This window comes from Bradyrhizobium sp. USDA 3650, from assembly GCF_054057395.1.
The window spans coordinates 7062498-7174149 of the sequence record NZ_JBSRZG010000001.1 but is presented as its reverse complement, the minus strand read 5'-3'; the positions used below and the strand labels follow the sequence as shown (position 1 = coordinate 7174149).

At 62.4% G+C, this 111652-nt stretch carries 110 protein-coding genes, 4 pseudogenes and 1 riboswitch (2 of these 115 only partly in view); of the genes and pseudogenes, 51 read left to right on the top strand and 63 right to left on the bottom strand.

The window, feature by feature from the left end:
* Positions 1–734, top strand: a pseudogene (locus ACVIN2_RS33740) (NRAMP family divalent metal transporter) (it extends 554 nt beyond the left edge of the window).
* A 154-nt stretch (positions 735–888) separates the two neighbouring features.
* Here the strand turns inward: ACVIN2_RS33740 and ACVIN2_RS33735 are convergent.
* Positions 889–1077 carry a hypothetical protein gene (locus ACVIN2_RS33735; protein ID WP_456768908.1) on the bottom strand — a complete coding sequence of 63 codons (189 nt, stop codon included), beginning with the start codon at positions 1075–1077 and terminating at the stop codon, positions 889–891.
* 176 nt (positions 1078–1253) lie between these two features.
* Between ACVIN2_RS33735 and ACVIN2_RS33730 the strand changes: the two genes are divergently transcribed.
* The gene (locus tag ACVIN2_RS33730) at positions 1254–2468 is read left to right on the top strand and encodes a mandelate racemase/muconate lactonizing enzyme family protein (protein ID WP_456768907.1); all 1215 of its coding nucleotides are present in this window, start codon (positions 1254–1256) and stop codon (positions 2466–2468) included.
* Positions 2469–2474: 6 nt separating this feature from the next.
* On the opposite strand, the gene ACVIN2_RS33725 is transcribed toward ACVIN2_RS33730, so the two are convergent.
* From ACVIN2_RS33725 to rocF, 4 genes are all read right to left on the bottom strand, one after another.
* Positions 2475–2771: a hypothetical protein gene (locus tag ACVIN2_RS33725; RefSeq protein WP_456768906.1), complete on the bottom strand. Its 297-nt coding sequence runs from the start codon at positions 2769–2771 to the stop codon at positions 2475–2477.
* Between the two features lie 97 nt (positions 2772–2868).
* A complete protein-coding gene (locus tag ACVIN2_RS33720) occupies positions 2869–3411 on the bottom strand; it encodes a c-type cytochrome (RefSeq protein WP_247436811.1) in 543 nt (180 codons plus the stop codon).
* On the bottom strand, positions 3398–4669 hold the full coding sequence (soxC, locus tag ACVIN2_RS33715) for a sulfite dehydrogenase (RefSeq protein ID WP_456768905.1): 1272 nt from the start codon (positions 4667–4669) through the stop codon (positions 3398–3400). The genes ACVIN2_RS33720 and soxC overlap by 14 nt, the downstream gene beginning before the upstream one ends.
* Before the next feature lie 161 nt (positions 4670–4830).
* Positions 4831–5808, bottom strand: a complete 978-nt coding sequence (gene rocF, locus ACVIN2_RS33710) for an arginase (RefSeq protein WP_456768904.1) — start codon at positions 5806–5808, stop codon at positions 4831–4833.
* A 243-nt stretch (positions 5809–6051) separates the two neighbouring features.
* Between rocF and ACVIN2_RS33705 the strand changes: the two genes are divergently transcribed.
* Entirely contained in the window at positions 6052–6336 is a 285-nt protein-coding gene (locus ACVIN2_RS33705) for a hypothetical protein (protein WP_456768903.1), read from the top strand.
* 18 nt (positions 6337–6354) lie between these two features.
* Here ACVIN2_RS33705 and ACVIN2_RS33700 read toward each other — a convergent pair whose 3' ends face one another.
* Complete coding sequence (locus ACVIN2_RS33700) at positions 6355–9096, bottom strand: EAL domain-containing protein (protein ID WP_456768902.1); 2742 nt, start codon at positions 9094–9096, stop codon at positions 6355–6357.
* A gap of 58 nt (positions 9097–9154) precedes the next feature.
* Entirely contained in the window at positions 9155–10432 is a 1278-nt protein-coding gene (locus ACVIN2_RS33695; RefSeq protein WP_456768901.1) for a FecR domain-containing protein, read from the bottom strand.
* 129 nt (positions 10433–10561) lie between these two features.
* Here ACVIN2_RS33695 and ACVIN2_RS33690 point away from each other — a divergent pair, with 129 nt between their 5' ends.
* The 3 genes from ACVIN2_RS33690 to ACVIN2_RS33680 all read left to right on the top strand — a co-directional run bounded on the left by ACVIN2_RS33690 (position 10562) and on the right by ACVIN2_RS33680 (position 13954).
* Positions 10562–12358: a ShlB/FhaC/HecB family hemolysin secretion/activation protein gene (locus ACVIN2_RS33690; RefSeq protein WP_456768900.1), complete on the top strand. Its 1797-nt coding sequence runs from the start codon at positions 10562–10564 to the stop codon at positions 12356–12358.
* Between the two features lie 155 nt (positions 12359–12513).
* Positions 12514–13344 carry an alpha/beta fold hydrolase gene (locus ACVIN2_RS33685; RefSeq protein WP_247402863.1) on the top strand — a complete coding sequence of 277 codons (831 nt, stop codon included), beginning with the start codon at positions 12514–12516 and terminating at the stop codon, positions 13342–13344.
* A 292-nt stretch (positions 13345–13636) separates the two neighbouring features.
* Positions 13637–13954 carry a c-type cytochrome gene (locus ACVIN2_RS33680; RefSeq protein WP_456768899.1) on the top strand — a complete coding sequence of 106 codons (318 nt, stop codon included), beginning with the start codon at positions 13637–13639 and terminating at the stop codon, positions 13952–13954.
* Positions 13955–14150: 196 nt separating this feature from the next.
* Here ACVIN2_RS33680 and ACVIN2_RS33675 read toward each other — a convergent pair whose 3' ends face one another.
* From ACVIN2_RS33675 to ACVIN2_RS33665, 3 genes are all read right to left on the bottom strand, one after another.
* Entirely contained in the window at positions 14151–14492 is a 342-nt protein-coding gene (locus ACVIN2_RS33675; RefSeq protein ID WP_027519308.1) for a phasin, read from the bottom strand.
* A 142-nt stretch (positions 14493–14634) separates the two neighbouring features.
* On the bottom strand, positions 14635–14820 hold the full coding sequence (locus ACVIN2_RS33670; RefSeq protein ID WP_456768898.1) for a hypothetical protein: 186 nt from the start codon (positions 14818–14820) through the stop codon (positions 14635–14637).
* A gap of 299 nt (positions 14821–15119) precedes the next feature.
* Entirely contained in the window at positions 15120–15425 is a 306-nt protein-coding gene (locus tag ACVIN2_RS33665; protein WP_456768897.1) for a hypothetical protein, read from the bottom strand.
* A gap of 137 nt (positions 15426–15562) precedes the next feature.
* On the opposite strand from ACVIN2_RS33665, the gene ACVIN2_RS33660 reads away from it, so the two are divergent.
* The gene (locus ACVIN2_RS33660) at positions 15563–15919 is read left to right on the top strand and encodes a hypothetical protein (protein WP_007612800.1); all 357 of its coding nucleotides are present in this window, start codon (positions 15563–15565) and stop codon (positions 15917–15919) included.
* Positions 15920–15965: 46 nt separating this feature from the next.
* Here ACVIN2_RS33660 and ACVIN2_RS33655 read toward each other — a convergent pair whose 3' ends face one another.
* Positions 15966–16541, bottom strand: coding sequence for a hypothetical protein (locus ACVIN2_RS33655; protein ID WP_456768896.1), 576 nt, complete (start codon positions 16539–16541; stop codon positions 15966–15968).
* A gap of 46 nt (positions 16542–16587) precedes the next feature.
* Positions 16588–17115, bottom strand: a complete 528-nt coding sequence (locus tag ACVIN2_RS33650) for a GcrA family cell cycle regulator (protein WP_456768895.1) — start codon at positions 17113–17115, stop codon at positions 16588–16590.
* A 166-nt stretch (positions 17116–17281) separates the two neighbouring features.
* On the opposite strand from ACVIN2_RS33650, the gene ACVIN2_RS33645 reads away from it, so the two are divergent.
* Both ACVIN2_RS33645 and ACVIN2_RS33640 read left to right on the top strand, forming a co-directional pair.
* Positions 17282–17890, top strand: a complete 609-nt coding sequence (locus tag ACVIN2_RS33645) for a S24 family peptidase (RefSeq protein WP_007612810.1) — start codon at positions 17282–17284, stop codon at positions 17888–17890.
* A 96-nt stretch (positions 17891–17986) separates the two neighbouring features.
* A complete protein-coding gene (locus tag ACVIN2_RS33640) occupies positions 17987–18262 on the top strand; it encodes a hypothetical protein (RefSeq protein WP_456768894.1) in 276 nt (91 codons plus the stop codon).
* Between the two features lie 40 nt (positions 18263–18302).
* Here ACVIN2_RS33640 and ACVIN2_RS33635 read toward each other — a convergent pair whose 3' ends face one another.
* Positions 18303–19277 carry a quinone oxidoreductase family protein gene (locus ACVIN2_RS33635; protein ID WP_247402853.1) on the bottom strand — a complete coding sequence of 325 codons (975 nt, stop codon included), beginning with the start codon at positions 19275–19277 and terminating at the stop codon, positions 18303–18305.
* 224 nt (positions 19278–19501) lie between these two features.
* On the opposite strand from ACVIN2_RS33635, the gene ACVIN2_RS33630 reads away from it, so the two are divergent.
* From ACVIN2_RS33630 to ACVIN2_RS33620, 3 genes are all read left to right on the top strand, one after another.
* The gene (locus ACVIN2_RS33630) at positions 19502–19702 is read left to right on the top strand and encodes a hypothetical protein (protein ID WP_247356466.1); all 201 of its coding nucleotides are present in this window, start codon (positions 19502–19504) and stop codon (positions 19700–19702) included.
* Positions 19703–19850: 148 nt separating this feature from the next.
* Positions 19851–20798 (top strand): AAA family ATPase, encoded by a 948-nt coding sequence (locus ACVIN2_RS33625; protein WP_456768893.1) that lies wholly within the window; start codon positions 19851–19853, stop codon positions 20796–20798.
* A gap of 5 nt (positions 20799–20803) precedes the next feature.
* Entirely contained in the window at positions 20804–22180 is a 1377-nt protein-coding gene (locus tag ACVIN2_RS33620; RefSeq protein WP_456768892.1) for a vWA domain-containing protein, read from the top strand.
* A gap of 19 nt (positions 22181–22199) precedes the next feature.
* On the opposite strand, the gene ACVIN2_RS33615 is transcribed toward ACVIN2_RS33620, so the two are convergent.
* On the bottom strand, positions 22200–22382 hold the full coding sequence (locus ACVIN2_RS33615; protein WP_456768891.1) for a hypothetical protein: 183 nt from the start codon (positions 22380–22382) through the stop codon (positions 22200–22202).
* Positions 22383–22733: 351 nt separating this feature from the next.
* Between ACVIN2_RS33615 and ACVIN2_RS33610 the strand changes: the two genes are divergently transcribed.
* Both ACVIN2_RS33610 and ACVIN2_RS33605 read left to right on the top strand, forming a co-directional pair.
* A complete protein-coding gene (locus tag ACVIN2_RS33610; protein ID WP_247290522.1) occupies positions 22734–22955 on the top strand; it encodes a hypothetical protein in 222 nt (73 codons plus the stop codon).
* Between the two features lie 215 nt (positions 22956–23170).
* A pseudogene (locus ACVIN2_RS33605) lies at positions 23171–24491 on the top strand (dicarboxylate/amino acid:cation symporter).
* 10 nt (positions 24492–24501) lie between these two features.
* Here ACVIN2_RS33605 and ACVIN2_RS33600 read toward each other — a convergent pair.
* Positions 24502–25875, bottom strand: coding sequence for a hypothetical protein (locus tag ACVIN2_RS33600; RefSeq protein WP_456768890.1), 1374 nt, complete (start codon positions 25873–25875; stop codon positions 24502–24504).
* A 97-nt stretch (positions 25876–25972) separates the two neighbouring features.
* On the bottom strand, positions 25973–27232 hold the full coding sequence (locus ACVIN2_RS33595; RefSeq protein ID WP_456768889.1) for an allantoate amidohydrolase: 1260 nt from the start codon (positions 27230–27232) through the stop codon (positions 25973–25975).
* A gap of 404 nt (positions 27233–27636) precedes the next feature.
* On the opposite strand from ACVIN2_RS33595, the gene ACVIN2_RS33590 reads away from it, so the two are divergent.
* From ACVIN2_RS33590 to ACVIN2_RS33565, 6 genes and pseudogenes are all read left to right on the top strand, one after another.
* Positions 27637–28749: a BMP family ABC transporter substrate-binding protein gene (locus ACVIN2_RS33590; protein WP_456768888.1), complete on the top strand. Its 1113-nt coding sequence runs from the start codon at positions 27637–27639 to the stop codon at positions 28747–28749.
* Positions 28746–29858, top strand: coding sequence for an ABC transporter permease (locus ACVIN2_RS33585; RefSeq protein ID WP_456768887.1), 1113 nt, complete (start codon positions 28746–28748; stop codon positions 29856–29858). Before ACVIN2_RS33590 ends, ACVIN2_RS33585 begins: the two co-directional genes overlap by 4 nt.
* Position 29859: 1 nt before the next feature.
* A complete protein-coding gene (locus tag ACVIN2_RS33580; protein WP_247403033.1) occupies positions 29860–30786 on the top strand; it encodes an ABC transporter permease in 927 nt (308 codons plus the stop codon).
* 11 nt (positions 30787–30797) lie between these two features.
* Positions 30798–31481 (top strand): biuret amidohydrolase, encoded by a 684-nt coding sequence (gene biuH / locus ACVIN2_RS33575; RefSeq protein WP_456768886.1) that lies wholly within the window; start codon positions 30798–30800, stop codon positions 31479–31481.
* Positions 31478–33012, top strand: a pseudogene (locus ACVIN2_RS33570) (ABC transporter ATP-binding protein). The gene biuH and the pseudogene ACVIN2_RS33570 overlap by 4 nt, the downstream one beginning before the upstream one ends.
* Positions 33013–33025: 13 nt before the next feature.
* The gene (locus tag ACVIN2_RS33565; protein WP_456768885.1) at positions 33026–33511 is read left to right on the top strand and encodes a nucleoside deaminase; all 486 of its coding nucleotides are present in this window, start codon (positions 33026–33028) and stop codon (positions 33509–33511) included.
* Between the two features lie 134 nt (positions 33512–33645).
* Here the strand turns inward: ACVIN2_RS33565 and ACVIN2_RS33560 are convergent, their stop codons facing one another.
* A complete protein-coding gene (locus ACVIN2_RS33560) occupies positions 33646–34755 on the bottom strand; it encodes a hypothetical protein (protein ID WP_456768884.1) in 1110 nt (369 codons plus the stop codon).
* Between the two features lie 573 nt (positions 34756–35328).
* Between ACVIN2_RS33560 and ACVIN2_RS33555 the strand changes: the two genes are divergently transcribed.
* The 4 genes from ACVIN2_RS33555 (at position 35329) to ACVIN2_RS33540 (ending at position 40034) form a co-directional block, all read left to right on the top strand.
* A complete protein-coding gene (locus ACVIN2_RS33555; RefSeq protein WP_456768883.1) occupies positions 35329–36900 on the top strand; it encodes an ABC transporter ATP-binding protein in 1572 nt (523 codons plus the stop codon).
* Positions 36884–37975 (top strand): ABC transporter permease, encoded by a 1092-nt coding sequence (locus tag ACVIN2_RS33550; RefSeq protein WP_456768882.1) that lies wholly within the window; start codon positions 36884–36886, stop codon positions 37973–37975. Before ACVIN2_RS33555 ends, ACVIN2_RS33550 begins: the two co-directional genes overlap by 17 nt.
* A complete protein-coding gene (locus ACVIN2_RS33545) occupies positions 37962–38879 on the top strand; it encodes an ABC transporter permease (protein WP_456768881.1) in 918 nt (305 codons plus the stop codon). The genes ACVIN2_RS33550 and ACVIN2_RS33545 overlap by 14 nt, the downstream gene beginning before the upstream one ends.
* A 78-nt stretch (positions 38880–38957) precedes the next feature.
* Positions 38958–40034, top strand: coding sequence for a BMP family ABC transporter substrate-binding protein (locus tag ACVIN2_RS33540; RefSeq protein ID WP_027566587.1), 1077 nt, complete (start codon positions 38958–38960; stop codon positions 40032–40034).
* A 107-nt stretch (positions 40035–40141) separates the two neighbouring features.
* On the opposite strand, the gene ACVIN2_RS33535 is transcribed toward ACVIN2_RS33540, so the two are convergent.
* Entirely contained in the window at positions 40142–41491 is a 1350-nt protein-coding gene (locus ACVIN2_RS33535) for an 8-oxoguanine deaminase (RefSeq protein ID WP_456768880.1), read from the bottom strand.
* A gap of 153 nt (positions 41492–41644) precedes the next feature.
* Here ACVIN2_RS33535 and ACVIN2_RS33530 point away from each other — a divergent pair, with 153 nt between their 5' ends.
* The 3 genes from ACVIN2_RS33530 to ACVIN2_RS33520 are packed head-to-tail and all read left to right on the top strand — an operon-like array spanning position 41645 to position 46609.
* Entirely contained in the window at positions 41645–42472 is an 828-nt protein-coding gene (locus ACVIN2_RS33530) for an FAD binding domain-containing protein (protein WP_456768879.1), read from the top strand.
* Entirely contained in the window at positions 42469–45192 is a 2724-nt protein-coding gene (locus tag ACVIN2_RS33525; RefSeq protein WP_456768878.1) for a molybdopterin-dependent oxidoreductase, read from the top strand. Before ACVIN2_RS33530 ends, ACVIN2_RS33525 begins: the two co-directional genes overlap by 4 nt.
* A 22-nt stretch (positions 45193–45214) precedes the next feature.
* Positions 45215–46609 carry a nucleobase:cation symporter-2 family protein gene (locus ACVIN2_RS33520; protein ID WP_456768877.1) on the top strand — a complete coding sequence of 465 codons (1395 nt, stop codon included), beginning with the start codon at positions 45215–45217 and terminating at the stop codon, positions 46607–46609.
* On the opposite strand, the gene uraD is transcribed toward ACVIN2_RS33520, so the two are convergent.
* The 4 genes from uraD to ACVIN2_RS33500 all read right to left on the bottom strand — a co-directional run bounded on the left by uraD (position 46606) and on the right by ACVIN2_RS33500 (position 49218).
* The gene (gene uraD, locus ACVIN2_RS33515) at positions 46606–47493 is read right to left on the bottom strand and encodes a 2-oxo-4-hydroxy-4-carboxy-5-ureidoimidazoline decarboxylase (protein WP_456768876.1); all 888 of its coding nucleotides are present in this window, start codon (positions 47491–47493) and stop codon (positions 46606–46608) included. The two genes, ACVIN2_RS33520 and uraD, sit on opposite strands and share 4 nt — an antisense overlap.
* Before the next feature lie 7 nt (positions 47494–47500).
* Positions 47501–48436, bottom strand: coding sequence for an allantoinase PuuE (gene puuE, locus ACVIN2_RS33510; protein ID WP_456768875.1), 936 nt, complete (start codon positions 48434–48436; stop codon positions 47501–47503).
* Positions 48437–48850, bottom strand: coding sequence for a DUF3830 family protein (locus tag ACVIN2_RS33505; protein WP_007601448.1), 414 nt, complete (start codon positions 48848–48850; stop codon positions 48437–48439).
* A gap of 89 nt (positions 48851–48939) precedes the next feature.
* Positions 48940–49218: a hypothetical protein gene (locus tag ACVIN2_RS33500; RefSeq protein WP_456768874.1), complete on the bottom strand. Its 279-nt coding sequence runs from the start codon at positions 49216–49218 to the stop codon at positions 48940–48942.
* Positions 49219–49445: 227 nt separating this feature from the next.
* Here ACVIN2_RS33500 and ACVIN2_RS33495 point away from each other — a divergent pair, with 227 nt between their 5' ends.
* Together ACVIN2_RS33495 and ACVIN2_RS33490 are read left to right on the top strand one after the other, a co-directional pair.
* On the top strand, positions 49446–49664 hold the full coding sequence (locus ACVIN2_RS33495) for a hypothetical protein (RefSeq protein WP_456768873.1): 219 nt from the start codon (positions 49446–49448) through the stop codon (positions 49662–49664).
* 743 nt (positions 49665–50407) lie between these two features.
* Positions 50408–51823 carry a tyrosine-type recombinase/integrase gene (locus tag ACVIN2_RS33490; RefSeq protein ID WP_456768872.1) on the top strand — a complete coding sequence of 472 codons (1416 nt, stop codon included), beginning with the start codon at positions 50408–50410 and terminating at the stop codon, positions 51821–51823.
* A gap of 114 nt (positions 51824–51937) precedes the next feature.
* Here the strand turns inward: ACVIN2_RS33490 and ACVIN2_RS33485 are convergent, their stop codons facing one another.
* Complete coding sequence (locus tag ACVIN2_RS33485) at positions 51938–52156, bottom strand: hypothetical protein (protein WP_084777614.1); 219 nt, start codon at positions 52154–52156, stop codon at positions 51938–51940.
* A 252-nt stretch (positions 52157–52408) separates the two neighbouring features.
* Between ACVIN2_RS33485 and ACVIN2_RS33480 the strand changes: the two genes are divergently transcribed.
* A complete protein-coding gene (locus ACVIN2_RS33480; RefSeq protein ID WP_456768871.1) occupies positions 52409–52633 on the top strand; it encodes a hypothetical protein in 225 nt (74 codons plus the stop codon).
* A gap of 22 nt (positions 52634–52655) precedes the next feature.
* The gene (locus tag ACVIN2_RS33475; RefSeq protein ID WP_456768870.1) at positions 52656–52841 is read left to right on the top strand and encodes a hypothetical protein; all 186 of its coding nucleotides are present in this window, start codon (positions 52656–52658) and stop codon (positions 52839–52841) included.
* Between the two features lie 260 nt (positions 52842–53101).
* Here the strand turns inward: ACVIN2_RS33475 and ACVIN2_RS33470 are convergent, their stop codons facing one another.
* Together ACVIN2_RS33470 and ACVIN2_RS33465 are read right to left on the bottom strand one after the other, a co-directional pair.
* A complete protein-coding gene (locus ACVIN2_RS33470) occupies positions 53102–53344 on the bottom strand; it encodes a hypothetical protein (RefSeq protein ID WP_456768869.1) in 243 nt (80 codons plus the stop codon).
* A gap of 952 nt (positions 53345–54296) precedes the next feature.
* Positions 54297–54548, bottom strand: coding sequence for a hypothetical protein (locus tag ACVIN2_RS33465; RefSeq protein ID WP_456768868.1), 252 nt, complete (start codon positions 54546–54548; stop codon positions 54297–54299).
* Between the two features lie 907 nt (positions 54549–55455).
* On the opposite strand from ACVIN2_RS33465, the gene ACVIN2_RS33460 reads away from it, so the two are divergent.
* Entirely contained in the window at positions 55456–55638 is a 183-nt protein-coding gene (locus ACVIN2_RS33460) for a hypothetical protein (RefSeq protein ID WP_456768867.1), read from the top strand.
* A 97-nt stretch (positions 55639–55735) separates the two neighbouring features.
* On the opposite strand, the gene ACVIN2_RS33455 is transcribed toward ACVIN2_RS33460, so the two are convergent.
* The 3 genes from ACVIN2_RS33455 to ACVIN2_RS33445 form a co-directional block, all read right to left on the bottom strand.
* A complete protein-coding gene (locus ACVIN2_RS33455; RefSeq protein WP_456768866.1) occupies positions 55736–55912 on the bottom strand; it encodes a DUF3606 domain-containing protein in 177 nt (58 codons plus the stop codon).
* 185 nt (positions 55913–56097) lie between these two features.
* Positions 56098–57033 (bottom strand): non-homologous end-joining DNA ligase, encoded by a 936-nt coding sequence (gene ligD, locus ACVIN2_RS33450; protein WP_456768865.1) that lies wholly within the window; start codon positions 57031–57033, stop codon positions 56098–56100.
* A gap of 174 nt (positions 57034–57207) precedes the next feature.
* The gene (locus ACVIN2_RS33445) at positions 57208–57414 is read right to left on the bottom strand and encodes a hypothetical protein (protein ID WP_456768864.1); all 207 of its coding nucleotides are present in this window, start codon (positions 57412–57414) and stop codon (positions 57208–57210) included.
* An 832-nt stretch (positions 57415–58246) separates the two neighbouring features.
* Here ACVIN2_RS33445 and ACVIN2_RS33440 point away from each other — a divergent pair.
* Positions 58247–58591: a response regulator gene (locus ACVIN2_RS33440; protein ID WP_456768863.1), complete on the top strand. Its 345-nt coding sequence runs from the start codon at positions 58247–58249 to the stop codon at positions 58589–58591.
* Here the strand turns inward: ACVIN2_RS33440 and ACVIN2_RS33435 are convergent.
* Entirely contained in the window at positions 58588–58932 is a 345-nt protein-coding gene (locus ACVIN2_RS33435) for a response regulator (protein WP_007603851.1), read from the bottom strand. The genes ACVIN2_RS33440 and ACVIN2_RS33435 overlap by 4 nt on opposite strands.
* Before the next feature lie 150 nt (positions 58933–59082).
* Between ACVIN2_RS33435 and ACVIN2_RS33430 the strand changes: the two genes are divergently transcribed.
* Entirely contained in the window at positions 59083–59364 is a 282-nt protein-coding gene (locus tag ACVIN2_RS33430) for a hypothetical protein (protein ID WP_456768862.1), read from the top strand.
* An 87-nt stretch (positions 59365–59451) separates the two neighbouring features.
* Here ACVIN2_RS33430 and ACVIN2_RS33425 read toward each other — a convergent pair whose 3' ends face one another.
* Complete coding sequence (locus tag ACVIN2_RS33425; protein WP_231171125.1) at positions 59452–59577, bottom strand: hypothetical protein; 126 nt, start codon at positions 59575–59577, stop codon at positions 59452–59454.
* A gap of 234 nt (positions 59578–59811) precedes the next feature.
* Between ACVIN2_RS33425 and ACVIN2_RS33420 the strand changes: the two genes are divergently transcribed.
* Positions 59812–60036: a hypothetical protein gene (locus tag ACVIN2_RS33420; protein ID WP_456768861.1), complete on the top strand. Its 225-nt coding sequence runs from the start codon at positions 59812–59814 to the stop codon at positions 60034–60036.
* A gap of 1085 nt (positions 60037–61121) precedes the next feature.
* Here ACVIN2_RS33420 and ACVIN2_RS33415 read toward each other — a convergent pair.
* The 9 genes from ACVIN2_RS33415 to ACVIN2_RS33375 all read right to left on the bottom strand — a co-directional run bounded on the left by ACVIN2_RS33415 (position 61122) and on the right by ACVIN2_RS33375 (position 75824).
* Positions 61122–61517 (bottom strand): hypothetical protein, encoded by a 396-nt coding sequence (locus tag ACVIN2_RS33415; protein WP_456768860.1) that lies wholly within the window; start codon positions 61515–61517, stop codon positions 61122–61124.
* Between the two features lie 376 nt (positions 61518–61893).
* On the bottom strand, positions 61894–64230 hold the full coding sequence (locus tag ACVIN2_RS33410) for a TonB-dependent receptor (protein ID WP_456769849.1): 2337 nt from the start codon (positions 64228–64230) through the stop codon (positions 61894–61896).
* 267 nt (positions 64231–64497) lie between these two features.
* Positions 64498–64702, bottom strand: a riboswitch (cobalamin riboswitch).
* Between the two features lie 281 nt (positions 64703–64983).
* A complete protein-coding gene (locus ACVIN2_RS33405; protein ID WP_456768859.1) occupies positions 64984–66945 on the bottom strand; it encodes a PAS domain S-box protein in 1962 nt (653 codons plus the stop codon).
* A gap of 339 nt (positions 66946–67284) precedes the next feature.
* A complete protein-coding gene (locus ACVIN2_RS33400; protein WP_456768858.1) occupies positions 67285–68955 on the bottom strand; it encodes a methyl-accepting chemotaxis protein in 1671 nt (556 codons plus the stop codon).
* Between the two features lie 172 nt (positions 68956–69127).
* The gene (locus tag ACVIN2_RS33395) at positions 69128–71026 is read right to left on the bottom strand and encodes a diguanylate cyclase (RefSeq protein WP_456768857.1); all 1899 of its coding nucleotides are present in this window, start codon (positions 71024–71026) and stop codon (positions 69128–69130) included.
* 613 nt (positions 71027–71639) lie between these two features.
* On the bottom strand, positions 71640–72686 hold the full coding sequence (locus ACVIN2_RS33390) for an HD-GYP domain-containing protein (protein WP_456768856.1): 1047 nt from the start codon (positions 72684–72686) through the stop codon (positions 71640–71642).
* An 89-nt stretch (positions 72687–72775) separates the two neighbouring features.
* Positions 72776–73099 (bottom strand): PilZ domain-containing protein, encoded by a 324-nt coding sequence (locus ACVIN2_RS33385; RefSeq protein ID WP_247818668.1) that lies wholly within the window; start codon positions 73097–73099, stop codon positions 72776–72778.
* A 249-nt stretch (positions 73100–73348) separates the two neighbouring features.
* Positions 73349–74182, bottom strand: a complete 834-nt coding sequence (locus ACVIN2_RS33380) for a DUF2336 domain-containing protein (protein ID WP_456768855.1) — start codon at positions 74180–74182, stop codon at positions 73349–73351.
* A 1132-nt stretch (positions 74183–75314) separates the two neighbouring features.
* A complete protein-coding gene (locus ACVIN2_RS33375; protein WP_456768854.1) occupies positions 75315–75824 on the bottom strand; it encodes a septal ring lytic transglycosylase RlpA family protein in 510 nt (169 codons plus the stop codon).
* 383 nt (positions 75825–76207) lie between these two features.
* Between ACVIN2_RS33375 and ACVIN2_RS33370 the strand changes: the two genes are divergently transcribed.
* Positions 76208–77029, top strand: a complete 822-nt coding sequence (locus ACVIN2_RS33370) for a recombinase family protein (protein ID WP_456768853.1) — start codon at positions 76208–76210, stop codon at positions 77027–77029.
* Here ACVIN2_RS33370 and ACVIN2_RS33365 read toward each other — a convergent pair.
* The 7 genes from ACVIN2_RS33365 to ACVIN2_RS33335 all read right to left on the bottom strand — a co-directional run bounded on the left by ACVIN2_RS33365 (position 77007) and on the right by ACVIN2_RS33335 (position 82877).
* The gene (locus ACVIN2_RS33365; protein ID WP_456768852.1) at positions 77007–77306 is read right to left on the bottom strand and encodes a hypothetical protein; all 300 of its coding nucleotides are present in this window, start codon (positions 77304–77306) and stop codon (positions 77007–77009) included. The two genes, ACVIN2_RS33370 and ACVIN2_RS33365, sit on opposite strands and share 23 nt — an antisense overlap.
* A 313-nt stretch (positions 77307–77619) precedes the next feature.
* Entirely contained in the window at positions 77620–78120 is a 501-nt protein-coding gene (locus ACVIN2_RS33360; protein WP_456768851.1) for a hypothetical protein, read from the bottom strand.
* 34 nt (positions 78121–78154) lie between these two features.
* Entirely contained in the window at positions 78155–78700 is a 546-nt protein-coding gene (locus ACVIN2_RS33355) for a hypothetical protein (RefSeq protein ID WP_456768850.1), read from the bottom strand.
* Between the two features lie 85 nt (positions 78701–78785).
* Positions 78786–79091: a hypothetical protein gene (locus tag ACVIN2_RS33350; protein ID WP_456768849.1), complete on the bottom strand. Its 306-nt coding sequence runs from the start codon at positions 79089–79091 to the stop codon at positions 78786–78788.
* A 314-nt stretch (positions 79092–79405) separates the two neighbouring features.
* On the bottom strand, positions 79406–79879 hold the full coding sequence (locus ACVIN2_RS33345) for a hypothetical protein (protein WP_456768848.1): 474 nt from the start codon (positions 79877–79879) through the stop codon (positions 79406–79408).
* Positions 79876–81888, bottom strand: coding sequence for a hypothetical protein (locus tag ACVIN2_RS33340; RefSeq protein ID WP_456768847.1), 2013 nt, complete (start codon positions 81886–81888; stop codon positions 79876–79878). Before ACVIN2_RS33340 ends, ACVIN2_RS33345 begins: the two co-directional genes overlap by 4 nt.
* Entirely contained in the window at positions 81879–82877 is a 999-nt protein-coding gene (locus tag ACVIN2_RS33335; RefSeq protein WP_456768846.1) for a DUF7146 domain-containing protein, read from the bottom strand. The genes ACVIN2_RS33340 and ACVIN2_RS33335 overlap by 10 nt, the downstream gene beginning before the upstream one ends.
* Before the next feature lie 70 nt (positions 82878–82947).
* Here ACVIN2_RS33335 and ACVIN2_RS33330 point away from each other — a divergent pair, with 70 nt between their 5' ends.
* Positions 82948–83424 carry a hypothetical protein gene (locus tag ACVIN2_RS33330; RefSeq protein ID WP_456768845.1) on the top strand — a complete coding sequence of 159 codons (477 nt, stop codon included), beginning with the start codon at positions 82948–82950 and terminating at the stop codon, positions 83422–83424.
* A 62-nt stretch (positions 83425–83486) separates the two neighbouring features.
* Positions 83487–83831 carry a helix-turn-helix transcriptional regulator gene (locus tag ACVIN2_RS33325; protein ID WP_456768844.1) on the top strand — a complete coding sequence of 115 codons (345 nt, stop codon included), beginning with the start codon at positions 83487–83489 and terminating at the stop codon, positions 83829–83831.
* Positions 83832–83987: 156 nt separating this feature from the next.
* Here the strand turns inward: ACVIN2_RS33325 and ACVIN2_RS33320 are convergent, their stop codons facing one another.
* The 4 genes and pseudogenes from ACVIN2_RS33320 to ACVIN2_RS33305 form a co-directional block, all read right to left on the bottom strand.
* Positions 83988–84557, bottom strand: coding sequence for a hypothetical protein (locus ACVIN2_RS33320; protein WP_456768843.1), 570 nt, complete (start codon positions 84555–84557; stop codon positions 83988–83990).
* Positions 84558–84641: 84 nt separating this feature from the next.
* The gene (locus tag ACVIN2_RS33315; protein WP_456768842.1) at positions 84642–85307 is read right to left on the bottom strand and encodes an SOS response-associated peptidase; all 666 of its coding nucleotides are present in this window, start codon (positions 85305–85307) and stop codon (positions 84642–84644) included.
* Between the two features lie 6 nt (positions 85308–85313).
* A complete protein-coding gene (locus tag ACVIN2_RS33310; protein WP_456768841.1) occupies positions 85314–85778 on the bottom strand; it encodes a GFA family protein in 465 nt (154 codons plus the stop codon).
* 51 nt (positions 85779–85829) lie between these two features.
* Positions 85830–86244 (bottom strand): annotated as a pseudogene (locus ACVIN2_RS33305) (hypothetical protein).
* Positions 86245–86483: 239 nt separating this feature from the next.
* Here ACVIN2_RS33305 and ACVIN2_RS33300 point away from each other — a divergent pair.
* Both ACVIN2_RS33300 and ACVIN2_RS33295 read left to right on the top strand, forming a co-directional pair.
* The gene (locus tag ACVIN2_RS33300; protein ID WP_456768840.1) at positions 86484–86651 is read left to right on the top strand and encodes a hypothetical protein; all 168 of its coding nucleotides are present in this window, start codon (positions 86484–86486) and stop codon (positions 86649–86651) included.
* Positions 86648–87202: a hypothetical protein gene (locus ACVIN2_RS33295; protein WP_456768839.1), complete on the top strand. Its 555-nt coding sequence runs from the start codon at positions 86648–86650 to the stop codon at positions 87200–87202. Before ACVIN2_RS33300 ends, ACVIN2_RS33295 begins: the two co-directional genes overlap by 4 nt.
* Here the strand turns inward: ACVIN2_RS33295 and ACVIN2_RS33290 are convergent.
* Entirely contained in the window at positions 87183–88331 is a 1149-nt protein-coding gene (locus tag ACVIN2_RS33290) for a sensor histidine kinase (protein ID WP_456768838.1), read from the bottom strand. The genes ACVIN2_RS33295 and ACVIN2_RS33290 overlap by 20 nt on opposite strands.
* Positions 88332–88665: 334 nt before the next feature.
* Between ACVIN2_RS33290 and ACVIN2_RS33285 the strand changes: the two genes are divergently transcribed.
* Entirely contained in the window at positions 88666–89640 is a 975-nt protein-coding gene (locus tag ACVIN2_RS33285; RefSeq protein WP_456768837.1) for an MBL fold metallo-hydrolase, read from the top strand.
* Positions 89641–90791: 1151 nt separating this feature from the next.
* Here the strand turns inward: ACVIN2_RS33285 and ACVIN2_RS33280 are convergent.
* The gene (locus tag ACVIN2_RS33280) at positions 90792–91181 is read right to left on the bottom strand and encodes a hypothetical protein (protein WP_456768836.1); all 390 of its coding nucleotides are present in this window, start codon (positions 91179–91181) and stop codon (positions 90792–90794) included.
* 288 nt (positions 91182–91469) lie between these two features.
* Between ACVIN2_RS33280 and ACVIN2_RS33275 the strand changes: the two genes are divergently transcribed.
* A complete protein-coding gene (locus ACVIN2_RS33275) occupies positions 91470–91727 on the top strand; it encodes a DUF2798 domain-containing protein (protein WP_456768835.1) in 258 nt (85 codons plus the stop codon).
* A 50-nt stretch (positions 91728–91777) separates the two neighbouring features.
* Here the strand turns inward: ACVIN2_RS33275 and ACVIN2_RS33270 are convergent, their stop codons facing one another.
* The 3 genes from ACVIN2_RS33270 to ACVIN2_RS33260 all read right to left on the bottom strand — a co-directional run bounded on the left by ACVIN2_RS33270 (position 91778) and on the right by ACVIN2_RS33260 (position 95016).
* Positions 91778–93565: a chloride channel protein gene (locus tag ACVIN2_RS33270; RefSeq protein ID WP_456768834.1), complete on the bottom strand. Its 1788-nt coding sequence runs from the start codon at positions 93563–93565 to the stop codon at positions 91778–91780.
* 12 nt (positions 93566–93577) lie between these two features.
* The gene (locus tag ACVIN2_RS33265; protein WP_456768833.1) at positions 93578–94231 is read right to left on the bottom strand and encodes an L-fuculose-phosphate aldolase; all 654 of its coding nucleotides are present in this window, start codon (positions 94229–94231) and stop codon (positions 93578–93580) included.
* 158 nt (positions 94232–94389) lie between these two features.
* On the bottom strand, positions 94390–95016 hold the full coding sequence (locus ACVIN2_RS33260) for a MarC family protein (protein ID WP_456768832.1): 627 nt from the start codon (positions 95014–95016) through the stop codon (positions 94390–94392).
* Between the two features lie 155 nt (positions 95017–95171).
* On the opposite strand from ACVIN2_RS33260, the gene ACVIN2_RS33255 reads away from it, so the two are divergent.
* From ACVIN2_RS33255 to ACVIN2_RS33220, 8 genes are all read left to right on the top strand, one after another.
* The gene (locus tag ACVIN2_RS33255) at positions 95172–96119 is read left to right on the top strand and encodes a gamma-glutamyl-gamma-aminobutyrate hydrolase family protein (protein WP_456768831.1); all 948 of its coding nucleotides are present in this window, start codon (positions 95172–95174) and stop codon (positions 96117–96119) included.
* A gap of 3 nt (positions 96120–96122) precedes the next feature.
* On the top strand, positions 96123–96911 hold the full coding sequence (locus ACVIN2_RS33250) for a YbdK family carboxylate-amine ligase (RefSeq protein WP_456768830.1): 789 nt from the start codon (positions 96123–96125) through the stop codon (positions 96909–96911).
* Complete coding sequence (locus ACVIN2_RS33245; protein ID WP_456768829.1) at positions 96893–97312, top strand: hypothetical protein; 420 nt, start codon at positions 96893–96895, stop codon at positions 97310–97312. The genes ACVIN2_RS33250 and ACVIN2_RS33245 overlap by 19 nt, the downstream gene beginning before the upstream one ends.
* Before the next feature lie 92 nt (positions 97313–97404).
* Positions 97405–97611 carry a hypothetical protein gene (locus ACVIN2_RS33240; protein WP_456768828.1) on the top strand — a complete coding sequence of 69 codons (207 nt, stop codon included), beginning with the start codon at positions 97405–97407 and terminating at the stop codon, positions 97609–97611.
* Between the two features lie 103 nt (positions 97612–97714).
* On the top strand, positions 97715–98281 hold the full coding sequence (locus ACVIN2_RS33235; RefSeq protein WP_007601433.1) for a YciE/YciF ferroxidase family protein: 567 nt from the start codon (positions 97715–97717) through the stop codon (positions 98279–98281).
* A 154-nt stretch (positions 98282–98435) separates the two neighbouring features.
* On the top strand, positions 98436–98819 hold the full coding sequence (locus ACVIN2_RS33230; protein ID WP_007601432.1) for an Hsp20/alpha crystallin family protein: 384 nt from the start codon (positions 98436–98438) through the stop codon (positions 98817–98819).
* Positions 98820–98827: 8 nt separating this feature from the next.
* Positions 98828–101233 carry an endopeptidase La gene (gene lon / locus ACVIN2_RS33225; RefSeq protein ID WP_456768827.1) on the top strand — a complete coding sequence of 802 codons (2406 nt, stop codon included), beginning with the start codon at positions 98828–98830 and terminating at the stop codon, positions 101231–101233.
* A 5-nt stretch (positions 101234–101238) separates the two neighbouring features.
* On the top strand, positions 101239–101394 hold the full coding sequence (locus ACVIN2_RS33220; RefSeq protein ID WP_199198739.1) for a hypothetical protein: 156 nt from the start codon (positions 101239–101241) through the stop codon (positions 101392–101394).
* Positions 101395–101466: 72 nt separating this feature from the next.
* On the opposite strand, the gene ACVIN2_RS33215 is transcribed toward ACVIN2_RS33220, so the two are convergent.
* The 8 genes from ACVIN2_RS33215 to ACVIN2_RS33180 all read right to left on the bottom strand — a co-directional run bounded on the left by ACVIN2_RS33215 (position 101467) and on the right by ACVIN2_RS33180 (position 111289).
* Complete coding sequence (locus ACVIN2_RS33215) at positions 101467–101769, bottom strand: HU family DNA-binding protein (RefSeq protein ID WP_007601427.1); 303 nt, start codon at positions 101767–101769, stop codon at positions 101467–101469.
* Positions 101770–102150: 381 nt separating this feature from the next.
* Positions 102151–103383 (bottom strand): acetyl-CoA C-acetyltransferase, encoded by a 1233-nt coding sequence (locus ACVIN2_RS33210; protein ID WP_456768826.1) that lies wholly within the window; start codon positions 103381–103383, stop codon positions 102151–102153.
* Positions 103384–103618: 235 nt separating this feature from the next.
* Positions 103619–105082, bottom strand: coding sequence for a GH1 family beta-glucosidase (locus ACVIN2_RS33205; protein WP_456768825.1), 1464 nt, complete (start codon positions 105080–105082; stop codon positions 103619–103621).
* A gap of 702 nt (positions 105083–105784) precedes the next feature.
* Positions 105785–106192 carry a hypothetical protein gene (locus tag ACVIN2_RS33200; protein ID WP_456768824.1) on the bottom strand — a complete coding sequence of 136 codons (408 nt, stop codon included), beginning with the start codon at positions 106190–106192 and terminating at the stop codon, positions 105785–105787.
* A gap of 397 nt (positions 106193–106589) precedes the next feature.
* Positions 106590–106823, bottom strand: a complete 234-nt coding sequence (locus ACVIN2_RS33195; protein WP_007601418.1) for a hypothetical protein — start codon at positions 106821–106823, stop codon at positions 106590–106592.
* Positions 106820–107119: a hypothetical protein gene (locus tag ACVIN2_RS33190; RefSeq protein ID WP_456768823.1), complete on the bottom strand. Its 300-nt coding sequence runs from the start codon at positions 107117–107119 to the stop codon at positions 106820–106822. The genes ACVIN2_RS33195 and ACVIN2_RS33190 overlap by 4 nt, the downstream gene beginning before the upstream one ends.
* A gap of 150 nt (positions 107120–107269) precedes the next feature.
* Positions 107270–109777, bottom strand: a complete 2508-nt coding sequence (locus ACVIN2_RS33185; RefSeq protein ID WP_456768822.1) for a TonB-dependent receptor — start codon at positions 109775–109777, stop codon at positions 107270–107272.
* A gap of 153 nt (positions 109778–109930) precedes the next feature.
* A complete protein-coding gene (locus ACVIN2_RS33180; protein WP_456768821.1) occupies positions 109931–111289 on the bottom strand; it encodes a histidine kinase in 1359 nt (452 codons plus the stop codon).
* Positions 111290–111433: 144 nt separating this feature from the next.
* Here ACVIN2_RS33180 and ACVIN2_RS33175 point away from each other — a divergent pair, with 144 nt between their 5' ends.
* On the top strand, positions 111434–111652 hold the beginning of the coding sequence (locus tag ACVIN2_RS33175) for a response regulator (RefSeq protein WP_007612921.1). It continues 402 nt past the right edge of the window; 219 of the gene's 621 nt are visible here — the first part of the coding sequence; the start codon lies at positions 111434–111436; the stop codon falls past the right edge of the window.

The window sequence follows — 111652 nt, the reverse complement described above, 5'->3', positions numbered from 1 at the left end:
GAATGTCAGCGCCGATTATTTCATGATGGTCGTTGCCGTGCTCGGCACCACGATCAGCCCGTATCTGTTCTTCTGGCAGGCCTCGCAGGAGGTCGAGGAGATGAACCAGGGCAAGCGCGACAAGCCGCTGCGCGAGCTGAAGCGCGGCGGCAGTCCGGAGCTGGCGCGCATCCGGGCCGACACCCTCTCCGGCATGCTGCTCTCCAACGGCATCGCCTTCTTCATCATCCTCACCACCGCCTCGGTGCTGCACGCGAATGGCGTCACCAACATCAATTCGGCGACGGAGGCCGCCGAAGCGCTGCGGCCGCTCGCCGGCGACTTCACCTTCGCCCTGTTCGCGACCGGCATCATCGGCACCGCGCCTGCTCGCGATTCCAGTGCTGGCGGGCTCGGCCGCTTACGGCGTGGCGGAGATCTTCGGCTGGCGCGCGACGCTGGAGGCGAAGCCCGACGAGGCGGTCGGCTTCTACACCATCATCGCCGCGGCGACCGCGATCGGCTTCGGCCTAGGGTTCACCGGGATCGACTCGATCCACATGCTGGTCTGGAGCGCCGTGCTCAACGGCATCGTCGCCGTTCCGATCATGGCCATGATGATGCTGATCGTGTCGAGCAAGGCGATCATGGGCCGCTTCAAGGGCCGGTCATGGCTCGTCGCGCTGGGCTGGCTCGGCACCGCGTTGATGGCGCTGGCCGTGCTCGCTCTGCTCGGCTCGTCATTGATCGGCTGACTAGCCTTTCACTAACCTTGCGACAAGGCGGCCGATATCTGCGAGGCGATGACGAGGGCCGCGAACACAGCCGGCACGCTGATGAAGCGCAGGAACTGGTCGATCGAAAGCATCGCTGTCTCCCCCAAGACAAAAAACGTTTACGCCCGTCGCGCTATTCCACCCCGTGCGCGGCGTGCTGATCGGCCTTCAGAAACTGATCGGAAATGGCGGCTCCACCCATCGTGAGCAGCGCCAGGATCGAAATCACAGCCAGAAATCTCATGGCCGGAGGGTCGATCCCGATTGTGGCCAAAAACGTCAAAGCATGGTCCCTTTTCAGGACGATCCCGGGAAAGATCATGGCTGTCCCGACCGGAATCCCCCGACCTTTCCCGCCGAAGAAAGGCGGCAAAGCGTCCCCGGCGCAGCTCCCCGGGCTTCACTGCGCAGGGCCATTAGCTTAACAGTTGCGGCTGGAGCGGGGCTTGCGAGCCGGCCAAAGCAAAAAAAGGACCCAGCCGGGTCACAGGGAGCGACATGACCAGATCATCAAAAGCAACGAGCCTCGAAATTCTCGCCTGCGACGCCGGCTGGCGAAACTACCACTTCGTCAAGCTGACGACCGAGGACGGCATCGTCGGATGGAGCGAGTTCGACGAGGGCTTCGGCTCGCCTGGCGTCGGCGCTGCGATCCAGCGCCTGTCCGCGCGCGTCGTCGGGCAGAACGTCTTCCGGCACGAGCGCATCTACGCAGAGCTGTTCGCGGCCACGCGTCCCGCCGCCGGCGGCGTGGTGGCGCAGGCGCTCGGCGCGATCGAGAATGCGCTGCTCGATGCCAAGGCGAAGTGTCTCGGTGTGCCCTGCTACGAACTGCTCGGCGGCAAGATCCGCGACCGTGTCAGGGTCTATTGGTCGCATTGCGCGACGTGGCGGATCAATCATCCGTCCTGGTACAAACCGCCGATCGAGAACCTCGACGGCGTCAAGGCAATAGGACGCGAGGTCCGCGAGAACAAGTTCACCGCGCTCAAGACCAACATTTTCTCCTACGACGACGGCAAGCCAACCGGTTGGCGACCGGGCTTCGGCTCGCCCTTCGCCCCCGAAATCAACGTCGATCGCAAGATCCTGCGCGACCTGCGCATGCATCTGGAAGCGATCCGCGACGGGGCAGGCCCTGATGTCGACATCCTGCTAGACTGCAACTTCAACGCCAAGACCGAGGGCTATCTGGAGATCCTGCGCACCATTGCGGACCTCGACATGTTCTGGATCGAGATCGACAGTTTCAATCCGGAAGCGCTCGGTTACATCCGCAGGCAAAGTCCGCATCCGATCTCGTCCTGCGAAACGCTATTGGGCTTGCGGGAATTCCTGCCCTATTTCCGCGAACAGGCCATGGACGTCGCAATCATCGACACGCCCTGGAACGGCGTCTGGCAGTCGATGAAGATCGCAGCCGCTGCGGAAGCGTTCGAAGTCAACGTTGCGCCACATAATTTCTACGGTCATCTTTGCTCGATGATGAACGCGCATTTCTGCGCCGCCGTGCCGAACCTGCGCATCATGGAGATCGACATCGATCGCCTGGCGTGGGACCGCGAGCTTTTCACGCATGAGCCTGAAATTCAGAACGGCCATCTGATCATTCCGGACCGGCCCGGCTGGGGCACCGATCCGAACGAGGAAGCCCTTCGCGCGCATCCGCCCAAGACCAGCGGCGGATTGCTCAACTACGGCCGCAAGGGCTAGAGCGTCTTACGGCGTCACTGGATTGACGGTCGGGGACGTCTTTGGCCCCGGCCGCGCCGGCTCGATCGGTGATTTCGGTTCGGTCGGGAGCACTGCGGCGCCTGCGGCGCGCGCGGCTTCACCCGTGGTTGCGTACATCGCAACGTGGGCGGGCTGCGTCTTGGCCCGATTCCATGGTCCGTGATCGACGATGAGCATCGCAGCAATCGTCACCGCGGCCACAATCAACGCAATCACGCCGGGATGGCGAAGCGCTGAGGACATGGAATTTGCGAAGCGATCCGTTGCCATCGTGGAATCCATAGGTTTTTCCTCTCGCAGGTTAATGCAATCGGGTCCTGCGAGTTCCGCCCATGGCCAACGCAAGTTCCAAGCAGGGAACCTGAACGCCACAAGGCATTCAGTGTTTCACATCCGGCCGGGTATCGCCGACGAACCGGTCGCGGTTCGGCATTTTGACAGCCGCAAGCGACTTGGCATCGAGCGTCGCATCCGCTCCTACCAGTCCATTCAGGTTCAGGATGTACGCGGAGACCGCATAAACCTCCTCATCGCTCAGCGATTGTGGCGCGTTCTGCGGCATCGCGCGGCGGATGTAGTCGAACAGCGTCGGCGCATACGGCCAATAGCTACCGACCGTGCGGATCGGCTTTGGCGTTGCGATCGTGCCCTGCCCACCGACGAGCCGGTCACCGAGCCCGCCCTCGCCCTTGTCGCCGTGACATGATGCACATTGCTGGGCGAACACCTCGCGCCCATGGCTGACCGAGCCACTTCCCTTCGGCAGATTGCTGCCGTCGCGTCCGATGTCGATATTCCAGCCCGCGATCTCCGCAGCTGTCGCGGGGCGTCCGAGGCCGTACAGGCTTTGTGCTTGCGCTCCGCTCGCGAACGCACACAGCAAGATGACGACAGCAATGCCGCAAGTCTCACGCCAGCGCATTGGTCACCTCGCCGTCGGCCGCGATGCGCCACGGCCAGATCGCGTTGTTGTGGTAGAAATAGTTCTCGCCGCGCACTGCGAGCAACTCGGAGAGCGTCGGCTGCACATAGCCGGTCTCGTCGATGGCACGGCTCTGAATCACGGCAGGCTTGCCGTCCCATCGCCACGGCAAACGGAAGCGCGTGAGAGCACGCGTCAGCACCGGCTCCTGCAATTGCGCGCTTTGCCAACTTTTTCCCTCGTCGACGGACACTTCGACGCGCGCGATCTTGCCATGCCCGCTCCAGGCGATGCCGGTGATCTCGTGGAAGCCGGGCGCGCTCAGACGTTGGCCGCCGGAGGGCCGTGTGATGATCGACTTCGCCTCCATGTAGAACGAAAATTCACGCGCGGTGCCGTCCGGCAGAAGGTCGGTGTATTTCGAGGTCTCCTCGCGCGAATAAACCGGCTCAGCCGCCACATGCAGGCGGCGCAGCCACTTCACGCTCATATTGCCCTCGAAGCCTGGCAGGAACAGCCGCAGCGGATAGCCCTGCTGCGGGCGCAGCCGCTCCCCGTTCTGGCTGTAGACCAGCATGGCGTCCTCGAGGCATTTCTCGATCGGGATGCTGCGGGTCAGCGCAGCCGCATCGGCTCCCTCGGCAACGACCCATTTGGCTTCCGGCTTCAGCCCGGCCTCTTGCAGCACCAGCTTGAGGCTGACGCCGGTCCATTCTGCGCAACTCACCAGACCCACAAGGTCCGACGCGGTCTTGCCGTAAGGCTTGCTGTAGCCGGGATTGCCGGAGCATTCGAGAAAGTGGACGCGCGATTCCGATGGGAAACGCCTGAGATCGTCCATTGTGAAGATCAGCGGGCGCTCGACCAGCCCGTGCAGCATCAACCGGTGCTGGGCCGGATCGATGGCCGGAACGCCGCCATGATGCCGCTCGTAGAACAGTCCATTCGGCGTGATGATGCCGTCGAGCTCCTGCAACGGCGTCCGGCTGGAGGCCGAGATGTACTGCTTGAGAGTCTTCGAGATGTTCTTGACGACGCCCTTCTCGAACGACGATGGCGCGCCATAGAGCTGGCCCCCCGTCGGTTCGCCGGGCACCTTCATCCATTCGGGAATGTTGGGTGGAAGGTTGTCGGTCCCGGCGGCAACCGATGCGCCGGCGCCCAGGACCGTACCACCCGCCACCGCAGCACTGCCGCGCAGAAAGCGGCGGCGGGTCGTCCCCGCGGGTTTGTCGGCGGCGTCGAACGTGCGGCTCATTTGCGGATCCTCGGTTGAAGCGCGACCCGCATGAAACATTCTGCGACGAGCATTTGCAATTCGCACCTGTTTCAAAAACAGGCGATTTCGATCTGGACTGATCTAAAGCCGGTGGCGGCGACGGCAATTCTCTTCTTCGCAACGCACAAACGGCTCGTCCGTCACTCGCCCGGCGCGATCGCATTGCTCGGGGTGGGCCGGTCGGCGATCTGCTGGCCGAACAGGCTGCCGATCAGTTCGACCGCGGTGCGCGCGGTGCGGCCGCGCTCGTCGAGGAACGGATTGAGCTCGACGATGTCGACTGAACCGACTACGCCGGAATCGTGCAGGAGCTCCATGATCAGATGCGCCTCGCGATAGGTCGCTCCACCCGGCACGGTCGTGCCCACGCCAGGTGCGACGCAGGGGTCGAGAAAATCGACGTCGAAGCTGACATGCAGTACGCCGTTGCTGGCCCTGACGCGCTCTATGACGCGGCGGATCAGCACGGCGACGCCGAATTCGTCGATCTGGCGCATGTCGACAACCCTGATCCGGCGCGAGCGCATCAACTCCTTTTCGAGCTTGTCGATCGAGCGCGCGCCGAACAGGTCGAGCCTGTCGGGATCGATCGAGGCGCGCGGATCATCGCCGAGCAATCCATCGAGGCCGGGTTCGCCGCAAAGGAATGCCGCCGACATGCCGTGCATGTTGGCAGTGATCGTCGTCTCTGGCGTGTTGTAGTCGGCATGGGCATCGAGCCAGAGCACGAACAGCTCGCGTCCGCGCTCCTGCCAGTGACGAGCCATGGCATTCACCGATCCCATCGACAGCGTATGATCGCCGCCGAGAAAAATCGGCAGCGCGCCGGTTTTCGCGATCTCGTAGCCTCTGCGGCTCAGCACGCGCGTCCATCGCTGGATTTCGCGGTAGTGATTGGCTTTGTCCGGGGGGCGGTCTGCGAGGTCCCGGAGCTCGGCCACGGAGAGATCGCCGCAATCGACGACCTCGAAATCCAGGCTCTCGAGCAATGTCGCAAGGCCGGCGGTGCGGAGCGCCGCAGGGCCCATCAGGGTACCGCGCTGCGAAGCCCCCATGTCGATGGGAGCGCCGAGCAAGGCGATGCGCCGGGCTCGATCCGTCGTGGTCCGGTCGGTCACAGCTGTCTCCTGAGATCAGCAAGATTGAGCCAGCCTAACAGAGATTCGCATCCGTCGTTTCACGGGGGCGGTCCGCGCAGGGGCGCATCGTTTCGGAACAAAAGCCCGCGCGCCGAATTGCTCATTCAAGGCCGGTACCCGCCGTAAAAACCACGGCGCCTGTCGCGGATAGCCAAAGGTCATCTGACCCGCTGTTCAGAACGAGCGCTCGCGCGGATAGCCAAAGGTATCGGCCTCCGTCACATGATCAGCCCGGAGGTCGCGCACTTGAGCACGGAGATCCCGCAGTCCACCTCACATCCCGGCATGGCCGAGCGCGCCATCGATGCCGCGACGGACGTATCCCGCACCATTGGTGAAGTCGCGGGTGGCCTGCATGCAGCTGTCGACCGCATGACCGCTGCTATCGACGAAGCGCGAAAGCCGGGCCGGCCCCTCGCGACCGTCGCTGCGATCACGCGCGAAGCGCCACTCGCCAGCCTGTTCGTTGCTTTCCTGTTCGGGGTCGCGGTCGCGCGTCGGCGCTAGAAATCGAGCGGGCCCCGTTCAGGCGGCGCTGACGGCTTCGCACTCGGCTGCGAGGAATTGCCGCTCGAATGCTTCCGCCGGCATCGGACGGCCGAAGAAATAGCCTTGGCCTTCCTCGCATCCCATGCTCACCAGGAAATCGGCCGTAGCGCGATTCTCGATGCCCTCGGCCACGACCGTCAGTCCGAGCTGTTTGCTGAGGCCGATGGTCGACCCGACGATCGCGGCATCGTCGGAGTTCGCGAGCAGACCGAGCACGAACGACCGGTCGATCTTGAGCCCGTCGAGCGGAAACTTCTTCAGATAGCTCAGGCTCGCATAGCCAGTGCCGAAATCGTCGAACAGAACGCGGACGCCGAGCTGCTGGATGCGTTTGAACATGTCGAGCACGCGGGCTTCGTCATGAAGCAGGATGTCCTCGGTGACCTCGAGCTCGAGCAGCGACGGCGTGAGCCCCGTCGCTTCGAGCATCCCCGCAACCGAATGCGCGAGATCGCCGGAGTGGATCTGCGAGGGCGACAAATTGATCGCGACCCGCACTCTGTCGCCGGACAATTCCCAGGCGCGTGCCTGCCGGCAGGCGGTCTCCATCACCCAGTTTCCGATCCGCTCGGACAGGGCTGAGCTATTGACCACCGGCATGAACTCTCCCGGCGAAACGTAGCCGCGCACGGGATGCCGCCAACGGATGAGCGCTTCGGCTCCGACCAAGCTGGCGTCGACCAGGCGAACCTGGGGCTGGTAGAACAGCTCGAACTCGCCGCGGTCGGCGGCAAGCGCCAATTCACTCTCAAGCGTCAACCGGTTCTCCAGCTCCTGCCGGATCGCGCTCTCGAAGACCACATAACCGCCGCGCCGCGTCAGCTTTGCCTTGGTCAACGCAAGATGGCCGTTGCTCAGGAGATCGTCGGCGCTGTGTCCGCCTTCCGGATGGACGGCGACGCCGATGCTGATCCTGACGCGATGCTGCCGCGTGCCGGTCGCAAGCGGCGCTTCGAACGCGCGCGCGATGCGCTCGGCGAACTCTGCGATCGGCTCGTCGCCATCGGCGCCTTTGCGCGCAATGGCGAATTCGTCTCCGCTAAGCCGGGCAACGACAGCGCCGTCGCGCGCCTCGGCTTTCAGGCGACCAGCGACCGCCTGCAGCACGAGATCTCCGGCGGAATGACCCAGCATGTCGTTGATGCTCTGGAAGCCGTCGAGCCCGATCACGAGTAGTGCGACCTCGCGAGGGCGCTGCCCCGCATCCGCAATCATGTCGACCAGTCCGGCATGCAGCGTGTTGCGGTTGACCAGACCGGTCAGCGCGTCGTACTCGGCGAGATATCTGACGCGTTCGGCCTCGCGCTTACGGACCGAGATATCGCGCAGGATGGCTCCGTACTGGAAGCCGTCCGTTCCCTGCCAGCCCGAGAAGCTCGCCTCGACCGGGAAAATTTCACCGTTCTTGCGCCGTCCTTCGAACTCGACGACGACCGCCCCGCCGGGAACCAGGAGCGCCTGGCGCGCGGCATCTCGCATGGACGGCCTCGCGTCACGGTCCACTGACACGGCGCACAACGTTTCGAACGGACGGCCGATGATCTCGGCGGGCATATAACCAAAGATCGCACTGGCGCCGGGATTCCACACGGTGATCAGCTGACCTTCGTCGGTGCAGACGAGGCCATCGCCGAGCGACATCGCGATACGATGAAAGCGGCTTTCGGCGATGCGCCCCAGCAGACCGCGGAAATCGATTTCGTCGAGTGCGATTGCCGTCAGATAAGCGACAATCGCGATGTGGAACAGCGATGTGTCGATGATGAAGGGCCATCTTGCCTGAACGAGGATCGCAACCAGCTCGAAGGCCGCCCCGGCCGAGATCAGGATTGCGACGCGAATTCCCGATGCGAAGCGGCGCCACGAATACACCATCAGCAGGCAGATCACCGCGAGACCCAGGATCATTCCGGTATCGGAAGTCCAGCGCAGCATCCGGTTCTGCAGGATCGATTCCGCCGCCAGCGCCTGGAGGATGGGTCCGGAGATGATGCGCCCGTTAGGAACGCTGAAGCGGTCGCCGAGTTCGAGCGCCGTCGCACCAATGATGACCTTCTTGTCTCTCAGCTTATCGAGAGTGGCCGTGTTGCCGCGGAGCACGTCGACATAGGAGACACTCGGAACGGAGCCCGCCCGAATGCTGAAATCGATCAGGAAAGGCGGCCGCCGATTGGCGTCCTGCCCGGCCAGCACGACGGCCATTGACGGCATCAGGGCATCGCCGAGCTTCTCGCCGAACGGATATCGGCGAACGAGCCCGTCGGATTCGATGGCGACATTGACCAGCGCGGGCCACGACTGGTTGCCAAACGGCTTCAGGGGGCGATTGATGTGAGCTGCGCCGCCATTCGGCGCCGGCTGCTTGAAGGACGGCAGGATCGTCGAGCCGCCGACGTCACGCAATGCGTTGACGAACGTCTCGTCGGAGGCCGGATCAGATGGCGAGCTGAAATCGACATCGAAAGCGATGTCCTGCGCCCCCGCGGCCTCTAACCTGTGCAACAGTTCCGCGTGCAGCCGGCGCGGCCAGGGCCATACCCCGATCTTGTCGATCGAGGGTGCGTCAATGGCAACCACGACGACGTTGCCGCTCGCGGCACGCGATTGCCATCCGAACCGCAGGTCGGTCAGCGCGTTGCGAAGCGCACCATGCCACCCCGTGGACAGCACGATCGCCAGCGCGGTCACGACTAGAATATGCGGACGATAGCGCTTCACTCCGATCCTCCCGCGCACCCGCTTCTGCGGTTGCGCCCCTCATCCCCAGGAAATCGCCTCAGTGCTTGTTGTGGCCAAAGGCATTGCCGTGGCCATTGCTGCCGTTTCCGCCGCCATTGCCGTTGCCGTTACCGTTGTTGCCCCTGCCGTTACCGGTGGCACCGTTGTTGCCGTTACCGTTGCCGGAATTCCCATTGCCGGAATTGCCGTTACCGGAGTTGCCGTTGCCGGAGTTGGTCTTGCCACCGGAATTTCCGCTGCCGCCGCCAGAGTCGCTGGACGCACCGGCCGTGGTCGCGGTTATTGTCGTGCTCGCAGCCGACGAGCTGGTGCTGCCAGCCGTCACGCCGCTGCTCGTGGTTACCGCCGTCTGGACGGTGCTGTTGGATGCCGTCGTGCTCGCTTTCGAGTCGCTCCAGACCGTCTCGGTGCTGGCGTGCGCGTTGCGCACCTGTCCGGGGGCACCGCCGCCGTGGGCGAGCCCGTGCGTGACCTTGTGGACGTTCAGCTTGACCTCGCCGAGCGAGTTCGAGATGCGTACGACGCCGGGCTTTGCAGTACCGCCCTTGGACGCGTGAGCTCCAGCCGCCTGTTGCGATGGCTTGAGCGCGCCAGCCGCCTTGGTGCCCTTATCGATCGGCCCGAGCGCATGGATCATGTGGCCATTCGCCCCGTTGCGCGGCGCCGGCAGGCCCGATTTCGGCACGGGGACGCGCTCGATGCTCGAGGCGCGAGGCTTGCCGTGCTCGATCGGATTGAAGGTCCCGGCGCCGCTCAGGCTGAGACCAGGCTTGCCATGCTCAAAGACGGTGGCGGCCTGCCCCGGCAGGACCTGGGCGATCTGTCCCGTCTTGAAGTCGGAGACCTCGACCTGGCCGCGAAGCACGCCGACCTTGGTGCTGCCCGCGGCCACGGTGACGCTGAACTGCGTTCCCTTGACGACAGCGGCGAGATAGGGCGTCTCGACCTCGAAATGCTTGACGTTGCGCTTCTCGACCTCGAGCAGGATCGAACCTGCCTGCTGGATGATGGTGGTCGAGAGGCCCTCCTTGGTCTCGGTCGGCAAGCCGACCACCGAGTTGGGAGAGATCAGGATCGTCTCCTCGCCGCGGACGAGCAGCACGCGGCCATTACGTCCGGTGCGAATGGTATCGCCGGGCTTGAGCGCCTCCTGCTGATTCAACGAGACCTGCTGCGCACCGCTGGTGGCGACCCAGACCTCGCCGGTGGCTTTGCCGACCGACCAGATGCCATCGTCCGCGGCGGATGCGGCGGAAGCCGTTCCCAGGATCAGCGCAGCCGCGAAGGCGCACCGCATTCCAATTTTGCTCAGCATGACGATCCTCAGTCCGCGTTACAGCCAGCCTGAGGGGTATCCGAAATCACTCAACATAGGATTAGCGGGAAGCGGCCAGCGGAGCGGTCGCGTTAACGGTTCATTGACCATAAAAAACTATGAAAAATCATGTGGCTAACGAACCCTTACCGCTTCACGGGCACATCTCCGTCAAACTACGGGGACGGGCGCGTCGCGCGCGTCGGGAAGCGGCATCTCGTTACCACATTGGCGCTGTTAGCCCCTTTTTTCACGGGAGTTCCTCAGGCTTTCGCACAGCAGGCGAACCAGCCGGGCTTCGATCCGCGCCAGCCTGAGAAATATTTTGAAAACCAAACCGAGCGGGAATCGCTGACCCGTCCTCCGGTCAGGCTGCCGACAGTCGGCCAGCCCAACACCGGCGGCGATACCAAGCCTCAGTTCGTGCTGCGCGGCATCAACGTCAGCGGAGCCCGGGCCGTTTCCCCCGATCGCATCGCCGCGGTCTATCAGCCCTATGTCGGCAAGAAGGTTTCGCAGGCCGATCTCGCCGCGATCGCCGGCGCTATCAGCGATCTCTACCGGGCCGATGGTTTTCACTTGAGCCGCGCGATCGTGCCGCCGCAGGACATTGCCGACGGCCTGCTCCGGATCCAGGTGGTCGAAGGCGCTATCGTGCAGGCCGAATTGAAAGGCGACGGCGCCGAGCAGTTCGGCGTGCGACCGATGCTTGGGCCGGTTCTGGCTGAGCAACCGTCGCGCCTGGCAACGCTGGAACGTCAGCTCTTTCTCATCAACGGCAGACCTGGCGTCCGGATCACCGATACCGCACTGGAGGAGGTCGGCACTGCAACCGGCCGATTCCGCCTCATCGTCTATTTGAAGACCTGGCACGTCTTCTCGTCGTTCGGTCTGGACAATCTCGGCTCATCATCAGTTGGTCCGTGGCAGACCTATGCGACCGGCGCGTTCAACTCCTATCTCACGCCCGGCGACACGCTGGCGGTCAATCTGTCGACCATCGCCAACGACCCCCGCCAGCTTGGCTTCGCACGGCTGTCCTACGATGCACCGGTCGGTGTCGACGGTGTGCGTCTCGGCGGGTCCGTCCTGTACAGCGCGGTCAGGCCGGGCGATGCCCGCCGCCTCGACAGCGACATCACCACGACCGAGGCGTTCGAGCTGCGTGCCAGCATCGTCCCATTGCAGTCGCAATCCTCCTCGTTGACCCTGACCGCAGCGACGACCTTCAGCAACGTGTCCGAGCATGACCTTTACGGCCCCTGGTACAACGACCACATCAGGACCGTGAGCCTGACCGCCGACTACCGGCTTCAGGACCAGTTCGGCGGCATCAACTTCGCGACGCTGACCTACCGCCAGGGCCTCGACATCTTCGGTGCCTCGCATTTCGACGACGATCTTTTGTCGCGCGATGGCGCGTCATCGAACTTCTCGGTGCTAAACCTCTGGTTCACGCGCTACCAGATGCTCAACGACGTCTGGTCGCTCAAGCTTTCCGCTGCGAGCCAGGCGGCGTCACGGCCGCTGTTCACCTCGCAGCAATTCTATCTCGGTGGCGCTGCCTTCGGGCGCGGCTATGGCGCAGCAGAGATCAGCGGGGACAACGGTCTTGCCGGCTCTCTCGAACTGCGCTTCGACCAGAAACTCAACTACCGCTACTGGACCGGCTATCAGCTCTATGCCTTCGGCGACGCCGGCGCCGTCTGGAACGACGGTTACCGCCTGAGCGACGGCCTGTCGCTGACCTCGGCCGGAGCTGGCGTGCGGTTCTTCCTGCCGGACGATTTCCAGGCCGATCTCGGCGTGGCCGTCCCCCTGAGCTACCGGGCGCCCGACAACGACCGCCGCAGCCCCCGCTTCCTGTTTACTCTGTCAAGCGCGCTGCGGCTCTGCCCCGAACGCGGCAAGGGCGGCTGTCTGTAAACCCTCGCCCTTCGCGCTGTGGCTCCCGGGCATGCGGCTCTTTTGGGGCGCGGCTCACAGACTTGCCTAAATTTAATCCCGTAACCTGCTCACGATCGCTCGATCCGGGAGTTCCCAATGGCCATGTTCAGTCAAAAGTGATTTGAGACGGAACCATGAAAAAGGTTTTTGCTGTTCTGGCGTTTCTCTGCGTCCTCGGCGTCGGCCAGTATTTCGTCGTCAGCCGGTTCGCGATCCGCCATGAGGTTTTGACCCTGTTCGACGCCGCGCGCCAGCGGCCGATTGCGGTCGAAATCGCTGTACGACGCGATTACGAGACCAAGGCCAATCTCGGCCTCTGGAAGCTCCCGCTCGCCATCATCAGCAACGGCAATACCGTCAAGGCCACCGAATATTCCTTCCTCGCCAACGTGCTCGCCGCACGCGGTTATCTCGTCGCCAGCATCCAGCAGGATCTGCCGAGCGATCCGCCGCTGATGACCAAGGCCGGCCAGCAATATGTCGGCCGGCGCGAGGTCTATATCCGCTGCGAGGCCAACATCCTCTTCACCTTGGGCGAGTTGAAGCGGCGGCAGGAGAACGCCGACTACGACCACATCACGCTCGTCGGGCATTCCAACGGTGGCGACGTTTCGATGTATGTCGCCCATCAGCACCCGGAGCTGGTGTCGAAAGTGATCACGCTGGACAATCTGCGGGTACCTTTCGTGCTTAGCGACAACATGAAGATCCTGTCGTTCCGTTCGAAGGATCCGCATTTCGTAACCGATCCCGGCGTGCTGCCGACGCCGGAAGAGGCCAAGGCGCGCGGCATCGACATTATCCACACTGGTGCGCAGCATACCGAGATGAGCGATCGCGGTCCCGATGCGGTCAAGGAGAAGATCCAGGCGACACTCGACCGCTTCCTGCGCGACAGCGCCAGCAGCGCGCTCGCCCCGGCTGACACACGAAGCCCGATGATCATGAACCCCGGCGACTATTAGTCCGTCCCCTTTGCGGCAGATCAAGGCTGTCGCGAGCCGGCCACGCTAGAAAGGGCCTCGCCATCTCGGAGAGGCACGTGTCGCACTCGATCGAAAGCCTTGATACGAAAAGACTCGCTACGACAAGCTTTGTCCTGCCTGCGGCAAGGACGCCGAGATTCGCCCGGCATCTTTATCGTTTGGCCCGCAAGCTGCTGCGGTCGATCATCGCCCGCATCGACCTCTCGCAGTTTCCGGGTTCGTGTTGCGGATGAGGACGGCGTCGCGAGCCAACAACACACAGGGTTGCCCTATGCACCGGGATTTGAGACGAATCTGTCTGCTGGTTGCAGTGGCCTCGAGCGTGTGCACGTCGTCCGCTCTCGCCGCCGATGCAGATCACGGCGCCGACCTTGCGAGGCGCTGGTGCGCCAGCTGCCATGTCGTGGCGAACGGCCAGACCCAGGCGAGCGCCGACGTCCCCTCCTTCGCGTCCGTTGCGCGCAGGCCTGACTTCAGTTCGGAAAGGCTCGCCTTTTTCCTGCTAGACCCGCACCCGAAGATGCCGAATTTCCCCTTGAGCCGGATCGAAGCCGGCGATATCGCGGCCTACATCGCATCGCTGCGCTAGCAGAGCCACCGATCGGTCAAGACACCCACGACAAATGCTAGTCCCTGCCTGAGAATCGACAGGGATCAGCAGAAGGGATGATGGGCGGCGAATGAGGTCCATTCGACGGCCCATCGTGGACCGGTACCACATCGACGTGCGGATATTCACGCCCGCGCAAGTCCAATCTCTGGACGCGCCGGGAACGCACCGAGAATCAGGACTTGCCCTTCCCTGGCTGCATGAGACTGCCGGTCATCTGGCGCATGTGGTCTCCGGCATTGGTGAACTGGCTGCGCAGGAAATCCGATTGGATTCGCATCGCCTCCTGAAGGTCGGTCGCATGGACGAGCTTGCGAGCATGCTCGAACGCCGACTTCATGTTCTGCTCGGTGAATGCGAGCGCCTGCTTCGAGACGTCCGTCCCCGCACCCGGAACGGTCGTCATCGATTTGGTGGCGGCTTCGAAAAACATGCCGAATGCTTTTTCCGCCTGGTCAATCGTCTTCTCGGCCAGGTCGCGCAGTTCGGCCGGAACTTCGAGCTTCGGTTCGATCATGGTCGCACTCCTCCCGTTTTCAGAACTGAATACCACACTTGCCGGATCGCCTGCCAGCGTCCAGGCCGGGGAAGACGTCGCCCGGCGGCCGGCTCTGGCAGGAAAACGAAGGGCAAGGGGTAAGGCCAGCGCGCAGGCCGGCTCAGGACAGGGGGTGTTCGGGAAAGGATTCTTCGGTGGCGAGGTCTTCGACGAGCTTGATGACCTCGAAACGCTGCCGGGGCGCGAGCTTCAGAAAGGCGCGGAGCAGGCGCAGGCTTTCGACAGTACCGCTTGCAGGCGCGCCGAGCTTGAGGTGCAGCTCAGCTGCGAAATTGAGGTTCTTCATCTCGTACCTATGACAAGCATCGGACTTCGTGATCCAACATCGAGGTCCCACCTAAGAACCGAACGCCACAACCGGATGCCACAACCGGATGCCATGGCGACGGCGCGCTTTCGTCCGGGGAAGCCCGGTGTGTTCGCGCGCCGAGCTACATGTGCAAGCGGGCACACTTGAACAGGTTGCAACTATGTCAAGAAACAACCCCTCCGGCAAGCCCAACAGTTGGCCCAGCGATGCTTCGTCTGCATCGCGCCACGGCAATTCCGGATAACAGGAATATGGCCGGCCGTCACCCACCTGCGTCAAGAAGCGTCATCGATCAGGCATGCAGCCTCGATCGCCGTCAATCGACGCCTTGCTTCGTCTTGTTTCAGATGTGAATGGACATTGGTGGACCCGAACCAGTGCTTCTTCAGCGTATGCACGTAATTGTTGAGTCCGGCGTCGGCGGTTGTATCGTTCACGAAATAGACGTCGATCTCGGGCCATCGATCGGCAGCCACAGCGCGGCCTTCTGAACCAAGAGACAGACTATGGCGTTTGGATTCATCTAAACCCGCCCCATCGAGCTCTTGGACTTGGACTCGCCTCTTCGCATCAGAATTCATCGGGCTGCATTTGTTTCCAGCGGTGAACCGTTTTTGAGGAGCAAGCGACAAAGCGGTGGCGAAACAGTCACGCAGATCACGGGCGCCATGGCCGATGCATTGATCGATTCGGCGCCCCAGAACCAAAGGACGACGGCATGCTTTCTCGCTGCGATCTCATCAAGGGCGCCGCAGTCGCGCTTCTCACCTTCTCGATACAAGGCGCATGGGCGCAGGAGACCAGGATGAACCTGTTCAAGATCGTCACCATCAAGGACGAAATCGTCGTCGGATTGTCGACGGAGGAGCTTCAGGCGCTCGGCGGCAATGATGCCAGCGCCGTTGCACATGCTCTGGCACAGAAGGGCGATCTCACCGTCTGGCAATACAACGTGCATCGCGGTCCGAACGGCGAATTGCAGCAAGCGCCGACCGCCAGAATCGGGCTTTTGGCCAACGCGTCGCTCCGGGTCGAGCCGTATACCACGACCTACCAGATCCTACCGCATCCCTAAGCAGCAGACCGGCGCGCCCGCGACCGAGGTCGCGGGCGCGCCCTTGTCATCTGCGCTGCCCTGCACGCCGTGTCACCGTTTCCGTCGCAAAGCCGTAGATCAGTGCCAACCGGTCCAGGCATTCACGAAAGCGTCGGGAAAAATAGTCGGTCCAGCGTTGCGTACGAACGGCGCGACGCTGGCCGATCTCGTCCATGGTCAGGCCCAGCACCAACACGTCGTGCACTAGCGCGGCACCGTCGGTGCCGAGTTCGCGCTCGATCCGGTTCAGCCGCAGCACCGCCTGACGTTGGCTCTCGGTAACCGGCTCGCGCGTGCGCGCGCCATCGACATATTCGCGGGTCGGGTCCATCGCCTGAGGGCCACGCTCGGCCCTCTCCCAATCGTTCTGGAAGGCGCGCCCGCCGCGATACTGCGCCTCGTCGATCTGATGGTGTGCGTGCAGCCGGCCGAGCGGATCGCTGCGGATCGATCGCACGGCCATGATCTTCTCGCCGGGGTCGAGCGCCAGCGGATTGTCCACCTCGACTTCCGCGACCTCCGCATTAAACGGTATCTCGCGCGAGCGTCGATCGTAGACATTCGCCAGTTTGTAGGACCTGTTGCGTCGGACACGTGCCACTCGGATACTCCTTGCGAAATTGACGATTGAACGGGCGGTCGTCAGGTCAGGCGGCAGAGACCAGCCTCAGCACGACGGGGCCGACGACGCGGGTGGATCCAGCTCCGGCGCGGCGCGTCAGGCGCGCATGCGGCGTGCAATAGCTCGAGCCCGGCTCACGCGGATGGCCGCAGAAGGTGATCTCCTCCCCGTCCTTGTCGCCGCCATAAGGATAGCGACAGTCCTCGCCAGCGAGTTCGACCAACGGGACCAGGCGCGGCTGGACGCCGACGCAGCGCAATTTGACCTGCGCGGCAGGCTTCATCGCGGATTTCGGCGGCAGGGTCAGCACCGTGGGGCGGTGCGGCAGGACAAGACAGGCCCCAGACGGCAACACCGGGACGATCGACGGGCTCGCCGTCCGCACCTGCACGACCAGCCCGAGTCGCTTGGCGCGGCCGACCACCGCGTTGCGCGTGTAAGCCGTTCCAAACCTTGCGTTAATCTGTCTTCCGATCTCCGCATAAGACATTCCCTTGAGAAAATAGTCGCGAAGCGCGTCGGAGTGCTCCGACGGCCAATGGCCCGGTTCCATGCTGCTGTCCTGTGATGCGCCTCCTCCGATCGCTCGATCGCGAGGCGAAGCGTACATTCCGGTATTCCGAAGTCAGAGTCAAGCGACAATTCTGATATTCATAATTGCATCAATTCCGAATTTCGGATTACAAGAGGCGGAACGATGGACAATCGAGGGAATCACCATGTTGGACGCTGCAATGATCGAACGGGGCCTGGAAAAGACAGGCAAGAGCAAGGGCGGCCTGGCGGCTGCCATGGGCGTACGCCCCGGCGCGGTCTCGGAGATCCTCGGCGGTGAACGCCTGGTGAAGGCTTCGGAAATCATTCCGATCATGGAATATCTCGAGCTCAATCTCGCGCCGATCATGGGCCGCGTCGGCGCCGGTGCCGTGATCGAGCCGGATTATGAGCAGGTTCCGCCGGAAGGCCTCGGCGACATCGCGCTGCCCTTTCCGATCATGGAGGAGACCATCGCATTCGAGATCGTGGGCGATTCGATGCTGCCCAAATACGAGAGCGGCGACGTCATCGTGGTCTACAAGGACCAGCGCCATCCCCTGTCGAGCTTCTACGGCGAGGAGGCCGTGGTCCGGCTCAAGACCGGCGAGCGCTATCTGAAGACCATCGAGCGGGGCAAATCCCCCTCCGTGGTCAATCTCAGCAGCTTCAATGCCAAACAGATCGTCGGTGTGAAACTGGAGTGGGTCGGCGAGATCTGCCTGTCCATGCCCAAGGGGCAGCTGGAACGGCTGCGCGCCAAGTCGGCGCGCCCTCGCAAGAGGAGCAAGTAGGCCGGAATTTCTGTTTTTACGAAATTCACCTTGACTTGATTCCGTTTTTCGGAAATACTCTGCCGTGCCCGACATGAGGCACGGCAGGATCGTTTCATGCAGTATTTCGTCGTGATGATCGATTATGGGCGCCGCGGCCGCGAGGCGGTCGTCGACCCTGAAATCACCAGGCGCGAGGTCATTTCCCGCGTTGCCTCAGGTGAATATCGGAACATCTCGTTCATCCACGAGATCGCGGAGAGCTCGGTCGAGGACATTACCGAGGCCATCCTCGCCGAGGCCACCCTCCCGGAGATCCGGCCCGAAGAAGTCGACCTCCAGGCTATCCGCCTCGATCACGCCCACGATCTGCGTAAGCACGAGCCGACGTGACGCAAGGCCCGAGCGGCTTGCGCCACGGCCCGGTCGGAGATCACACCGTGAGGACGGTCGATCCCGTGGTCTTGCGCGCGGCGAGATCGGCATGCGCCTTGGCGGCGTCCTTCAGCGGATAGGTCTGGTGCACCTCGATCTTGACCGCGCCGGACTTGACGACGTCGAACAGCTCACCTGCCATCGCGACCAGGCTTTCACGCTTGGCGGCGTAGGTGAACAACGTCGGCCGGGTGACGTAGAGCGAGCCCTTCTGCGCGAGCAAACCGAGATTGAGCGGCTCGACGGCGCCGGACGACGCACCGAACAGCGCGGCGACGCCGAGCGGCGCGAGGCAGTCAAGCGACTTCAGGAACGTATCCTTACCGACGGAATCATAGACCACCGGCACCTTCTTGCCGCCAGTGATCTCATCCACGCGCTTCACGAAATCCTCGCGGCTATAGATGATGACATGGTCGCAGCCATGCGCCTTGGCGAGCTTGGCCTTTTCGTCATTGCTGACGGTGCCGATCACGGTCGCGCCGAGATGCTTGGCCCATTGAGAGAGAATCAGGCCGACGCCACCGGCGGCCGCATGGAGCAGGATGGTGTCGCCGGCCTTCACGCGATAGGTCTGCCGGATCAGATATTGCGTGGTGAGCCCCTTCAGCATCATCGCCGCCGCGGTCTTGTCGTCGACACCGTCCGGCAGCTTCAGCAGTCGGTCGGCCGGGATCAGCCGCGCCTCGGAATAGGCGCCGAGCGGCGAGGCGCCGTAGGCGACGCGATCGCCCGGCTTCAGATCGGTGACACCGGGCCCGACCTCCTCGACGACACCAGCGGCCTCGCTGCCAAGCCCGCTCGGCAGTTGCACCGGGTAAAGGCCCGAACGGTTGTAGATGTCGACGAAGTTGAGACCGACGGCGGTATGGCGGATTCGGGCCTCGCCAGGTCCGGGCTTGCCGACACTGACCTCCTCCCAGACCAGCACTTCCGGACCGCCAGTCTTGTGAAAGCGAATGGCATGCGTCATGGGCGTTGCTCCCTTATCGTTGAGGTCAAAGTCCGAACACTGGATCGGACTTTTGAAATAGGTATTTGGTCCGCCCGTCACAGTACAGAGACGTAACAAGAATGTCACAGCGAACGACAAACCTCCGCCGTTCCGCCTCTGTTCGAAAGAGTTGATGTCGGCCTTGCGCCAGCCGGCAGTAGCCTTCGCGCGGGTTTGGAGGTCGTCTGCGAAGGAGAGCCGAGATGCCAGCTTATGTACAGCATCATCAGGATATCGAGATCGCGCCTGTGATTTGCCCTGCTTGCACGGGGTTCCTTCCAATGTATGTGCGCGAGGTCGAGCCGCATTGGAGTCTTGCCAAGATCGACTTCGTCTATGAATGCGCCGATTGCGGCGCCGAGGTCAGACAGACGATCCGCAAGCCGGAGTTGCTGCGGCACTGATCGCGCGGCCGGTTGGCCGCCCGACTATTTGCGTTGAGCGGAAAAAACGCCCATTCGCGCGGGTCTGGCCTTTCCCAAACGAGGCTTGTTCTTTGCCGTGAACGCAGGCAGAACAAGCCTCAATCAAGACCTTTGGGAGCGCCTTTTCGTGGCTGAACAGAAGCCCTCGACAGCGATCGAGGCAGTGGAGAGCGGCCTCGCCGCGCAAGGCTACATCGCGAGCCGGCAGATCGCGACCGCCGTCTATTTGTCGCAACAGATCGAGAAGCCGATCCTGGTCGAAGGCCCCGCGGGCGTCGGCAAGACCGAGCTTGCCAAGGCGATCGCGGCCTGGCGCGGCCTGAAGATGATCCGCCTGCAATGCTATGAAGGCCTCGACGAGGCCAAGGCGCTCTATGAATGGAAATACGCCAAGCAGCTTCTCTACACGCAGATCCTCAAAGACAAGCTCGGCGAAGTCCTGGGCGGCGCGCAGACTTTGCACGCTGCACTTAATCAGCTCCACGATTTCGGTGACGTGTTCTTCTCCAAGGAGTTCGTCGAGCCGCGGCCGCTGCTGCAAGCGCTGGAGCAGCCGGGCGGCTGCGTGCTCCTGATCGACGAGATCGACAAGTCGGATGCGGAGTTCGAATCGCTGCTGCTGGAAATTCTCTCCGACTTCCAGGTCACGATCCCCGAACTCGGCACCGTCTCCGCGATCACGCCGCCAACGGTGATCCTCACCTCCAACAGCGAGCGCGATCTCGGCGATGCCCTGAAGCGGCGCTGCCTGCATCTGCACATCGGCTTCCCCGAGCAGCGGCTCGAGGAGCGCATCGTCGAGAGCCGCGTCCCCAACATTTCGCAGACGCTGCGGCGGCAGATGGTCGGCTTTATCCACGAAATCCGCTCGCTCGACCTGAAGAAGCTGCCTTCGGTCAGCGAGACCATCGACTGGGCCCGCGTGCTGGTGCTCTTGCAGGCCTCGGAGCTCGACACCGAGGTCGTCAAGGACACGCTCAACGTGCTTCTGAAATACGAGGCCGACATCGAGGCGGCCCAGCCTCAGATTACGACCTTCATTGCCAAGGCAGCACGATCCAACGTCTTCGGTTGACGCCGATGCGCGAGAACATTCATCGTTTCTTCCGTGCGGCACGTGGCGCCGGGGTCCATGTCTCGCCGGCCGAAAGCATCGATGCGATGCGTGCGGTCGCGCAGGTCGGCGTTTCCGACCGGACCATCCTGCGCGATGCACTCCTTCTGACGCTCGCCAAGTCCCAGGACGAAAAGCTCGCGCTCGGTGACTGCTTCGATCTGTTCTTCAGCCAGCCGGAGCTGCGGCAGGAACAGCCTGAAGCCGACAGCAACGATGTTTCGGAGGACGCCGATCAATCTCCGTCATCCGGCGAGGCCAGCGATGCGAGCGGCGGTTCGCCTCCCGCAGAATTGGGCCCCCTGGCGCAAATGCTGCTGTCGCAGGATCGCAATGCGATCACCGCCGCGATCGCCAGCGCCTCAGGTGCGGCCACCCTGTCCGACATCCGCTACTCCACCCAGCGCGGCATCTTCTCCAGCCGCATCCTCGACGCCATGGGCCTCCAGCGGCTACGCGACGATCTCGACGAGCTGACCGCGACCAATCCGGCACTGGCCGAGCGGCTTCGCGCCGCGCTCGATGGCTTGCGCGACGCCGTTCGCGACACCGTCGCGCAGGGGCTTGCGCTCTATGCCCGCGAGGAGGCTGAAAACCTCCGCAACGAGATTCTGCGCAACGCGCCGCTTGCCCGCATCGAGCGGCGCCATGTCGCGGAAATGCGCGCTCTCATCCGCCAGATCGCGCGGCGCCTGCGCGAGCGCTATTCGAAGCCACGCAAGCGCCAGCGGCGCGGTCATCTCGACGTCCGCCGCACGCTGCGCCGCAACGCCGCCTGGGGCGGCATCCCCTTTCTCACGGCCTGGAAGCGCAAGCATCGCGACCGGCCGAAGATCGTGGCGCTCTGCGACGTCTCGGGCTCGGTCGCGCAGGTCTCGGATTTCTTTCTGCTCCTGATCCACTCGCTGCACGAGGTGGTCGACGACGTCCATTCCTTCGCCTTCTCCTCGCATCTGATCGAAGTCAGCGACATCCTCGAGAAGAAACCGCCGGAAGAGGCGATGGCCGAGATCATGTCCAAGGTCGGCTTCGGCTCCTCCGACTACGGCTCTTCGCTGGCCGATTTCGACAAGGAGTTTATGAGCACGCTGACGCCGCAGACCACGGTGATCGTGCTGGGCGACGCCCGCAGCAACAATCTCGATCCGCGCGCCGACATCCTGCGCCGCATCTCTGAGCGCTCGAAGCGACTGGTGTGGCTCAATCCCGAAGGACGTCTCGCCTGGGGCTTTGGCGATTCCGAGATGCCGCGCTATGCGACCTTCTGCAGCGTGGTGCGCCAGTGCGCCACCGCGCAGCAGCTCGAGCGCGCGGTGTCCGATATTGTGGCGACTTATCAGTAGGCCTTACCCACAGCCGACGTCAGTTTCGCCCCAGCTCCGTCTGAGTCACATTGCACTCCCGGAAATGATAGGCGATCTCGTCAAGCGCGCGCTGCTCCCATTCCTGAGCTTGCGCAAGCCAGAAAACCCGGCGCTGGAAATCAAGCACGGCGCGCTCCCGGCACAGGGATTCCTGACTACGAATTTCGACCAGTCTGTTCATGCACTCCACTCCTGCCGTGTGAAGCCATTCCCCGTGAATGAGCGTAGCAGAATCCCGAACCCTTCGTCTCATAATTTCTGTGCTTATTGCGACGCAGAATGGGACAGCAGCGCTGCCCGTGCAGCGCGGTAGTTTGCGAACGAACGTCAAGTCCACATCATCAATACGTGATCGAGCCCCGGGACGATGTTCGTGATCGAGCGATCTTAACTCTTGTGGCGCAATGGCGTGCAGCAATTTGTGAAGAGAAGTTCTAAAGACCTCACCGAATTCCCGACTCATTGTCGTCGCACGGTCTTCATGCAGCGCCTCTAACAGAGGCGCACGAACGGCACTACGGCTTGAGGCAACATGAGCAACGACATCGACTTCGATCTTTCGCCAGACCAATGGGAGGTTCTGAAGGCGCTTCGCAACCCGGTGTCGAACGGTCGCCTTTCCAAGGCCTATCTCATCGAGAGCCTCGTCAAGCTCGGTCTTGTCGTCGTCTGCGACGGCGTGCCGGTCATGACGCCCAATGGACGCAAGGTGCTGGTACGCGGATCGTGTCGCCTGCTGGATCTCGCGGCGTGACGCGGCCACCGCATGCGGAACGTGACAATACGACCGCAACATCACCTGCACACGTGACCGACGGCACCTCGAACGGTGTCCCGGTGCCGATTCGGACGCCCGGTCGTACCGCAAAAGCGACCGAATAGACCTCCTCCTCAGCGAAAACCGCGACAATCTGGCACGCTAGTTGCTCCTTTCGACGATCGAGACGTCGTCAAAACGGGGGAGTCACCATGTCGACCATTGCTGCGGCCCCGGCCGCCGAGCCAAAGCCGCTCTACACATCGCTGTTCGTCCAGGTCCTGGCCGCGCTGATCCTCGGCATCATTCTCGGCGTGGCCGCGCCGGATTTTGCCATTTCCCTCAAGATTCTCAGCGACGCCTTCCTGAAGCTGATTTCGATGATCGTGGCGCCGATCGTGTTTCTGCGTCGTCGTGCACGGCATTGCCGGCGCGGGCGACCTCAAGAAGGTCGGACGGGTCGGCGTCAAGGCGCTGGTCTATTTCGAGGTGATGACCACAGTCGCGCTCGTGGTCGGTCTCATCCTGGCCTACACTTTCGGCCCCGGTCATGGCATGAACATCGACCCTTCGACGCTGGACGCCAAGGCGCTCAACACCTATGCCGACAACGCCCACAAGCTTCAGGGCGGCGGCATCGGCTCCTTCCTCCTCAACGTGATCCCGAGCACCTCGTTCGACGCCTTGTCGCGCAACGACGTGCTCCAGGTGCTGTTCTTCGCCGTGCTGTTCGGCGTAGGCCTCGCGCTGGTCGGCGGCGAGAAGGGCAAGCTCGTGACGTCGATGATCGATGCCGCCTCGACCGTGCTGTTCCGGGTCATGGGGCTTATCGTCCGCGTTGCTCCACTTGGCGTGCTCGGCGCAGTCGCCTACACCGTCGGCAAATACGGCGTCGGCTCGCTCAAGCAGCTGGTCTCACTGGTCGCGCTGTTCTACGTCTCGGTCGGCATCTTCGTGCTGGGCGTGCTCGGCGGTGTCATGGCACTTGCCGGCATCAACATCCTCAAATTCCTCGCCTACCTGCGCGAGGAGTTGACCATCGTGCTCGCGACCGCCTCGTCCGACGCCGTGCTGCCGCAGATCATGAAGAAGCTGGAGCGGATGGGCGTGAAGGATTCCGTCGTCGGCCTTGTCATCCCGACCGGATATTCCTTTAATCTCGACGCGTTCTCGATCTACCTGACGCTTGCGGTCGTCTTCATCGCGCAGGCGACCAACACGCCGCTGTCCTTCGGCGACCTCCTGCTCGTGCTCGGCGTCTCCCTGATCACGTCGAAAGGCGCGCATGGCGTACCGGGCTCCGCGATCGTGATTCTGGCGGCGACGCTGAACGCGGTGCCGAGCATCCCTGCGATCGGCCTCGTTCTGGTCTTGTCGGTCGACTGGTTCATCGGCATGGCTCGCGCGGTCGGCAACCTCACCGGCAACTGCGTTGCCACCGTGGTGGTCGCCGCCTGGGAAGGCGACCTCGACCGCGCCAAGGCGGCCAAGGTCCTCGACGGTGGCGAGCTCGTGGATGTGACGGCGGGATAGCGACCGCCGTTCAGTCATTCCACTGGAGGAGCGGCGTTCCATGCGCCCTCCTCCAGACGGAGAGGAAACGCGGAAACCAGGAGTGGGCCACGGCGCCCTTGTAGGCCCAGGTGCGATATTTCAGGCCCTGCTCCGAGATCAGTTCCTGATACCCGCCGTGGACTTCGGTCGCGGTGCGAATGTCCTTCAGAATTCCCTGGGCGCAGGAACGGTAAGTATGGCTCCCCGAGAATTCGTCGTAGTCCAGCATGCGATCCGCGAACTCGACGTTGAACGTCGGCCAGGAGGACCGTCCCTGGTAGGCGGGAGCTGCGATCTTGTGGATCATCTTGTTCCGCGGATTATCCGCGGACACCAGGAAGTGGAATGTGCCGGGGATGCGAAAGCGCGGCTCCGCGACGATCAGATCCGCCGTTGCCGCGAACAGCGCGCGCTCGCTTTCCTTGTTCATATCCCAGAAGCCGCGATGCACACTGACGAAATCCAGCGCGACCGAGGACACCGGCGGGCCCGTGGGGCCATCAAGAGAATGCCTGATATAACCGCCCTTGCCGAACAGGTGGAGCAGGTCCCTCTTGTACTGCGCCAGGTCGCGACCGAGCCGCCGCTTCAGCTCGTTCTCGTCGACGATTCCGAGCTGCACGCCCCACACGAACGTCGTGTAGACGCAGCCATTGGTGACGAAACGCCTGCGCTCGGCGCGCGTGTCGGTTGCCGCGGAGCGCGGAGTTCTGGCGTCGCACAGCAAATACGTGGAGCCGTCATCATTGAACGGCGCCAGCTCGCTTGCGAGCTGGAGGATCGCGCGCTTAAGATCACCGCAATATTCGGCCAGCAGCAGGCGGCCGGCATGCGCGCATTGCGACATCGCCAGATGGGATGACGCTCTCTCCTCGGCAGAGATCATCTGCTGGAGGCCGGCCAGAATGCCGAGCAGCGTATCCGAGGGGCGCGAGAAATAGTTCACGCCGAGATACCGGGCGCGCCCAGCCGGGACGATGGTCGTCGTGACGACGTTGGCGCGAACCGCTTCCAGCAGCAGGCGGATGCTCTTTTCGAGCAGACGAGCCCGGCGCACCGCATCCTGAGAATCCATGATGGTGTCGGGGTCGAGGACGTCGGGATAGAACCAGGCAAAGTCGCGCGGATAGTACGCAGAAGCGTGCGGCGCGCCGGTGACGAGAAAGGACTCAGATACCGCAAAGGCACTGTCCATCGAGTGCCGGTAAAGGTCCTCGATGGCCGTGAACGGATGATGCGACTTCCTCAGGAATCGATCACCGAGAAAATTCATCGCCTGAAGCGCGTTGGCAACGAAGGTCGGCGCGATCCCCTGGTAAAATCGGTTTTCGCTGGGGGATGGAGAAGAGATGCCGCTGTTCATAGGCGCCGTCGAATGGTGTCTCGTGGTTCGGCGGGAGGCCGTCGCGGCTCTAGACCTGTCTGATTCGTGTCTCTATCCCGTGACTTGCGGGCTCAGTTTAGCCTTGCCGCGGCCGAAAATTCTCGATCAGCCCCAGCAACACCCGCGCGCCGGCGTCGGCATCGGCGAGCTCGACATGCTCGTCCGGGTGATGGCTGATTCCGCCGCGGCAGCGGACGAAGATCATGCCGACATCGGCAATGTCGATCATGGCCATGCCGTCATGCCCGGCCCCGCTCGGCAGCTCGAACACGGAAAAACCTTCGGCTTTGATCGCCTGCGCGATCTGCTCCTTGAGCCAGGGCGCACAAGGAGCGGTGCGGTTCTCGTGGGTGACATCGAGCTGAAGCGACAGTTGACGGCGCTTTGCGATCGCCTCGATCTGCCTGACGACATCGGCGACCGCGCGCTTGCGGTGCATGTCGGTCGGTGCCCGCATGTCAATGGTGAACGACACCTCGCCCGGAATGACGTTGGTCGCGCCGGGCCTCGCCTGGAGGTAGCCGACGGTGCCGACCAGCCCACCTTCGTCGGTGCGACAAAACTGCTCGATCACGCCGATGCATTCGGCCGCGCCCGCCAACGCATCGCGCCGGAGCGCCATCGGCACCGTGCCCGCGTGCCCCGCCATGCCGGTCAGCCGCGCGGCAAGCCGTGTCGCGCCCGCAATCGCAGTGACCACGCCGACGGGGAGGTTTTGTGTTTCCAGCACCGGCCCCTGCTCGATGTGCAGCTCGAGATAGGCAAGCAGCTCGCGCCGGGCCCGCGCGGCCGCGCCGATATGATCGGGGTCGAGCCCGAACTGCACCAGCGCGTCGCGCATGGACACGCCATCGCGGTCGCGTGTGTTGAGGGCGCTCTCGTCAAAGGTGCCCGCGACCGCGCGGCTGCCGAGCAGGGTCGAGGCAAAGCGCACCCCTTCCTCATCAGCAAAACCGACGATTTCGATCGCGAACGGGAGGCGCTTGCCGCGGCGGTTGAGATCGGCGACGCAGGCGATCGCCGTGATCACGCCCAACGGCCCGTCCCATTTCCCGGCATCGCGCACGGTGTCGTAGTGAGAGCCGAGCATCAGGCAAGGTGCGCCCGGCTGCTCGCCTTCGTAACGCCCGCAGACATTGCCGATCGCGTCGAGACGCGCACTCATGCCGGCGTCGCGCATCCAGCTCAGGATGAGGTCCGCTGCCTTGCGCAGCTCGCTGGTCAGATAGATGCGGGTGAGCTTGTCGCCTTCTTCCGAGATCGCCGCGAGCTCGTTGATCCCTCGCACGATCTCTTCGCCGAGCGGACCATTGTGAACGGCGTTACCAGCAGCCATCTCGGCGAGCTTTCCATCTCTTGGGACCGCAGCGACGGCGGTCCTGGCGGCAATCGATTCAAGTTCGGTGCCAGCGAAATCACGCGGCCGACACCGTTCCAATCAGCGCGTGGTTAGCATGAATGCGGTCGCCGGCAGACCACCCGGCCCTCGTCATGCACATGTCCAAGCCGGTCAAAACTGCTTAACTCCATTGCATACAATTACAAAAAACTGCTTATAATTTCATCTGTTGCTTTCCTGATCAAGCTCGGATCGATAAAAATAACTAATTACTTTCAATGGCTTAATTAGAAACTGTCTCTCGGTTATCTCTGGCACGAAGCTTGCGACAATTGATCTCGTGCTCCGCCAGACCGGCGCAGCGCGAGATGAGGCGGTGCATCCGCCAAGGGGAGCAAGCAATGGAATTTGGCAGGATCTCACGACGTCATTTGTTGCAGGGCGGCGCGGCTCTCACCCTCGGCGCGGCGGCCGGCGCCCGCCCGGCCTTCGCGGCCGAGACGACGATCGGCTTCATCTATGTCGGCTCGCGCGACGACTATGGCTACAACCAGGCGCATGCGCAGGGCGCGGCGGCGCTGAAGAAGATTCCCGGCCTTAAGGTCGTGGAAGAAGAGAAGGTGCCGGAGACAGACGCGGTCGAGAAGACGATCGAGTCCATGATCAATCTCGACGGTGCCACCCTGCTCTTCCCGACCTCGTTCGGTTACTACAATCCGCACATGGTCAAGATGGCCAACAAATTCCCGAAGTTGCACTTCGAGCACTGCGGCGGCCTGTGGAGCGACAAGGACCCGAAGAACGCCGGCAGCTATTTCGGCTATATCGACGAAGCCCAATATATCTCGGGCATCGTCGCCGGCTACAGCTCCAAGAGCGGCAAACTCGGCTTCGTCGCCGCCAAGCCGATCCCGCAAGTGCTGCGCAACATCAACGCCTTCGCGCTCGGCGCGAGGCTTGCCAATCCCAAGGCCACCACGCAGGTGATCTTCACCGGTGACTGGTCGATGCCGGTCAAGGAAGCCGAGGCCACCAACAGCCTGATCGACCAGGGCGTCGACGTGCTGACCTGCCATGTCGACGGTCCGAAGACCATGGTCGAGAACGCCGCGCGTCGGGGCGCCATGGTGTGCGGCTATCACGTCAACCAGTCGCCGCTCGCGCCAAAAGCGTATCTCACGGGAGCCGAGTGGAACTGGGAAGCGTTGTATCCCAAGTTCGTCAAGATGATCGCCGCCGGCGAGAGTATCCCGAACTTCTATCGCGGCGGCCTCAAGGAAGAGATCGTCAAGACCTCGCCGTATGGCGAAGCGGTCTCCGCCGAGGCGCGCAAGCACGCTGACGACGTCAAGGCCAAGTTCTTGTCCGGTGACGGCTACGCCATCTTCAAGGGAGGGCTGGTCGACAACAAGGGCAAGACGGTGATCGCGGCCGGCACCGATCGCGGCCAGAAGGACCCCGAGCTCGAGAAGATGGACTATCTCGTGGAGGGCGTGGTCGGGGCGACTTCGTGACGACGGAAGCTGCAGATCCCGTTGAAGCGGTCGGGACGGTTGCCCCGGCCGCCGATCCGGGATTCCTCCAGCGTTACGGCGGAGCGATCGAATATATCCTGATCCCGGGCGCGGCGCTGGCCGGCGCACTCGGGGTCTTCGGCATCTTCGTCGCGATGTTCGGCAAGAGCCCGCTCGACCTCTATTTCTACATGTACTACGGCGCGTTCGGCACCTGGTTCTCATGGCAGAACACGCTGACGCGCGCGGCACCGCTGATCCTTACCGCACTCTGCACGGCGCTGCCCGCGCAGCTCGGCATGGTTATCATCGGCGGCGAAGGCGCACTTCTGGTCGGCGCGCTGTCGGCAACCAGCGCGGCACTGGTGCTTCAGGGCATGCCGCCGCTCATCGTGCAGATCGCCATGGTCATCGCGGGCGTGATCGGCGGCGGCCTCTGGGTGATGCTCTCGGGCGCGCTGCGGCAATATCGCGGCGTCAACGAGACGATCTCGAGCCTGCTGCTCGTCTACATCGCGCTCGCGGTCCTTAACCATCTCGTCGAAGGCGTGATGCGCGACCCCGCGAGCCTCAACAAGCCGTCGACCCGCGAGATCGGCGCCGCCAACATGATCGGATCGATACCCGGCACCGACGTGCATTGGGGTCTCGTATTCGGCCTGATCGCCGCGGTCGCCGCCTACATCCTGATCTATCACACCGTGTTTGGCTTCGCCGCGCGTGTTGCCGGCGGCAACATCCGCGCTGCGAAGATCGTCGGCCTCAATGTCAGCAAGCTGATCCTGACCATCTGCTTCCTCGCCGGCGGCGCCGCGGGCCTTGCCGGCATGGTCGAGGTCGCCGCCGTGCAGGGGCGCACCAACGCCAACCTCGCCGCAGGCTACGGCTTCACCGGAATTCTCGTTGCCTTCCTGGCGCGGCAAAATCCGCTCGCCATTATCCCCGTCGCGATCCTACTCGGTGGTATCAGCGCCAGCGGCGGGCTGTTGCAGCGCCGCCTCGGATTGCCGGATGCATCCGTGCTGGTGCTGCAAGGCATCATCTTCGTCTTCGTGCTGGCGAGCGATGCGCTCTACGGCCGCATCGGATTTCTGAAGGGAAAGTCCTGAAATGGCAGACGGCTCGATCGGACTCTGGACTGTCCCGCTCGCCGTGCTCGGCGGCGCCATTCGCGTCTCGACCCCGTTCCTGTTCGTGAGCCTGGGGGAATGCATCACCGAGCGCTCCGGCCGCATCAATCTCGGCCTCGAAGGCACGCTGGTGATGGGCGCGATGAGCGCCTACGGCATTTCCTACCTCACGGGATCGCCGTGGCTGGGCGTGCTCGCCGCTGGCTTCACCGGCGCGCTTCTGGGCGCGCTGCATGCCGGCATCTGCTCGCTGCCGCGTGTCAACGACGTCGCGGTTGGCATCGCGCTGATGTTGTTCGGCACCGGCCTAGCTTTCTACCTCGGCAAACCGTTGATCGAGCCGACGGCACCTCGACTGCCCGCAATCGATTTCGGCTGGTGGAGCGACATTCCGCAGGTGCGCGCGGCGCTACGGGTTAACGTGCTGTTCCTGATCGGCGTCGCGCTCGCGCCAATTCTCTACTGGGCCTTCCGGACCACGCGCTGGGGCCTCCTGATCCGCACCGCCGGCGAGAGTTCGGACGCCGCGCGTGCGATGGGCCACTCCGTGCTGCTGATCCGCCTGCGCGCGACCATGGTCGGCGGCTTCCTGGCCGGCATCGGCGGCTCCTTCCTGTCGCTGTTCTATCCCGGAAGCTGGAACGAAGGCCTGTCCTCGGGGCAGGGCATCACGGCCGTGGCGCTCGTGATCTTCGCACGCTGGGACCCCTTGCTGTGTCTGTGGGCCTCGCTTGCCTTTGGCGGCGCCGCGGCGCTGGGCCCGGCGCTGCAATCGGTCGGCGTCACCTCCGGCTACCACCTCTTCAACGCCGCACCCTACATCCTGACGCTGGCGATCATGATCATCACTTGCTCGCCGAAGCGCACGCTGACCGGAGCCCCGGCCGAATTGTCGATCACCCGCTAGAGAGCCGAATCATGCCCGAGCGCACCATCAAGTCCGAGCCCTATGCGTGGCCCTATAACGGCGATCTGCGTCCCGAAAATACCGCGCTCATCATCATCGACATGCAGACCGATTTCTGCGGCGTCGGTGGCTACGTCGACAAGATGGGCTACGACCTCTCACTGACGCGGGCGCCGATCGAGCCGATCAGGAGACTGCTGACGGCAATGCGGGGCCAAGGCTTTCACATCATTCATACCCGCGAAGGCCACCGTCCCGATCTCTCGGATTTGCCTGCCAACAAGCGCTGGCGGTCCCGGCAGATCGGCGCCGGCATCGGCGATCCCGGACCCTGCGGCCGCATCCTGGTGCGCGGCGAGCCCGGCTGGGACATCATCCCGGAGCTCGCGCCGCTGCCCGGCGAGCCCATTATCGACAAGCCGGGCAAGGGCTCGTTCTGCGCCACCGATCTGGAGCTGATCCTGCGGGTACGCGGCATCGAGAACATCGTGCTCACTGGGATCACCACCGACGTCTGCGTTCACACAACCATGCGCGAGGCCAACGACCGCGGCTTCGAATGCGTGCTGCTGCACGATTGCTGCGGTGCCACCGACAAGAGCAACCACGACCACGCGCTGAAGATGATCAAGATGCAGGGCGGCGTGTTCGGCGCGGTCTCGACCTCCGACGCCTTCATCGGAGCAATTTCGTGATCGTCGGCGAAACGCCGCCGCCATCGGGCGCCTTCGGCGTCGATGCCATCGCCATGACCATGCGCTTCGGTGATTTCCTGGCGCTGGACAATGTCGCGTTGAAAGTGCGGCCGGGTTCGTTCCATGCGCTGCTCGGCGAGAACGGCGCCGGCAAGTCGACCCTGGTCAAATGCATCATGGGTTACTATCACGCCACCGAGGGCGACATCCTCGTCGGGGGCCGCGAGCAGGCGATCGGCAATCCGAAGGACGCCCACGCCCTCGGCCTCGGCATGGTCTACCAGCACTTTACGCTGGTGCCGGCGATGACAGTCGCCGAAAATCTGGTGCTGGCGCGCGATGACGTGCCGGCCGTGGTGAACTGGCCGAAAGAGATGAAGGAGCTCGAGGGCTTTCTCGCGCGCATGCCATTCAAGGTACCGCTCAGCGCAAAAGTCTCCGACATCTCCGCGGGCGAGCGCCAGAAATGCGAGATCCTCAAGCAGCTCTACCTGAAGCGCCGCTTCCTGATCCTGGACGAGCCGACATCAGTGCTGACGCCTGCGGAAGCCGACGAGGTGCTCGGCATGCTTCGTGACATGGTCGTCAAGGGCGAGCTGACCATCCTGATGATCACGCACAAGTTCCGCGAGGTCATGGCCTTCGCCGACGACGTCACGATCCTGCGCCGCGGCAAGCTCGCCGGCGCCGGCAAGGTTTCCGAACTGACGCCGGACGCGATGGCGCGCACCATGATCGGCGCCGAGGAGCTGACGGTGCAGCCGCCTCGCATCGGAGAGGCCGGCAAGGCGAGGCTGGAGCTGGCGAAGATGCGCGCGCTCGACGACGTCGGCGCCATCGCCGTTCATGATGTCTCCCTCACGGTCCGTGCCGGCGAGAGATCGTCGGCATCGCCGGCGTCTCCGGCAACGGCCAGCGCCAGCTCGTCGAGGTGCTGGCCGGGCAGCGCGCAGCCGAGAGTGGCGAGATCCGTGTCGCCGGCGATCCTTATCACGCCAGCCGCGAGGAGATGCGGCGGCATAACATGTCACTCCTGCCGGAGGAGCCGCTGAAGAACGCTTGTGTCGGCGGCATGAGCGTCGCCGACAACATCGCCTTTCGCGAGTTCGACCGCGCGCCTTTCGCTAGCCTCGGCTGGTGGCTCAACCGCGGTGCCTTCCGCGTCGACGCCAGGAAGAAGATCGCCCAGTACAAGATCAAGACCCGCACGCCCGACACGCCGATCTCGGCACTGTCGGGCGGCAACGTCCAGCGCGCCGTGCTGGCCCGCGAGCTCGGCGGCGACGTCGAGGTGCTGATCGCAGCCAATCCCTGTTTCGGGCTCGATTTCGCGGCGGTGGCGCAAATCCATGCCGAGATCATGGCCGCGCGCAACCGCGGCGCCGCGGTGCTGCTGGTCAGCGAGGACCTCGACGAACTCCTTGAACTCTCCGATCGGCTGGTGGTGATGTTCCACGGCGAATTCGTGTATGAAGCACGGACCAGCGAAGCCGATCTCACCGTGGTCGGCCGGCATATGGCGGGGCATTGACCAGGGGAGAGCGATGAGCGGCGGGTCCGAGCGTGACGAGCACTTCCTCCGCCTTTCTTTTGTGGTCGCCCGCCGTTCTCTCACCCACGGCAACCATCCTTTCGGCTGCATCGTTGTCGATGCCGAGGGCAAGGTGCTGATCGAGGCCGAGAACGGCTACATGCCGGATCACGACGGCACCGCGCATGCCGAGCGCCTCGCCGCGACGCAGGCCTGCCGCACGTTCGGCCGCGAGGTGTTGGCGAGGGCTACGCTCTATTCCTCCGCCGAGCCCTGCGCGATGTGCGCCGGCGCGATCTACTGGGCCGGCATCGGCCGTGTCGTCTATGGCCTCAGCGAGCACCGCCTGCGCGGCATCACCGGCGATCATCCGGAGAACCCGACCCTCGACCTGCCATGTCGCGAGGTTTTTGCCAGCGGCCAGCGGCCGACCCAGGTTGCAGGGCCGCTGCTCGAAGACGAGGCCGAAGCGCTGCACGATGGCGTGTGGACGAAGTAGACGGCGCCGAGCGGGCCTTGCCCCGCACTCACCGAAGGGCCGCCTGACGGTACCCAGCCCATCCCCCAAACGAAGATGACGCCGCGGAGGTTTGACGCGGCGCCATCGTCGTTCACCTGAAGCCTGTCAGGTGGCTAGAACTTCACAGTGATACCGGAGTAGAGCGAGGACTCGGTGCAGGAGCCGGTGCTCACCCTCGCGCCACCGGCCAGGGTGGTGCAGGCCACGGCGTTGTTGTGATCGAGGCCGAACTTGTTCTGCCAATAGCGGTAGGCGACCCAGACGTCGACGAAGTGCGAGTACTTCTCACCCCAAATCGCCTTCGAGGCATCGAGGGTCAGGCGGATCGGCTCGGAGTTGAACTCGACCTTGGTGGGATAGACGCCGTTGGCGACGCTGGCGGGAAGTGGCTCGGTGTCGGTGCCCTTCTTGCCGTACCACGCCGCGCGGCCGCTGATCGAGAAATACTGCATGTTCTGCGGCAGGAAACCGAGGTCCATGTAGTAGTTGGTTTCGATCGCCCAGGTCGGCTTGAACGACGTGTTGCCGTCGGCAATACACGGAGCGGACCAGCCGGCGCCGCACTGCGAGAAGGAGTTGTGGTTGGCGAACTCCCAGTACACCAGCGGCGCGACGTTGAAGTAGCCCTTATAGGGTAGATCGAAGGCGAACTGCAGACCAGCGACAACGTCGCGCTTGGCGGCGCCGAAATACCGGTTCTCCGTGTTGGCATCCATGCCAACCTCGAACGAGATGTTATGCAGCGGCCCCTGCGTGAAGGCCTTGGTGTTGAAGATTTCGTTCCAGCCGAAGGTCGAGCGGAAAAGGCCGTAGATTTCCGTCGCACCGGCACAGCTCGTCGGCGTCGCTGCGAACCCTGCAGCCGGCGAAACGACCACGCCTGTGGCGGTGCAGGGGCCTGCCGGATCGTTGTGGTCCGACTTGAACATCGAGATGGTGAAGAAGTTGGTGCCGTAAGTCCAGGCATCGAAGTGGGTGAAGGAGTAGACCTGCTTCGTCGTCTTGGCGTTGATCACGCCGTTGGTGTTGGTGAATGCACCGGGCTGCGAGGCATTGAAAATGTAGGAGAAGGTGACGCGGTCGTCGATCACCAGGAAGAACGGAAGGTCAGCCGCCTTCTTGGCAGCCTTGACCGGCAAGTCGGCTGCCTGAGCCATGCCACCGGTAGCGAGCGTAGCAAGTGACAGCGCCGCCGCCGCAACTGCCTTCATACGAAACGACATCCGAATACCCCCAAGTTTGGACACGTAAAAATGAACGTCCCTTGGGTGCGACACTTGCGCCGATCTCCCGGAGTGAGAAGCCTCAACTTGTTTCAAGGCATGCCGCTTGTTTGCACAGGGCGCTGCGTTTCTCCGGCGGATTTGGAAGGCCAAGCCTCACCGCCACACGGTCGGGCGAGAGCGGCCATTGCCGGATATTCCCGTTTGATTTCGCTCGCCTTTTCATGTCGAGCGGACGAGGCAAACAAGATGGGCCGGAGCTACTGTCGCGGTGTTCGCAAATGCATACGCGTGATGGCGCGTCTCTGCTTAACTTCACGCCAAGCCTGCATAGCGGGTTCCGATTTGGCTTGAGCCGTCACAAATTTGCAACACGCGTCGCACGCAAGTCGGGACTGCAGAGGCTGCTCGGCAGGCATTTGAGGACGATCGCCGCCCAGCGAGAGCCGCGACTCGCCGACACCACTTGGCTGCCGAAGCGTTGAGCAAGGGATGACGCTTTTTCACACCTTACGCGGCGGTTCAAACTAGCCCAGTATTGAGGCACTTCACCCCATGCAAGCGCATCAGCGAATGTTGGATCCCACGGCTAACAGCCTGCATTCCGGCGAGTCCCCGCTCCTCAGGACGGTCGGGCTCACCAAGCGCTATGGCGATTTCCTCGCCAACGATGCCATCGACATCGATATCTGGCCAACGGAAATTCACGCGCTGCTCGGCGAGAACGGCGCCGGCAAGTCGACGCTGGTCAAGGCGATCTACGGGCTGATCCAGCCCAGCGATGGCCAGATTTTCTGGCAGGGCCAGCCGATCCTGCTGTCCGGCCCCTCGGAAGCGCGCAGCCGCGGCATTGGCATGGTGTTCCAGCATTTCTCGTTGTTCGACAATCTCACCGTCGCCGAGAACGTTGCGCTCGGCCTCGACGGGAAAGAATCCTTCAAAGACATGTCGGCGCGGCTTGAGCAGGTGTCGAAGACGTATGGATTGCCGCTCGATCCCAAACGCGAGGTCTGGCAATTGTCAGTCGGCGAACGCCAGCGCATCGAGATCGTGCGCGCGCTGATGCAGGATCCGCAATTCCTGATCCTTGACGAGCCCACCGCAGTGCTGACGCCACAGGAAGCCGACCAGCTCTTCATCGTGCTGGAGCGGCTCAAGGCCGAAGGCCGCGCCATCCTCTACATCAGCCACAAGCTCGAAGAGGTGAAGCGGCTGTGCGACACGGCAACGATCCTGCGCGGCGGCAAGAAGGTGGAGACCTGCAATCCCAGGCTTGAGACCGCCGCTTCGCTCGCGCGCATGATGGTCGGCGGCGAGATCAAGGAGGTGAAGGCGGCCGCCGGCCGGCAGACCACCGTGCCGCGCCTCGTCGTCAACGACCTCTCGCTCGCCCCCGGCGAGGCGCATGGCGTGCGACTCGAGCACATCTCGTTCGAGCTGAAAGGCGGCGAGATCCTCGGCATCGCCGGGGTCGCCGGCAACGGCCAGGACGAACTGTTCGCCGCGCTGTCCGGCGAACGCCTGTCGAAGGATCCCGGCACGATCGTGATCGAAGGCCTTGCTGCCGGCCATCTCTCGATCACGCAGCGCCGCAAGCTCGGCGCGGCCTTCGTTCCCGAGGAGCGGCTCGGCCACGGCACCGCGCCGCGCATGAAGCTTTCGGAGAACGCGCTGCTCACCGGGCACGCCGCCAGCGGCATGGTCCATCACGGCTTCATCGATACCGCGGCCACTCTGAAGACCGTCGACCGCGCAACCGAGACGTTCGACGTCCGCAAGGCCAAGCGCGATCCGGAAGCAGCATCCCTCTCCGGCGGCAATTTGCAGAAGTTCATTGTGGGACGCGAGATCCTGCGCAATCCCGCGGTGCTGGTGGTGAGCCAACCGACCTGGGGCGTCGACGCCGGCGCTGCCGCCGTCATCCGCCAGGCGCTGCTTGATCTCGCAACCGCAGGCGCCGCCGTGCTCGTCACCAGCCAGGATCTCGACGAGCTCGCGGAAATCGCCGACCGCATCGCCGTGATGTTCCATGGCCATCTGTCTGCGCCGCTCGCCACCAGCGAGGCGACGCGCGAAAAACTCGGCCTGTTGATGGGCGGCAGCACGCTGGAGCCGAAGGAAGCCGCGCATGCAGTTGGTGCTTGAGAAGCGCGCCGAGCGCTCCAACACGATCGCGCTGATCTCTCCGCTGATCGCGATCGGCCTCACGATCGTGACCATGGTCATCCTGTTCGCGATTCTCGGCAAGAATCCGCTGCTTGCCCTGCACGCCTATTTCATCGCGCCTTTGACCGACAGCTATTCGCTCCAGGAAATCGCGGTGAAGGCGACACCGCTGGTGATGATCGCGATCGGGCTGTCGCTCTGCTATCTCGCCAATGCCTGGAACATCGGCGCCGAAGGGCAGTTCCTGATTGGCGCAGTCGCCGGAAGCTGGATTGCGGTGAAGACGCAGGGCACCGACGCCGGCGTCTGGGTGCTGCCGATCATGCTGGTGCTCGCCGCCGCGGCGGGCGCGCTCTACGCACTGATCCCGGCAATCTGCAAGGTGAAGTTCGGCGCCAGCGAGATCCTGACCAGCCTGATGCTGGTCTATGTCGCCGATCTCTTCCTCGACTATCTCGTGCGCGGCCCCTGGCGCGATCCGCACGGTTTCAACTTCCCGACCACGGCCGAGTTCGATCCCGTCGCAACGGTGCCGCTGCTGATTGAAGGCGGCCGGCTGCATCTCGGCTCCATCATCGCGCTCCTTGTCGTCGCCGCGGCGGCGATCCTGCTCGGACGCACTATCAAGGGATTCGAAATTCGCGTGGTCGGTGCGGCGCCTCGCGCCGCGCGGTTCGGCGGCTTCAATTCCAACCAGTTGATCATCCTGACCTTCGCCGTCTCGGGCGCGCTGGCGGGTCTCGCCGGCATCATCGAGGTCGCGGGTCCGGTCGGGCATCTCCAGCCCGGCATCTCGCCGGGTTACGGTTTTACCGCGATCATCGTCGCCTTTCTCGGCCGGTTGAATCCCCTTGGAATATTAATTGCAGGCCTTTTTCTCGCATTGACCTTTATCGGCGGCGAGCAGGCGCAGATCGCGATGAAGATCCCGTTGGACGTCACCAAGGTTTTTCAGGGCATCCTGCTGTTCTACGTGCTTGCCTGCGATTCCCTCATTCTCTACCGCTTCAAGCTGGTCTTCCCGAACCGACAGGTGGCTCGTGGAACTCATTGAAGCCATCATTCTCGCAGTGCTCGCCGCCTCGACGCCGCTCCTGATCGCGGCGACCGGCGAGCTCGTGACCGAGCGCTCCGGCGTGCTCAATCTCGGCGTCGAGGGCATGATGATCGTCGGCGCCGCATGTGGCTTTGCAGGTGCGTGGCTGACCGGCTCGATCTTCATCGGCGCGCTGTTCGGCATCGTCGCCGGCACATTGATGTCACTGGTCTTGGCATTGATGGCGCTCGGGCTTGCGGTCAACCAGGTTGCGACAGGGCTGGCGCTGACCATCCTGGGCGTGGGGCTCTCCGGCCTGATCGGCGCCGGTTTCGTCGGCGAGCGCATCACGCCGGCAACGCATCTTTACATTCCCGGCCTCACGGATATTCCGCTGGTCGGCCGCGTGCTGTTCGGCGAGGACGCCTTTGTCTATTTCTCGCTGGCGCTGGTCGCCGGCGTCTGGTGGTTCCTGTACCGCACGCGGTCGGGATTGATCCTGCGCGCCTGCGGCGACAACCACGTCTCCGCGCATGCGCTCGGCTACCCCGTTCTGCGCATCAGAACCATCGCCGTGATGTTCGGAGGCGCCTGCGCCGGGCTTGCCGGCGCCTACCTGCCGCTCGCCTATACGCCGTTCTTCATTCCAGGCATGACCGCAGGCCGCGGCTGGATCGCGCTGGCGCTGGTGGTGTTCTCGTCCTGGCGGCCGGGCCGCCTCGTGGTCGGCGCCTATCTGTTCGGCGCGGTGACGATCCTGCAGCTGCACGCGCAGGGCTGGGGCGTCGGCATTCCCTCGCAGTTGATGTCGGCGCTGCCGTATCTTGCGACTGTCATCGTCCTGGTCCTGCTCTCCCGCGCGCGCACGGGCGGATCGACGGCGCCGGCTGCACTCGGCACCGTGTTCGTGCCGGACCGCTAGCGTTTCATTTCCGCGGCGTGCGCGATGGGGCGCGCACGTTGGGGATCGTGGCTTTCCCCTGATGTTTGGAGATTGATAATGAGGAAATCACTTCTTGCGCTGGCTGCCGGGCTCTTGCTTGCCGGGAGCGTCAGCGCAGCCTCCGCCGCCGACAAGCTGAAAGTCGGATTTATCTACCTCGGCCCGGTCGGCGACCTCGGCTGGACCTATCAGCATGAGCTGGCACGCCAGGCGCTGGTGAAGGAGCTCGGCGACAAGATCGAGACCACTTTTCTCGAAAACGTGCCTGAAGGCCCCGACGCCGAGCGCTCGATCGAGCAGCTCGTCCGCGCCGGCAACAAGCTGATCTTCACCACCTCATTCGGCTACATGGATCCGACGCTGAAGGTCGCGAAGAAATATCCGAACGTGCATTTCGAGCACGCGACCGGATACAAGCGCAACCCGAACATGTCGACCTATTCGGCCAAATGGTACCAAGGCCGCTACATCCAGGGCCTGATCGCGGCCAAGATGTCGAAGTCCGGCGTGCTCGGCTATATCGGCTCGTTCCCGATTCCCGAGGTCGTCTCCGGCATCAACGCGACGATCCTCGCCGCGCAGACCATCAACCCGAACATCAAGGTCAAGATCATCTGGGCCAACACCTGGTTCGACCCGGGCAAGGAGGCCGACGCCGCCAAGGCGCTGATCGACCAGGGCGCCGACGTCATCATGCAGCACACGGATTCGCCGGCGGCAATGCAGATCGCCAGCGAACGCGGCAAGCTCGCCTTCGGCCAGGATTCCGAGATGATCAAGTTCGGGCCGAAGACCCAGCTGACCTCGATCCTCGATACCTGGGGTCCCTACTACATCGCCCGGGTCAAGGCCGAGCTCGACGGAACCTGGAAATCCGAGGACAGTTGGGGCGGCCTCGACAGCCATATGTTCGCGATGGCGCCCTACACCAACATGCCTGACGACGTGAAGAAGATCGCCGAGGATGCCCAGGCCGCGATCACCGCGGGCAAGCTGCATCCGTTCAAGTGCCCGGTCCTTGGGCAGGACGGCAAGCCGGTCGAGTGCAAGGGCGGCGCCAATCTCGACGACGGCCAGATCCTCGGCATGAATTTCTACGTCAAGGGCATCGACGACAAGCTGCCGGGCAAGTAGCACGCTTCTTGCTTTGTCTAAATCACCTGCTCCTCCCGGAACAGGTTCGGAGGGGGTGGCCAGAAGCACCCGGCACTTGTGGTCGCCCCCTCTTTCTATTTTGCTGACTAACCCGCCTGCATCGCTCGCGCCGCGGAACTGTGCCGGCTGATCAGATCGGCGACATCCAGGCCGGGGATCGCGCCGCCCATCACGGCCCATTTCCCCGCCACCATCACTCTGTCCGCCCGATGCGCCCCGCACAGCACCAGTGCGGCCAGGGGATCGCCATGGCCGGAGAAGCGTAGCTCGTCCAACCTGAACAGCGCGAGATCGGCCGCCTTGCCGACGGCGATCTCGCCGAGTTCCGGCCGACCGACACAGGCCGCCGAGCCCTTGGTGGCCCAGCGCAGCGCATCCTTGTGACTGACCTTCGTTACCCCATAACGCGCCCGTTGCAGCAGGAACGCGGCCCGCACCTCCTGCATCAGGTTCGATCCGTCGTTCGAGGCGGAGCCATCGACACCGATGCCGATGCCGACACCGGCCTCCTCCATCTCGCAGACCGGGCAGCAGCCGGAGGCCAGGAGCTGATTGCTGCAGGCGCAATGACTGATCGTCGTCTTCGCCTTGCCGAGCCGCTTCATCTCGTCCGCGTTGAAGAAGATGCCATGGGCGAGCCACGTCCGCGCATTGAGCCAGCCGCATTGCTCGAGATAGTCGAGCGGACGGCAGCCATACATCTCCTGGCAGAATTTGTTCTCGTCCTCGGTCTCGGCAAGATGGGTGTGCAGGCGCACGTCGAGCTTGTCGGCCAGATCGGCGGTGGCGCGCATCAGGGACGTCGTCACCGAGAACGGCGAGCAAGGGGCAAGCGCAATTTGCACCATCGCATCCGCGCCGCGCTGGTGGTGCCTGGCGACCACGCGCGCGCTGTCCGCGAGGATGGTGTCCTCATCCTGTACGACGCTATCGGGCGGCAGACCGCCGTCGCGCTGCGACAGGTTCATCGAGCCGCGCGTGAGCAGCACGCGCACGCCGAGCCGCCTGGCCACCGCCACCTCAATATCGACGGCGTCTTCGAGGCCTGCCGGAAATACGTAGTGATGATCCGTCGTGGTGGTGCAGCCCGACAGCAGCAGTTCGGACATCGCCACGGTGACGCTGAGCTCGAGAGCTTCAGGCGTCAGCTTCGCCCACACCGGATAGAGCGCCTGGAGCCAGGGAAACAGCTCGCGGTCCATCGCCGCGGGCAGCGCCCGCGTCAGCGTCTGGTAAAAATGGTGATGGGTGTTGATGAGGCCCGGCAGCACGACGTGGTCGCCAGCGTCAAACACCGCGACGTCGGCGGTTGCAGGCGCAGCGCCGGCCGGCACCAGCTCGACTATCCGGCCGCCTTTCACCACGATCCCGCGCTTGGCGCCATCGGCGAGGATAGCCAGGGGATCCCTGATCCAGATCGGCTTTGCGTCGCTCATCAACCTGCTCCTCCTCACATCCGCCGACGACAGGCCTGCAAGGCAGGGGCCGGCCTGATTGCACTTTTACCGCGACTTGTTGTTGCGACTTGGCGCTCGTCTTGCAAGACTTTCTCCTGGCTCGATTCACTCGTTGGAAGCGTTGGCGTCGCCATGGACTTGAATACCATCACAGCGGTGGCCCATCCGCAAACGCGCGCGCAGCTGCCCGTTTGGACGCCAGGCGATGCTTGGCTCGCGGGCGGCACCTGGCTGTTCTCAGAGCCGCAAGTTAACCTGACTCGGCTCATCGATCTCACCGACCTCAAGTGGCCGGCTCTGACAGTCACCGAGAGCCATTTCAGCATCGCGGCCACCTGCACCGTTGCGCAGCTCGATGGATTCGTCTGCCCACCCGATTGGTTCGCGGCGCCGCTGATCAACCAGTGCTGCCGCGCCTTCCTTGCTTCGTTCAAGATCTGGAAGACGGCGACCGTCGGCGGTAATCTCTGCATGTCGCTGCCGGCGGGACCGATGATCTCGCTCACCGCTGCGCTCGAGGGCATCTGCACCATCTGGAAGGCCGGTGGCGGCGAACAGATGATGCCCGTCGTCGACTTCGTCACCGGCAACCAGCGTAACCTTCTGGCGCCGGGCGACCTGCTCCGGCAGATCGATATTCCGATCGCCGCGCTGAAGCGTCGTACGGCCTTCCGCCAGATCTCGCTGGCGCCGGTCGGCCGCTCGGCGGCGCTCCTGATCGGCAGTCTGGATGCCGCTGGCATGCTGACGCTCACGGTGACCGCCTCGACGGTACGGCCGATCCGGTTGTCCTTTCGCGAGGCCCCTGACGTGACAGCGCTTCGCGGCGCCATCGCGCAACAGATCACGGACGATCTCTACCACACCGACATCCACGGCAAGCCGCTCTGGCGCAAGCACATGACACTGCGGCTTGCCGAAGAGATCCGCGACGAACTCCTCGGAGCACCGTCGTCATGAGCTTCGAGGTCAACGGCAAGCCGTTTTCGCAGGAGCCACGCGCCGGCCAGTGCCTGCGCACATTCCTGCGCGAGCTCGGCCATTTCGGCGTGAAGAAGGGTTGCGACGCCGGCGATTGCGGCGCCTGCACCGTGCTGCTGGACGGCGAGCCGGTGCATAGCTGCCTGATCCCGGCCTTCCGCGCCGACGGGCGCACGGTCACGACGATCGAAGGCCTCGGCGGTGACAGCGGCGCGCATCCGATGCAGCAGGCATTCCTTGATGCGCAGGGCTTTCAATGCGGCTTCTGCACCGCCGGCATGATCGTGACCTGCGCCTCGCTGAACCAGGCGCAGCGCACCGATCTCGGCGCGGCTTTGAAGGGCAGTATCTGCCGCTGCACCGGCTATCGTTCGATCGAGGATGCGTTGCTCGGCAAGACCAATATCGAGGCGAACGTCGAGGCCGGCGCCGCATTCGGCCGCAGCCTGCCGGCGCCGGCCGGGCCCGATGTCGTGCGCGGCAAGGCGCGCTACACGTTCGACACGCAGATCGACGGCCTGCTGCATATCAAGCTGCTCCGTTCACCGCACGCCCACGCGAGGATCGTCGCGATCGACAAGTCGGAAGCACTGAGCGTTCCCGGCGTCCACGCGGTGCTGACGCATGAGGATGCGCCAACCACTATGATGTCGACCGCGCGGCATGAGCAGGACTGGATGGATCCCGAGGACACCCGTGTCCTCGACGACATCGTCCGCTTCATCGGCCAGAAGGTCGCCGCCGTCGTGGCAGACAGCGAAGCCGCCGCCGAGGACGCTTGCCGCCGGTTGAAGATCAGTTACGAGATATTGCCCGCGCTGGTCGATCCGGAGCAGGCGATGGCGCCCGGCGCGCCCGTCATTCATCCCGACCGCACCACCGCGAACCGTGTTGCCGACGCCCAGCGCAACCTCGCCGCGGAAACGCATGGCGAATTCGGCGACGTGGCGGCTGCGCTGGCGACATCTGCCGTCACCTTCGAGGGCACCTTCAATAGTCACCGTGTGCAGCATGCCGCTTTGGAAACCCACGGCGGCCTGGCCTGGCTCGATGCTTCGCGCGTGCTCAATGTCCGCACCTCGACGCAGGTGCCGTTCCTGACCCGGCGTGCGCTGTCCGATATCTTCGAGCTTCCCATGGACAGGGTCCGCGTCTTCTGCGAGCGCGTCGGCGGCGGCTTCGGCGGCAAGCAGGAGATGTTCGTCGAGGACATTCTGGCGCTCGCCGCGCTCAAGACCGGACGGGCGGTGAAGCTGGAGCTCACCCGCGAGGAGCAGTTCATCGCAACCTCGACGCGGCATCCGATGCGGGTCCACGTCAAGGCCGGTGCAGCCGCGAACGGCAAGCTCACCGCGCTTCAGCTCGACGTGCTCTCCAACACCGGTGCCTACGGCAATCATGCCGGCCCGGTGATGTTCCACTCGCTGGCCGAATCCATCAGCGTCTACAATTGCCCGAACAAGCGGGTCGACGGCTACGCGGTCTACACCAATACGGTGCCGGCAGGCGCGTTTCGCGGGTATGGCTTGCCGCAAACACTGATCGCAGTCGAGGCCGCGATCGACGAACTGGCAAGGCAGCTCGGCGTCAGTCCTTACGAGATGCGCCGGCGCAATGTCGTCAAGCCCGGCGACCCCATGCGGTCACCGCCGCCATCGGAATTCCACGACGTGCTCTACGGCTCCTACGGGCTCGACCAGTGCCTCGACCTCGTCGAGCGCGCGATGCAGGCTGATGGCCCGCAGCCGGGCCTGTCGCCGGAGTGGCTGATCGGCGACGGCATCGCGCTGACCATGATCGACACGGTGCCCCCGGCGGGCCATCTCGCGGATGCGATGGTCACGCTCAACGACGACGCCAGCTTCGACCTCACGGTCGGCACCGCCGAATTCGGCAACGGCACCAGCACCGTGCACCGGCAGATCGCGGCGACGACGCTTGCGACCACCGTCGACCGCATCCGCCTGCGCCAGTCCGACACCGCCCATGGCGGCCACGACACCGGCGCCTATGGCAGCGCCGGCATGTTCGTCGCCGGCAAGGCGACGCATGCCGCGGCCATGCAGCTTGCGACCGAGCTGAAGGCGGCCGCCGCCGGCGCATGGCTCTGCGACGTCGGCAGCTGCACCCTCGAGAGCGAAGCCGTCGTCAGTGGTGTGCGGCGGATGTCCTTTGTGGAACTGGCCAAGCTCGCGCGCGAACGCGGACAGCCGTTCGCGGGCGCCGGCAGTTCCGGCGGCACGCCGCGTTCGGTCGGCTTCAACGTGCAAGGCTTTCGCGTCGCCGTGAACAAGGGCACCGGCGAGCTCCGGATTCTCAGGAGCGTGCATGCGGCGGACGCCGGCGTCGTCGCCAATCCCATGCAGTGCCGCGGTCAGGTCGAAGGCGGTATCGCGCAGGCGCTCGGTGCCGCGCTTTACGAGGAGATGGTGATCGATGCCGACGGCCGCGTCGTCAACCCCAAATTTCGCGACTACCATCTTCCCTCGTTCGCCGACGTGCCCCGCACCGAGGTCTTCTTCGCCGAGACCTCCGACACGATCGGCCCGCTGGGGGCGAAGTCGATGAGCGAGAGTCCGTACAATCCGGTCGCCGCCGCGCTCGGCAACGCGATCGCCGATGCCACCGGCATCCGCTTCACGGCGCCGCCCTTCAAGCCGGACCGGCTGTTTCCGGCGCTGCACGATAAGTTTGGATAGGCATCTTTCGGGGGATTGATCCATGAGCAGCGAAGTGCATCCCGTCGACGAGGTCTTGCCGGCCCCGCGCCTGCTGGCGCTCGGGCTGCAGCATGTGCTGGTGATGTATGCCGGCGCGGTCGCGGTGCCCTTGATCATCGGGCGCGCGCTGAAGCTGCCGCCGGAGGAGGTCGCCTTCCTGATCAGCGCCGATCTGTTCGCCTGCGGGCTTGCGACGCTGGTGCAATGTCTCGGCTTCGCCGGCGTCGGCATCCGCCTGCCCGTGATGATGGGCGTGACCTTCGCGTCCGTCGGTCCGATGCTGTCGATGGCGAGCGCGCCTGACATCGGCCTGCTCGGCATCTACGGTTCGGTGATCGCGGCCGGCCTGTTCGGCATCGTCGCGGCGCCGTTCGTCAGCCGGCTACTGCCGCTGTTCCCACCCGTCGTCACCGGCAGCATCATTCTCGTCATTGGAATCTCCTTGATGCGGGTCGGCATCAACTGGGCGGGCGGCGGCCTGCCGACGCTGACGAAGGTGGTCGACGGCGTCGCCGGCAGCTTTCCCAATCCGGCCTACGGACAGCTGCAGGGGCTCGGCATCTCGCTGTTCGTCCTGCTGTTCATTCTCGGCCTGATCAAATGGGGCACCGGCTTTCTCGCCAACGTCTCCGTGCTGCTTGGCATCATCGCCGGCGCCGTGCTCGCGACCATTCTGGGCGTGATGCATTTCGACAAGGTGGCTGCGGCGTCCTGGGGCGCGCTCGTGATTCCGTTCCGCTTCGGCATGCCGCAATTCCATCTGGTGCCTGTCATCACCATGTGCGTCGTCATGATCGTGGTGATGATCGAGTCGCTCGGCATGTTCCTCGCGCTCGGCGACATCACCGGCAAGACGGTCGACCGCGAAGCCCTGAGCCGGGGCCTGCGCGAAGGCGTCGGCACGCTGCTCGGCGGCATCTTCAACACGTTCCCGTACACGTCGTTCTCGCAGAATGTCGGCCTGGTCTCGGTCACAGGCGTGCGCTCGCGCTGGGTCACGATCACGGGCGGCTGCATCATGCTCGTGCTCGGCCTGTTGCCGAAGCTCGCCGCGCTGGTCGAGGCCGTGCCGCTGGTCGTGCTCGGCGGCGCCGGCCTCGTGATGTTCGGCATGGTCGCCGCGACCGGCGCACGCATCCTCACCTCGGTCGACTTCCGCACCAATCGCTACAATCTCTTCATCGTCGCGATCTCGATCGGCTTCGGCCTGATCCCGCTCGCCGCACCGGGCTTCTTCAGGAATTTACCGCACGATCTCCAGCCGCTGCTGGAGTCCGGCATTCTGCTCTGTGCGATCGTCTCCGTGCTGCTCAACGCCTTCTTCAACGGATTGAGCGGAGGAGCTGCGGCGCAAGCGGATGCAGCAGCGGTCGCCTCATCCGCGCAACATGTTTAGCTACCGCGATAGGTCGAATAGCTCCACGGCGTGACCAGCAGCGGCACGTGGTAGTGGCTTTCCGGCTCGCTGATCGCGAAACGCAGCGGGATCTCGTCGAGGAACGGCGGGTCGGAGAGCTGCACGTTGCGCTCGGCGTAATACTTGGCAACGCTGAAGCGAAGCTCGTAGCGGCCGATCGGAAGTGGACGGCCGCGGATCAACGGCTGGTCAGTGCGGCCGTCCGCGTTAGTGATGGTGCGCGCGATCACACGATTCTCACCGAGTGCGGAGAGTTCAACGAGCTCGACCGGAATGCCCGGCGCAGGCTTGCCGACGTGGTTGTCCAGCACATGGGTCGAGAGCCGGCCATGGACTTTCAGCTTGTCGTCAGCACTGACGAGCTGGTCCAGCCGCAGCGCAGCGATGCGGGAGATTTCCTCGAGCGCACGGCGTGTCTCGGTCTTGGCAATGTTCTGCAGTCGCGACTCGAAGTCACGCAGAATGGAATCCTTGGTGTGCCGGCGCGCGCAGACGATATAGGGGATACCAAATTTTTCGCGATACGCATTGTTCGCCCGCTCGAAGGCCGCATATTCGGTGTCCGACAGACGGTCTAGACCAGCGCTGCTCTGTTCGGCAGTCGAGTCAGGCGTGAGTCCCGCTGCGCGCTGGGTCTTGTTCGCGAGGTCGGGATGCGCGCGTATCAACGCCAGCTGCACCTCGGGCTCAGCGCTAGCGATCGCCGCCTTGATCGCGTCGAGCAGTGAATTGATGCCGGCAAACGGACGGCGCGCCGCGGCTTCTTGGGCAATCCAAGGCGAGTACTCGACCACGTTTTCAAGTACGGCCACGAAATCATCGAAGCTCGCGGCATTGAGATCAGACAAGGCGATCTGTGACATTGCTTCCCTATCCGATCTCGAAAGCATCGTCGGCAAGGCCCGCGAGCTTGTCGTGCCAATGCTGGGCGATCTGCAACCGCGTCGGCACCCAGACGCGCTCGTGCTTGCCGATGTAGTCGAGGAAGCGGATCAGCCCCGCCGCGCGGCCGGGGCGGCCGGCGAGACGACAGTGCAGGCCGACCGACATCATCTTCGGCGCGCCCTCGCCTTCGGCATAGAGCACGTCGAAGGCATCCTTCAGATAGGTGAAGAACTGCTCGCCTTCGGCAAATCCTTGCGGGTTGATGAAGCGCATGTCGTTGGCGTCAAGCGTGTAGGGAATGACGAGCTGCTTGCCGCTCGCGCCCTTGACCCAATAGGGCAGATCATCGGCATAGGAATCGCTGAGATAGAGGAAGCCGCCCTCCTCCATCAACAGACGGTTGGTGTTGATCGAGGAGCGTCCGGTATACCAGCCGAGCGGCCGCGAGCCGGTCGCCGCGGTGTGGACGCGGATCGCTTCCGCGATCTCCGCGCGCTCCTGCGCCTCGGTCATGTCCTTGTGCTCGATCCACTTCAGGCTGTGGCTGGCGATGTCCCAGCCCGCCTCCTTCATGGCAGCTACGATTTCCGGATTGCGCTTCAGCGCCGTGGCGACACCGAACACGGTGGTCGGCCACTTGCGCTCGCTGAATATCCGCCACAGCCGCCAAAAGCCGGCGCGCGAGCCATATTCGAACATCGATTCGATATTGGCGTGGCGCTGGCCGGGCCAAGGCTGTGCGCCGAGCACGTCGGACAGGAACGCTTCCGAGGCAGGGTCGCCATGCAGGATGTTGTTTTCGCTGCCCTCCTCGAAATTGGCGACGAACTGTACCGCGACCCGCGCGTTGCCGGGCCATTGCGGGTGCGGCGGGTTGCGGCCGTAACCGCGGAGATCGCGCGGGTAGCGGGTACCAGTCACTCAGACTTCCTCGAAGCGGATCGGCAGCGCGCCCTTCCACAGCACGCTCTTGCCCAGCGTCGCCAGGTTCTCAAGGCCGGAGGTCAGCGTGATGAAATGGTTGCCGGCGAGCTGGCCCATCTTGCTCGCGAAGTGCACGCCGCCATAGGCCATCAGGATCTCGGTCTCGCTGATGCCGCCGGGATAGAGGATGATCTGACCGGGCGCGGGATAACTGGTGTGGTTCTCGTATCCGACACCGAAATCGAGGTCGCCGAGCGGCATCCACACGCCCTCGCCGCTCCAGCGCACGTGGATGATGTGGCTTTCGAACGGCAGCGCCTTGCGGAACGCGGCGACAGTCTTGGGCGCCGCTTGCTCCTCGAAACGGGCATCGAAGGTGAAGTCGCCGGCGCGGATCACGAGTTTGGTCATCTCATCTCTCTGGATCGGGGACGGTGGCCCCACGGGGAATTTTCAGGCAAAGAGCACTCCGTCGGGCTTCGCGCAAGGGGCGCGGCCCGTTACCTGCGGTCGTAGGACCAGCCGAAAACGCCGCTCCGCCGCGTCTCAGGCTCCGGCGCGGCGGCGGGCTGCGGCGCCTCCCTCAGTTCCGCCTGCGGTGGCGGAGGCGGCACCGGCAAATTCTCGCATTTCATGGAGTAGACCAGCTTGCCGTCCGCGGTCCGCCCGATCGGCGCGCAGGGGTCCGGATGCGCCGCCGAGGTTTTTGGGGTCAGCTTGACCTGCGCCACGGCCGGCGAGGCGATCAGCAGAAGGACCAGCAGATATTTCGACATCATTGTCGCCCAGAAACCAAATTTGGCCCATTGAACCGGATTGCACAGGTCGAGTCCATCGGGGCTATGGGCGCGATTGCCGAATATTTAGCCGAGGCTAGAAAATTGGCTCGCCCCAATGTGATGTCGCGAGCGCTGATATCGGCTGGGCGCATCGCCATGTCAGCCGCGACGGCGACCAAACAAAACACACATCTCACAGCCGGGCGTCGTCACGGGAGAAAGAAACAATGCAAAAGACTTTCGTCATTCTCGGCGCGACGCTGATTGCCGCCGCCACGATCCAGACCGCCGCTGCGAACGACCGTCGTCATGTCCGCAAGGCGCAACCCCATCCCATCACCCAGTCGGTGCGCGACTCCAACGCCGCGCTCTGGCCGTCGCAGCCGACCGGGCCCGACTGGTCGCGCTATTCCAACGGCGCGATGTCTGCACCAGCGGGACGGTGATGCGGGAAGCCTAGCGCGATCAAGCGAAACTGCCTCCAAATTGTCATTGCGAGGAGCTCTTGCGACGAAGCAATCCAGACATTTTCCCGGATGCATTTCTGGATTGCTTCCGCCTTCGCTAAAGCTTCGGCGGACAAGTCGCTGCGCTCGCAATGACGGAGCATGAGGCGGCAGCGGCACTCTTCCAGCTCGCATTCAGATTGCAGACACGTCTTCGCGTCCTCGCGGCGCGTTTCGCCCGAGCTTTGCTTCGTCACTCCACCCTCTTGTCCAAGAGGGCACAGGGAAGGCCGGGTGCCGGCTGGCACCCGCGGTCCGCTGCGCGAAAATGTAGCGCAAGGAAACCGCACAGCAGCATACAGGTGTAGCCAATCACTCGGCCTTCCCTGCGCGATGGTCGGACAGCTTATGCCGTGCTCTCCCGGGAGCCGAGTTCCTTCTGGCCTCCCTCGCCTTCGCGAAATTCACCGACACCGCGCCGGTTGACGCAGATGTCGCATTCGCCAGGGCTTGACCGTAGCAACGACGGCCAGGACCACACGTCTATATTTTGGCATTCGGTGAAACACGCCGAAACTAACAAAAGACTTTGAAAGAAGCGTTTTTCGACTACCCTGATGCAGGCTGTTTCAGCGGGCTTCACCAAATTAAGGGCCCGGCCCTAAGCCTTTCAGCGTCCGCACGACAAACTGAAAGCCTCAAAGCCGAGCCCTTTGGTCCCAAGCCTTAGGAGCCGAAACCACATGGATACTACCATCATCGCAGACCCCGCTGACAAGCGCGGCCGCAACAGCAGCGTCATCCTGACAGACCGCCTGTGCGAGAAGCGGGTTGCCAAGCGTACCAAGTTCTACGACCGCAAATGCCCCGGCCTCTACGTCAGCATCACCACGGCAGCCGTGGCGACCTTCTCGTTCAAGTTCACCGACCGGCAGACCGGAAAGCAGCGCACCGGCTGGCTCGGCGTCTACAATCCCGAGACTTTTACGGTCGAGGACGCCCGCAGCAAGGTCTACGGTCTCAAGGGACTGGCTGCCGGGGCCCTCGCCGAGAATTTCCGGGACCAGAAGGCCAAGGCGGCAAAGCGCGGCAAGACAGTCGCCGAGATCATTGAGGAGCGGATCGACTGGATGAAGACGCCAGTCAAGAAGCCGGATGGCGAGATGCGGCCCCGGCTGGAGGCTTGGGAAAATACGGAGAGCCACCTGCGCCGTTTCCTCGGTGCGAGGCTTGGCAAAACGCTCGCGAGAGACGTCACCAAGCACGACATCGCGACGCTGTCGAACGACATCGTCGAGGGAAAGTTCGGCAAGCCCTCCGTCAGCAACGCACGTCATATGCGCAAAGCGGCCTCAGGCCTGTTCAAATGGGCGGCCGAGGCAGGCCGCGATTACGTGACCGCCAGCCCCTGCGTCAACCTGCCGAAGCTCGACCCTGAGCATCCCCGCACGCGGGTCCTGTCTGAGGACGAGATCAGGATCTTCTGGCGTGGTCTCGGCCGCAATGATCTGCCCTATGACCGCCGCACCCGCCTCGCCCTCAAGTTCGAGCTGGTCACCATGCTGCGCTCACGCGAACTGCTCGGTGCGCATCGGAATGAGCTGTCCGACCTCGACGGCAAACATGCGCGCTTGGAGGTGCCTCTCAAGCGGGTCAAGAAGCGGCGGGTGATCCAGCAGCCGCTCTCGGATCTGGCGGTTGAAATCATCAAGGAGGCGCTGGCGTCCGCAGACCAGCAGTTTGTGTTCGAGAGCCCCATGTACAAGGGTCAGCCGATCCACCGCAAAGCGATGGCCGACGCGCTGCGCGGCACCAAACACGAGAAGAACAAGGATAAGACCAAGACGCCGGGTCTCTGCGAGCTATTGGGCCTCAAGCCGTTCACGCCGCATGATCTGCGGCGGACGGCGGCAACCCTGGCCGGGGATCTCGGGTTCGACGACGCCTGGATCGCGAAGTGTCTGGATCATGCCGCGAGCAAGAAGGCTGAGACCATCGTCCCGACCGTGACCGGCAAGGTTTACAATCACAGTAAGCGGATGAAAGAAAAGCGCGCGGTGCTGGACGGCGTGGCGGCAGAGTTGCGGCGAATCGTCGGGATGCCTGTCGCTAAGGCCCCAGGAAAAGACGGGCAACGGCTCGCCGCCTTGATTGCATAGGCGGACCGACTCCGAGCCCGGCCCCCATCGCTTCCTGCGTGTTTTTCCAACCGGTTCCTCGGGCGGTCAACGGAGGCGAGCGACCGGAGCCGCTCGCCCGAGTTGTCGCGCTGACTATGCCGTGCGCCCGGTGCGCTGTGCGGCTTCGTCCTTGCTGCCGACGTGCGTGACGCCTTTGAGCACTTGGTTCACGGCGCGCGGATTTATCACATATGCCGCTGCGATCTCGTGCTGGTACTGCCCGCTCCAGCGGCGCAGCCAGACGTCAACAGCTTCCTCGAATGTGAACTTAGTTTTACGGGGTTGGTTGTCTTGAACGACCGGACTAGCCACGCTAGGATCTCCTTCGTGGTGACGGACATGCGAAAGCATCTCCTGTGAGAAACGCCACGGAAAGCCGAGCCCGCCTGCGAAGTGTGCTCGGCTTTTCCATGCGTGATTTAGCAAACTGCCAAATCACTCGCCCATTAGGTCAAAGCCGTCAGGGTCGCGCAAGGTGGCGCGTAAAGTCATCCGTTTCAAGGGATTGCGGGCTAGTTCCCCACGATTTACAGGTAAAACGCGATTCGCCGTCCCCATGCCAACATGCCCTACCCGCAAAAGATCACCTTCGGTGAGATGCGCGCCATGGGCGTGCGCGGTGTCCTGGTCTATTGCCGTCACCGCTGCGGCCATCACACCGAGATCAGCGCCGACGCCTGGGGCGATGATGTCAAGCTCAGCGACATCGAGCCGAACACAAAGCGCGGAAAGCGCGGTGCCGAGATCAGACCGAACTACGATCCGGCGAAAATGGGGACGACCGGCTGATGCTTCGTGAGGAAACCTCAACATGAAGGATTATCAGGCCAGCTTGGAAAAACTCCGCAGGGACGCGGCTGAAGCCGGCCTGATCCGCGACCTTGCGACCAACACCGCAAAGCGGGACATGTTCGACCGGCTGGCGCAGCATCTGAATCAGCTTGCTGACGAAGTTGAAAAGGCGATAGCGGAAGCGTCTCGCGGCGCTGACATTTGACGCGCGCGCCGAAGCCATGACCGTGCCCCCACCGTGAACTGTTCGCCATGTTGGCTCAATTCGGACACCCGACTCAGGTGCTTCTTATAACGTGCAGCCGGCGTCTCGCCGGGTGGCGATCCTGACCCACTAGCCACCTTCGCGAGCGGAGTTTCAAAGGCCCGGATCAGCCCCCCAGCCAGCCGGGCCTTTGTGCTGTCGATGCGCCGGCACGGCGCCGAGATTCGGCCGAACCACCATCCAGCGAAGATGGGGACGGGCTAGGGCTTGCAGATCAGGTTGTGAACCGTCCAATCGGGATTGGCTGCGATGACGACGTAGCCACTGCGATTGTCGTAATCCAGCACGAACGTCATATGGCCCGAGACGTAGCGGCCGAGTTGGACTTCCGAGACGTCGTTGTAAAAGTATTCTTCTCGGCCGCTCCACCGATGGTACAGCTTTCCCGCTGTGAAACGGAAGACATCGGTGGCGTCGTACTGTTGCAGCACCGGTCCTCCCACGGCCTTCCCCTCGGCTCTACACGTCATGTTCGGGACGGCGGCCACTGCCGACGTGGCGGAAAGGTTGGCACCAACGACTAGGCACCAGCCCAAAACGATGCCGACTAAACCTCTCATCAATTTCATGCTGTCCCCCGTCCCCGACCATCTTGTCAGGCCAAACACTGATCGTCCATCTTTGGGCGGCGTGTCCCACGACCGGCCGCTCAAGAGCGCAGGCTCGTCTGCGCCGATACAGAAGCTCGGAGGTTTTTAGTTCACCCTTGCAGATGACCATCAGCATGAAACGATTTACGTTCAGCTCCCGCGTGCAAACGGCGAGGAACAGCCAATGCGCTATTTTCGAAGCAGAGACCTCCAAGAGAGCCACCGCAGTACGCTCGAAAGGCATCCGCACACCAAAGAAGCCGTGCAAGAGCAGATAAAGCGCTCACGCGCACAACTCGCGGCATCTAAAAAACTCCTGCGCCCACCGGCAGTCGACGACACCGGACCTGCTGCAATACGACGGCGGCGGATTGCCGGAAATTCGCGGCTGCGTTCCGATGCAAGGCCGCTGCATCAGGTACCCCGGCGCGAACGGCAGGCATCATGAAGAACATCGCGCACAGCTTCAGCGGCTTGGCGAGCCAATTGTCGATGCTGGAAGGACCGTGACGATCAGTTCAACGGCTGCCCATTGAGCCTGCGGATGATGGCACCCAAGGCTGCCAATATATTCTGGGACGACGGGACGACTGGCTATGCTCAAGCGAGACGTGTTCGACGAGCCGGCGACGCTCTGAACCAGCTTGCAGATGAGGTCGAGACGCCAATGCGTTTTAAGCGCGCTGGGGCTGAGTGAAACCGAAGGTGCCAACTCCCGAACAGTTGGCTCACGAAATCGAGCTGTTCTCCGAAATGCGTTTCGTCTCATTGTACACCTAAGAGCAGAAGTGTCGCTCTTCACCCGTTACCTTTCGCGGGGCGGCTCGGAAGCTGTACCCTTGTAAACCTGACTGGCCATCCGGTCCTGCTCTGCGGCTCGCATCTCTCGCGCCGTCTTCAATGCCCGCCGAAGGAACGGGTCTTCGGTCTCTTTGGACAGTGTAATCAGCTTGCAACAATTCGGGCAGTTAACCTGCAATCCATCTCGGACTCGGTTCATCTTCTCCCCAAAAACGCGGGTGCAGCCCGGGCACCTAATCTTGATTTTGTCGTCCATCGGCCGGATTAGCCTCCATCAGGATGAGGCCCCGCCACCCTGGGAATGTGGCGGGGCTCATTTCTAGGACCGCCAAAAAGTCAGCGGATAGCGAAAACACTACGTGCTGCGGGTTAAGAAAACGGGTGCCAAACTCGGGGCGCTTCGCCCCTTCTTGATGAATTTTAGCTTGGGCGCTCATCGCTTGTTAAGGACGGACCGCGCGTCTTTGGTGGGTTAGCGCAACGTCCCGGAACGCCTTCACGGGCGATCCTTCGGAATCGAAACCGCCGCTACCTAGGGCTCATCACCCGGCTGAACGCCGAATGAGATCGACTCTTCACCTTGATCCATTGCTCGCTGCGACCAGTGCGGTACCAGTTGTCGCGATGTTTCGACACCAGACCCCCCAGGCCGAGCTTGCAAGTATGACGGATAGGTCTGGCCCGACCTCGCCTGGTTCAAACGGCGCGAGGTGGATGCCGTCAACGCGGCGCGCGAGCAGCCGAGCCAGGTTAGTCTTGCGCAGGCTCCGTTCCTGAACTGGCTGGACGGCCTCAAGCCCGACGAGTGGGAGCGTAACCGGAATTACAAAAAGCGGACGTGATCGAACCGGGCCGAAGTTCGGTCATGTGCCGTGAAGGTGGCTCACCCTAACAAATAATTGGCCGCCTTTAACAAGCACATCTCTTTGCAAACGCCTATTCCGGCGAAGTGCAGCGCCGCGGCATCGGCGCGGCCCGCACATATGCATCCAATGCGCAACGCCAACTTTTAGGGATCTTGAGTTTTGACAGATTGCAACACGTCCGCGTCGACGCTGATTGAGTTGAGAATTTCCCAAGCCTACGTCAGACTCTGCTCCCTTCCCGAGGGTGGTTCTCAAGCATCGGTCTCGGTCGCTTCGATTGGCAGCTATGAGATCCGGATGTTGGCGAATCCGGCGGCTGATGTTGATAGTACGCCGCTGTTTTGGCTGGAGCTGATCGATCACAGCACCAAAACATCTGTCGACAGCTTCTGTTGCTATCAGATCAAAGACGCGGTGCCCGTGGTCCGCGACTTCTTCAAGCAGGTGGATGATTCGAACGAACCCGGTGACACCTGCTGATGAAGGACTATCGCAGATGGGACAGTTGAGATTGATCATGGCGTGAAAAAGCGCGCGGGCCTTGCTCCAAAGATCGCAAGCATACCGCGCGCCTCGGTTACACCGCTAATTGTTTGCGAACGGCGGCGGCCGAATTGCCTACCTTGTCGACGGCCTTTTGCAGCTCGTCTCTGGAGACACCAAGCGCCTTGGTCCAATACTTGACCTCGAAGTCTTCTTTCGTGTTGATCTTGCTACGGTCGCGCTGGTCCCGTTTGGTGAGGCTGTCGCTCATCTTCCTCCTCCATCGCCTGTACGAGCCGCTCATCATCGAGAACGGCCAGCAGGTCATTGATCGTGTTTTCGGCGTCCCTCGGCGCAGGCTCGACATAGCGAGCCAGGATGGCCTGGGCTTCTTTTACCGCTCGGGTTACGCGATCCGGCATGCCGGTACTCCACTCACTGGTGGAGAAAACGCCGTCAGGAACGCCGCGTTCCCTTGCTGAGCCCCTTGAAAGAGCTGGCCCGCAGTAGGCCTTCGGACGTGATGTCCCGGTATTCGATGTCGGCGTAGAATTTGGGCTCGACCCAGGTGGCTCTTGGTTTCCTGACAGGCTTGGTGAGCTTCTGCTTCGGGCTGACGACGGTATCGAGAGCCTTGCGGATCTCCGCCGACTTCGTCCGGCTCCAGCCCGTGCCGACCTTGCCCATGTAGCGCAGCTCTTTCCCCTCCTGCTTGCCCAGGTAGAGCGCGGCGACGCCGGACGGATCCTTGACGAAACCAACAACAGGGAATTTCTCGCGCTGCACCGTCTTGATCTTCTGCCAGGCTTCCACCCGGTCAGACCGGTACGGCGCATCCACTCGCTTCGAGACGATGCCTTCGTAGTTGAGCTTGCTCGCCGCCTCGAACAACGCCTGACCGTCACCTTCATGGTGCTCGCTGTAGAAGATCGGTGCTTCCAGCCCGTTTTCTTCTATCAGCTGTTTCAGCAGCTCCTTGCGGGCAAGCTGCGCATGTTTGCGGAGGTCTACGCCGTCCAGCCACAGGAGATCGAAGGCGAAGTACTGTAGACGGTCCTGGTCGCCTCTGCCGAGATCGGCCTGCAGCTCAGAGAAGTTGGTGCGCTCTTCGTGGATGACGACCACCTCACCATCGACAATGGCTTGCCCTTCGATGTCAAAGGCGCCCGCAATGACCGAGAACCGGTCGACCCAGTTATGGCCGTTCCTGGTGAAGGCCTTCCGGTCGTCGCCGTCAATGTGGAGCTGGATACGGTAGCCGTCGTATTTGACTTCATGAATCCATTGAGCCCCTGAAGGCGCTTTCATCTTCAGGCTCGCAAGCTGGGGGCCGATAAAGTCCGGCATGGAAGCTTGCGGCTTCTTGGCCGGTGCTCGGGTACGCTTTGCCACTAACACAACTCACAAAAAGCCCGCCGCCGGTGTTGGGCCGACGGCGGGGCAGTCTACCTACCTTATTCACGACTCTTTAACCGCGAAGCCCACGCAGCGTTCCCACGCGCGTTCTCTCAGACGACCGGGTAATGGCCTATTTCCAACGTGCCTTAAGTTGGTTATCGCAGTCGCCTATTTTGCTTTTTTGTCGCTATCGCGCAGCTTGTCCAAGGCCTCGGTCACATGGCCAGGCTTTCGGAGCGCCAGCTCGCTCTCAGCCAGAGTCCGGTAGCTCCGTTCCATGCTTTCGAGGTGCTGGCGCGCGAAGGCGTCCTTCACCGTCTCCAGTGCCTTCCGGTAATGCTCCGCCAGCTTGAGATATTCGTCTGGGCTCATCATTGGAACGGATGTGCACTATGATACTTGGAGCCGCTCAATGGCTTGGTGGTAGCAGTGGACCGCGAATTTAAGAACGAAGTGTTTTCGCGGTTTGATCCTAGCCCGATTAAGCCTTGCGGCGAGTGTGGCAGAAAGCCCCTCTCCGTGTTGAAAATGCCAAATCCGGAAAACGGTAAAATCGTCCGCATGTTCAAGTGCCAGTGCGGTACGCAGACGTGGACCGAAACCAAAGAGTAAGGCCGCCTCAGTGAGCGGCCTGAACTATCCACCTCCCTACAACCGCAGTCGCGATTCCAGGTTGTATTTTCAACGTAAACTAGAACGGCCGCCGAACGACTAGAGAACGCGGTGTGATAGAGCGTTCTTCCAGCGGAACGCCCCTCGATGCCTGGGGCGGCGTTCTATCTCGATCTGATCGGTCAATTGGGCGGCTGTAACCCGGGAGATGCCAGCCACTCGCTCATGTGTGAACCGGTCTCCGCTTGCCGAGCCTTTCGGATCAGTTCTTCGCGGGCAGCACCCGGAGGAAGTTGCAAGGCCTCCTCGCGAAGGCGCTTAGCTTCCTGGGTAAGACGTACTTCTAGGGAGGTAGATTGGATGACCCTGCTACGCCGTGCCATACTCTCGTTTCCCAATCGATGCACCACTCAAAACGTACAAAAAAGGTTCCGGTTCCGTCATTGCCAGGTGGCTGTTGAGCCAGCGCGCACTGGTCCGGGCAAGGTGTGGTCTGCGCCTACGCGCTGGTGGCACCGAGCGAGGCTCTCAACCACAAAGAGATGACATCCGGAACCTCTGAAGTTCACGTATGTTAATACGTAGAGGTTCTTTCATGACCCATACAGTTCTCGTCGTTGATGATGACGCCGCCGTACTCGACGTGATCGCGAGTATGCTCGAAGACATTGGTTGCGACGTGGTATGCGCACACAGCGGCGATGAAGCTCTGGAAACGTTGGCGCGCCAGCAAAACATTTCGATCTTGATCACCGACATCAACATGCCCGGCATGGATGGTCATGAACTCGCCGAGCGAGCCACGCGCATTCGTCCGACGCTGAAGGTTCTTCAGCTATCTGGTCGCGAGCGAAGGCGTGATGGCTTTCCGCTGCTCAGGAAGCCGTTCTCTGAAGAAGACCTAGCCCGCATGATGCAACAGACGACCGGCGTTTGTTAGCGCAACAGAGAGGCTAGACAGCGCTCAAGCTCCTCGATTGGGAACGGCTTTTCAAGCACCGGATACTTGCTAAATCCTTCAGGCACGCCGCCCGCCCCATACCCGCTCGCAAAGGCAAACGGAACGCCGTTGCTTTGCAGCGTTTCTGCGATGCGCTCAGAACTATGTGCCCCAAGCTGTATGTCGAGAATGGCGGCATCAATGCCCGGCATGGAGGCGAGCGAAAGCCCGCTTTGCAAATCGTTGGCTTCACCAGCGACGCTATGACCTAGCTCGGCCAGCATGTCCGCAATCATCATGCGGATAAGGGATTCATCCTCGATCAGAAGCACAGACGCCATAACCCTACCCCGCCCGTATTTTACCCGGCTACTAATCCAAAGCTATGTTGCCTTAGGATGGCTCTCGGCTTCAGTCTGGTCGTTGCGCCTGAAAATAATTTGTGGGACCGTGTTTGGTCAACGGTTGTTCGATACCGAAAGTGAGTTTCAGTGACCGTTTTATTGGGGTGCGTATTCGCGATGGACGTTGACGGCAAAGCTACGTTCGCGTTCGAGGCGAAGAATTTCCCTGAGGCATTCGAGTTGTGCAAAGAGGATTGGGTTCGTGAGGACCTGATCGCCCTGACATCGAATGGCGTGCCGCTTTGCTCCTCGACCGCGAAGCTGGCAATCCGCAGAGCTGACCAAGCCGAGATTGCTATTTATCGAGACGCCGCTCTCAAAGCACAGACCGAAGACTTGATCCTAGCATATCTTATCGATTTAGATTGAGCGTAGCCCGGTGGCTACGCCCTTGATCATGGGCAGTACGGTACGCCTATCCGGAAAAAGAGTCGCCTAACCGAAGACAGCCTCGGCTCACTTTCGCTTCTGAGTGACGAGTCGGAGTGGAATGTTGTGTACATGCGCGCGCCCTCGCACGGCTGCTTCCGTCCTGCCGAGCGCGCTGGCGATCTCGTCTGGTCGGCGGCCCGCCGCCGCCATCGCCACCAGTAGTTGATGCTCTTCCGGCGTCCAGCGTCTCAGCAACGGATAACGTGACTGCTGCATCGTTCTGATGTCCCCACCCCTGTGAATCCTCGCCCGGCAATCTCTCAGACAGGCTTCAGCGATTCGCGCCTTAACAAATGAGGTCAGAACCCGTGTACCGGATCACTCGGTGCGGATGCACTCGACCTGATCGGGAAACCAGTCATCGGACGTGTTCGGGACTGGGCAATGCCCGACCACTCTGTCGTTCTCTTTCCTGGAATGATCAAGCCGCTGCGACTGGGCCGCGTCTACGGCTACCTGATCCAGCGCGCAGATGGCCTGTATCACCCCGGTGGCAGTCAGCCGGTATGCTCGATGGCTCTGGCGCGGAAGATGGTCGAAGGTGGCTGGCTGGAACAGCACGGCCAGCCTTGTGAACCGACGGCGCGAGGTCTGCGAGCGGTGGAATGAGCAATCCAGGAACGAACGGGCGAACTCGCAATTGGGCTTGCTCGTGCCGATTCCTCCAGCCCGGCGCGAGGACCATCCTAAGCCCCGGCCTCCTCGTCCCTCCTAGGCCGGGGCTACGCCTGCGGTCGCTCGAACAGCGCTAGCGGATTTGAACTCGCGGGGGGGCAATTAGCTTATGCAAATGGCTGCTGTGTCGGATGGATCCATGGTGAAGCATGTCTGATTCCATTTTTGCTCGCGCAGACGAAGCCCTGAAACAAGCTCAAGATGTACGGCATCAACGCAGCCTGCTCTTAGGTTGTCGCGAGGAGGCGATCCGAGAGCTGAGGCGTTCGATCTTAGAGAGCGCTTCCGCCCGTGCCGAGATCAGGGCTCAGCGAGAGAACCGGACAAAAGACTAAAAAGAAGATCTGCCGGCTGGCCTCGCGCCTTTACCTTGACCCTAACCCATGAGGCACGTGGCCGGCCACAGCTGGTAAACGCGGCCGAATTGGCCATGGAACGTCCACTTTTGGACCGTGTCGGCCGCGCTTTCTAACCTAGTTAATAGAGCAGGAGGGTCAAAATCGGCCATGCTCACACACAAGCCATTCGAGACGGATCCGCAGCCTCAATTCGGGACTAAGCAAATGTCGGCGGAAATGCTCCGCCGGTCTCGGGAACAGATTGCAGCATCGGTGGCGCTGCTCCAGAGCCAGGCGCTCAGGTACATGGCGACAAGAGCGACCTGGACAATGTCGAGGCAAGAAGTCCCGCACCTCCCGCGAGGCCCTGATCCGCAAGCGCCAAGCTGAAAAGGCCCCGCAATAGCGAGTGGCTGGCATCGCCCGGGCCTGCAACCACCTGACTTAGGACCAGTCGCAACGACGCCCGGCCCGACTGCTCGCCGGTCGCCATTAGTAGGCACGCTCAGCGATGAGCCGCTTTTTCAGCGTCTCGATTCACATGGATTATGGCGGGAACATCTGGCAACGGCGACGCTGCCTTACCGGGGCTGGTCAAAGATTTCATTTCGATCCAATTGCACACCCGGCAGGGCCGCTGCTCAAAACAGCGGCCCTTCTGCTGCCTGCGCTCCGATGCCCTCAGGCAGATGACTCTGAGCCTCGATGTCTGCGCCTTTTTATGCGGCGGCGCTTACGGTGCTCCAAGGATCTTGTCGGCGCGGTTCGCAAGCGAGAGACGCCTTCGGAAATGGTCGCCTCTGCTGAATGAGATGAATTGCCTGACGCTGGCCGCTCAAGTGCTTCAAGGACGGCGCGGCCTTCGTCGGTAATGATCCAATCGCCAGCATCTCGCACCACAAGCCTTTGCGCGAAAATGTCCAGCTGCGGAGCCCGCTCAGCAAGCGACTTCATCCGTGCAGTCCATTCCGGCCCGCTCGTATAGAATACCGCCAGATACTGCTTGATCAGCGCAAGACTGCCACGGCCATCGGGCTGGCCGGCAAGGATTTTCAATGTAGACAACTGAAAACTCAACGCGATGCACCGAACGCAAACCGGACGGGTTTTGTGCGATGGTACCCGAGTCGGCCGGCGCTTCGGCCGGCTTCCCGCTAAAAACCTTTATAGGTAAGCCTAACGCACATGCGTGCTCAACAGAGCCGACAAAACTGGCCAAAGGGGGGGCCGCCCCAGCGTTTGGGAAACTGGGGCGGCATTGGGGGGCTGGGTTGTTGTCACGGCGCTTGGGGGCGCCGTAGACGGGATAATAAAACTTCAATTCGGCTTTCGAACCTATTGTCCTGAGGTACAGGATCAGGATTGCTTGGAATGTTGAAAACGAGGATAGGCTCGGCTCCGCCTCCGCCTTGCAGGTCAGCTACGGGCCAACCGCCGGCGCATGCTGCACCTGCTACCACTTGAATGAAGCCGCCACCTCGTAGCTCCGCGGTGCGCCCAGGATTATCTGGTCGATGTAGCCGGGGTCGCCCCAAGCCGCGTAGAGCTTGTTGGTCAAATTCCTTACGCGGAAGCTCAGGCGGGTCCGGTCGATACTCGGGAAGTACGCCTTGGGAATATCGACGAACGCAAACGCATCGAACGTGGTGTAAGCGTTCATAGTGACGAGATTGTCCTGGAAGTTGAAGCGGTCACCGACGTGACGCATCAGGCCGCCGATTTCGACCGGCAGTGTCGTTTCAAAGCGATACGACGCGCCGGCATTGGCAACGAAGTTCGGCACGTTGGGCGGCGTCTTGCCCGAATACGACTGGAACACGCCGTTGCCATCGACATAGCTGAAATCGATGAAGCGCGACTGCACGAAGGCGACATTGCCCCACAGTTTCAGACCGGCGACCGGGTTGATCGCCGCGGCGATCTCAATTCCCTTTGATTCGATCTTGCCGGCGACGTTGAACACGATGCCGCTCTCGGGGACATAGACGTTCTTGCGCTCGATATCGTAGGCCGAGAATGTGGCCTCCGCGCGCTTGTCGGCCGATTGTAGCTTTACCCCGGTCTCATAGGTCCGCGATGTCGTCAGGAGCAGCGGCACCGACGGCGCCAGGATGAAAATGTTGGCCACCGTCGGGTCTGCCGCGGTCGCGTACTGGCTGTACAGCATCACGCCAGGGGCGACGTCCCAGGTGTAGCCGATGCGGCCGGTCACGGGATTGAACGTCGTCGAAAAGGGATAGCCCTTAGCGGATTCAAGCACTCCACCGGGATCAAACCGCGTGCGGTCCAGCTTGATGTCCTCGAACCGGATGCCGCCCATCAGGGCGAAGGTCGAGGTCAGTTTGAGCCGGTCCTCAAACGCCAGGGAGGTCGTGTCGAGGTGCGTGTAGATCTTCTCGTCGCTGCGCGGGCCATAGAGGCCGCGATCCGGATTGAGGAGATCGACGTAGTCCGATGAGAACAGCGTGTCCTGCGAGACGTTGAACTGCGAGCTGCTCGCAGTCACGGTGGCGACGAAACGGTTGTCGATGCCGGCCAGATTGGAATTGACGGTAAGGTCTGTGATGTTGCCGTAGAGCCGCTGCGCGTGATCGAGCGCCAGGCGCTCGCGATAGATGCTCTGCGCGCCCGCGAAATTGCCTACGGTCTGGTCGAATGAGGTGATCTCGTTATTGAACCAGTGGCGGTGGGCGTCATAGCCGTAGACCTGGCTCTTGAGGGAGATGTTGTTGGTGATGTCCCATTGAAAGCCGCTTCGCAGCCACAGCTCGTTTGCCCCGCTGCGATTGTCGAGCACGTTGTAGTTCGTCGTCAGCGTGCGCGCATCGACCGTCACCGGGACCGGCGTGCCGCCGCCGAGGTAGTAGTTGCTCCACTGGCCCGAGACGACGCCTGATGTCGGGACAATGCCCGGCGCATTGGCCGGCACCAGAGGCGTGCCCCAATAGAAGCGGTCCTTGTCCTGCCTGTACTCGGCCGCGCCCCAGACCTTCAGGCTGTCGTTGACGCGATAGTTCAGCTGGCCCGAGACATTGCTGAGCTTCGAATAAGTGTCGTCGATAAATCCCTTGTTGTTGAAATGACTGATGTCGAAGCGGTAATCGAGGCCGTCAATCAGCGTGCTGCCGCCCGAGCCATAGCCGGCGCGATAACCGTTGAAGGAATCGTAGGAGGTGAAGGCGTCGTTGATGACAGGCCCGGTGTGCGGCGCCTTCGTGACGTAATTGATCGCGCCGCCGGTCGCCCCTAAGCCGGAAACGAGTGAATCCGGCCCCTTGATGATCTCCACCTGCTGCAATCCGGCGACATCCATGGGGCGGCCGGTCATGGTCGATGGCCCGATCTGGATGCCGTTGTACAGAGTGCTGATCTGGTCCCCGGAAAAACCGCGCATTGAGAAGATAGCGGGTGCACCCGGAGCGTCGCCGCCGGTCACGCCGGCCGCCGCCTTGGCGACGTCAGTGGTCGTCCGGATGCCAAGTTCCTGGATGATACGCTGGTCGATGACCTCGACGGTCGCGGGCATTTCCCGTGCCGTGATTCCTAGCCGCGAGCCGACGTCGCTCACCGCGGCCGTGTTCAGCGGTGTCTGTATCGGGCCGCTCAATGGCTGGGTCCCCCGGACGGCGACCACCGAAGCGGACAGATTGCGCCCCGGGGCGCGGCGGGCCGCCCGTGGTTTTTGAGCGCCCGGGCTGACGGCGGGAGCCCGCCTCGCAGCAGGTGGTGAGACGATCACGGGCTCCACCTCTCGGGAGGTATCCCGGGCGGCGGTCTGCGCCCTTGCCATGGGGCACAGCGACGTAGAGAGCAGCAAGACCAGCAAGGCAGCCCTCGTGCGCTGGATGCTGCGTGTGAGGCTCTGAGAGATGCCACTATCGTCAAGCGAGAATGCCGGCGCAATGCCCCTGCCGAAACGAAGATGTTGCACAAGAACGCTCTGCGGCGACGCAAACAAACCGTCACCGCGGTTGCCTTAGTCACCTGCCTTCGCCCCAAGCGGCAGATGCACCGGCTAGTTGTCCGACATCGAGGCACCCCGCCCAATGCGTTCGCGCGTGACTTATGGCTGGCAGCAGGTTTCCTGGCTCGCGGGTTATCGCCTTCGACCACCTTCCCAGAGACCGATTGGCTCCAGTGGTTTTCCTGGTCGTCGGCTATCCGCTTACAGTTGCGGGGGCAGCCGCGGAATGGTCCGCCGAGACGGACGCACCGCATTCCCTTGATGAGTCCTTGCGGACACTACCGATCACGAAAGTGGCATCTGGTGATCGTCCCGTCAACAACCGGGAGGGATTTTTAGCCAGCTCGCCCAGCGATGGTCGCAGGGTGTGGCTGCTGCGCCCGCCAGTCTCCCGGGACTTGACGTCAGCCTGCGGGGTCAAAGACCCCGGCGCGGCAAATTCAGCCACGCGCCCGTTTTTACCAGAGACAGCGGACATCAAGACGCCTGAGGCGCTCTTCGCCTAAGGATCACGAGCGGGCGTTGGAAGAGTGGTAGTCGCCGGCGCCGGCGGTCGCAGGATGCTACCGCTGTCTGACCTTAGGTCAGCTGGTCGAGAATCTCTCGCACCTTCAGCGCTAGTTTCGCTTGCGAGATCGGCTTCTCCAGCAGGTTTACGCCTTCATCAAGCCTCCCCTGATGGACGACGGCATTGCGCGAGTACCCGGTCATGTACAGTATCTTCAGTCGCGGTCTAATTTGAAGCGCGCGCCGGCCGAGTTCGCGACCATTGATCCCGGGCATGACCACGTCCGTGAGAAGAAGATCGACCTTCGACTGGTCCTGCAGGAGAATGGTCAGGGCGGCTTGGGCGCTGCGGGCCGAGAGAACGCGGTAGTTGAGATCGCGCAGGACGTCAGAAATATAGACGCGCAGATCTTCATCATCCTCGACGACGAGAATGGTCTCGAATATCTCACCCTCAGCGAGCTCCTCAGGTGCCACTTCCTCGTGTCGGGCACTGCCGGTGAAGCGCGGGAAATACAGCTTGATCGTCGTGCCTTGCCCCACCTCGCTGTAGATTTTTGCGTGCCCTCCGGATTGTTTGACGAAGCCATAGACCTGGCTCAAGCCAAGGCCGGTGCCGTGACCCGGCTCCTTGGTGGTAAAGAACGGCTCGAAGGCGTGACTGAGAACATCGCGCGACATCCCGCCACCGGTGTCAGTCACGCAAATGGCGACGTACTGACCGGGCGCCAGTTCAGGATTGAGCCGGCAGTAGTCATCGTCGGCGGAGATGTTGGCAGCTTCCAATGTCAGCTTTCCGCCGTCGGGCATGGAATCACGAGCGTTAATTGCCAGGTTGACGATGGCAGACTCTAGATGATTGGCGTCAGCTTCAATTTGCCATAGCCCCGCACTTCCGACCGTTTGGACTTCGATGCTCTCTCCGAGCGTACGCTGGAGGAATTCCTGCAGACCGTTGACGTAGTTGTTCACGTTGATCGGCTTGGGATCGAGCGCCTGCCGGCGCGAAAATGCCAACAAGCGGCTGGTCAAAGCCGCGGCTCTCTGCGCGCCTCGTTTCGCGTTTGCGAGCGCCCGGTTCAGATTGGCTCCGGGCGCCTTCACGTGTCGTTCAGCTGTTTCGAGATTGCCAAGGACGATCATGAGCAGATTATTGAAGTCGTGCGCGATTCCGCCGCTGAGTTGCCCCACCGCCTCCAGCTTTTGGGATGCGGCGAGTTGCTCCTGGACGTGTTTGAGCTCGTCCTCGGCGCGCTTCCGGTCCGTAACATCGCGCGTGACTTTGGCAAACCCGACGATGTTGCCAGCCTCGTCCGTGATGCGATCGATGATGACCGAAGCCCAAAAGCGGGAGCCATCTTTTCGCAGGCGCCAGCCTTCCGCTTCAAAGCGCCCATGCTCCGCCGCCTCTAAAAGCGCACGCTTGGGCACACCGAGTTCGATATCTTCAGGCGTGTAAAACGCACTGAAATGCCGGCCGATGATCTCTGGAGGCGCGTAGCCCTTGATTCGCTCCGCTCCGGGATTCCAGGTTGCCACGTTGCCGAGCGGATCAAGCTGAAAGATCGCGTAGTCGACCACGGCCTCGATCAGCTGGCGGTACCGCCGTTCGCTATTGAGAAGCTCTTCATGGGCTTGCTGACGCTCGGTTACGTCTCGCGTGACCTTGGCGAAGCCGATCAGCTCACCAGATTCGTTGCGGACGGCATCGATGATGACCGATGCCCAGAAACGGCTTCCGTCCTTGCGGACTCTCCATCCCTCGGCACTGAAGCGGCCTGCTTGCGCTGCGACGCTCAAGGCGCGCTCCGGGAGCCCTTTGGTGCGATCGTCGGGCGTATAGAAGGATGCGAACGACTTGCCGATGATTTCGTCCGGCGTGTAGCCCTTCAGCCGCTGCGCGCCGGAGTTCCAGCTGCGGACGGTGCCGTCTATGTCGATCATGTAAATGGCGTAATCAACGATCGCATCGATGAGCAGTTGAAGTCGCGCAGTATCGTCGATCCCGTCAAGTTTTGACTGATGGGTTTGCAAACAGCGTGCTCCTGTGGGGAAGAATGAACAACCCTGCGGACAAAATATGGTTCCGTGCTGCTATCGCGCTTTCATGTTGTAAGGCTCGGTGCGGCGACCGTCGACCCAGATTGACCTCCGCCTTAGGTCAAACTTGAGGCGAGTGCAGCGCAGCGTGTGGTTGATCAGCGACAGCGATATCACAAGTCGCGCGGCGGTCCAAAATCGAAGGAATCCCGATCGGCCTCACGATAAGACTCAGGCGAGCTTAAAGCTGTAACCTGTCTCGGCGCGAGCAGCCAGGAGCAGCGTCGGATCAAGCGCCTGCGCCCTCCAATAGAACGCTGCTAGCCGGTGTGATCAGGCGGCCAACTCGGCGGATGCACGCTGCATGTTGGAAGCCATGTCAGATGTGACAATGCTCTGTTCTTCCACTGCAGCGGCCGTGGAAGCGATGAACTCGTTGACGCTTTCTATCGCGGCCTTGATGGCAGTGAGTGAACCCGAGACATCGCCCGCGATGCTGTTCAGCGATGCGATTTCGCGAGATATCGTGTCGGTTGCGGTCTTGGCCTGATTGGCCAAGTTCTTCACCTCGGATGCAACCACAGCAAAGCCGCGTCCGGCTTCGCCTGCACGAGCTGACTCAATGGTCGCATTGAGCGCGAGCATATTGATTTGGCCAGTGATATTGCCGATCATCTCGACGATGCCGCTCATAGCCTGAGCTGCCGCATTGAGCCGCTCCGCCTGCTGATCGGCTGCTTCCACCCTGGAGGTCGCCATGCCCGCCGTCTGGCGCGACTTGCTCATGGTCTCAGAAATCTCTCGAATTGAGGCGCTCATCTCTTCGCTACCGGCGGCGACCGCATCGATCAGACCGCGCGCGGCCTCCGCCTTCTTGCGCCCGATTGCCTGCGCGGTGATGTCGGTAGCATATTTGACGACCTTAAATGGTTTGCCGTTGAGATCGAGAATCGGGTTGTAAGACGCTTGGATCCAGATTTCGCGGCCGCCCTTCCCGATGCGCTTGTATTCGGCTGCCTGGAATTGGCCCCGGTTGAGGTTCTGCCAGAATTCACGGTAAGCGGTCGCCTCCCGCTCCTTCGGCTCAACAAACATGGAATGATGCTGCCCCTTGATCTCGTGGAGCGTGTAACCCATTGCATCGAGGAAATTCTGATTCGCAGTATGGATGGTGCCATCCATATTGAATTCGATCACGGCTTGCGACTTCGTGATCGCCGCCATTTGGCCGCTACCGTCGGCAGCCTTTAGCTTCTGTTCGGTGATGTCTGTTGCGAATTTGACCACCTTGAATGGTTTGCCGGCCTCGTCAAAAATGGGATTGTAGGTGGCAAGTATCCAGACTTCGCGACCGTCCTTGGTGAGGCGCTTGTATTCGCCTGCCGCGTATCGCCCGCAATTGAGCCGCGACCAGAAATCGGCATACGCCGCGCTCTCACGGTCAGAGGGTGTCACGAAAATGCTGTGGTGCTTCCCGGCAATCTGGTCGAGCGAGTAGCCCATGGCCTTAAGGAAATTTTGGTTGGCAGTGACGATGGTGCCGTCCATTTTGAACTCGATCACTGCCTGGGCACGGCTGATCGCGTCAATCTTGCCCGCGTCTTCAAGAGACTTGATCTTCTGCTTGGTGACATCGGTGGCCAATTTGATGACGCCCACCGTCCTGCCGTTTGCATTGACGATTGGGTTGTAAGACGCCTGGATCCAAATCTCCTTACCGCCCTTCCCGATGCGCTTGTACTGAGCTGCCTGGAATTCGCCACGACCAAGCTTGGCCCAGAACTCGCGATAGGCAGCGCTCTCGCGTTCGGCGGTCTCGACGAAGATGCTGTGGTGCTTGCCTTCGATCTCGCTGAGCGAGTAGCCCATTGCGTCCAAAAAGTTGCGGTTCGCGGTGATGATGGTGCCATCCAGCTTGAACTCGATCACAGCCTGGGACCGGTCGATGGCCGCGGCCAGCGCCAACGCGCGGTCAACCTGCTTCTTACGGGGCGAGCTGAACATGCATTCCCTCCGCGCAATTCTTATCAATGCAAAATGGTTGTAGTTTCAAACGAATGGTTGCACTCCCTTGCTTAGAAACGGTTAAGCATAGGGAGCGTGAAACTACGGGGGCGCGGCCTTCTAAGCTAAGTGCTGCAGCGCAACCAACTCCGCCAAACCGGTCGGTCCTACCTCAACCGGCAGGCCGTACTAACGTAACGCTGGGTGTTTCGGCTGCAGCGCAGACACGGTTGCGCCCGTGTTCCTTTGCCACATACAGCGCGCCGTCTGCGGCAGCTAACAGCGAAGCCGGCGACGTTCTCGCATCGCACTTGCCGCCTGCAGCCCCTACGCTGATCGTGACGCTCCCGACAGGGCTTCCCTGATGCGCGATGGAAAGGTTGGCGACCGATTTCCGGATTTTCTCGGCGACAATCTCCGCATGGCCGGATGGCGTCTCAGGCAGCAGGACCGCGAACTCCTCACCCCCATAGCGCGCGACCAGATCGGCCGGCCTTTTGAGGCAGGATGCGATGGCCCCTGCAACCTGCCGAATGCAGTCGTCGCCCGCGGAGTGACCGTAGGTGTCGTTGTAAGATTTGAATTTGTCTATGTCGATGAACAACACGGAAATGCGCGAATTTGAGCGCTGGCACCGCTTGAACTCGAGATCTAACATTCGGTCGAAACGTCGCCGGTTCGCGATCCCGGTGAGCGGGTCCGTTTCGGAGAGCGCCTTGAGCTGCTCGTTTGCTGCGACGAGTTGCTCCTCGGCAGCCTTGCGCTTGGAGATGTCGCGGATCACGCCGACGATTTCCGGACCGGGCTCTTCCGGATCGTCGACATAGTTCATCTGGGTTTCGACCCAGACGTACTTGCCGTCGCGGCAGCGCGTCAGATACTCGACGGTCCCCGTGGGTCTCTCGGGTCCTAGCTCCTCTATCAAACCCTTCACGAGATCCCGATGGGCCGGGTGCATATTTGAATATGCAGGCTGCTGCAGAAGCTCTGAGGGGCTCCACCCGAAAAGCTTCTCGACCGAGGGCGAGATGTACAACCGGTGACCGGTCCTGTCGAAACGGGTGACGACATCCTCTACGTTCTCGGCCAGCAAACGGTAGCCGCGCTCCCGTTCACGCAGCATTCTGGCCATGGCCGAGCGCTTGCGGATCTGGACGGCCAGTACAATTCCCAACCCGATCAGGATCGATGACACAGTGCCACCCAGTAGCACATCGAAGTTCCGGTCCCTGCGCCAGCCGTCGAGGATCGCGTCCTCCGGGACTGCGACGGTGACGACGATGGGAAAATCCGACGCCGCTTCATAGGCAAATTGCTTAGTGCGGCCATCGAACGGCGACACGATAGAATACAGGCCCGCTCCAGAATCCTTCAGGTGGTCCATAAACGAGCTTCGCGCTATGTCCTTGCCGACCTGATCGTCTCGACGATGGACCAGTACTTTGCCGCTCGTCGTCATCAGGGTAACAGTACGGTCCTGCTCGGCTTCAAAGCCTTGGTAAAATGTCCGGAAGTAAGCAAGGTCGATGGCCGCGAACACGACACCTCCGAATGAGCCGTCGGGATTCGGCAGCCGTTGCGTCATCAGGAGAGTGGGTCTTCCAGTGACGCGAGAAATGAGCGGTTCGCTGATGCGGGGCGTTGCGTCTTCAGGGTGTGATCGATGGTACCGAAAATACTCTCGATCACCGTTGTTGACCGCCGGCACGGTTTCGAACGACGAAAACAACCAGTCGCCGTTCTCCCCAAGCACGCCTAGTTCGCGAGCCTGAGGGATGTTCTTGGCATATTGGGCGAGCAGGTCGTTGATCTCCGCGGACGCTCGCGCGGACTTGTCTGAGTGCTGGATGTACTGGCCCGTTCCAAACAAGGCGAGCGATACGGCATTGAAGCTTTTGGACGCGTGTTGCGCAAGCGAATGGGTGAGCCCCTGGGTCTCGGATCCCGCCTTGGCGAACGCGAGCGCTCGTTGCTGCGTGGCCTTCCAAGCGATCAGCGCCCAAAAGCTCGCCAACGTGAATCCGAGCAGCACGACAATGATCGTTAAGGGAGACTTTACCAACTTCGGCACGGTGCGAATGTCCTGTTCGCAAAACAGGATAGACGTGGCTGCTGAAATTGGAGTTTCAGCCGCGTTCGTTGTTATTAATTCCCATTCGCATCGTTAATGCGAAGGGAATGCCAAGCCTTAGATCTGCCTAGTGTAGCAGTGTTCAGGTCCCACTCAGGTGCTCCGCACGCCATCGCGGATCGCAGTGCAGCGCGGCGCTGCCTGCGCCTCAATTTCACCATCCGACTCAGGCTTTGGTTGTATTCGTTGCCGGCGTCTCGTCTGTGACGGTTTTCGATCCCGAACCGGCGTGCGACGAAGCGGAGCCAGAGGCCCGGAGAGAACCCCATCAAACCGGGCCTTTGCGCTGTCCCTTGAGCGAAGCGCATGCCGCATCACGTATATCATCGCCTGATCGTTCCGATGTCTCTTTGAGCATCCAGCCTTGCGTTGTGTCCAGGCTAAATCCCGTCTTAGTTGCCGGGTTGAACAGGGCGGCTTGGGCCAACAGCCGACATCCGCTTTCCAGGTTTCTATCAGTTCACGCCGGACTCGGGGGCGACGGTGACCCTGGTACGGTTAGGGTCTCACCGTCGGTGGAGAGTTGTAATTCCTTCGTAGCTTCCACCAGAATTCATCTGGTAAGCGCGACATTCCTAAAGGAGGCGACTAGCGCCCTGTCCAGCTTTCCCCTCATGCCGCAGAGAATCTCGTATGCCGCCGCACGAGGCATTGTCGGCTTGTACGGCCGGTGCTCGATCAACGCCGCAAAGATATCCGAAATGGTTAGAACGCGCACGATGTCGGTGATGTTCTCGGCGCAGAGGCTGTCAGGATAGCCGCTGCCATCGAGATATTCGTGATGATGCCGGACCGCATCGAGGACTTCGGGTGAGATGTCCACGTGCCCTTTCAGCACATCGTAACCCGCCGCCGGGTGGGTTGCGACCAACGCTCGCTCGTCGTCGTCGAGGCGTCCTGGCTTGTCCAGGATAGCCAAGGGCACCCTCGCCTTTCCTATGTCGTGGAACATGGCAGCGGTGGAGAGCCGTTCAAGGTCACTTTTACGGAAACCGAGACTGAGGCCGAAATCGACGGCGACGCCCGTCACGAGCAGGCAGTGCTGGAACGTTCCCTCGTGATGGCGCCGCACCGTGGCCAGCCATTCGGACAGGCCATGCTCGGAAATCCGGTCGGTGATCTTGCAGCCCGCCTCTTTGGGACCGTCGACGTCAACCCGCTCCCCGAGGGTGATCGAAGTGAACATCGACGCGATGGCGGTTGCTGCGGCATCTACCGCATTGTCAGACTGCGAGATGCCGCTCGTCGACCCAGTCTCTCCGGCTGGATCGGCCAAAGCGGCCAGGAGCTTGGCCGCGTCGATCCTGCCAGGCAAAACCAACGTTGCGCCTAGCGCATAGGCTTGCGAGATGCAAACATGAGAGGTTTGCTCGACGAGGAAGATGCGCTTCTTTGCTTTGGCGAACCGCGCAGCTCTCTTTTTCAGTGCGGCAATGTTTTCGACCGCCCGCAGCTCGGCACGAACGACGACCGCAGCAGCATCGTGCGGAAGCTTTGCTTCTACATCGAGCCGCTCGCCGGCAACGGTGAACTGTTCGCCAAAAACCGAGCAGAGCTCGAAGAGCTTCTCGGAAGTGTCCGCCAATACGTGCACGAGCATGCCTGGTGCCTTCGTTCGTCGGGTGCCGGGCTGAATGGGCCTCGTCGGTGGTGCAAGTTCATTGACTCACTTCGATGAGACTGCTCGGCTCAACTTGGTTTGTGCGCGCCCCTGTCGCTCGCTGTCGTTTGGGCCTTCTTGCCATTTGCCTGGATAAAGTGGACGCCAGCCGTGGTTCCGTCGATCCAGACCAGCTCGCAGCGTCGATAGGCCAGTCCCGTCGACGACAGCAGCATGAAGAACTCCTTGGCCGAGAGAACATCGAGCGACCCTTCGACTTCGATCTTGGCGCCGGTGTTCGAGATATCGAGCAAGACACAGCTTCGCCGCCAAGTGCCGTCGGAGCCCATCAGGTTCACGGGTTGTCTGTTGTCCATGCGCACCCGAGACGCCTTCCGACCGTCGAATTTCATTATTTTCCTGCCGATCTTGCAGTGCGGCGGTGGGCGCGCGCGGAGATTTCTCCCCAACGAACGGACCATTGGCTAGTCGAGAGATGAAGCGTTTCAAACAGCTCCTGCGCTCGCACGCGTTCGCCTGGTGAAAGCCCCGCGCCGCGAATGTTGAGGACCGCCAGCGTGGTCTGCCAATTCAAGCGCGATGCCCGGCACGCCATAACCGCGCCTTCGTAACCGGACTCCCCCATCACCTGCTCGATGGCCTCAATCGATGCTCATCGATGCTCCCGACAGCACCGACAACGCCGTGAACAGGTTGGCTGTCTCACGCCGAATCGCGAACCGATTGACAATCGAATCGCTCAGCTTTCCGCTCCGATTAAGCGATATGATCTCCGGCCTCGCAGCGGCGTACTCAGCGTCGCAAGGTTGCTTTGCCGTCGCTAGAACTTGCGAAGGCGCGCTTGCGGTGTAGGCCTTAATTGCCGGCCTCGGCGATGCCGACAGCAGCTCGCGAATCACCATGTCCGGGGTGTCCGGCCTCAGCGTCAGCGCTTTCGTGATCTCGTCGTCCTCCACAGCTCTACCGATCAAGTGGGCATAGGCCGCGCCTGAGAATTCAGCGCCCGGATTGCCGATGAGGGCCAGACAAGTCTTGCTGCTGCCGCGCTGCAATATTGCCTCGGTCACTGGGCTTTCGATCCTGCGCCGACCAGCAATGGCGAGAAGGTAATCCTCGCTGCCGGACATCGCGACCGCCACAAGATCAGCCGGCGATAAGGCAGGAGATTTTGAAAGGATCGGGAGTGCGATCGCCGGATCGCCGCACGAGGCGAGACGCCGTAGGGTCTTCATCGGAGCAGTACGCAGTTCGGCAAGTGTCGTGCTGAGCTCCGCGAGCGCCCCCGGCGCAATCCGCCGGACCAAGCGAATTAGAACGTCGTCAAGCAGGCCGACCTGCGGCTCTCGCAATCGATTATTACCTTGAACGAGCAGCTCGGTGATGCGCCAGAGCATGCGCGCACAACGTTCGGATGAGCTCTTTTCGATTGTGGCGTCCAACTCAGTAATGAGATCGGCCGCAGAAAGTGCCCTCATTGGCTGGCCCAAAATTTATTATAATATCGTCACGTCAAATCAACCGCATTACGCGCTGAAGTTGTTAAGATTCCTTTATATGCCAAGCCCGGGACATACGAGAGGCTGCTTCACTGCACCTGAATGGCGCTTCGTGGCGTATTAAAATACCTGTTATCTGACGCTGCGGCCTGCGCGTGGACGACTGCCCAAACCTGTAACGCATTGTTTGGAATGATAGCTGCCACAACTTGCGTGATTGCGGTCCAACTTTGCAAAGCTGCCAAATGTTTGGCATTTGGCCTCAGAACGGAAAAAGGCTTGTGCGGGCGAGCGGTACGTCGCTCAACGACATTGCAGCTGAAACCGGCCGAAGCAGAGGCGCTCATCGCCAGTCGCGAACGTCCGCTTTGGGTCTCAAGCGGCAGTAGGAGCCGACCAAATCCACTTCCGGTTTAGTCCTGACAGCCGACGAGACACCGCTGTCATTGACCTTCAGCTGAGGGCCGATAGGCGCCGGTTTTGGCGCGGCAGTCTAACTTGAACAAGCGGACGCCCCCTTCGGGCGGCGAATCCAGTCATACGGACGAAGCCTAGACAAACGTGGAATGCAACGGCTACTCAGTCGCATGGGGTGGATTCCGAATTGGCTGCGACGGGCAGATGTCAGGCTGCGGCCTGGGGCCGGCGCTCAGGTCGACTTACAACCGCTGTCGGAGCGCGGCGGCCGATGGCTGAAGGCGAACTTGTATTGCTTCCCGGGCGCGGTGTGGTCGCGGAAGCGGGGCTGTGTGGAGCTGTCAGAGGGCGACGTGATCGCGCTGCATCTAGTTGTCGAGCGGATCACGGAAGCCGGGCTGAAGGTGCGGCTATCGGAGCGCCTTCGCGGCTGGGACGGTGCGTCGCCTGTTTGGACTTTAATGGTGCGCAAGCGTTAGCGGATCGGGCCACTTCTGTAACGTATGGCGACGAATGACGGCTGGGTTGGAAAGGTCGGTTTGGCAGCGCGCGCGGTGTCCGGTCTGCATTGGCAAGAATTGCGCCGACACGGTTCGCACGTCAGTTACCGCTCAAAAAGCAGCGGTAGACGCGATGCGGATTGTCGGCGGGTTTCTTATTGGCCCAAAGGTCACGCGCCTTGTATCGGATCGGCTTAGCGGCGTCGGTGATGGCGCGGCGCAGGAGCCATCGCCATCGACGATCCGAACGTTCCCAACGGACCCATGCCGTCCTGCATCGGTTGGAAGAACCCCGACATGGCCGCCGCAATGACGGGACGTTGGCGGCCTCGGTTCGCGACCAACGTCCCACCGGATCCCATTTGCACAATGGTCGCGGTCACGTTGCGATGAGTGCAGCGACAGCCGAGCGCACTCGCCGCCGCAGGCGATAGATCAAGGAACGCGCCGGTGAATGGACCGCGATCGGTCACCGTGACTTGGATCGTCCGGCCGCCGCTCTGGACCATCAGGACGGTGCCGAAGGGGAGCGTTCGGTGAGCGGCGGTCATTGCAGCGCAGTTGAGCACGCCCCCGGAGGCTGTGCGGCGACCGCACAGGCGGTCACTCCCGCCGTAGTAAGTGGCGCTCCCGGAGAGACGATGCGCCTCGGCCACAGAAGAGAGCGAGAGAAGGACGATGCCGGTCAGGACTATGCGTTTCATGCTGGATCCCTCGGGTATGCAAGAGGCGCTGCGACAGTGTATCGCCGCCGCTAAGTCCAATCGGAGGTCCTACGGACGCGGGGGGCACGGAGTCAAACGCCTAGCCCATAGGCAGCTTTCTACCCTGTTGATCGGCAAACGTGCCGTAAATGGGGCAAAATGGTACGAGGCGCGATCAACCGATGGCACCTGCGCCGCACGATCTATTCAAATTCGAGCAATCGATTTCGGCGGAGGCTTTATTCAGACAAGCATGCTTTCCGCAAAACTTTTCCCCTCCCCCACCCCTTGGTCAGAAATCTCGGGCTGGTCTGATCTCGCAGCGCCCATGCGCTTGCAAAAAAAGTCATCGCGCTCGGCGATCGCCGTGAGGCCGCGAGTCAGTGCACAACGAATTCCATTTTCCGAAGAAAGTGGATTCCGAATTGCCCATCGATCAGATAGATTCGATGACGTTTACACATGAACGTGCGATCACGCGTAATTCTTTGGAGGATAAATCTTCTATGCGACCGGCAGTTTCCTACATTCGCGTGTCCAAACCTAAACAGGGCCGCAGCGGTCTCGGCCTCGAAGCGCAACAGGCTGCAATCAGGGTATTCTGCGCACAGCACGGCTACAGCATCGACGCTGAGTACCGCGAGGTCGAGACCGGTAAAGGTGCTGATGCGTTGGACCGCAGGCCCGAGCTCGCGGCCGCCATGAAGCTCGCTCGTAAGCTCGGTCGAGGCGGCAAGTCAGGCGCGGCTCCGATCATCATTGCCAAGCTGGATCGATTGAGCCGCGACGTTCACTTCATCAGCGGGTTGATGGTGCAGCGGATCCCGTTCATCGTCACCGAGCTCGGACCGGACGTTGACCCGTTCATGCTGCACATCCATGCCGCAGTGGCTGAGAAAGAACGTGAGCGCATCGCTCAGCGCACCAGGGAAGCCCTCGCAGCTGCCAAGGCGCGCGGACAGGTGCTCGGCAATGCTGCAATCGGAGAAGCCCGCAAGGCTGAAGCGGACCTGCTCGCCGAGCATTTTCGCCCCGTATTCGAGCCACTGCGCAATATTCCCGCCAAGCGCATCTCGGTGATCCTGAACGAGCGAGGCTTGACGACGGCCCGAGGCGGCAAATGGCAGGCGACCCAAGTCATCAGAATGCTGAGCCGCCTGCAGTTCGCGGATAACGTCTCTCTCAAGCCCGTTCGTCTGACCTGATCTTTGCGGGCGGGATCAGCAGCATCGTGTCCGGACCCAGTCCCCCGCCCGCAGCGATGCGATAGAGTTCGGCATCGCTGAGCTCATGAATCGGAACGTCCTGCCGATCAACCACCTGGACGGCTTTGCCATCTAGGCGATCAATCAGCTCGTGAATATAGGCCAAGTTGCCCTGCTCTGCCTTGTCGAGCAGCTGATCGGCAACCCTACGTAGTGCCAGCGGGCGGTTGCGCAGCGCGATCCGAAGCGCGTCGTTGAAGGGCTTTTCGCGGTTCAAGCTTCCGAGCGGTCGTCCCATCATTGCCTCGCATTATTGCAGGACTTAGAAATCTGACTCTATTCCGCAATTGACTCCAGAACTATAGATTGTTGCTGAGCCTCTCCCCTCGCCTGCAAATCTTCCAGGTACAAGCTTGGTTACGCTGGTTACGCACCGGCTCAAGACTGTGCTGCCTGGCTTTCTATAGCCGGCACAGGCGGCAATCCGCCGATTACCGATGGATTTGGCGGATACCACCGGGAAGGAGAAAGTCCGAAAGCCTGGTTACGCTGGTTACGCAGGCGACTGGAGTTAGACTGATGGCAATGCACTAAGAAAAAGCGTGCACTCCCAACAGATAACCGCATTCGGGATCGTCAGCGATTTGCAGCGGATCGGTGATCGGCAGCCACTGCATCATTGAAGTCCTGGCCTTCTGCCCAACCGATTTTCCTTCGGGATGGCCCGAAATGTCACGGACCAAGCGTTCGAAAAAGAGAGCAGCAGTGGCGACATCCTCGCGAGGAGCGTCGCCGGACGCTGCGGAGCCGAGTAAGTCGCGCAACCTTTCGCGGACGATCTTGGGCTCGTAGTGAGTGGCAATCCACCCCAGCTTTTCCAAGGTGGCCGGCCGGACCGCATCTGCAGTCGAGAGCAGCAAGCGGAGGTACTGAAGATGGCAGCGGCGCCAGAGCCGCCACATGTTGTCCGAGTAGTCCCAGTGAAATGCCTCCTCCGGCAAGGCGTCGACCCGGATCTGGTCCAGCTCGATGGCCGCGACAAAAACTTCCAACAACTCCCGGATGTCATCATTGGTGATATTCATGGGCATCGACTTCACTCCCCGAGCTTTTGGTGTGTCGCCTCTAGTGCTTTGTCTCTGCCGGATGGGATGCCTGATCGTGAGTGGCACTGAACCGTCGCCGAGCCATCAGCCCCGCCCGCAACCCCTCCGCTTCCTTCTTTGAGAGGGTGTGCAGCAGGCGTTCAGGGCAGATCAGCTCCAGTCCATCCATTTCGACCGTTGTCGCAACCTCCAACGCTGCACGTTTAACTGCAGCACTCGTCAGCACCTTCGGCAACGCCATCCAATAGCTATCACCGCTGTAGGTGAAGAAGCCGAGCCGCTCCAGCAAGCCAAACTCTCTGTCAAACAAAATATCGGTATCCGGATTAAGCTCAACAGTTGCCACATGATGCTGATGCTCAAGCTCGCCAAAAATCTCCATCGCCCGGGCCGCCAAATCCGGAATGCCATCGGCATGCAGCAAGGCTACATGATCGGCGAAATCGCGCTCTTCCAACGCGCGGGACCAAAGGCGCTGTGCTTGAGCGGCTCGAAAGAGCCACGCCGCAAGGAAGCGGCAATCTGGCTCCTCGGTCATCTCCAACAGGAGGTGTGGCGTATTCATAGGTTCTGCTCCGAGCTGTGCGTCAAATGACCTGCCTTCTGCGGCTACCGCTGCCGGCGAGCCTGACGCCCCTACCGCCCTCGCCCTAGAAGGGGCAGTCATCATCCTCGCAGTACTGCTCCAGTCCCTTCCGGATGCGGTCGATCCGAGCGTGCAGCGCCTTGGCCTTATCGTGCGGCAGCCAGTAGAGACAAACCCAGCCGTCGCTCTCAGAGGACCGAACGAAGGGAACCCGCCCAACAAGTACGTAGCCCTCCGGCTCGACATCGTACGGATCGGCCACATTGCAGAAGGCCGACATGATTTCACAAGTCGCGATATCAATGGCCTCTGCCGCTGCTTTGCAGCGAGCCACGATCTCCTCTTTCGTCATGGCATCTTCGCTCATCATTGTTCTCCTGGTTTCCTAGTCGATATAGAAGCCACTCATATGGGCGAGGTCGGCGACAGCCCGCATTGTGAACTCCGGCCGTCTTCACGAGCTCAACCAGCGGCTCGCTCAGACGATCAGCCTCGATCGCGTGAATTGCACGGCAAAGAATTCTCGCAAGGTATCGTGCGCTGCGCTCGGTCATGTCGTCGCTCACCAGAAACACCAATCCATGATGCCTCAAGGATACTGACGTATCCCTGCCCTCGTCAGTTCGATCGACATAGCGTTTCTCCAGGTTGTCGACTTGGTCGGATTCCAAAGATCTCTTCACGCTAAATCTGCTTTCTGAGGAGCGACGACAGCGCGGCGACAGCGGTGGCCCTCCGGTTCGCATGCCATGCGTTCCAGCAACGCGGATGCAGCCAGGCAGCCGTTTCCGTCCCGTACGGCAACAGCACGTCGCCGCCGCTGCCACAGTGGAGACAACGATCGGGCGGAGATTGTGCCGGATTGCGGTTCAGCCATTCGACCACGCAGCATTCGAAGGCGCGCTCTTCGGCAGCTGCTCGTTGCAGCCCGCCGTCGAACTCCGCTACTCCCGCCCGCTCGTCGTAAAAGGCTAACCAGTCATCAGACGACCAGTTGTCCGGCCGCAGCAGCGCTACGATCCCGGCCTTGTGCCGGGAGAGTGCGTCAATGACTGCTTCCGAGGGCGCGGCGGCCGCGCTCAACACAAGGTCCTCTCCTTCAAGAGTGAGCTCGACACCTTCGGCGCGGGCCGCATTGAGGGCCTCGACGGCGCTCATAGCCGGGCATTCCAGCGCTTGATCGGCAATTCTTTGGACTCAGATTCAAGGGGGTGCACAGCGTCCGCGCCGTCCGCACCGTCCGCAGCATTGTTATCCAAGCTGATCTTGCGGACGATCTGATCGTCGCGGCTGGTGACATCGTCCGCGTGGGCGTCCTGCGTCCACGCTGACGCGGCAGAAAAAGCGTTGTCCGTGCCGGTGATTGCCGTGCTGTCGGACGGTGCGGACGCCGCGGACGCTCCGGGCCCCTGCTTCTCTGCCGCAGCAGCCTGCATCCTGGTGACGGTGATGGTACGTGTCCTGAGGCGCTTCGTGTCCCTGCCGAAATCGATATCGATGCCGACCTGGCGCAGGAAAGTCGCGGCCCGGCGGAGTTTACCCGAGAGCGTATTGGGAACCGTGGGCCAGTATTTCGACTTGGCCGCGCGCTCGCCGACCAGACTTGTGAGCGCGTCCAACAGTTCAGTGGCCGTCCCCGCCCATGCCGTCCGTGTTTCCATCATGGCCCGGAGGGCCACGGCAGCGGGGTTCTTTTCAAGCACTCCTTCCACAACCTCGTCGAGGTTACCGCGATATGCGGACAGAAAGGTGCCGGGAGACCACAATGCGACCTCGCATGCCGTTGCCCACAGGGCGAAGTCAGCCATACGCGGCAGCTTCTGCAGATGCGTTTCGGGCAACCGCTGGAGGCCCGTCACCACAGCATCAAGCAATGCCCCAAGGATCCTGGGGCGTTCAGCTTCGAACGCAGCACGCAATTCCTGTTCCGGGCGGCGGCGCTCTTCCGGGATCGGTTGCAGCGTCAACAACACGGCGCGGTCTGCCAAGTCGGGGCGCTCGATGATCTCCTCGATGCCGTTGAGGATCACCGGGCGGCTGGAATCAAACAGGACCTCGTCCTGGTCGGTGTAGAGCTGGCGGACGGCAAAGCCGCCGCCGGTCGCCAAGCGACAGAGGGTATCGGAAATCCAGGGAGGCAAGCCCGAAACGTTATCAAAGGCGAGCACGTGACCGTTATTGGCCGCAATAAAGAGATCGCGATCCTCACGCGGCAGTGCGCGCAAGGGTGCGGTATTGGGATCAAGCAGGGATCGCAGGATCGCCGTGAAGGTGGACTTGGCCGAGCCCTGCTCCCCCGACAATGCCAGCACCGGGTACGGACCGCTATTGCGTAAGGAGGCCAGCGCCCAGGCGACCACGAGAACGAAGTCAGGCTCCGAGCCGACATTGAGAAACGGTCGCAAAGCTTCAATCAACCCGCCGCTCACCGGTACCGGCAACGGCAGCATGCCGGCCGGACGACGAAACCTCGCGGGTGGATTGTCGATAACGCGCCAGCCGGTCGAGTCGATTTCCACCGCACGCCATGCTTCGTCGCCGAGGTCGAGATAAAGCTTGTTGTCGCAGGCGCCAACGCGGGTATGAACCCGCCTCTCCGGCGCATCAAAGTGCGCCTTTGCCTCGACCAAATTCAGCGCGGACTGCAACGCCTCCGAATTCGGGGCTCCCGCCTCCTCTTCATAGTAGCGGCGCGTGAGCCAGCGGCGGAAGCCCTTTGAGCGGATCGGCCAGGTCTCCCGATGATCGTTGATGGTCAGATCGACAAAACCTGTTCCGTCGGGAGCGTGGAACAGTCGAGCGGCTTGCGCCAGTTCGACCAGAACATTGGCCTGCGTACGCTTTGCAGCAACAATAGCCCTGCTCTGGTCCATCATCGTCCCTTTGCGAACCGCGCCCTTGCGGGCCCCAGGCTGCGCCTCGAGCTCCGCCCGCTTTTCCGCTTCGGCCGCCATAACGGCGTGCGGCGTGAACCCCGTGGGGGCAGCGACCAATTCATCCGGGGGTCCGCGCACCTCCTCTGCGGCCGCAATCGCCATCAGGATGTTTTGCTCGCCGATGGTTGGCACGGCCGGCACAGCGCCGCCCACGCCGGGATCAATTTCCTTGCAAAGGAGACAGAGAAACCGCGGAAAGGCGTGCTCGCATTCTTCAGTACTCACCGCCATGACAACGCACTCTCGTAGCTCGATCTGCGAGCGGTGGCTTCCTGCACGCGCGGTAAATTCTGGCCTTGGGCCCAGCCGGCGGCAGCATTCAGCATGTCGTTGAAATCCACTCCTCGCGGTGGACGCGCGATCTTGACCCGGCGTCCCTCCCGCGCCCAGCGGCGGCCGGCATTCTGCGCCGCCGCCTCACCCGCCTGGTCGGAGTCGGCGAGAACCACGATGTCCAACTCATTGTCCGGGAGATCGAGATTGCGCAGGCCCGAGGTCGAGAGCGCCGCCCAGGTCCGCTGTCCGGTCGCCTGCATCGCCGAGAGACATGTTTCGATCCCCTCGCCGATGAGGAGGACGCCGCCCTGCCCGCCGAGGCGAACAATCCCGCCCTTGCAGGGGCCTAACATCATTTTCGCGGTCGCAACGGCTGCCTTTGAAGTGCCGTCGCGCGAAAGGAACGTGCGATGGATTGCCATCGGCGTGTTCCCAAGCGCGCCGGTCACCAAGGCAACCATGCCGGGCCAGCGTGCCCCCTCAGGGTGTTGCAGCCCGAGGTGAAAGCGGATGGCCGACGGGATCGGGACCGTGACACCACGCCGTCGCAGATAGGTCTCAACCAGCGAGCCCTTTGCCGCGAACGAATTCTTCCAGATCGTTGCTGCCCATTCTGCAGACGCGGAGGTGCCGGTACCCGCAGGGGCCGTAGCCATCGTCACTGCAGGCTTCGCCGCTTCAGCGTGATGCGTTGCCGGCCAGACACCGAGGCGCTTCAGTGCGTCGATGACTGCCCACTGATCGCAACCGGCGAAGCACTTCACCAGCACCTTGCCGTCGGCGCTGTATCCAGTTGAAAGGCTCGGTGTCTGGTCGCCATGAGCAGGACAACGGCAAATGAACCCACCGCTGGTCTTCTTCGCTCCGCCGCACGCAACGGCAATCTGCTCGAGAGAATCCACGCGCTCTCCATTTGGCGCCAATTCCCCCCAGCCGTCCGGCAACTCTGTTCCGATTGACCCTTAAAGTCAACAAGAGTAAGGTCTACCGACCGTGATAAATAGGGCTACGCTCGTGAAGCAGCAACAGTTCAAGATTACGCTCGGCGACGAACTGCGCGCTAAGCTTGAGGAAGAAAGCTCTCTCAATTACCGGTCGATCGCGGAGGAGATCCGTCAGCGCTTGGAAATGTCTTTCGACATCCAGGCAGATCTCCGCACCCGCGATCTCATCTATGCGATTTTGATTCTGACGGCCGAGATCACGCGAGACTTCGGGGCCACGTGGTGGGCCGATGAACGGGCACGTTCAGCGTTGCTGGCAGCGATTGTCGACCAACTGAACAGCTACACGATCACCCCGCCCGCTTCTGCCGAGGCAACCTTAAAACCAGTGGGCACGAACGGACCGCAGGCGGCCCCGGACGATGATCCGCAGGTCATTGGACGGGCGGTCGCTCGAAACTTCCGACGCGTCTTCATTAGTCACAATAGTTCGACGCAAATTGAATCCATTCGCAAGGTGTTGCGAAGCAAGAAAGCAGAGACCTGACAAAGGGCATCCGCACAATCCTCATGCCAGCAGTTGAGGAAAACCGCTGCGCCGAGAGTTGAATGAACCGCGTTCAAGGAAAACTCGCAATGACCGCTGCTAAACAAGCAATCGGCGAGACGGGGATCGGTGGGGTCAATGGGTTCGCTCCCCGCCGCATGCTTACCGAGACGCAAGTGTTGGACATCATACCGCTGAGCCGCACCACGCTCTATCGCATGGAGAAAGCAGGCCGCTTTCCGAAGTGCACTTATATCAGCCCGAACCGGCGCGTCTGGTTCGAAGACGAGATCGCCGCCTGGCAGAATGCGGTCGATGAATTCAATCCGCGCCGCACCCGGGGCAAAGGGCGGCGCGCGCGCAAGATCACTGCCATTCGTGGCAAAGCAGACCGCGTTTTGGATTGAGGTTACTCCGGCCGACTGCGAGGTTGCACGCTCTTGCTGGGCGTATTCCCGTCGAGCGTTGCGCGATGGGTATCAACGGCGGGGACCGACCGCAGGCCACGTTGATGCCGCAGATCTGTCTGCCGTCGCCAATCCGGTCCCCAGAGCGCGCACAGGTTACATCTTCGCCTTTTGTGCCGCCCGTCGACCGCCCATTTTCCAAGCAAAGTCACTCAACTCGCTGTTCAGGTCCGTGATGTCCTTCTCATGGGCTCTCAGGTCCTCTACCTCAACTGTCTCCTTGCCGAGCAGGCCGGGATAATCGTTGTTTAGGACGCGTTCGTACGGTTCGATGTGGATCGAGTAGATGTCAAGCGCTTCGCCATTTATCGAAGTCGCTGTTCGAAGGGCGGGTTGATGAACGATGATGTTCCGCGTGTGAGCTAGATCGCGGGTTTTGTTGAACAGCGGTCGCCACTCGTCGACGAATTCTTGTGGCGGCAGTTCGACCTTCAGCGCCCTGTCGACCAAGCCGACGCGTCTGCCGAACGTCTTGTCGCCATAGTAGAATAGGGCCGACTGCTTCTGTTCGAGGCCGACTGCGTGATGAAAGATTTGGTATAGTGATCGATCTACAATGGCCCAGCTTACGATACACATTCCCAACCGTCGAAAAAACTCTATGGCCTCGGTCCCATCCAAGTCAGCGCGCGCGCTGATCACTACCCGCTTGTCAGAAGTCATCATCAATCCTCATCAACCGATAGTCGCCGTTCTCGCCTTTGGCCTCGATACGCTCAGGCACCAAGTCGGTGCTGAGCCATGGGCGGCTCATGCAGTTGCCGCCTTGTCTTCCTTGTCGCTACCGCGCATGACGATCTGAAGCGCATCATCCGGCAACGGTCGTTGTAATGCCTTGGCTTCATCCCACGGCGCGCGCAACCACACGTCCCGCTCTTCGCCGGTTGTCAGGATCACCGGCATGGCCTTGGGATGGATCGGCTCGACCACCGCGTTGGGCGATGTCGTCAGAAACCCGTAGACCTGATGCGGTCCCGGCACCGGCTTAGACTTGGTGCCGCGATCACCGTTGAACGTCGTCCAGATGCCAGCAAACGCCGTGAGCGGCCTATCGTCGTTGAGCGCGAACCAGACGACATCTTTTTTCTTGGTCTCTGGGTTCGGCTCCGGCGCGTATTCGGCGAAGCTGTTGAACGGCACCAGACATCGGTTCTCCGGCTTTAGCCAGCCGCGCCAGTGCGGCGATGACGTGTTGCGGATGTTCGTGACCGGCGGCCCGCCAGTGCGAAGCGGCGGCGGCATGCCCCATCGCATCATGGCCAGCTCGCGCCCGGTGTCGGTGTTGCGCACGACGCGAGCCGGATAATCTGGGAACACGCCCGGCATCGGCGCGAGATTGCCGACATAACGGTTTACGACGCGAAACAGCGCCGCGATGGCAGCTTGGTTCGTCGTGATGCTGTAGAGGTTGCACATGCATCATCATGTCTTCCGCGGCAACGGCTGTTGAGGGTTGCCCTGTTCGTCCATCAAGTGGCCGCCGAAGCAGTCGACATCATCAGGAAGACCAATCCAACTCGCTGCGCTTCGAGTGAAGATATGGCTGTCAGGCTTAACCCAAGAGGGGTCGTCGTAACTACCTGCGTAGATAATCTGCACACCGGGAAACCGCTCCAAGGCCACACCGAGACGGGTGCCGCAAGTCGGACAGAATGCGTAGTGCAGCAACCGTCCATGATCAGGCGAGCGATAGGTGTATATGCTTGGGTTGCCTTCGAAGGCGACCGCCTTGGCCAGAAAAATCAGTTCTACTGTGAACGCACTACCAGACGTGCGTTGACACATTGGGCAATGACATACAGTTGTTTTGATCGGCGTGCCCGCAGTGCGAAACCGTATTGCGCCGCACTGGCAGCCGCCTTCATGAACCTCGTTCGCATCTGTCATTCCGGAACAATGCCGCAAACTTCCGCGTCCGTCCAGTTCAGCACGACAGACCTATCGTTCGCCCGGCCACGACGTTGACGGCGGATCGCTGGCTGAAATCTTGGTAGGCCGCAGCGCCACCAGATGGCTGCGCTTATACGGATAGCGCCGGACGGCGGAGCATTGGCGGCACCGCATGTAGCGCTCCAATTCATGGACCGGCGTTGCCTTTGGTCGCCGCACGATGTCCAGGGCAACGGTCTGGTTTGTACCGCAGCCAAGGCAGCGCACTTCGAGGATAGCGGTATCCGGCATTGAGTGCGTCACCGAGCGTCGGCAACGGCTGGGCTGGTCCCTTGAAGCCCAGCATGCGCGCATTCCATGCCTGACAGGCGAGCCGGTCGGCCGTCTTCCGAGCCTCTGCTGCCTGCTCCGCCGCCGCCCGAACCGACGCGCCGTAGATCGTCTCTCGCGATTTCGTGCCCATGTGCGACAGGATCGCCGGGCCGCGCGGGACAAGCAAGCCGCTACGGCTCGCGGTGGATAGCGCGCCGGGCACAACGGGGCGGTCAATCAGCATTATGGACGGCGGCGACGGTCAGGCCAAAAAACAATGTTGGACAATGATTTTCCCGTGAAAATCAGTGTTTTACTGCGACCGGTTTCTCTGGCTGAAGCTGGAGGCTCGGATGCGTTCGTCCGGGCTTTCAACCCGGAGCAAGCCACATGCGAACAAAGCCCTTTACAGTCCTTCAGCCGATCCCCGGCCAGAGCCCGAAGCCGCTGTTCATCGTCCACGCCTATTCGCTCGAACAGGCCCGCGCGCTCGCCGCGTCCAAGATCGCGGGCGAGACGATAGTCGTCGCCGTCACGCAAGACGGAGCGGCCCAATGATCCCCTACACAAAGAACGGCCTTCCCGCGATGGCCTGCGTCTTAGCCATGCAGAAGGCGATCAGGCGCGGCCTTGAGCGCGAGGCGATGGAATTCGCCGTCGAGCTGATGCATACGTCGAAGGCGTATCACTCGATGGTCTGCAACAGGCTCGAAACCATTTGCCATGAAGACCTCGACACGCTAGCGGCACCATGGGTCGTGCCGTTCGTCGCTACCGCTGTCGCGCAATCTAAAGAGCGCTACAGCAAGAGCGTGGGGGAAGCGCGGTTGATGCTCGGCAGCGCCATCCGCATGATGGCCCCCTCACCGAAGTCCCGTGCGGCCTGTCACTTCAGCGCAGCGATAGGGCTTCGATCCATGCTTGAGGACTTCGCACCGGAGATACCCGACTGGGCCAACGATCAGCACACGCTCAAGGGCAAGGCGATGGGCCGTGGCCTCGACCACTTTCGCGAAGAGGGCACGAAGCTGATCCCGCCGCCGACGGAACCGGACCTCTACGAGGGCGATGCCTACCGGTTGTGGGCGCTCAAACAGCGGGGTGAGTAATGCCGCCGTCGATCTGAAACAAGGTGTGCCCGGGACGTGACGAGATCGTCACGTTAGCGTTCAGCCGTCGCACGAATGCTTTGACGACCTGCATGCCAAAGCCTGCGCTCTGATCAATATTGAAGCCCTCCGGCAGCCCTTGGCCTTTGTCGGAGACCTCCAACCGCCAACCACCGGACGAACCCATGAAGGCAACCTCGACAATTCCGCGCTCGCCGCTTGGATAGGCGTACTTGAAGCTATTCGTAACAAGCTCCGCGACTAAAAGTCCGATCCCGCTTGCCGTATCGGACGGCAGCTTCAGCGTCTCAGCGGTGACCTTGATGGCCTCAATCTCGGGAGGCGCGGTATGCTTGAGGCTTTCACACAATCTCTGCAGGAACGTATCCACATCGACTTCCTCCAGACTACCCGTCAGGTGAAGTTGCTTGTGAACGGTTGCGATGGCAAGCACTCGATGGCTTGCCATGTTCAGTTGCGTCTTCGTTTCCGCGCTTAGGGCGCTGCTGCGACTTTGGAGCGCAAGGATCGACTGAACGAGCTGCAACGAGTTCATCACTCGGTGATCGCTTTCACGGGTCAACGTCTCGTTCTCTTTGACCAACTGTTCAGCGAGCAATCTGGCGGAGTGTTCGGCGGCATTGATCCGGCGCAACTCAATCAGTTTCATCACCTGATTGGCCATCAGGCACAAGAATGCCTTCTGTTTTTCATCAAGCTGGCGTGGCTGGTAGTCGAGGACGCAGATCGTACCCAGCGGGAGCCCCTCAGGGGTCTGCAACAAGGCTCCTGCGTAAAACCGAAGATGCGGGTCACCAAGCACAAGAGGATTGTCGCTGAACCGCTTATCAAGCGCAGTGTCAGGTACTATGAACAGGCCGGGCTGCAGGATGGCGTGGGCGCAAATCGAGCTTTCTAAGGGCGTCTCTCGGACGCCCAAACCGACCTCCGCCTTGAACCATTGCCGACCTGCATCGATCAAATTCACGACCGAGATCGGCGTTTCGCAGATCAACGACGCAACGCGGACGATTTCGTCGAAGTCTTGTTCCCGGGGAGTATCTAAAATCTCATAGCTTCGGAGGGCGGCAAGCCGATACTCCTGGGCGCTGTGCAAGCCTGCCTTCACCGAGCCGCCCCTTAAGCCATATGAGTGATACACCCTGCACGTAAGGGAAACGGGTGTCCACAAATTCGAGACCGGTTCGGCCGACCGGGACTGCGGAAGCTTTGAGGTACTTCGTCAAATCGCGCGCCTTGATTACACTGACCTGTGTAATTTACCTCAGTATGTTGGTTTGCAAATATATTCATACGGCACGGTCGCGCGGTCCCGGCACTTTTGCGCGTCCTCCACAGGACCCGGACGAGCGACCGTGATCTTGGGCAGCCACGACTTGGCAATTGACACCTCCACAAGTAAAGATGAGGCTCCCTTCAGCCACCAACGAAAGGTTGCAATCATGTCCAAGGCGCTAGCCTCATTCATCGGACTGTTGGCCCTCCTTTTTCTTGGCACCGCAGTCAATGCACAGACGAACTCTAGCAGCGATCTTAAGGTCACGTTGCTCGGCACCGGCACACCGATACCCGATCTGGATCGGTTTGGTCCAAGCACGCTCGTGGAAGCGGGAACTATTAAACTGCTGTTTGACGCCGGGCGGGGAGCCACTATCCGTTTGCGACAAATCAACGTGTCGAAGGGCTCGCTCATGAGCAAGATCGATGCGCTCTTCCTTACCCACTATCATTCGGACCATACGGTGGGGATCCCCGACCTATGGCTCACGGGCTGGCTGGGAACGGGTGGGAGGAAGGAGCCATTCCGGTTGATTGGTCCGGTTGGCGCAAAGTCGCTGATGGCCAACCTAGAAAGTGCTTACGCTCTCGACATCAAAATCCGAATGGAGGACGAAAAGCTGCCGGCTGAGGGGATCGCAACGGTTGTCGAGGAATTCGAGAAGGACGGCATCGTCTATGAGAGGGACGGCGTCAAAGTGATTGCTTTCACGGTCGATCACGGGGCGGCCATAAAACCCGCCGTAGGCTATCGTATCGAATACAGAGGCCGGACGGTGGTGATTTCGGGCGACACCCGCTACGACCAAAACGTCATAAGATATGGCACCGGCGTTGACCTGCTCATTCACGAGGTCTGTGTCGTACGACCTGAACTGCTGTCCCATCCCTACGTCCAGCGCGTCGTCGACCACCATACTACTCCCCGCGAAGCTGGAGAGGTATTTTCTTTGGCCAAGCCGAAGCTGGCGGTCTATTCGCATTTAGTCTTTCTCGCCTTGGACAAGGTTCCTCGCGCAACCGTGGATGATATCGTCGCAGGAACGCGCGAAACCTATGACGGTCCTTTACAGGTTGGCGAAGACCTGATGTCCTTCGAAATCGGTGATACTGTCGTCGTGAGCCAACGTAAACCGTAAGGCGCGATGAACCGGCATCACGGCAGCCGGCGTCGAGCGCGTCACCATCGCGCCAGCGGCGAGGCCGCAGGAATGCGCTACAATCGCACCATCAGCCCAGCGCCAGAGGGAGATCGGGCAAGTCCTGCACCACGTCCAGGAGGCCCGTGCCGTGTCCATTGCGGCTCCCCGCCATCGCTGTCTGCTTCCAGAGGATCATCCTGCCGACCGTCTTTACAGAGGGCATCATCACCAAACAGTAGATGCTGCTTTGCGGTTAAATGAGAGGCCGCCCGTTGAGGCGGCCTTTAATTTGCAGGGGGGGGGGGGAATTGGCGCAGCATAAGTTCAAGCAGCAACCTTTGCTGCTTTGCTGAGGCGATCTGGTCCCGGGTGTTCTCGCGGAGCGAGATTGCGTCTTCTATGGCGCGTTGAGCGCGGTCCAGAAGTTTCCGAGTTTCGGGGCTGATCCGTTCCGGCACAAGAAGCGCTCCTGCTCTGAGGCGGGAGCGCTGTGGCGTCTCTCAGTCAACCGACGCCCTGACATCGTGGCCGGTGATAGAAGGTAACTTACCATGGGCGAGGCAGTTCCTCAGCAAAAAGCGCGATGCGCCGTGAAACTAGGGCCTAATAGGGCCCGGCAGTTTCGGGCCGGAGGCAGTGCCACCCGCCGATCCTGATAAGCTGTTCATTGCTTGAGGCTTTTTGGCTTTCCTCGAGCGCCCGAAATGACTGGACGACAGGACCACACGGTTTTGCCGTACGCACGGCCCGCCATTTCGCCGCAGTTTTCCCAGCCCTGTCGACGGAGCCGGAAACTTACAGACGAGACGAAGCCTAGCAGCGCCGCTCGTCGGAACGAAGCCTTGGGCTCACGGAGAGCAATCCGCCCTGCCCGACTCCTCGCACCCGAACGCTGCCGCGTCCACCGCAAGCCCGGCTCGCGAACATGACGACCACAAGATCGCCCCTCAAGGATGAGCCGGGATGGGCGACACATACGCCAAAACCGAATTTCGGTAAAGCAGAATATTTTTCACGGAAGGGATTGACGCACCGGCGACACAGGTCGCGCAATGAGACGCCTCGCGCAGAAGCAACAAGGGGCGGTGCAAAACACCGCCCCTTGTTGCTATCTTGGCGCGAAACGAGACTGCGGCGACGACAGGCGCCTAATACGGCTGATAATAGCCACGCGGACCATAGTAGGGACCGCCGCCGTAATAGCCCTGGCCGCCGTAGTAAGGGCCGGGGCCGTAATTATAGCGGTCCTCATAGTACTCCTGGCGCCTGCTCTCTGCGATCGCGCCGCCGATCAGACCTGCCGCCACGCCCATGAAGGCGAGCCCTGCTGCGTTCGGACCCCGTCGATAATAGCGATGGCGGCGCGCCGCGCTGAAATCGGTCGCAGCCGGAGCGGCCGGGCCCACGGCAGCGGCCTTGGCGGGCGCGGGCGAGTTGGCAGCCGAAGGGGTGATCGAAGCCGTAATCAGAACAAGACTTGCGAAAGCTGCCAACGCAACGTTGCGGCCGGCTGCAGAAATCATCGGTCCCTTATTCATCTTGACCTTCCCTGTTCTCGCTCAAAGCGACACAATCAAACAAGACTTAATGCGCAAACCACTGAAATGGTTTCGTGATCGCGGCAATCTGCCACGCTTTGAACGATTGTAAACCGAACGTCCAGATCCAACTTGAACCATCCAACATGAGCGGATAATGAACAGACGCACCGTCTTTCGGTCGCCGTAAGCGTTTTACGTGAACCAACGCATCAACCGACGCCGTCGGGATCGATGCCATTCTTAGGTTCACCGTGACTGACGCGTTCTATTCCAAAGAGAAACCAGATGATTGCGGTTCGCAAACTGCCGGCGCGCTATGCGCCGATCGTGATGCCATTCGTGCTGTCCATCCTCATGACGGCCGTGGTGTCGGTCATTTCCACGCTTCGAAGCCTCGGCGCAACGCCGGCGTTTCTCGCGACCTGGCCGGGCGCCTGGGCGCTGTCATGGCTCGTCGCCTTTCCGACGCTGCTGATGGTGCTGCCGCTGGTCCGCCGGATCGTGGCGAGCGTCGTTGCGGCTCCCTCCCAACCGGCCCGATAGCCGGCGCGGACGGCGGCGCATGACGCCCGCCGTCCCGCTTCCGCGTGACCCTACGACAGCGCCCCGAGCACGCCACGCGTCGCCTTGTCGATCTCCTCGACATAGCGGCGCCGGGCGAAGGTCTCGGTGAGGAAGCCGACCACCTTGCGGCTGTCGGTGGAATCGACCACCGCCAGCATCTCGGCCTCCGCCTCGTCGAACACCGCCATCGCCGACTTCACGTTCATTTCCGGGATCAGCACGATCTCGGTCAGGCGAGCGAGCTCGATCACCTGGATCTCGTCGGCGATGGTGTCGAGATCGCCCGAGAACAGGTCGGGCAGCAGGACGAGGCCGACATATTCGTCCGCATTGTTGACGATGACGATCCCGGGCCGCGATCCCAGCACGAATTCGCGACGGACCGCGGCGATCGTCGTGGTCGACGGCACCTTGCCGACATCGGAGCGCATCAGCCGCTCGACGGTGAGGTTGCGCAGCCAGCCGACGTCGTTGGCGCTGCGAATGGTCTCGCCGCGCAGATGCAGGCGCCAGGTCGAGAAGGAGTGGCCGAACATGAAGCGGACGCAGATCGAGGTGACGATGCAGCCGGCGAGCACCACGGCGGTGACATCGACGTTGCGGGTCATCTCGAGCACGAGGAACGACATGGTCAAGGGACCGCCGACGATGGCGACGCCGAGCGTCGCCATGCCCGTCAGCATCGCGACCAGCGGATCGATCACGAAGTTCGGGCTGATCAAGAGCAGCACCGCGGCAAAGAACTTTCCGATCAGGCTGCCCACGAACAGCGAGGCAAAGAACAGCCCGCCGCGGAAGCCGGAGGCGAGCGAGATCAGGCAGGCCGTCACTTTCAAGGCGATGATCAGCGCGATCAGGCCGATCGTCATGTCGTGAAAGAGATCGAGCACCATCGCGCCGTGGCCGGCCGCCAGCACCTGCGGCGTGACAATCGCAAAGCCGCCGACGATGAGGCCGCCGATCACCGGGCGCAGCCAGACCGGCAGCCATTTGAACAGGCGCTCGAACATCGAGGACGAGCGCATCACGGCGATGCCGACGCCGCTGGTGACGAGCGCGAGCCCGATCAGCGCCAGATATTGCTCGACGCCGACGGCGCTGACCTTGGGTATTTCAAGCGAGTATGGCGCGCCGCCGAGCCATTGCGCGGTCAGGGCACCGGCGAGCGAGGCGGCGAGGATCGGCGCAGCACTGCCGACCGAATAGACGCCGACGATCAGCTCGCAGGCGTAGAAGGCCCCGGTGATCGGTGCACCGAAGGCCGCCGCGATCGCCGCGGCGGCGCCGCAGCCCACGATCAGGCGCAGATCGTTGCGGCGCAGATTGAAGAACTTGCCGAGCAGCGAGGCGATGCCCGAGCCGATCTGGGTATAGCCGGCTTCGAGGCCGACGGAGGCGCCGCAACCGTTCGAGATCAGCGTCTGGCTCGACACCACCATGCTGTCGCGCATCGACAGATTGCCGCCACGCAGCGCGTTCGCCTCGATCGGATCGACCGCGCTGGAGAGCTTCAGCCGTCGCCGCCACCACTCCATGATACCGAGCGCCAACCCGCCCAGCGCGGGCGCGATCAGCGCGGCCCAGGGACTGACGCTGGTATTGGCGGACAGGCGGACGTCGATGGGAATGCCGTAGATCACCATATGGGCAATCTGCGCAATCTCGGCCATCAGCGTCACGATGGCGCCGGCAAGCGTGCCGATCACCAGCGCCAGCGGGATCAGATAGAATTCGTTGCTGCGCAGCAGCGCCCGCAGCCGAACCATGACGCGGTTCGTCCCCTTGCGGTCGGCGAGATGTCTGATCCGCAGGAACACTTTCTGTCCGCCCTACCCTTCCGCCATGCCGTAGCCGGACATGCGCTGGCGGACCCGCTCGATCTCGGCGCTCGACAGCAGCGGCGGCTCTCCGATCTGCAGACAGCCGTGATATTGCCGCGCCAGCGTCTCGACCTCGACGGCGAGCCACATCGCCTTGTCCAGCGACTTCCCGATCGCGATCATGCCGTGATGGTCGAGCAGGCAGGCAAGCCGGCCCTCCAGCGCCCGCACGGCATGCTCGGACAGCTCCATCGTTCCGAAGGTGGCATAGGGCGCGCAGCGGATGCTGTCGCCGCCGGCGGCCGCGATCATGTAGTGCACGGGCGGGATTTCCAGACCCATGATCGCCAGGATGGTGCAATAGGTCGGATGGGCGTGGACGACCGCGTTGACGTCTGGCCGGGCCTTCAGGATGTCGAGGTGGAAGCGCCACTCGCTTGACGGCTTCTGATCGGGCGCGTGCGAGCCATCCATCGTCATGAACACGATCTGGTCCGGCGTCATGGCGTCGTAGGGCACGCTGGTCGGGGTGACCAGAAGCCCGTCCACATGCCGGACGCTGATATTGCCCGAGGTGCCCTGGTTGATGCCGAGCGTATTCATGCGGCGGCAGGCGCCGATAATGGCCTGTCTCTTGTCGAGCTCGTCCGCTGTCATCGACATCTCGATTTCCTGACGATGGGCGCCTGTCAGACGGGGAGTACGTCAAGCCATATGGCAGCGCAAGAGAAAGCGGACCGGATCGCGCGCGATCCCGCCGGCCGCTTCATGGCATCATGAAATGAACATGAAAATCAACGCATTAACAGATTGTCGCAGCTCTACGGCAAGCTCGCCCGGACCGCCGCGATGCCGTTGATCACGAACTGCACCGAATAGGCCGCGAGCAGCATGCCGAGCACGCGCGAGAGGACGGCGTTGCCGGTACGCCCAAGGCTCCGCGCGATCATGTTCGCGGAGACAAAGCAGAGCATGCAGAGCAAGCACACGGAGAGCACGACCGCGATGATGATCGCGAGCCTCGGCCCGTAGCCGGCATCGCCCGTCAGGAGCAGCGTGGTTGCGATCGCGCCGGGACCGGCCATCATCGGGATCGCCAGCGGGAATACCGCGACGTCCGAGGCATGCTCGGAGCTTGCCTTGTCGGCCTCGCGGGCCTCGCGATGCGGACGGTCGCCGAAGATCATCTGATAGGACACGCCGAACAGCAGCAGCCCGCCGGCGATCTGAAAGGCGGGGATGCCGATCCCGAGCTGGCGCAGCAGCCAGTTTCCGATCAGGGCGATCACCACCAGGATCGCCGCCGCAATCAGCGGCGCGCGCAGCGCAATGGTGCGTTTGGTCTTGTCGGGCATGCCTCCGGTCGCGGCGAGGAAGGCGGGCACGAGACCAACGGGATCGACCACCAGCAGCAACGTCACGAACGCGGACAGGGAGAAATCAATCATGGCGCCTCTTCCGGTCCGACGGCCCAAGCACGTCGCAATAACAAAAGTTAGTTCAGGGTCGGGTCAAAAAGATCAACCAGCTCAATCGCGAAGCAACCATTCCGCAGGATTGCCGTTTCACTGATCATCGATACGAGCAGAAGCAGCACAGACAATTGCACGAGCCCCGTTCCAGAATTGATCCGCACGATCCCATTTCCTGCAGCCGCTGGGCGCTTCGATTAGGGACAAACGTCAGAGAACTCAAGGCCGCCATTCACCAATTCGGCAGCGCCGCGGACGCAGTCGCCTACGGTCTTCAGCAGTGGCGGCTCACCGCATCGCAAGGCCAGTGGCAAGCCCGCAGTGGGGCGCCGCAGGTCGGCATCCTCTCGGATTCCATCGTTGCGCGCGGCGAGCAGCTTGCCTCCGTCGCCTTGGTCTGCGTCAACGCCGTCGGCCTCGTGGCTGGCGCCGTGCCGCGGGTCCTGCCCGCGGCCCCCGAAGCAGATGTCGATGCGTATCTCGACGGCCTCGACGGCCTCTTCATCGGCGGTGGACAGACCAACGTCCATCCTTCCCGCTACGGACAAACAGCCGACGAAGCGCGGGATGGTCCGTTTGATGAATTCCGCGACGAGGTCGCGCTTCGCCTGATTCCGCGCGCGCTGGCGCGCGGCATTCCCGCCCTGTTCGTCTGCCGCGGAATCCAGGAGCTCAACGTCGCCTTTGGCGGCACGCTGGCGAAGGAGCCAGACGGTTTGCCGGAGGACAAACGCCACGGCACGCCCGAGGCGGACAATGAGGATGCCCGCTATCGGCTGCGACAAAAAGTGACGCTGCGCAAGAGTGGCGTGTTGCAACAGATCTGCGGCGCAGATGCCATCACGGTCAATTCGCTGCACAGCTTCCTGATCGCCGATCTCTCACCGGGTCTGGTGGCGGAGGCCGTCGCCGAAGACGGCTCGATCGAGGCCGTCAGCGTCGAAGGCGCGAGCGCTTTTGCGCTCGGCACCCTCTTTCATCCCGATTATTGGGCGAGCTCCGACCATGCGTCGGCCCGCATTCTCTCTGCCTTCGGAGACGCGGTTCGTCAGCATGCGAAGGCGCAAGGGGCAGCGTAGGTCATGCACCCTTATCGCTTCGGCATCGAGGAGGAATATTTTCTGGTCAACCGCCAATCGGCGGCACCGAAGTCCGAGCTGCCCAAATCCTATATGGCAGCGGCCCAGAAACGCCTCGGGGAGCGGCTGACCACCGAGATCCTGCAATCGCAGATCGAAGTGGCGACGCCGCCATTGGCGACTTCAGCCGATGCCATCGCCGAGCTCGCGCACTACCGCGCGGTTCTGGCTGAGGTCGGCAAGGAGCACGGGGTCGGTATCGTCGCGGCGGGGACGCATCCGTTGGCTCAACCCCAGCAGCAGCGCATGACGCGCAAGCGCCGCTACAGCAAGGTCATCAACGACCTCGGGATGGTTGGTCTGGGCAACCCGATCAGCGGGCTGCACGTCCACGTCGAGGTGCCCGAGCCGGACCACCGGGTCGAGATCATGCACCGCCTGGTCCCGTTCCTGCCGCTGCTGCTGGCGCTGTCGACCTCGTCGCCGTTCTGGTGCGGCTACCCCACCGGATTGCTCGGCTACCGCAATGCCGCAAATGACGCCCTGCCCCGGACCGGCTTTCCCGAGATGTTTCGCAACCTCGCGGAATACGAGACCTATGTGAGAACCCTGGTCGATGCAGGCATCGTCCCCAATGCCACCTATGTGTGGTGGGCGCTCCGGCCTTCGCTCCAACATCCGACCCTGGAGCTGCGCATCACCGATTGCTGCACGGCAATTGCCGATTCGGTGGCGATCGCGGCGCTGTTTCGCGCGCGCTGGTCAGGCACGCCGTGCACCATCCGGATCTGAACGCCACCCATTCGGCCGTGCACCGCGCATTGATCGAGGAGAACCGCTGGCGTGCCCAGCGCTACGGAACCGACGGGACCTATATCGATCTGGTGTCGTTCGAGCCGGTCTCGTTCAGGACCTGGCTCGAGACGGTGATCGCCATGCTGGCGCCCGACATCGCGCATCTTCGCATCGAGGACGATATCCAGCATCTCAAGACCATCCCCAAGCGCGGCACGTCGGCCCATCTTCAACTGGAATATTTCCGGGGCTTGAGGAAGTTCGGCCGATCGCCGCGGGAAGCGATCGGCGACGTGACGAAATGGCTGCGGACCTCGACTGAGGCCGGCGACTTCACCGCGCAGGCGGGCGAGCCGAAAGGGACAGCGGTGCGGCAGCCTGTCGCCAATCCAGTGTGAGGCGTCGGATGCGAGGAGGGCTGGTTGAGGAACGACCTTCCGCCATCCGACTTAGCAGACCATGACTGCAAGGGACATGGTGGAGATCATCTATGAGCGACAGCGGAGTTAGCATGTTGCTGGGCCACGCCTCGAGCCAGATGCTTTGGCTCTGGTTCATCGGCGCGTTCGTGCTCGGCGGCGCCCTCGTCTACGGCGTCATGAAGGCCGGTCACCTCCGTCGCAGCGAGCGCGCACGCCTCGATCGCGCGACGGAAGCGCGACAGCGGCAGGACGATCCGTACAAACGGCCGGGTTAATCCACACTGCGTTGCATATTGGGAACCTTTGGCCGCGCAGAGTCTTGATCGCCCGAGGATAGAGGAAGGCGGGGCCTTCCCGTTCACCTCGACAGGAGGATGTATGGCCAAGAAAGCAAAGAAGCGCACAACCAAGAAATCGTCGACGGGCCGCGCCCGTCAGGCGCCGAAGATGTTGAGCGACCTATTCCTGGAGACGCTCAAGGACATCTATTTCGCCGAGAACAAGATCATCAAGACCTTGCCCAAGATGGCCAAGGCCGCCAACTCGAAGGAGCTCGCGGCGGCTTTCAACAAGCATCTGCGCGAGACCCAGGGCCAGGTCAAACGTCTGGACCAGATCTTCAAGATGTTGGGCAAGCCGGCCCGCGGCAAGCCTTGCGAAGCGATCAACGGCATCACCGACGAAGGCGCCGAGATCATGAAGGAGTTCAAGAACGCTCCTGCGCTCGACGCCGGCCTGCTCGCAGCCGCGCAGGCGGTCGAGCACTACGAAATCTCCCGTTACGGCACGCTGCGTACCTGGGCCGAGGAGCTCGGCATGCAGGACGCGGCAAAGCTGCTGCAGGCGACGCTGGACGAGGAAGAGGCGACCGATCACACCCTGACCGAGCTCGCCACCTCCGTGATCAACCTCGAAGCGGAAGAGGAATACCGCCAGGCGGCCTGAGCCCCACGTGGCGTGACGACGAAACGCCGCGGCCGGAAGGCCGCGGCGCTTGTGTTTTCGGATCGCACGATCCGCATGGCACCTGCGCGCCGCCGGGCTGGAATTCTCGGGAACCGGCCCCATATTCAGCGTTCCCCACCGCCGAGCCCGCATCATGCAACCCAAAAATCCCCTCGACTGGATGCTGTCCGAAGCCCTGGACTCGCTGACCCGCGCCGAACGGCTGCGCCAGCAGTTCGGCCGGCAGGAAGCCTGCTGGGAGCCTCCGATCGACGTGCTCGAAACCGAGCATGAGCTCCTGATCCTGGTCGCGCTTCCCGGCGTCAATCCCGACAATGTCGAGACTGTCATCCATGACGGCGTGCTCGTCATCTCCGGCCAGCGCACCCTTCCGCCGGAGCTTCGCAACGCCCGCATCCACCGGCTCGAACTGCCGCAGGGGCGTTTTGAGCGCCGCATTGCATTGCCCGTTGGTCGCTACGCCATCAGCCGCTTCGTGATGGACGGCTGCGTCGCGCTGCGCCTCGCCAAATCCTGAGGTCGATCATGGCCACCGAACCGATGAATACCGCACCGACCAATCCCCAGAGCAATTCCGACGTGAAGATTCCCGAAGACGCGCTGATCATCATTCCCGTGCGCGAGATGGTGCTGTTCCCCGGCGCCATCGCGCCAATCGCGATCGCGCGGCCGAAGTCGGTCGCCGCCGCGCAACAGGCGCTGCGCGAGCAGCGGCCGGTCGGCATCGTCCTGCAACGCAGCCCCGAGACCGAGGAGCCCGGACCGGACGACCTCTATCGGGTCGCGACCATCGCCAACATCGTGCGCTACATCACCGCGCCCGACGGCACCCATCACATCGTCTGCCAGGGCGTGCAGCGCGCGCGCATCCTCGACTTCCTGCCGGGGACGCCGTTCCCGGCCGCGCGGATCCAGCAGATTCCGGAGCCGACCACGAGCACGCCCGAGATCGAGGCCCGCGGGCTGAACCTGCAGCGCCAGGCCATCGAGGCGATCGAGCTGCTGCCGCAGGCGCCGCCCGAGCTGATCGCGATGTTCCAGGGCACCACCGCGCCCGGCGCGCTGGCGGACCTGGCGACCTCGTTCATGGACATCAAGCCGCAGGACAAGCAGGAGGTGCTGGAGACCATCGACCTCGCTCTGCGTGTCGAGAAGGTGTCGAAGCATCTGGCCGAACGGCTGGAGGTGCTGCGCATCAGCAACGAGATCGGCCAGCAGACCCGCGCCAGCTTCGACGAGCGGCAGCGCGAGGCGATCCTGCGCGAGCAGATGGCGACCATCCAGCGCCAGCTCGGCGAAGGCGACGGCAAGGCGGCCGAGGTCGCCGAGCTGACCGCTGCCATCGCCAAGGCCAACATGCCGCCCGAGGCCGACGCGCATGCGAAGAAGGAGCTGCGCCGCTACGAGCGCATGCCGGAGGCCGCCGGCGAGGCCGGCATGGTCCGCACTTACCTGGACTGGCTGATCGAGCTGCCGTGGGCTCTGCCTGCGGAGAAGCCGATCGACATCAAGGAAGCGCGCCGCATCCTCGATGCCGATCACTTTGGCCTGGAGAAGATCAAGAGCCGGATCATCGAATATCTGGCGGTGCGCAAGCTGGCGCCGCAGGGCAAGGCGCCGATCCTGTGCTTCGTCGGACCGCCCGGCGTCGGCAAGACCTCGCTCGGCCAATCCATCGCACGCGCAATGGACCGTCCCTTCGTGCGCGTCAGCCTCGGCGGCGTGCATGACGAGGCCGAGATCCGCGGCCATCGGCGCACCTATATCGGCGCGCTGCCCGGCAACATCATCCAGGGCATCAAGAAGGCGGGCACCCGGAACTGCGTCATGATGCTGGACGAGATCGACAAGATGGGTCGCGGCGTGCAGGGCGATCCTTCCGCAGCGATGCTGGAGGTGCTCGACCCCGAGCAGAACGGGACGTTCCGGGATAATTACCTGGGCGTGCCCTTCGACCTGTCGCGCGTGGTGTTCATCGCGACCGCCAACATGCTGGACCAGATCCCGGGTCCGTTGCTGGACCGCATGGAGCTGATCAGCCTCGCCGGCTACACCGAGGAAGAGAAGCTGGAGATCGCGAAGCGCTACCTGGTGCGGCGGCAGCTCGAGGCCAATGGCTTGACGCCGGAGCAAGCCGAGATCGAGCCGGAGGCGCTGAAGCTGGTGGTCAAGGGCTACACCCGCGAAGCCGGCGTGCGTAACCTCGAGCGCGAGATCGGCAAACTGTTCCGGCATGCCGCGGTGCAGGTCGCCGAAGGCACGGCTACAAAGGTCGTCGTGGCGCCAAAGGACATCGGCCCCGTGCTCGGCCAGCCGCGCTTCGAAGGCGAGATCGCGCAGCGCACCAGCATCCCAGGCGTGGCCACCGGCCTTGCCTGGACGCCGGTCGGCGGCGACATCCTGTTCATCGAGGCCTCGCGGGTATCCGGCCGCGGCGGCATGATCCTGACCGGCCAGCTCGGCGAGGTCATGCGCGAGAGCGTGCAGGCTGCGATGACGCTGGTGAAGAGCAAGGCCACGCAGCTCGGCATCGATCCGCAGCTGTTCGAAAAGAGCGACATCCACGTTCACGTGCCCGCAGGCGCGACCCCGAAGGACGGGCCGAGCGCGGGCGTCGCGATGTTCACGGCGCTGACGTCCCTGCTCACCAATCGCACGGTGCGCAGCGACACCGCCATGACCGGCGAGATCTCGCTGCGCGGCCTGGTGCTGCCGGTCGGCGGCATCAAGGAGAAGGTGGTGGCGGCTGCGGCCGCGGGCCTGAAGCGGGTGATGCTGCCGGCGCGCAACAAGCGGGACTACGACGACATCCCGAAGAGCGCGCGGGACAACCTCGAATTCATCTGGCTGGAGCGCGTCGACGAAGCCATCGCCGCGGCGCTCGAGCCGGCCGAGGCCCAAGCCGAGGCCAAGGTCGAAGCGGCGGAGTGAATGAGATGAAGAAACTGCTGGAAAGAGCAAAGCGGTCGCGGACAACGCAGCGGCTGCGCCAGTTGCTCGATCGCGCCATCGACGGGGTTCGCGATGCGCTGGCGGCATCAGGACCGCGGCTTCAGCCGGTCCCGGTCCGCGCGAAGCGCCGCAAGGGTTGAGCCCTCCGTCTCAAGTCCTCGCGACAGCCCCGAACAAAAGGCCCCCTCCTACGCGAGGGGGCCTTTGCGTTGTTAGCCCACGGCGTCCTTGGCGGCCTTGACCGGGCGGGCGCGGACGATCTTCCGGGCCGGCTTGGCCTTGAACATCATCTCTTCGCCCGTGAACGGGTTGGTGCCCTTGCGCGCCTTGGTCGCGGGCTTCTTGATGACCACGAACTTGGCGAAGCCCGGCACCAGGAACAGGCCGTTCTTCTTGAGCTCCTTGTGACCGACGTCGGTCAGCGTCTCCATGACGCTCTTGACGTCACGCTTGGAAAGCTCGGTGGTGGTCGCGATCTTTTCGATCAGCTGCGATTTCGACATTTGGGTGGCCATCGTGTCTCCTCTGATTCGTTGACGGCTGCATATTAGACCAACCGGTGAAGGCCTATAGCCTTCTGCACAGTTTTGTCGGGGTTTTACGGGCTTTTTTGGCCCTCTGTGGCAAAAAACCCTGCTTTTTAGCCACTTCCGGAGCGGAAGAGGCCTCAGGCAGCGGATTTCACCTTGTTTCAAAGGCCCGCACGCAGCCTTGCTAAAGCTGATTCGATGCTTTCGACAAGCGACGACCGGCCTCTTTGTCGGAGTCCGGTCGCGATTCACCCTGGAAAATAAGCCTAGATCGTCGTGATGCGGCGATCGCGGGGACTTTTCTTCCCTTATCTTTACAGAGCGCGACGAGCTTCTCTTTACAGAGCGCGACGAGCTTCGCTCGCGCTAGATACGCTCGATGATGACGGCCGGGGCCATGCCACCGGCCGCGCACATGGTGACGAGACCACGCTTCAAGTCGCGCCGTTCGAGCTCGTCGAGCACGGTGCCGATCAGGATCGAGCCGGTGGCGCCGATGGGATGGCCGAGTGCGATCGAGCCGCCATTGACGTTGACCCTGGCGCGATCGAGCTTGAGGTCGCGGATGTATTTTTCCGCAACCACGGCAAAGGCCTCGTTGATCTCGAACAGGTCGATGTCGTCCACGGTCAGCCCCGCCTTCGCCAGCACCTTGCGCGTCGCCGGCACCGGCGCGTTCAGCATCAAGGTCGGCGAGTCTCCCATGTTGGCCATCGCGACCACGCGGGCGCGCGGCTTCAGGCCATGCGCCTTGGCATAAGCCGGCGACGCCAGCAGGATCGCGGCCGCGCCGTCGACCACGCCGGACGAGTTGCCGGCGTGGTGCATGAAGTCGATCTCGAGCTCGGGGTACTTCTGCAGGATCAGGCCGCGATAGGTCGTGCCCTTGTCGTCGAGCGCATGGTCGGCGACCGCGGGGAATGCGGGCTTCAAAGCGCTCAGCCCTTCCATCGTGGTCTGCGGCCGCGGATATTCTTCATGGTCCAGCGCGAGGCTGCCGTCCTCGCGATGCACCGGAACGAGGCTGTTCTTGAAGTGGCCGTTCGCGATCGCATGCGCGGCACGCTTCTGGCTTTCGAGGCCGAGCGCGTCGACGTCCCTTCGCGTGATGCCTTCCAGCGTCGCGATCGCGTCGGCGCAGACGCCCTGATGCGACTGCGGATGCCGCGCACGCAGGCGCAGATTGCCATTGTCCATCATCATCGGGCCACCGCCGCGACGTCCTTCCATCGACATCATCTCGCAGCCGCCGGCGACGACGAGGTCCTCCGTGCCCGACATGATCGAGGCCGCGGCCATGTTGACGCTGGTGATGCCGGAGCCGCAGAAACGGTCGAGCGTCACGGCACTCGCGCGCACGTCGTAGCCGGCATCCAGCGCCGACATGCGGCCGAGATCGCCGCCTTGCGTTGCGACCTGCGCGCTGCAGCCCCAGACGATGTCGTCGACATCGGCGGTGTCGATGCCGGTGCGCGTCGCGAGCGCGTGCAGCACGGTTGCTCCCAGCTGCTGCGGATGAATGCCCGAGAGTGCGCCCTTGCCGGCCTTGCCGACGCCCCGTGGGGTCCGGCAGGCATCGATGATGAGTGCATCGGTCATTGGCGTGTCCTCTTGTTATGAGTGGTTGAGGACGGTTTTGAATAAGGCAGAGAGTGGAGTCAATGCGCGGCGCTGCACTCCCTCTCCCCGTTCTTACGGGGAGAGGGTTGGGGTGAGGGGCTGCCTCAAAAAGACGGTGACAGACGGACTCGCGGAGACTCCCCCTCACCCGGATTTTCCGCTGCGCGTAAAATCCGGCCTCTCCCCGCAAGCGGGGAGAGGCGAAGAGACGCCGCTACGCCCCCGCCGCGTTCTTCGCGATCACGTTGCGATAGAAGCTGGCGCTGAGTTTCGGCGTACGCACCTGGGTGTCGAAATTGACGTGGTAGAGCCCAAAACGCTTGTTGAGCCCGAACACCCATTCAAAATTGTCCATCAGGCTCCAGAGGAAGTAGCCGCGCACCGGCACGCCTTCGGCGGTGGCGCGCTGGAGCTGGGCGAGGTAGTTGCGCAAATACATGATGCGGTCGGTGTCGTAGATCTTGCCGTCGGGCGTCACGACGTCGTCGCCGGAGGTGCCGTTCTCGCTGATATAGATCGCATCCGTCTTCCAGATCTTCGCCGCCAGCTTCGGCACCCAGTAGATCGTCTCGGGGCCGACGCGCAACCAGTCCGAATTCATGTGCGGGAACGATTTCGGGATCGGCAGCGGCATGAAGCCCGCGCCCTGGTCGGACGCCACCACGTAGTTCTGCGGCGCGTAGATGTTGAGGCCGAGGAAATCGACCGGCGAAGATATGATCTTCAGCTCGGCATCGGTGTATTTCGGCGCGTCGCGCCCCGCGAACTTCAGGAAGGCGTCGGTGTACTGGCCCGTCATGATGACGTTGAGATAGCCGGCGTTCATCTCGCGCAGCGCGATCTCGGCGGCACGGACGTTCTCCGGCGTGTCGATCGCGGGGGCGCAGGCATCGATGTTCTCGGCCGGCCCCACCCTGGTGCCGCGGCGGCCATGGGCGCGTACCGCCTGCACCGCGAGCCCGTGCGCGAGTGCGCTATTGTGCCTGATCTGGTTGACCTCGGCTTGCGGCAGCGTCACGCCGGGCGCGTCGATGCCGATGCCGTAGCCGAAATGGACGAACCGACCGCTCTCGTTCAGTGTGAAGACGTTCTTGACGCGATCGGTCAGGTGCTCGGCGACATAGGCCGCGTAATCGCCGAATATCTTGCAGGTCTCCGTCGAGCGCCAACCGCCAAACCGGTCCTGGAGCGATTGCGGCAGGTCCCAATGATAAAGCGTCAGCCACGGCTCGATGCCGTTCTTGAGGAGTTCGTCGACCAGGCGGTTGTAGAAGTCGAGCCCCTTCGGGTTGGATTTGCCATCGCCGTCCGGAAACAGCCGCGGCCAGGCCACCGAGAAGCGATAGGCCTTGCAACCGAGCTCCCTGATGAGCGCGATGTCCTCCTTGTAGCGGTGATAGTGCTCGTTGGCGCGGTCGCCGGTCGAGCCGTCCTCGATCTTGCCGGGGATGCGGACGAACTTGTCCCAGATCGAGGCCCCTCGCCCGTCCTCGTTGACGGCGCCCTCGACCTGATAGGACGAGGTCGCGGTGCCCCAGACGAAGCCCGCCGGAAAGCCGTCCCCGCTCCGTGGCGGCGATGCGGGCTTGGCGTCCGCCCCCGTAAGAGGATTGGCGATGCCGGCTGCGGACAATCCCGCCAGCGTGGCGAACTGGCGGCGCGAGACCTTGTCCGACATTGATAGTGCTCCGGGGTGATGCTCTTTCGGCGGCACCATGGCGAATCGCGGGTCGTTTGAGAAGCGGGCGAGCCGTAGGCTGAGGATGCAGGATTGCAGAATGCGACAAAGTTGTCCGAAAGGGGCCACGGCAATTGTCGGCAGAGCTACCCCAAAGCCGAAATACCAGCCCAATCCGGCGAGGAAGTTGTCAGTTCCTCTCGAAACGAGGGCCCGTAGGCTCACAGAATGCCATAAACCGCTCGGAAATTACGACCAAAGTTCGAAAATATGGCGTATGGTGCAACAATCGCCGCTCCGCTCTGGGCGATTGTCTGTCCGCACCGGTCAAGCAAGAGAACGACTGACTATGACGCGGTTTGACCGCACGAGACCGTGGTCACCTCTTCCGCTTGACCAAGCGCCTGTCCTGCCAGGGATACAACGACTGACCTCGCGTCAGAGCCACTGTGAATTCGAGGTAGATATATGTCGTATGCCTACAAGCTGAATGAAGACGTTCGCCACCAGCCCCAAGGCCCACAAGGACGTGCCGCAACTGAGCCGCCGATGATTTACACCATCGTCCAGCATATGCCTATCGAGGCCGACGGACGTCTCCGATACCGCATCAAGTGCAAGTCTGAGAAAATCGAGCGAGTCGTCACGGAAGATCAGCTTTCGTATTCACAGTGAACTGCTTGACGACGGCGGCTTCCGCGATCAGCGTGAGCGCTTCGGCAACTTTGGCAGCTTGTCGGGATTGAACGGCGGTATCTGCCGGCTTCGTTCGGGCGCGGGCGCCTGCTGTTCCGTCAGTATCAGCGTACCCTGAAGGATCATTCCCGGCACTTGCGCTGCTGTCGCCGTGTAAGTCGCGACCTTGCCCGGGCAGTTTCCCTCGATGTCCAGCGTGAGCTCATCGTCGACGCCGAACACCGTTGCGCGTCCGTCGGTATGGCGCCTCGTCGACACGGTGGCGGTGAAGCGATCGCCGTCGACCTTGCAAGAGCCGTGATAGGTCATCAGGCTGTCGCAGCCCCATATCTGTCCGTCTGCGACATGGACGATCCCGGTCCCTTGATCGAGCGGCGTCTTGTACCACGCCGCATAGGTGCCGTCCTTCAACACGGGAGCAGTCTCCCCTGGTATTCCCTCGCGCATCATCGACACGATCAGCGCTAACAAAGCGTTAATCGCGCGGCCCGTGCCAATCCGGACTATTCCTGCGCAGCTCGGCTTCGAGGTCTTCAATGATGCTGTGAAGCAGACACGCGGCAAGTGGATCGGTCACTTCGCGCTCCAAATGCCGCGTAACGCGCAATCTGGAATTCCTGCTCTCTCAACTGGCGCTCTGTCATCGGACGGGCCCTCCGACGAACCGACGCAGAGACAGCCGAACAGTTTCGTTACAATTTTAGGATCATTCGCTATGGTTTCCGATCGGTAAAACAACGCGACGCCAAGCTTCGCCGGCGCGCGGGATCATCGGACCTTTCGAAGGTCGATACGCCGACATGCGCCGCTGTTACGGCACATCACCGCTTCTCCGATTCTCGCCGATGCTGTGCGGCTTGTTGAGGAAGAACTCCCGGTTACCGAGAGCCGCTTCCGCGTACTGATCAATCGCAACCTGGATGGCCTCGATGTGCATGCGGCACCAACCCTCCAGACAGGACAGGCGCCGCGCATGATGAAGCGCCTTCAGAAATTCCGGCGGCTCCTGCATGTCGGAGAAGTAGGTCGGCCTCTCCCCCTTCATGCCCGTGCCATCTCTCGCGGCGGAACAAGACGGCGCTTCTCGACACCGACGCGCGATGGCATCGGCCGATGGCGGGGAACGAAGAGGCTGGCGACGACGATTGGGTCCGTGTCTCCCAGCGCGGCCCGCTCCTTAACGAGCCCGCTCATCACCGTGCGCATCTTCATGACTTCGCCTGCGACGAAGCTGCAGTCCTCGTCCCTGTTGATCTGCTCATGCATGATCGCCTCGGCCTCACGCATGCTGACGCGTAACGCCCTGATGATCCTGCGAATTTCGTTGATGCGGTTGTCCATGGCTCGCTCCCTTGGCTGGACGAGCAGCATAAGAACAAAACATGAACAACGAGTCAATCGGCTTGAGGTAGAACACACCCGTGGCGGCACGCCGCGCCGGCGCAAACCGGGCTCCTCGTCATCCCATATGGACCGGGCTTGAGAGCCAGATCAGAACGTCACCCGCATTCCCGCATAGAAGGCGCGCGGCCTTGCAGGGCTGAGCGAGCGCGGGTCGGTGAACTCGGCACCGCCATTGGTGAAGTTGGGCACGGCTTCGCGGTCGAAGAACTGTCCATAGGTCGCGTAGCGCTTGTCGAAGATATTGTCGATCTTGCCGTAGAGCTGGAAGTTCTTGGTTACCTGGTAGGACGTGTGCAGGTTGAACACGGTGTAGGACGGCAGCTTCGCATATTGGTTGGACTCGTCGCCGACCAGATATTGGCTGGAGACGAACAGCGCATTGCCGCCGACCTTCCAGACGTCGGTGACGGCATAGTCGATGCCGACCTTGACGCGATGGCGCGGGATCGCGGGGAGCTGGTTACCGGGCGAGACCTGGATGTTGCCGTCACCATCGGCGAACGGGCTGTTGGAGCCGATGGACAACGCGTCGAGGAAGCGCGCGTCGACGAAAGCGTAGCTCGCCTGGAATTGAACCGTCGGCGATTTGATGTTGATTTCGGCCTCGAGGCCTTGCCGCCGGGTGCGGCCGACATTGGAGAAATAGCCAAAGCCGGTGCGGCCGGGCACGGGGATCGCGACGATGTCGTCGTAATTGGTGGCGCGGAAGCCGCCGATTTTCCAGCCGAGCGTGCCGATGTTCAGCTCCCTGCTGCCGCGCAGGCCCGCTTCCACGGTCTTGGACACGACCTGCTTCAATGGCGGATCGGAGACGAGAAACGCGGCGATGAGACAGGGACGGGCAGGATCGGAGCAGCCGAGCTCGAGCGGCGTCGGAACGCGGTTGGCCTCGGAATAGCCGGCATAGGCCGTCAACCCCGGCGTGATCTTGTAGGTGCCGCCGATCACCGGATTGAAACGGGTGAAGGTGTGATCGCCGTTGAGATCGGCCCCGAGCTGATCCTCAAGCGTGATGCGCGCCACGTTGAAACGGCCGCCGCCCGTCACGGCAAACGCATCCGTGACATTGAACGTGTCCATCGCGTACAGGCCGTTATATTGATTGACGGTCCGCAGCGAGACGGGGCCGGCAACGGTTTCAGGCACGCCGGTCGGCCCCAGGAAGAGGCCGCTGCCGCTGACGACGTAGTTTTCTCCGATCGTGCCGATTTCGGCGGTGGCGTTATAGCGCGTGACGCTGGCGTCATAGGTGGCGCCCATCACGAAGCGGTTGTCGTGGCCGAACAGTTGATCGGTATTGGTGGCCTGCCCCGACACGCCGAAGGTGGTCGAACGTATCGAGCTGCGGTCGATCTCGCCGAGGATGGTCCCGGATGCGAAAGGATTGGCAAGCGGCAGGCCGTTCACGCCGTTTGCCGGTGTGGCGCCGTCGCCGAAGCAAAGAAGGCCGGCGAGTCCCGGATCGGTGCATTCCTGCGCGTCGGTCGGATTGCCGTCGACGAGCTTCTGCTCGTACCTGCGCACATGCGCAGTGCCTTCGAGCGTCCAGGTCGGCGTCGCATCGACCTTGCCGGTCAGATTGAGATAGCCGACGCGATTGGAGGTGGTCTGCGGTGTCGTGTAGGTCGCGCCCCAATATTTGTCGAGCAGCTCGGCGGGAACGGTGGCGCTGGCGCCGAAATCGTTCTTGGCGACGCCCATGTTGGCGTGGAATTCGCTGTCGCCGGCCTTGTAGCCGACATCGCCGTAGAAGCGCCGCACGTCCGATTGGGAGAAATTGCGGAAGCCGCTGTCGTGCAGGCCTTCGAGCGCGGCATAGACGCCGTAGTTCTTGTCGACCGTCTTGCCCCATTGCGCCGAGCCCTGGATGCGGCCGAACGAGCCGCCCATGAGATCGAGCTCCGCACCCTGATAGGTGAAACCATCCTTCATTTGCAAATTGATCGCGCCACCCAGCGCGTTGAGGCCGAAGGCTGGGTTGTTGGTCACGAGCGTCACCGACCGGATCGCCGCGGTCGGGATCAGGTCCCAGTTGACGGCGTCGGAGAAGGCTTCGTTGATGCGGACGCCGTTCTGATACACGGCGAGGCCTTGCGGCGTGCCCGTCACCGGCGAGGCAACGAAGCCGCGGAATTCGACATCCGGCTGAAATGGATTGCCGGTGACCTCGCTGATGTTGACGCCGGCGATGTTGTCGCGAAGCGCGTCGGTGATGTTCATCGAGCCGGTGCGCTTGATCTGGCTGGCGTCGACGGCGTTGATCGCCGACGGGACCTTGTCGACGTCGAGACCTCTGCCGGTACCCGGCGCGGTCGGATAGACGTAGAGGCGCGTCCTGGGGCTGGCGGATGATGGTGCCCCGATGTGCGCGACCGGACGCGACGACGCGGTGCGCCGCGCCGTCGACGGCGGCGGCGCCGTCACCTCGACCGGCGGCAGGTTCTGGACGTTGGTTTCCTCGTCCTGCGCGGCCCCCGCCGGGATCGCGAAGATCAACCCCGACACCAGCCCGGTCGAAACCGAGGCCATCACCAAACGACGCTTGAACCCAAGAGGCTTGAACCCAAAACGCTTGAACCGAACACGATCGCCCATCCCAGCCTTCCCATCCGTGGCCACCGGCTGTTTTGATTTTCGCCGGTTGGTCGAGACGAGTGTAATCGGCAGGGACGCGTGCGCCAGCCACAAAAGGTCGGGCCGTATCCGCACCAATTTTCCCGAGAAAATCGGGAATTCTTCCCGACGCGATCAGGACGCCGCCGTCGGAACCAGCGCTTCGACCGTCAGACCGCCGTCGCCGGAGACGACGTTGAGCGTGCCGCCCAGCGCTAGGATCCGCTCGCGCATGCCGACGAGGCCGAAGCCGAGCTTCTGGCCCGGCTCCATGCCACGGCCATTGTCGCTGACCCGTACCCGGGCACAGCCGCGGCCATCGCTTGCCGCCTGCGCCACCGGCTCGATGACGACATTGACCGAGGTCGCGCCGGCGTGGCGGAACACGTTGGTGAGCGCCTCCTGCACGATGCGGTAGATGGTGAGGTCGGCGGTCTCCCCGGTGACGCCAAGCGCCGGCGAGATCGCGGTCTCGATGGTGACATCGGGATGCGACTCCCGCCACAGCCGCGACAGCGATTCCAGCGCCTGGCGCAGGCCGAGCTCGGCAAGGCCGACGGGCCGGAGACGCTCCAGCACGCGGCGATTGAACTGCTGAAGCGCGTTGATCTGCTCCAGCATGGCACTGCCGTGTTTTCGCACGGCCTCCGCACTCGGGGCGCGTCCGTCCGCCTGCTTCGCCAGCGCGCTGGCATGCGCGCGCAGCGAGAACAGATATGGCCCGAACTCGTCATGGAGCTCGCGCGCGATCTCCTTGCGCTCGACGTCCTGGAGCGACACCGTTCGCTCGGCGAGGCGCCGCTTGTCCTCGATCGCCTCGCTGAGCGTTGCCGCAAGATGGTTGAGCTTGGTGCAGATCGCGGCGAGCTCCGGTGCGCCGCCCGGCGCGACGCGCGCCTGATAGCGCCCGTCCTCGAGCTCGGCCATGACATCCGCAAGGGACTGGAGCGGCGCCAGTGCCCGGCCGATCACATTCATCATCACCAGGAACAGCGCCAGCGCGATCACAGAGCCGACCTCGAGCTGGGTCACGATGGCGTCCCAGATCTCGGCGATCTCGTCATCGGGATGGGAAGTGATCAGCAGCGAACCCGGCTTGCCATGGATCGAGACGGGTACGCTCACCGCGGTCTGCTCGGGATGCACCAGGCTGACGAACCAGGCCGGCGGCGCGCGGGTGTCGTCGTCGGCGTCGGTCCGGGGCTGCGTCAGCGGACTGCCCGCTTCGTCCCGAAGCGCGATGCTGACATGGCGCAGGCGGCTGAGGTCGCGTGCGATCTGGTTCAGCCTGGCATCCGGATCGGGCGCCTCGTTGAGATCCGCCACAATCATCTCGATGAATTCGCGCGCGAGCCGGATCACGCTCTGGTCCTCGGCCTGCACGCGCGGCCCGGCTTCCGCGACCTGGCGGCCGATATTGACGGCGAGCCCCAGCGCCAGCAGCAATGCCAGCAGCAGGTTGATGCGCCCACGCAAGGATAGATTTTGCCACATTGGTATCGCCCGTGCCCCGCGAAGGATCGGCCTGCGCCTGTCCGATAACGTTGACAGAGGCGAAGCGCCCGATATCTAATCGCAAGCGTACAGCAATCCCGGCCGGGCGCGAAACAGGCCAAGACGCTGTCGCGAGGAACGCCTATGCGCATTTTGATCGTCGACGATCATCCTATCGTCGCCTCCGGCTGCCGTGCCGTGCTGGCCGACGAGGGCGAGATCGAGATTTTGGAGGCCGCCGACGCCGAAGACGGCGAGTGCGTCTTCATCGTCGAGCGCCCCGACCTCTCGATCATCGACATCAACCTGCCGACCGTGTCCGGCTTCGAGCTCGCGCGCCGCATCCTCGAGCGCGCGCCCGAG

Bases quoted from the DNA above. Each gene is read 5' to 3' on its own strand.
- ACVIN2_RS33420 (WP_456768861.1), top strand. From the start codon at position 59,812: ATGCCCGACCACTCTGTCGTTCTCTTTCCTGGAATGATCAAGCCGCTG.
- ACVIN2_RS33320 (WP_456768843.1), bottom strand. From the start codon at position 84,557: ATGATGACTTCTGACAAGCGGGTAGTGATCAGCGCGCGCGCTGACTTG.
- ACVIN2_RS33240 (WP_456768828.1), top strand. From the start codon at position 97,405: ATGAGCGACAGCGGAGTTAGCATGTTGCTGGGCCACGCCTCGAGCCAG.
- ACVIN2_RS33675 (WP_027519308.1), bottom strand. From the start codon at position 14,492: ATGATCGAACCGAAGCTCGAAGTTCCGGCCGAACTGCGCGACCTGGCC.
- ACVIN2_RS33650 (WP_456768895.1), bottom strand. From the start codon at position 17,115: ATGGAACCGGGCCATTGGCCGTCGGAGCACTCCGACGCGCTTCGCGAC.
- ACVIN2_RS33480 (WP_456768871.1), top strand. From the start codon at position 52,409: ATGCCCTACCCGCAAAAGATCACCTTCGGTGAGATGCGCGCCATGGGC.
- ACVIN2_RS33250 (WP_456768830.1), top strand. From the start codon at position 96,123: ATGCACCCTTATCGCTTCGGCATCGAGGAGGAATATTTTCTGGTCAAC.
- soxC (WP_456768905.1), bottom strand. From the start codon at position 4,669: ATGAGCCGCACGTTCGACGCCGCCGACAAACCCGCGGGGACGACCCGC.
- uraD (WP_456768876.1), bottom strand. From the start codon at position 47,493: ATGTCACAGATCGCCTTGTCTGATCTCAATGCCGCGAGCTTCGATGAT.
- ACVIN2_RS33505 (WP_007601448.1), bottom strand. From the start codon at position 48,850: ATGACCAAACTCGTGATCCGCGCCGGCGACTTCACCTTCGATGCCCGT.
- ACVIN2_RS33635 (WP_247402853.1), bottom strand. From the start codon at position 19,277: ATGACGCATGCCATTCGCTTTCACAAGACTGGCGGTCCGGAAGTGCTG.
- ACVIN2_RS33720 (WP_247436811.1), bottom strand. From the start codon at position 3,411: ATGCGCTGGCGTGAGACTTGCGGCATTGCTGTCGTCATCTTGCTGTGT.
- ACVIN2_RS33440 (WP_456768863.1), top strand. From the start codon at position 58,247: ATGACCCATACAGTTCTCGTCGTTGATGATGACGCCGCCGTACTCGAC.
- ACVIN2_RS33425 (WP_231171125.1), bottom strand. From the start codon at position 59,577: ATGGCGGCGGCGGGCCGCCGACCAGACGAGATCGCCAGCGCGCTCGGC.
- ACVIN2_RS33375 (WP_456768854.1), bottom strand. From the start codon at position 75,824: ATGAAACGCATAGTCCTGACCGGCATCGTCCTTCTCTCGCTCTCTTCT.
- ACVIN2_RS33355 (WP_456768850.1), bottom strand. From the start codon at position 78,700: ATGAATACGCCACACCTCCTGTTGGAGATGACCGAGGAGCCAGATTGC.
- ACVIN2_RS33680 (WP_456768899.1), top strand. From the start codon at position 13,637: ATGCACCGGGATTTGAGACGAATCTGTCTGCTGGTTGCAGTGGCCTCG.
- ACVIN2_RS33550 (WP_456768882.1), top strand. From the start codon at position 36,884: ATGCAGTTGGTGCTTGAGAAGCGCGCCGAGCGCTCCAACACGATCGCG.
- ACVIN2_RS33265 (WP_456768833.1), bottom strand. From the start codon at position 94,231: ATGTCGATGACAGCGGACGAGCTCGACAAGAGACAGGCCATTATCGGC.
- ACVIN2_RS33460 (WP_456768867.1), top strand. From the start codon at position 55,456: ATGTTGGCGAATCCGGCGGCTGATGTTGATAGTACGCCGCTGTTTTGG.
- ACVIN2_RS33660 (WP_007612800.1), top strand. From the start codon at position 15,563: ATGCTTTCTCGCTGCGATCTCATCAAGGGCGCCGCAGTCGCGCTTCTC.
- ACVIN2_RS33260 (WP_456768832.1), bottom strand. From the start codon at position 95,016: ATGATTGATTTCTCCCTGTCCGCGTTCGTGACGTTGCTGCTGGTGGTC.
- ACVIN2_RS33340 (WP_456768847.1), bottom strand. From the start codon at position 81,888: ATGGCGGTGAGTACTGAAGAATGCGAGCACGCCTTTCCGCGGTTTCTC.
- ACVIN2_RS33535 (WP_456768880.1), bottom strand. From the start codon at position 41,491: ATGAGCGACGCAAAGCCGATCTGGATCAGGGATCCCCTGGCTATCCTC.
- ACVIN2_RS33185 (WP_456768822.1), bottom strand. From the start codon at position 109,777: ATGGGCGATCGTGTTCGGTTCAAGCGTTTTGGGTTCAAGCCTCTTGGG.
- ACVIN2_RS33235 (WP_007601433.1), top strand. From the start codon at position 97,715: ATGGCCAAGAAAGCAAAGAAGCGCACAACCAAGAAATCGTCGACGGGC.
- ACVIN2_RS33590 (WP_456768888.1), top strand. From the start codon at position 27,637: ATGGAATTTGGCAGGATCTCACGACGTCATTTGTTGCAGGGCGGCGCG.
- biuH (WP_456768886.1), top strand. From the start codon at position 30,798: ATGCCCGAGCGCACCATCAAGTCCGAGCCCTATGCGTGGCCCTATAAC.
- ACVIN2_RS33285 (WP_456768837.1), top strand. From the start codon at position 88,666: ATGTCCAAGGCGCTAGCCTCATTCATCGGACTGTTGGCCCTCCTTTTT.
- ACVIN2_RS33230 (WP_007601432.1), top strand. From the start codon at position 98,436: ATGCAACCCAAAAATCCCCTCGACTGGATGCTGTCCGAAGCCCTGGAC.
- ACVIN2_RS33640 (WP_456768894.1), top strand. From the start codon at position 17,987: ATGCAGTATTTCGTCGTGATGATCGATTATGGGCGCCGCGGCCGCGAG.
- ACVIN2_RS33645 (WP_007612810.1), top strand. From the start codon at position 17,282: ATGTTGGACGCTGCAATGATCGAACGGGGCCTGGAAAAGACAGGCAAG.
- ACVIN2_RS33380 (WP_456768855.1), bottom strand. From the start codon at position 74,182: ATGAGGGCACTTTCTGCGGCCGATCTCATTACTGAGTTGGACGCCACA.
- ACVIN2_RS33565 (WP_456768885.1), top strand. From the start codon at position 33,026: ATGAGCGGCGGGTCCGAGCGTGACGAGCACTTCCTCCGCCTTTCTTTT.
- ACVIN2_RS33300 (WP_456768840.1), top strand. From the start codon at position 86,484: ATGCGAACAAAGCCCTTTACAGTCCTTCAGCCGATCCCCGGCCAGAGC.
- ACVIN2_RS33600 (WP_456768890.1), bottom strand. From the start codon at position 25,875: ATGAACAGCGGCATCTCTTCTCCATCCCCCAGCGAAAACCGATTTTAC.
- ACVIN2_RS33465 (WP_456768868.1), bottom strand. From the start codon at position 54,548: ATGGACGACAAAATCAAGATTAGGTGCCCGGGCTGCACCCGCGTTTTT.
- ACVIN2_RS33735 (WP_456768908.1), bottom strand. From the start codon at position 1,077: ATGATCTTTCCCGGGATCGTCCTGAAAAGGGACCATGCTTTGACGTTT.
- ACVIN2_RS33295 (WP_456768839.1), top strand. From the start codon at position 86,648: ATGATCCCCTACACAAAGAACGGCCTTCCCGCGATGGCCTGCGTCTTA.
- ACVIN2_RS33530 (WP_456768879.1), top strand. From the start codon at position 41,645: ATGGACTTGAATACCATCACAGCGGTGGCCCATCCGCAAACGCGCGCG.
- ACVIN2_RS33595 (WP_456768889.1), bottom strand. From the start codon at position 27,232: ATGGCTGCTGGTAACGCCGTTCACAATGGTCCGCTCGGCGAAGAGATC.
- ACVIN2_RS33690 (WP_456768900.1), top strand. From the start codon at position 10,562: ATGTGGCTAACGAACCCTTACCGCTTCACGGGCACATCTCCGTCAAAC.
- ACVIN2_RS33730 (WP_456768907.1), top strand. From the start codon at position 1,254: ATGACCAGATCATCAAAAGCAACGAGCCTCGAAATTCTCGCCTGCGAC.
- ACVIN2_RS33410 (WP_456769849.1), bottom strand. From the start codon at position 64,230: ATGGCAAGGGCGCAGACCGCCGCCCGGGATACCTCCCGAGAGGTGGAG.
- ACVIN2_RS33400 (WP_456768858.1), bottom strand. From the start codon at position 68,955: ATGTTCAGCTCGCCCCGTAAGAAGCAGGTTGACCGCGCGTTGGCGCTG.
- ACVIN2_RS33725 (WP_456768906.1), bottom strand. From the start codon at position 2,771: ATGGATTCCACGATGGCAACGGATCGCTTCGCAAATTCCATGTCCTCA.
- ACVIN2_RS33360 (WP_456768851.1), bottom strand. From the start codon at position 78,120: ATGCCCATGAATATCACCAATGATGACATCCGGGAGTTGTTGGAAGTT.
- ACVIN2_RS33525 (WP_456768878.1), top strand. From the start codon at position 42,469: ATGAGCTTCGAGGTCAACGGCAAGCCGTTTTCGCAGGAGCCACGCGCC.
- ACVIN2_RS33685 (WP_247402863.1), top strand. From the start codon at position 12,514: ATGAAAAAGGTTTTTGCTGTTCTGGCGTTTCTCTGCGTCCTCGGCGTC.
- ACVIN2_RS33190 (WP_456768823.1), bottom strand. From the start codon at position 107,119: ATGGACAACCGCATCAACGAAATTCGCAGGATCATCAGGGCGTTACGC.
- ACVIN2_RS33435 (WP_007603851.1), bottom strand. From the start codon at position 58,932: ATGGCGTCTGTGCTTCTGATCGAGGATGAATCCCTTATCCGCATGATG.
- ACVIN2_RS33280 (WP_456768836.1), bottom strand. From the start codon at position 91,181: ATGAATAAGGGACCGATGATTTCTGCAGCCGGCCGCAACGTTGCGTTG.
- ACVIN2_RS33705 (WP_456768903.1), top strand. From the start codon at position 6,052: ATGATCAGCCCGGAGGTCGCGCACTTGAGCACGGAGATCCCGCAGTCC.
- ACVIN2_RS33500 (WP_456768874.1), bottom strand. From the start codon at position 49,218: ATGATGTCGAAATATCTGCTGGTCCTTCTGCTGATCGCCTCGCCGGCC.
- ACVIN2_RS33180 (WP_456768821.1), bottom strand. From the start codon at position 111,289: ATGTGGCAAAATCTATCCTTGCGTGGGCGCATCAACCTGCTGCTGGCA.
- ACVIN2_RS33215 (WP_007601427.1), bottom strand. From the start codon at position 101,769: ATGGCCACCCAAATGTCGAAATCGCAGCTGATCGAAAAGATCGCGACC.
- ACVIN2_RS33455 (WP_456768866.1), bottom strand. From the start codon at position 55,912: ATGAGCGACAGCCTCACCAAACGGGACCAGCGCGACCGTAGCAAGATC.
- ACVIN2_RS33490 (WP_456768872.1), top strand. From the start codon at position 50,408: ATGGATACTACCATCATCGCAGACCCCGCTGACAAGCGCGGCCGCAAC.
- ACVIN2_RS33205 (WP_456768825.1), bottom strand. From the start codon at position 105,082: ATGTCGGACAAGGTCTCGCGCCGCCAGTTCGCCACGCTGGCGGGATTG.
- ACVIN2_RS33210 (WP_456768826.1), bottom strand. From the start codon at position 103,383: ATGACCGATGCACTCATCATCGATGCCTGCCGGACCCCACGGGGCGTC.
- ACVIN2_RS33275 (WP_456768835.1), top strand. From the start codon at position 91,470: ATGATTGCGGTTCGCAAACTGCCGGCGCGCTATGCGCCGATCGTGATG.
- ACVIN2_RS33560 (WP_456768884.1), bottom strand. From the start codon at position 34,755: ATGTCGTTTCGTATGAAGGCAGTTGCGGCGGCGGCGCTGTCACTTGCT.
- ACVIN2_RS33390 (WP_456768856.1), bottom strand. From the start codon at position 72,686: ATGCTCGTGCACGTATTGGCGGACACTTCCGAGAAGCTCTTCGAGCTC.
- ACVIN2_RS33665 (WP_456768897.1), bottom strand. From the start codon at position 15,425: ATGAATTCTGATGCGAAGAGGCGAGTCCAAGTCCAAGAGCTCGATGGG.
- ACVIN2_RS33315 (WP_456768842.1), bottom strand. From the start codon at position 85,307: ATGTGCAACCTCTACAGCATCACGACGAACCAAGCTGCCATCGCGGCG.
- ACVIN2_RS33555 (WP_456768883.1), top strand. From the start codon at position 35,329: ATGTTGGATCCCACGGCTAACAGCCTGCATTCCGGCGAGTCCCCGCTC.
- ACVIN2_RS33325 (WP_456768844.1), top strand. From the start codon at position 83,487: ATGAACCGCGTTCAAGGAAAACTCGCAATGACCGCTGCTAAACAAGCA.
- ACVIN2_RS33220 (WP_199198739.1), top strand. From the start codon at position 101,239: ATGAAGAAACTGCTGGAAAGAGCAAAGCGGTCGCGGACAACGCAGCGG.
- ACVIN2_RS33520 (WP_456768877.1), top strand. From the start codon at position 45,215: ATGAGCAGCGAAGTGCATCCCGTCGACGAGGTCTTGCCGGCCCCGCGC.
- ACVIN2_RS33540 (WP_027566587.1), top strand. From the start codon at position 38,958: ATGAGGAAATCACTTCTTGCGCTGGCTGCCGGGCTCTTGCTTGCCGGG.
- ACVIN2_RS33670 (WP_456768898.1), bottom strand. From the start codon at position 14,820: ATGAAGAACCTCAATTTCGCAGCTGAGCTGCACCTCAAGCTCGGCGCG.
- ACVIN2_RS33630 (WP_247356466.1), top strand. From the start codon at position 19,502: ATGCCAGCTTATGTACAGCATCATCAGGATATCGAGATCGCGCCTGTG.
- lon (WP_456768827.1), top strand. From the start codon at position 98,828: ATGGCCACCGAACCGATGAATACCGCACCGACCAATCCCCAGAGCAAT.
- ACVIN2_RS33195 (WP_007601418.1), bottom strand. From the start codon at position 106,823: ATGAAGGGGGAGAGGCCGACCTACTTCTCCGACATGCAGGAGCCGCCG.
- ACVIN2_RS33610 (WP_247290522.1), top strand. From the start codon at position 22,734: ATGAGCAACGACATCGACTTCGATCTTTCGCCAGACCAATGGGAGGTT.
- ACVIN2_RS33445 (WP_456768864.1), bottom strand. From the start codon at position 57,414: ATGATGAGCCCAGACGAATATCTCAAGCTGGCGGAGCATTACCGGAAG.
- ACVIN2_RS33385 (WP_247818668.1), bottom strand. From the start codon at position 73,099: ATGAAATTCGACGGTCGGAAGGCGTCTCGGGTGCGCATGGACAACAGA.
- ACVIN2_RS33475 (WP_456768870.1), top strand. From the start codon at position 52,656: ATGAAGGATTATCAGGCCAGCTTGGAAAAACTCCGCAGGGACGCGGCT.
- ACVIN2_RS33345 (WP_456768848.1), bottom strand. From the start codon at position 79,879: ATGAGCGCCGTCGAGGCCCTCAATGCGGCCCGCGCCGAAGGTGTCGAG.
- ACVIN2_RS33350 (WP_456768849.1), bottom strand. From the start codon at position 79,091: ATGATGAGCGAAGATGCCATGACGAAAGAGGAGATCGTGGCTCGCTGC.
- ACVIN2_RS33695 (WP_456768901.1), bottom strand. From the start codon at position 10,432: ATGCTGAGCAAAATTGGAATGCGGTGCGCCTTCGCGGCTGCGCTGATC.
- ACVIN2_RS33580 (WP_247403033.1), top strand. From the start codon at position 29,860: ATGGCAGACGGCTCGATCGGACTCTGGACTGTCCCGCTCGCCGTGCTC.
- ACVIN2_RS33620 (WP_456768892.1), top strand. From the start codon at position 20,804: ATGCGCGAGAACATTCATCGTTTCTTCCGTGCGGCACGTGGCGCCGGG.
- ACVIN2_RS33495 (WP_456768873.1), top strand. From the start codon at position 49,446: ATGCAAAAGACTTTCGTCATTCTCGGCGCGACGCTGATTGCCGCCGCC.
- ACVIN2_RS33310 (WP_456768841.1), bottom strand. From the start codon at position 85,778: ATGACAGATGCGAACGAGGTTCATGAAGGCGGCTGCCAGTGCGGCGCA.
- ACVIN2_RS33615 (WP_456768891.1), bottom strand. From the start codon at position 22,382: ATGAACAGACTGGTCGAAATTCGTAGTCAGGAATCCCTGTGCCGGGAG.